Origin of the sequence: Actinomadura sp. DC4 (assembly GCF_030406325.1) — a bacterium.
Taxonomy (GTDB): Bacteria; Actinomycetota; Actinomycetes; order Streptosporangiales; family Streptosporangiaceae; genus Actinoallomurus.
The window spans coordinates 54903-170245 of record NZ_JAUEQY010000019.1; the positions used below are offsets into that span (position 1 = coordinate 54903).

Annotated in this window: 106 protein-coding genes (1 of these 106 only partly in view); 36 read left to right on the forward strand and 70 right to left on the reverse strand. The window is 71.1% G+C overall.

Annotated features, from left to right (window positions below; genetic code table 11):
- Window positions 1-263, reverse strand: the 5' portion of a protein-coding gene (locus tag QWU11_RS28390; protein WP_290117503.1) for a MarR family transcriptional regulator. 175 nt of this gene lie to the left of the window's left edge; 263 of the gene's 438 nt are visible here — the first part of the coding sequence; it begins with the start codon at window positions 261-263; its stop codon lies beyond the left edge, outside the window.
- 95 nt (window positions 264-358) lie between these two features.
- Here QWU11_RS28390 and QWU11_RS28395 point away from each other — a divergent pair, with 95 nt between their 5' ends.
- Window positions 359-1210 carry an NAD(P)H-binding protein gene (locus tag QWU11_RS28395; RefSeq protein WP_290117504.1) on the forward strand — a complete coding sequence of 284 codons (852 nt, stop codon included), beginning with the start codon at window positions 359-361 and terminating at the stop codon, window positions 1208-1210.
- Between the two features lie 306 nt (window positions 1211-1516).
- Entirely contained in the window at window positions 1517-2188 is a 672-nt protein-coding gene (locus tag QWU11_RS28400; RefSeq protein ID WP_290117505.1) for an endonuclease V, read from the forward strand.
- Here the strand turns inward: QWU11_RS28400 and QWU11_RS28405 are convergent.
- The gene (locus QWU11_RS28405) at window positions 2175-3815 is read right to left on the reverse strand and encodes a penicillin-binding transpeptidase domain-containing protein (protein WP_290117506.1); all 1641 of its coding nucleotides are present in this window, start codon (window positions 3813-3815) and stop codon (window positions 2175-2177) included. The genes QWU11_RS28400 and QWU11_RS28405 overlap by 14 nt on opposite strands.
- A 125-nt stretch (window positions 3816-3940) precedes the next feature.
- Between QWU11_RS28405 and QWU11_RS28410 the strand changes: the two genes are divergently transcribed.
- Window positions 3941-4705 (forward strand): glucose 1-dehydrogenase, encoded by a 765-nt coding sequence (locus QWU11_RS28410; RefSeq protein ID WP_290117507.1) that lies wholly within the window; start codon window positions 3941-3943, stop codon window positions 4703-4705.
- A 299-nt stretch (window positions 4706-5004) separates the two neighbouring features.
- Window positions 5005-5538, forward strand: a complete 534-nt coding sequence (locus tag QWU11_RS28415; RefSeq protein ID WP_290117508.1) for a PadR family transcriptional regulator — start codon at window positions 5005-5007, stop codon at window positions 5536-5538.
- Between the two features lie 16 nt (window positions 5539-5554).
- Here QWU11_RS28415 and QWU11_RS28420 read toward each other — a convergent pair whose 3' ends face one another.
- Window positions 5555-5713 (reverse strand): hypothetical protein, encoded by a 159-nt coding sequence (locus QWU11_RS28420; protein WP_290117509.1) that lies wholly within the window; start codon window positions 5711-5713, stop codon window positions 5555-5557.
- A gap of 304 nt (window positions 5714-6017) precedes the next feature.
- On the opposite strand from QWU11_RS28420, the gene QWU11_RS28425 reads away from it, so the two are divergent.
- Window positions 6018-7442 carry a GAF domain-containing protein gene (locus tag QWU11_RS28425; RefSeq protein ID WP_290117510.1) on the forward strand — a complete coding sequence of 475 codons (1425 nt, stop codon included), beginning with the start codon at window positions 6018-6020 and terminating at the stop codon, window positions 7440-7442.
- Window positions 7443-7499: 57 nt separating this feature from the next.
- On the opposite strand, the gene QWU11_RS28430 is transcribed toward QWU11_RS28425, so the two are convergent.
- Window positions 7500-7715, reverse strand: coding sequence for a DUF397 domain-containing protein (locus QWU11_RS28430; protein ID WP_290117511.1), 216 nt, complete (start codon window positions 7713-7715; stop codon window positions 7500-7502).
- A 152-nt stretch (window positions 7716-7867) separates the two neighbouring features.
- Here QWU11_RS28430 and QWU11_RS28435 point away from each other — a divergent pair, with 152 nt between their 5' ends.
- Window positions 7868-8518: an enoyl-CoA hydratase/isomerase family protein gene (locus QWU11_RS28435; RefSeq protein ID WP_290117512.1), complete on the forward strand. Its 651-nt coding sequence runs from the start codon at window positions 7868-7870 to the stop codon at window positions 8516-8518.
- A 161-nt stretch (window positions 8519-8679) separates the two neighbouring features.
- Here QWU11_RS28435 and QWU11_RS28440 read toward each other — a convergent pair whose 3' ends face one another.
- Window positions 8680-9465: a phosphotransferase gene (locus QWU11_RS28440; protein ID WP_290117513.1), complete on the reverse strand. Its 786-nt coding sequence runs from the start codon at window positions 9463-9465 to the stop codon at window positions 8680-8682.
- A gap of 60 nt (window positions 9466-9525) precedes the next feature.
- Window positions 9526-11124, reverse strand: a complete 1599-nt coding sequence (locus QWU11_RS28445; RefSeq protein WP_290117514.1) for an esterase-like activity of phytase family protein — start codon at window positions 11122-11124, stop codon at window positions 9526-9528.
- Between the two features lie 360 nt (window positions 11125-11484).
- Here QWU11_RS28445 and QWU11_RS28450 point away from each other — a divergent pair, with 360 nt between their 5' ends.
- Together QWU11_RS28450 and QWU11_RS28455 are read left to right on the forward strand one after the other, a co-directional pair.
- The gene (locus QWU11_RS28450; RefSeq protein ID WP_290117515.1) at window positions 11485-13875 is read left to right on the forward strand and encodes an MFS transporter; all 2391 of its coding nucleotides are present in this window, start codon (window positions 11485-11487) and stop codon (window positions 13873-13875) included.
- Window position 13876: 1 nt separating this feature from the next.
- Window positions 13877-14716 (forward strand): YceI family protein, encoded by an 840-nt coding sequence (locus QWU11_RS28455; protein WP_290117516.1) that lies wholly within the window; start codon window positions 13877-13879, stop codon window positions 14714-14716.
- A gap of 6 nt (window positions 14717-14722) precedes the next feature.
- On the opposite strand, the gene QWU11_RS28460 is transcribed toward QWU11_RS28455, so the two are convergent.
- Window positions 14723-15334, reverse strand: a complete 612-nt coding sequence (locus QWU11_RS28460) for a hypothetical protein (RefSeq protein WP_290117517.1) — start codon at window positions 15332-15334, stop codon at window positions 14723-14725.
- A 156-nt stretch (window positions 15335-15490) separates the two neighbouring features.
- On the opposite strand from QWU11_RS28460, the gene QWU11_RS28465 reads away from it, so the two are divergent.
- From QWU11_RS28465 to QWU11_RS28475, 3 genes are read left to right on the forward strand one after another with little or no spacing between them, the layout of a single operon-like run.
- Window positions 15491-16114 (forward strand): pentapeptide repeat-containing protein, encoded by a 624-nt coding sequence (locus QWU11_RS28465; RefSeq protein ID WP_290117518.1) that lies wholly within the window; start codon window positions 15491-15493, stop codon window positions 16112-16114.
- On the forward strand, window positions 16111-16380 hold the full coding sequence (locus tag QWU11_RS28470) for a hypothetical protein (protein WP_290117519.1): 270 nt from the start codon (window positions 16111-16113) through the stop codon (window positions 16378-16380). Before QWU11_RS28465 ends, QWU11_RS28470 begins: the two co-directional genes overlap by 4 nt.
- Window positions 16381-16424: 44 nt before the next feature.
- The gene (locus tag QWU11_RS28475) at window positions 16425-17207 is read left to right on the forward strand and encodes an enoyl-CoA hydratase/isomerase family protein (RefSeq protein WP_290117520.1); all 783 of its coding nucleotides are present in this window, start codon (window positions 16425-16427) and stop codon (window positions 17205-17207) included.
- A 3-nt stretch (window positions 17208-17210) separates the two neighbouring features.
- Here QWU11_RS28475 and QWU11_RS28480 read toward each other — a convergent pair whose 3' ends face one another.
- Both QWU11_RS28480 and QWU11_RS28485 read right to left on the reverse strand, forming a co-directional pair.
- Window positions 17211-17585, reverse strand: coding sequence for a DUF3037 domain-containing protein (locus tag QWU11_RS28480; RefSeq protein WP_290117521.1), 375 nt, complete (start codon window positions 17583-17585; stop codon window positions 17211-17213).
- Window positions 17582-18412, reverse strand: a complete 831-nt coding sequence (locus QWU11_RS28485; protein WP_290117522.1) for a HipA family kinase — start codon at window positions 18410-18412, stop codon at window positions 17582-17584. Before QWU11_RS28485 ends, QWU11_RS28480 begins: the two co-directional genes overlap by 4 nt.
- A gap of 308 nt (window positions 18413-18720) precedes the next feature.
- On the opposite strand from QWU11_RS28485, the gene QWU11_RS28490 reads away from it, so the two are divergent.
- Window positions 18721-21096 carry a pyruvate dehydrogenase gene (locus QWU11_RS28490; protein WP_290117523.1) on the forward strand — a complete coding sequence of 792 codons (2376 nt, stop codon included), beginning with the start codon at window positions 18721-18723 and terminating at the stop codon, window positions 21094-21096.
- On the opposite strand, the gene QWU11_RS28495 is transcribed toward QWU11_RS28490, so the two are convergent.
- The 7 genes from QWU11_RS28495 to dxr form a co-directional block, all read right to left on the reverse strand.
- Entirely contained in the window at window positions 21089-21844 is a 756-nt protein-coding gene (locus tag QWU11_RS28495; protein WP_290117524.1) for a metalloregulator ArsR/SmtB family transcription factor, read from the reverse strand. The two genes, QWU11_RS28490 and QWU11_RS28495, sit on opposite strands and share 8 nt — an antisense overlap.
- Before the next feature lie 92 nt (window positions 21845-21936).
- Window positions 21937-22788 (reverse strand): GNAT family N-acetyltransferase, encoded by an 852-nt coding sequence (locus tag QWU11_RS28500; protein WP_290117525.1) that lies wholly within the window; start codon window positions 22786-22788, stop codon window positions 21937-21939.
- A gap of 227 nt (window positions 22789-23015) precedes the next feature.
- The gene (locus QWU11_RS28505; RefSeq protein WP_290117526.1) at window positions 23016-24590 is read right to left on the reverse strand and encodes an alpha/beta hydrolase; all 1575 of its coding nucleotides are present in this window, start codon (window positions 24588-24590) and stop codon (window positions 23016-23018) included.
- 249 nt (window positions 24591-24839) lie between these two features.
- Window positions 24840-26411: an alpha/beta hydrolase gene (locus QWU11_RS28510; RefSeq protein ID WP_290117527.1), complete on the reverse strand. Its 1572-nt coding sequence runs from the start codon at window positions 26409-26411 to the stop codon at window positions 24840-24842.
- A 221-nt stretch (window positions 26412-26632) separates the two neighbouring features.
- On the reverse strand, window positions 26633-27790 hold the full coding sequence (gene ispG / locus QWU11_RS28515; RefSeq protein WP_290117528.1) for a flavodoxin-dependent (E)-4-hydroxy-3-methylbut-2-enyl-diphosphate synthase: 1158 nt from the start codon (window positions 27788-27790) through the stop codon (window positions 26633-26635).
- A 117-nt stretch (window positions 27791-27907) separates the two neighbouring features.
- Window positions 27908-29095 carry a site-2 protease family protein gene (locus QWU11_RS28520; RefSeq protein ID WP_290117529.1) on the reverse strand — a complete coding sequence of 396 codons (1188 nt, stop codon included), beginning with the start codon at window positions 29093-29095 and terminating at the stop codon, window positions 27908-27910.
- The gene (gene dxr, locus QWU11_RS28525; protein ID WP_290117530.1) at window positions 29092-30324 is read right to left on the reverse strand and encodes a 1-deoxy-D-xylulose-5-phosphate reductoisomerase; all 1233 of its coding nucleotides are present in this window, start codon (window positions 30322-30324) and stop codon (window positions 29092-29094) included. The genes QWU11_RS28520 and dxr overlap by 4 nt, the downstream gene beginning before the upstream one ends.
- A gap of 110 nt (window positions 30325-30434) precedes the next feature.
- On the opposite strand from dxr, the gene QWU11_RS28530 reads away from it, so the two are divergent.
- Window positions 30435-31415, forward strand: a complete 981-nt coding sequence (locus QWU11_RS28530) for a trypsin-like peptidase domain-containing protein (RefSeq protein WP_290117531.1) — start codon at window positions 30435-30437, stop codon at window positions 31413-31415.
- Between the two features lie 42 nt (window positions 31416-31457).
- Window positions 31458-31961 carry a GNAT family N-acetyltransferase gene (locus QWU11_RS28535; protein WP_290117532.1) on the forward strand — a complete coding sequence of 168 codons (504 nt, stop codon included), beginning with the start codon at window positions 31458-31460 and terminating at the stop codon, window positions 31959-31961.
- On the opposite strand, the gene QWU11_RS28540 is transcribed toward QWU11_RS28535, so the two are convergent.
- Window positions 31945-34044 carry an MMPL family transporter gene (locus QWU11_RS28540; protein WP_290117533.1) on the reverse strand — a complete coding sequence of 700 codons (2100 nt, stop codon included), beginning with the start codon at window positions 34042-34044 and terminating at the stop codon, window positions 31945-31947. The two genes, QWU11_RS28535 and QWU11_RS28540, sit on opposite strands and share 17 nt — an antisense overlap.
- 109 nt (window positions 34045-34153) lie before the next feature.
- On the opposite strand from QWU11_RS28540, the gene QWU11_RS28545 reads away from it, so the two are divergent.
- Window positions 34154-34858 carry a TetR/AcrR family transcriptional regulator gene (locus tag QWU11_RS28545; RefSeq protein ID WP_290117534.1) on the forward strand — a complete coding sequence of 235 codons (705 nt, stop codon included), beginning with the start codon at window positions 34154-34156 and terminating at the stop codon, window positions 34856-34858.
- Window positions 34859-35349: 491 nt separating this feature from the next.
- Here QWU11_RS28545 and QWU11_RS28555 read toward each other — a convergent pair whose 3' ends face one another.
- The 5 genes from QWU11_RS28555 to QWU11_RS28575 all read right to left on the reverse strand — a co-directional run bounded on the left by QWU11_RS28555 (window position 35350) and on the right by QWU11_RS28575 (window position 40803).
- On the reverse strand, window positions 35350-36534 hold the full coding sequence (locus QWU11_RS28555) for an ABC transporter substrate-binding protein (RefSeq protein ID WP_290117536.1): 1185 nt from the start codon (window positions 36532-36534) through the stop codon (window positions 35350-35352).
- Window positions 36535-36807: 273 nt separating this feature from the next.
- On the reverse strand, window positions 36808-37122 hold the full coding sequence (locus QWU11_RS28560; RefSeq protein ID WP_290117537.1) for a hypothetical protein: 315 nt from the start codon (window positions 37120-37122) through the stop codon (window positions 36808-36810).
- Window positions 37123-37677: 555 nt separating this feature from the next.
- The gene (locus QWU11_RS28565; RefSeq protein ID WP_290117538.1) at window positions 37678-39168 is read right to left on the reverse strand and encodes a CoA-acylating methylmalonate-semialdehyde dehydrogenase; all 1491 of its coding nucleotides are present in this window, start codon (window positions 39166-39168) and stop codon (window positions 37678-37680) included.
- On the reverse strand, window positions 39165-40427 hold the full coding sequence (locus QWU11_RS28570; RefSeq protein WP_290117539.1) for an aminotransferase class III-fold pyridoxal phosphate-dependent enzyme: 1263 nt from the start codon (window positions 40425-40427) through the stop codon (window positions 39165-39167). The genes QWU11_RS28565 and QWU11_RS28570 overlap by 4 nt, the downstream gene beginning before the upstream one ends.
- 100 nt (window positions 40428-40527) lie before the next feature.
- Entirely contained in the window at window positions 40528-40803 is a 276-nt protein-coding gene (locus QWU11_RS28575; protein ID WP_290117540.1) for a 4a-hydroxytetrahydrobiopterin dehydratase, read from the reverse strand.
- 39 nt (window positions 40804-40842) lie between these two features.
- On the opposite strand from QWU11_RS28575, the gene QWU11_RS28580 reads away from it, so the two are divergent.
- Both QWU11_RS28580 and QWU11_RS28585 read left to right on the forward strand, forming a co-directional pair.
- The gene (locus QWU11_RS28580; RefSeq protein ID WP_290117541.1) at window positions 40843-42474 is read left to right on the forward strand and encodes a PucR family transcriptional regulator; all 1632 of its coding nucleotides are present in this window, start codon (window positions 40843-40845) and stop codon (window positions 42472-42474) included.
- Window positions 42471-43580 (forward strand): P1 family peptidase, encoded by a 1110-nt coding sequence (locus tag QWU11_RS28585; protein WP_290117542.1) that lies wholly within the window; start codon window positions 42471-42473, stop codon window positions 43578-43580. Before QWU11_RS28580 ends, QWU11_RS28585 begins: the two co-directional genes overlap by 4 nt.
- Before the next feature lie 11 nt (window positions 43581-43591).
- Here QWU11_RS28585 and QWU11_RS28590 read toward each other — a convergent pair whose 3' ends face one another.
- Together QWU11_RS28590 and QWU11_RS28595 are read right to left on the reverse strand one after the other, a co-directional pair.
- Complete coding sequence (locus QWU11_RS28590) at window positions 43592-44242, reverse strand: hypothetical protein (RefSeq protein ID WP_290117543.1); 651 nt, start codon at window positions 44240-44242, stop codon at window positions 43592-43594.
- Window positions 44242-45501, reverse strand: coding sequence for a hypothetical protein (locus tag QWU11_RS28595; protein WP_290117544.1), 1260 nt, complete (start codon window positions 45499-45501; stop codon window positions 44242-44244). Before QWU11_RS28595 ends, QWU11_RS28590 begins: the two co-directional genes overlap by 1 nt.
- A 417-nt stretch (window positions 45502-45918) precedes the next feature.
- Between QWU11_RS28595 and QWU11_RS28600 the strand changes: the two genes are divergently transcribed.
- The 3 genes from QWU11_RS28600 (at window position 45919) to QWU11_RS28610 (ending at window position 48130) form a co-directional block, all read left to right on the forward strand.
- Entirely contained in the window at window positions 45919-46950 is a 1032-nt protein-coding gene (locus tag QWU11_RS28600) for a S1 family peptidase (protein WP_290117545.1), read from the forward strand.
- 101 nt (window positions 46951-47051) lie between these two features.
- Window positions 47052-47549 carry a DinB family protein gene (locus QWU11_RS28605; protein ID WP_290117546.1) on the forward strand — a complete coding sequence of 166 codons (498 nt, stop codon included), beginning with the start codon at window positions 47052-47054 and terminating at the stop codon, window positions 47547-47549.
- 59 nt (window positions 47550-47608) lie between these two features.
- Entirely contained in the window at window positions 47609-48130 is a 522-nt protein-coding gene (locus tag QWU11_RS28610; protein ID WP_290117547.1) for a PH domain-containing protein, read from the forward strand.
- 55 nt (window positions 48131-48185) lie between these two features.
- On the opposite strand, the gene katG is transcribed toward QWU11_RS28610, so the two are convergent.
- The 7 genes from katG to QWU11_RS28645 form a co-directional block, all read right to left on the reverse strand.
- Entirely contained in the window at window positions 48186-50453 is a 2268-nt protein-coding gene (gene katG / locus QWU11_RS28615; RefSeq protein WP_290117548.1) for a catalase/peroxidase HPI, read from the reverse strand.
- A 167-nt stretch (window positions 50454-50620) separates the two neighbouring features.
- A complete protein-coding gene (locus QWU11_RS28620) occupies window positions 50621-52015 on the reverse strand; it encodes an FAD-dependent oxidoreductase (RefSeq protein ID WP_290117549.1) in 1395 nt (464 codons plus the stop codon).
- A 4-nt stretch (window positions 52016-52019) separates the two neighbouring features.
- Window positions 52020-52844, reverse strand: a complete 825-nt coding sequence (locus QWU11_RS28625) for an ABC transporter permease (protein WP_290117550.1) — start codon at window positions 52842-52844, stop codon at window positions 52020-52022.
- On the reverse strand, window positions 52841-53695 hold the full coding sequence (locus QWU11_RS28630) for an ABC transporter permease (protein ID WP_290117551.1): 855 nt from the start codon (window positions 53693-53695) through the stop codon (window positions 52841-52843). Before QWU11_RS28630 ends, QWU11_RS28625 begins: the two co-directional genes overlap by 4 nt.
- Before the next feature lie 3 nt (window positions 53696-53698).
- Complete coding sequence (locus QWU11_RS28635; protein WP_290117552.1) at window positions 53699-54919, reverse strand: spermidine/putrescine ABC transporter substrate-binding protein; 1221 nt, start codon at window positions 54917-54919, stop codon at window positions 53699-53701.
- Window position 54920: 1 nt separating this feature from the next.
- Window positions 54921-56027 (reverse strand): ABC transporter ATP-binding protein, encoded by a 1107-nt coding sequence (locus QWU11_RS28640; protein WP_290117553.1) that lies wholly within the window; start codon window positions 56025-56027, stop codon window positions 54921-54923.
- Window positions 56028-56121: 94 nt separating this feature from the next.
- Complete coding sequence (locus tag QWU11_RS28645; protein WP_290117554.1) at window positions 56122-57534, reverse strand: gamma-aminobutyraldehyde dehydrogenase; 1413 nt, start codon at window positions 57532-57534, stop codon at window positions 56122-56124.
- A 167-nt stretch (window positions 57535-57701) separates the two neighbouring features.
- Between QWU11_RS28645 and QWU11_RS28650 the strand changes: the two genes are divergently transcribed.
- From QWU11_RS28650 to QWU11_RS28660, 3 genes are read left to right on the forward strand one after another with little or no spacing between them, the layout of a single operon-like run.
- Window positions 57702-58202: an Lrp/AsnC family transcriptional regulator gene (locus QWU11_RS28650; RefSeq protein ID WP_290117555.1), complete on the forward strand. Its 501-nt coding sequence runs from the start codon at window positions 57702-57704 to the stop codon at window positions 58200-58202.
- A 25-nt stretch (window positions 58203-58227) separates the two neighbouring features.
- Complete coding sequence (locus QWU11_RS28655; protein ID WP_290117556.1) at window positions 58228-59583, forward strand: aspartate aminotransferase family protein; 1356 nt, start codon at window positions 58228-58230, stop codon at window positions 59581-59583.
- A gap of 17 nt (window positions 59584-59600) precedes the next feature.
- Window positions 59601-60245 carry a pyridoxamine 5'-phosphate oxidase family protein gene (locus QWU11_RS28660; protein ID WP_354670911.1) on the forward strand — a complete coding sequence of 215 codons (645 nt, stop codon included), beginning with the start codon at window positions 59601-59603 and terminating at the stop codon, window positions 60243-60245.
- On the opposite strand, the gene QWU11_RS28665 is transcribed toward QWU11_RS28660, so the two are convergent.
- Window positions 60228-61742, reverse strand: coding sequence for a DUF2079 domain-containing protein (locus QWU11_RS28665; RefSeq protein WP_290117557.1), 1515 nt, complete (start codon window positions 61740-61742; stop codon window positions 60228-60230). The two genes, QWU11_RS28660 and QWU11_RS28665, sit on opposite strands and share 18 nt — an antisense overlap.
- Before the next feature lie 130 nt (window positions 61743-61872).
- On the opposite strand from QWU11_RS28665, the gene QWU11_RS28670 reads away from it, so the two are divergent.
- Window positions 61873-62577, forward strand: a complete 705-nt coding sequence (locus QWU11_RS28670; RefSeq protein WP_290117558.1) for an ABC transporter ATP-binding protein — start codon at window positions 61873-61875, stop codon at window positions 62575-62577.
- A 547-nt stretch (window positions 62578-63124) separates the two neighbouring features.
- On the forward strand, window positions 63125-63817 hold the full coding sequence (locus QWU11_RS28675) for a hypothetical protein (RefSeq protein WP_290117559.1): 693 nt from the start codon (window positions 63125-63127) through the stop codon (window positions 63815-63817).
- A 163-nt stretch (window positions 63818-63980) separates the two neighbouring features.
- Here QWU11_RS28675 and QWU11_RS28680 read toward each other — a convergent pair whose 3' ends face one another.
- Window positions 63981-64508: a DivIVA domain-containing protein gene (locus QWU11_RS28680; protein WP_354670912.1), complete on the reverse strand. Its 528-nt coding sequence runs from the start codon at window positions 64506-64508 to the stop codon at window positions 63981-63983.
- 68 nt (window positions 64509-64576) lie between these two features.
- Entirely contained in the window at window positions 64577-65695 is a 1119-nt protein-coding gene (rlmN, locus tag QWU11_RS28685) for a 23S rRNA (adenine(2503)-C(2))-methyltransferase RlmN (protein WP_290117561.1), read from the reverse strand.
- Window positions 65696-65972: 277 nt separating this feature from the next.
- On the opposite strand from rlmN, the gene QWU11_RS28690 reads away from it, so the two are divergent.
- Window positions 65973-67160 carry a suppressor of fused domain protein gene (locus QWU11_RS28690; protein ID WP_290117562.1) on the forward strand — a complete coding sequence of 396 codons (1188 nt, stop codon included), beginning with the start codon at window positions 65973-65975 and terminating at the stop codon, window positions 67158-67160.
- Window positions 67161-67163: 3 nt separating this feature from the next.
- On the opposite strand, the gene QWU11_RS28695 is transcribed toward QWU11_RS28690, so the two are convergent.
- From QWU11_RS28695 to rpsB, 5 genes are all read right to left on the reverse strand, one after another.
- Entirely contained in the window at window positions 67164-67931 is a 768-nt protein-coding gene (locus QWU11_RS28695) for a phosphatidate cytidylyltransferase (protein WP_290117652.1), read from the reverse strand.
- Window positions 67932-68044: 113 nt separating this feature from the next.
- Window positions 68045-68602 carry a ribosome recycling factor gene (gene frr, locus QWU11_RS28700; protein WP_290117563.1) on the reverse strand — a complete coding sequence of 186 codons (558 nt, stop codon included), beginning with the start codon at window positions 68600-68602 and terminating at the stop codon, window positions 68045-68047.
- A 16-nt stretch (window positions 68603-68618) separates the two neighbouring features.
- Window positions 68619-69380, reverse strand: a complete 762-nt coding sequence (gene pyrH / locus QWU11_RS28705; protein ID WP_290117564.1) for a UMP kinase — start codon at window positions 69378-69380, stop codon at window positions 68619-68621.
- A gap of 37 nt (window positions 69381-69417) precedes the next feature.
- Entirely contained in the window at window positions 69418-70254 is an 837-nt protein-coding gene (gene tsf / locus QWU11_RS28710) for a translation elongation factor Ts (RefSeq protein ID WP_290117565.1), read from the reverse strand.
- Window positions 70255-70287: 33 nt separating this feature from the next.
- Entirely contained in the window at window positions 70288-71277 is a 990-nt protein-coding gene (gene rpsB, locus QWU11_RS28715) for a 30S ribosomal protein S2 (protein ID WP_290117566.1), read from the reverse strand.
- Between the two features lie 275 nt (window positions 71278-71552).
- Here rpsB and QWU11_RS28720 point away from each other — a divergent pair, with 275 nt between their 5' ends.
- Window positions 71553-72092, forward strand: a complete 540-nt coding sequence (locus QWU11_RS28720) for a M23 family metallopeptidase (protein ID WP_290117567.1) — start codon at window positions 71553-71555, stop codon at window positions 72090-72092.
- Window positions 72093-72241: 149 nt separating this feature from the next.
- Here QWU11_RS28720 and QWU11_RS28725 read toward each other — a convergent pair whose 3' ends face one another.
- Window positions 72242-72364 carry a hypothetical protein gene (locus QWU11_RS28725; RefSeq protein WP_290117568.1) on the reverse strand — a complete coding sequence of 41 codons (123 nt, stop codon included), beginning with the start codon at window positions 72362-72364 and terminating at the stop codon, window positions 72242-72244.
- Window positions 72365-72503: 139 nt separating this feature from the next.
- Between QWU11_RS28725 and QWU11_RS28730 the strand changes: the two genes are divergently transcribed.
- From QWU11_RS28730 to dprA, 5 genes are all read left to right on the forward strand, one after another.
- On the forward strand, window positions 72504-73292 hold the full coding sequence (locus QWU11_RS28730; RefSeq protein WP_290117569.1) for a ribonuclease HII: 789 nt from the start codon (window positions 72504-72506) through the stop codon (window positions 73290-73292).
- Between the two features lie 27 nt (window positions 73293-73319).
- Window positions 73320-73631 carry a DUF2469 domain-containing protein gene (locus QWU11_RS28735; protein ID WP_290117570.1) on the forward strand — a complete coding sequence of 104 codons (312 nt, stop codon included), beginning with the start codon at window positions 73320-73322 and terminating at the stop codon, window positions 73629-73631.
- Between the two features lie 281 nt (window positions 73632-73912).
- The gene (locus QWU11_RS28740) at window positions 73913-74269 is read left to right on the forward strand and encodes a YraN family protein (protein ID WP_290117571.1); all 357 of its coding nucleotides are present in this window, start codon (window positions 73913-73915) and stop codon (window positions 74267-74269) included.
- 2 nt (window positions 74270-74271) lie between these two features.
- The gene (locus QWU11_RS28745; RefSeq protein WP_290117572.1) at window positions 74272-75834 is read left to right on the forward strand and encodes a YifB family Mg chelatase-like AAA ATPase; all 1563 of its coding nucleotides are present in this window, start codon (window positions 74272-74274) and stop codon (window positions 75832-75834) included.
- Between the two features lie 1635 nt (window positions 75835-77469).
- Window positions 77470-78567 carry a DNA-processing protein DprA gene (dprA, locus tag QWU11_RS28750; RefSeq protein WP_290117573.1) on the forward strand — a complete coding sequence of 366 codons (1098 nt, stop codon included), beginning with the start codon at window positions 77470-77472 and terminating at the stop codon, window positions 78565-78567.
- A gap of 45 nt (window positions 78568-78612) precedes the next feature.
- On the opposite strand, the gene lepB is transcribed toward dprA, so the two are convergent.
- The 8 genes from lepB to QWU11_RS28790 form a co-directional block, all read right to left on the reverse strand.
- Window positions 78613-79551, reverse strand: a complete 939-nt coding sequence (gene lepB, locus QWU11_RS28755; RefSeq protein ID WP_290117574.1) for a signal peptidase I — start codon at window positions 79549-79551, stop codon at window positions 78613-78615.
- 145 nt (window positions 79552-79696) lie between these two features.
- A complete protein-coding gene (gene rplS / locus QWU11_RS28760) occupies window positions 79697-80047 on the reverse strand; it encodes a 50S ribosomal protein L19 (protein ID WP_285569071.1) in 351 nt (116 codons plus the stop codon).
- Between the two features lie 106 nt (window positions 80048-80153).
- Window positions 80154-80927, reverse strand: coding sequence for a tRNA (guanosine(37)-N1)-methyltransferase TrmD (trmD, locus tag QWU11_RS28765; protein ID WP_290117575.1), 774 nt, complete (start codon window positions 80925-80927; stop codon window positions 80154-80156).
- A gap of 25 nt (window positions 80928-80952) precedes the next feature.
- Window positions 80953-81447 (reverse strand): ribosome maturation factor RimM, encoded by a 495-nt coding sequence (gene rimM, locus QWU11_RS28770; RefSeq protein ID WP_290117576.1) that lies wholly within the window; start codon window positions 81445-81447, stop codon window positions 80953-80955.
- Between the two features lie 59 nt (window positions 81448-81506).
- On the reverse strand, window positions 81507-81749 hold the full coding sequence (locus QWU11_RS28775) for an RNA-binding protein (protein ID WP_290117577.1): 243 nt from the start codon (window positions 81747-81749) through the stop codon (window positions 81507-81509).
- A gap of 1 nt (window position 81750) precedes the next feature.
- Window positions 81751-82224 (reverse strand): 30S ribosomal protein S16, encoded by a 474-nt coding sequence (gene rpsP, locus QWU11_RS28780; RefSeq protein ID WP_290117578.1) that lies wholly within the window; start codon window positions 82222-82224, stop codon window positions 81751-81753.
- A gap of 242 nt (window positions 82225-82466) precedes the next feature.
- Window positions 82467-84023 carry a signal recognition particle protein gene (gene ffh / locus QWU11_RS28785; protein WP_290117579.1) on the reverse strand — a complete coding sequence of 519 codons (1557 nt, stop codon included), beginning with the start codon at window positions 84021-84023 and terminating at the stop codon, window positions 82467-82469.
- 117 nt (window positions 84024-84140) lie between these two features.
- On the reverse strand, window positions 84141-84623 hold the full coding sequence (locus QWU11_RS28790) for a MarR family winged helix-turn-helix transcriptional regulator (protein WP_290117580.1): 483 nt from the start codon (window positions 84621-84623) through the stop codon (window positions 84141-84143).
- 73 nt (window positions 84624-84696) lie between these two features.
- On the opposite strand from QWU11_RS28790, the gene QWU11_RS28795 reads away from it, so the two are divergent.
- Entirely contained in the window at window positions 84697-85068 is a 372-nt protein-coding gene (locus QWU11_RS28795; RefSeq protein ID WP_290117581.1) for a cupin domain-containing protein, read from the forward strand.
- Between the two features lie 37 nt (window positions 85069-85105).
- Here the strand turns inward: QWU11_RS28795 and QWU11_RS28800 are convergent, their stop codons facing one another.
- From QWU11_RS28800 to QWU11_RS28815, 4 genes are all read right to left on the reverse strand, one after another.
- Window positions 85106-86491 carry a hypothetical protein gene (locus QWU11_RS28800; RefSeq protein WP_290117582.1) on the reverse strand — a complete coding sequence of 462 codons (1386 nt, stop codon included), beginning with the start codon at window positions 86489-86491 and terminating at the stop codon, window positions 85106-85108.
- A gap of 109 nt (window positions 86492-86600) precedes the next feature.
- Window positions 86601-88901: a [protein-PII] uridylyltransferase gene (locus QWU11_RS28805; RefSeq protein ID WP_290117583.1), complete on the reverse strand. Its 2301-nt coding sequence runs from the start codon at window positions 88899-88901 to the stop codon at window positions 86601-86603.
- 2 nt (window positions 88902-88903) lie between these two features.
- A complete protein-coding gene (locus QWU11_RS28810) occupies window positions 88904-89242 on the reverse strand; it encodes a P-II family nitrogen regulator (protein WP_290117584.1) in 339 nt (112 codons plus the stop codon).
- The gene (locus QWU11_RS28815) at window positions 89239-90609 is read right to left on the reverse strand and encodes an ammonium transporter (protein WP_290117585.1); all 1371 of its coding nucleotides are present in this window, start codon (window positions 90607-90609) and stop codon (window positions 89239-89241) included. Before QWU11_RS28815 ends, QWU11_RS28810 begins: the two co-directional genes overlap by 4 nt.
- Window positions 90610-90865: 256 nt before the next feature.
- On the opposite strand from QWU11_RS28815, the gene QWU11_RS28820 reads away from it, so the two are divergent.
- Window positions 90866-93217 (forward strand): LuxR C-terminal-related transcriptional regulator, encoded by a 2352-nt coding sequence (locus QWU11_RS28820; RefSeq protein WP_290117586.1) that lies wholly within the window; start codon window positions 90866-90868, stop codon window positions 93215-93217.
- Window positions 93218-93303: 86 nt separating this feature from the next.
- Window positions 93304-95685 (forward strand): LuxR C-terminal-related transcriptional regulator, encoded by a 2382-nt coding sequence (locus tag QWU11_RS28825; protein ID WP_290117587.1) that lies wholly within the window; start codon window positions 93304-93306, stop codon window positions 95683-95685.
- 241 nt (window positions 95686-95926) lie between these two features.
- Here the strand turns inward: QWU11_RS28825 and ftsY are convergent, their stop codons facing one another.
- The 14 genes from ftsY to QWU11_RS28895 form a co-directional block, all read right to left on the reverse strand.
- Window positions 95927-97078 (reverse strand): signal recognition particle-docking protein FtsY, encoded by a 1152-nt coding sequence (gene ftsY, locus QWU11_RS28830; protein WP_290117588.1) that lies wholly within the window; start codon window positions 97076-97078, stop codon window positions 95927-95929.
- A gap of 33 nt (window positions 97079-97111) precedes the next feature.
- Window positions 97112-97795, reverse strand: coding sequence for a DivIVA domain-containing protein (locus QWU11_RS28835; protein WP_290117589.1), 684 nt, complete (start codon window positions 97793-97795; stop codon window positions 97112-97114).
- A gap of 9 nt (window positions 97796-97804) precedes the next feature.
- Window positions 97805-98920 (reverse strand): globin domain-containing protein, encoded by a 1116-nt coding sequence (locus tag QWU11_RS28840; RefSeq protein ID WP_290117590.1) that lies wholly within the window; start codon window positions 98918-98920, stop codon window positions 97805-97807.
- A 56-nt stretch (window positions 98921-98976) separates the two neighbouring features.
- The gene (locus tag QWU11_RS28845; protein ID WP_290117591.1) at window positions 98977-99378 is read right to left on the reverse strand and encodes a globin domain-containing protein; all 402 of its coding nucleotides are present in this window, start codon (window positions 99376-99378) and stop codon (window positions 98977-98979) included.
- 147 nt (window positions 99379-99525) lie between these two features.
- Window positions 99526-103182 (reverse strand): chromosome segregation protein SMC, encoded by a 3657-nt coding sequence (smc, locus tag QWU11_RS28850; protein ID WP_290117592.1) that lies wholly within the window; start codon window positions 103180-103182, stop codon window positions 99526-99528.
- A 428-nt stretch (window positions 103183-103610) separates the two neighbouring features.
- Window positions 103611-103808 carry a hypothetical protein gene (locus QWU11_RS28855; protein WP_290117593.1) on the reverse strand — a complete coding sequence of 66 codons (198 nt, stop codon included), beginning with the start codon at window positions 103806-103808 and terminating at the stop codon, window positions 103611-103613.
- A 168-nt stretch (window positions 103809-103976) separates the two neighbouring features.
- Window positions 103977-104255, reverse strand: coding sequence for an acylphosphatase (locus QWU11_RS28860; RefSeq protein WP_290117594.1), 279 nt, complete (start codon window positions 104253-104255; stop codon window positions 103977-103979).
- Window positions 104256-104498: 243 nt separating this feature from the next.
- Window positions 104499-105356, reverse strand: coding sequence for a bifunctional DNA-formamidopyrimidine glycosylase/DNA-(apurinic or apyrimidinic site) lyase (gene mutM, locus QWU11_RS28865; protein WP_290117595.1), 858 nt, complete (start codon window positions 105354-105356; stop codon window positions 104499-104501).
- 34 nt (window positions 105357-105390) lie between these two features.
- Window positions 105391-106104, reverse strand: a complete 714-nt coding sequence (rnc, locus tag QWU11_RS28870) for a ribonuclease III (protein ID WP_290117596.1) — start codon at window positions 106102-106104, stop codon at window positions 105391-105393.
- A gap of 171 nt (window positions 106105-106275) precedes the next feature.
- Window positions 106276-106452: a 50S ribosomal protein L32 gene (gene rpmF / locus QWU11_RS28875; protein ID WP_285569124.1), complete on the reverse strand. Its 177-nt coding sequence runs from the start codon at window positions 106450-106452 to the stop codon at window positions 106276-106278.
- Between the two features lies 1 nt (window position 106453).
- Window positions 106454-107038: a YceD family protein gene (locus QWU11_RS28880; RefSeq protein WP_290117597.1), complete on the reverse strand. Its 585-nt coding sequence runs from the start codon at window positions 107036-107038 to the stop codon at window positions 106454-106456.
- 99 nt (window positions 107039-107137) lie between these two features.
- Window positions 107138-107617: a pantetheine-phosphate adenylyltransferase gene (coaD, locus tag QWU11_RS28885; RefSeq protein WP_290117598.1), complete on the reverse strand. Its 480-nt coding sequence runs from the start codon at window positions 107615-107617 to the stop codon at window positions 107138-107140.
- Window positions 107618-107645: 28 nt separating this feature from the next.
- Complete coding sequence (gene rsmD, locus QWU11_RS28890; RefSeq protein WP_290117599.1) at window positions 107646-108212, reverse strand: 16S rRNA (guanine(966)-N(2))-methyltransferase RsmD; 567 nt, start codon at window positions 108210-108212, stop codon at window positions 107646-107648.
- 27 nt (window positions 108213-108239) lie between these two features.
- Complete coding sequence (locus QWU11_RS28895; protein WP_290117600.1) at window positions 108240-108956, reverse strand: TetR/AcrR family transcriptional regulator C-terminal domain-containing protein; 717 nt, start codon at window positions 108954-108956, stop codon at window positions 108240-108242.
- 104 nt (window positions 108957-109060) lie between these two features.
- Here QWU11_RS28895 and QWU11_RS28900 point away from each other — a divergent pair, with 104 nt between their 5' ends.
- The gene (locus tag QWU11_RS28900) at window positions 109061-110584 is read left to right on the forward strand and encodes an MDR family MFS transporter (RefSeq protein WP_290117601.1); all 1524 of its coding nucleotides are present in this window, start codon (window positions 109061-109063) and stop codon (window positions 110582-110584) included.
- Here QWU11_RS28900 and QWU11_RS28905 read toward each other — a convergent pair.
- The 4 genes from QWU11_RS28905 to recG all read right to left on the reverse strand — a co-directional run bounded on the left by QWU11_RS28905 (window position 110531) and on the right by recG (window position 115300).
- Window positions 110531-111109: a hypothetical protein gene (locus QWU11_RS28905; RefSeq protein ID WP_290117602.1), complete on the reverse strand. Its 579-nt coding sequence runs from the start codon at window positions 111107-111109 to the stop codon at window positions 110531-110533. The two genes, QWU11_RS28900 and QWU11_RS28905, sit on opposite strands and share 54 nt — an antisense overlap.
- A gap of 470 nt (window positions 111110-111579) precedes the next feature.
- Window positions 111580-112182, reverse strand: coding sequence for a HEAT repeat domain-containing protein (locus QWU11_RS28910; protein WP_290117603.1), 603 nt, complete (start codon window positions 112180-112182; stop codon window positions 111580-111582).
- A gap of 38 nt (window positions 112183-112220) precedes the next feature.
- Window positions 112221-112298, reverse strand: coding sequence for a putative leader peptide (locus tag QWU11_RS47475; protein WP_354670915.1), 78 nt, complete (start codon window positions 112296-112298; stop codon window positions 112221-112223).
- A gap of 824 nt (window positions 112299-113122) precedes the next feature.
- Window positions 113123-115300, reverse strand: a complete 2178-nt coding sequence (gene recG / locus QWU11_RS28915) for an ATP-dependent DNA helicase RecG (RefSeq protein ID WP_290117604.1) — start codon at window positions 115298-115300, stop codon at window positions 113123-113125.
- Between the last annotated feature and the right edge of the window lie 43 nt (window positions 115301-115343).

Below are 115343 nucleotides of genomic sequence, written 5' to 3' on the forward strand. Positions count from 1 at the left end.
AGCCGTACGAGGCGCTGGTCCTTGTCGTCGCGGCGGCGGGTGAGCAGCCCGCCGGCGGTCATGCGGGTGGCCATCTTGACGACGGTGGGCGTGGTGACGTTCAGCGCGGCGGCGACGTCCCCGGGCGTACGGCCGTCCTGCTCCCACAGCAGCGCGAGCATGTGGTTCTGCCCGAGGTGCAGCCCGTGCCGGCGCATGGCCCCGTCGGCCGCGGCGCGGAGCGCCTTCGACGTCCTGCCGTGCAGGTCCAGGAACTCCGGCATCGCGCCTCCCACGAGTCGATTGACGGCTAATCATTTACCGGCTAGCGTTCCGTCGCGCAGCTATCGATAGACGGCAAACGACTTTGGAGAGCCATATGATACTGGTCACCGGCGCCACCGGGAACATCGGCCGTGACCTCGTGCGCGAGCTCGGCGCCCGTGGTGCCGCGCAGCGCCTCCTGGTGCGCGACCCCGCCCGCGCCGCCGGGCTGCCCGAGGAGGCCGAACGCGTCGTGGCGGACCTCGGCGAGCCCGCGACACTGGCGCCCGCCTTCGCCGGCGCGGACCGGATGTTCCTCCTGACGCCGGGCATCGGCACCGGGCACACCGGCAACGCCCTCGCCGCCGCGAAGGCCGCCGGCGTGCGCCACATCGTGCACCTGTCCTCCACGAACGTGCTCGGCGACCCGATGCCGCCCATGGGCCACTGGCACCACGAGCGCGAGAAGATGATCCGCGCCTCCGGAATCCCCGCCACGTTCCTGCGGCCGAACGGCTTCATGCTCAACGCGCTCGAATGGGCGCGGAGCATCCGCGAGGAGGGCTTCGTCATCGACGCGATCGGGCCCGGACGCCACGCGTCCGTCGACACCGCCGACGTCGCCGCCGTCGCGGCGCTCGTCCTCACCGAGGACGGCCACGAAGGCCGGGAGTACTCCCTCACCGGCGACGAGGCCCTCACCGTCGCCGAACAGGCGCTGATCATCGCCGAGACCGTCGGCCGTGACATCGAGGTCCGTACGGCGGCCACGACGGAAGAGGCCGTACGGTCGCGCTTCCCGGACGGCGCGCCCCCGGCGCTCGCCGAGGCCGCCGCGAAGACGCTGGCGCTCATGCGCGCCGACACGGTCGGCCTCCGCACCGACACCGTGGAGCGGCTCCTCGGCCGCCCGCCGCGAAGCTTCGCGGACTGGTGCGCGCGCAACGCCGGCGCGTTCCGCCGCTGAGCAGACGGGAACGGGAAAGGGCGGCCGGTGAACCCGGCCGCCCTTGCTCACTGATGTGTTAGGACCAGGACACTCCGCCCATCACGCCTTCCTCTCCCCGCATGTCAACAGGACCCCGCTCCCCTATGCGGTGATCTCCTGGCACCGAGGCTAGAAGCTCCAAGCCGAACTTGAAATACGTCTTTTGACCTATTTTGACCCAAGCACTACTCGCATTTACGATTTCACGTACAGTCACGAACATTCTTGGTCTCCGGACACCCGTCCGAATATGCACCAAGCCGGACCCGCGTAGCCTGACCACCTGTGAAGGTAGCGGATCTTCATCCATGGCCCACGGAGGCCGGTGAGGCCGAGACGATCCAGGACCGGCTGCGCCCCCTCGCCGACCTGACCTCGCCCGGACCGGTGGCCGTACACACGGTGGCCGGCCTCGACGTGGCCTACGCCGACGACCGGCTGGCCGCCGCCGCGGTCGTGCTCGACGCCGAGAGCCTCGACGTCGTCGAGGAGGCCACGGTCATCGACCGGCCCGGCTTCCCGTACGTCCCGGGCCTGTTCGCCTTCCGCGAGCTCCCCGCGCTCGTGGACGCGCTGCGCCGGCTGAGCGTCACCCCGGACCTGCTGGTCTGCGACGGGCACGGGCTCGCGCACCCGAAGAGGTTCGGGCTCGCGTGCCACCTCGGCGTGCTGACCGGGCTGCCCTCGATCGGCGTGGGCAAGACCCACCTGGTCGGCTCCTACGACGAGCCGGGCGGCGAGCGTGGCTCCTGGAGCGCGGTCAGCGACGGCGGACAGGTCGTCGGGCGCGCCCTGCGCACGCAGACCGGCGTACGGCCGGTGTTCGTCTCGATCGGTCACCGCGCCGACCTCGACACGGCCTGCGCCCTGACCCTGCGGCTCGCTCCGCGCTACCGGCTGCCCGAGACGACGCGCCGGGCCGATCACCTGTCGAGGATGACGCTCACAGCCCGTTGAGGAAGCGCTTGGCGATCGGCGCGGCGGCCTTGGCGCCGAACCCTCCGTCCTCGACGATCACGGCGAACGCCACGTCCCCGCGGAAGCCGATGAACCACGCGTGCGTCGGCGGCTGCTTGCCGTTGTGCCCGGAGGCGTACTCCGCGGTCCCGGTCTTGCCCGCGGTGCCGGCCGGGAGTCCGGTGTCCTTGGCGGTGCCCCTCGTCACCACCGCGCGCATCATCTGGGTGAGCTGGGCGCGGGCATTCGGGTCCAGCCGGCCCGCCCTGGCCTTCTGCGGCACCGGCGGATCCGACACGAAGATCGGCGGGCGCCAGGTGCCGCTGGAGACCCCGGCGGCCACCCCGGCCATGCTGAGGGCGTTGGCGAGGTCACGGCCCTGCCCGAAGCCGGAGACGGCCATCTCCGCGTCGCTCGTCGGGGAGGGGTAGCTGCCCGCCGCGACGCGCACGCCCGGGTCGATCTTCTGGTTGAAGCCGAACAGCCCCGCCGCGCCGACCAGCCGGGCCGGGTTGAGGCGTCGCTGGGTCTGCATCGCGAAGGCGGTGTTGCACGACTGGGCGAGCGCCTCGGTGAAGGTGATGTCGCCGAGTTCCTCTCCCTCGGAGTTGTGGATCACCTGACCGCCGACGTTGGCCTTCTTGGGGCACTGCACCTTCGCGGACGGGCTGAGCCCGCTGCGCAGCAGCGCGTACGCCGTGACCACCTTGAACGTCGAGCCGGGCGGATAGGTGCCCTGCATCGCGCGGTCGAACCCGCCGGGGATGTTGGCGACCGCGAGGATCTGCCCGCTGGAGGGCCGCATGACGACCATCGAGGTCGGCTTCTTCTGCCCCTGGACGGCGGCCGCGGCGGCCCGCTGGGTGTGCAGGTCCAGAGTCGTGCGGACGTCGCGCCCCGCCTTGCCGGGGAACCCGCCCACCGTCTTGACCGGGTGGTTCGAGGCGTCGGCGACCGTGACGGACGCCGTCGGGGTGCCGGCCAGCCGCTTGTCGAAACGCTGCTGGATGCCCGACCGGCCGACGACGTCACCCTTGGCGTAGGAGGTGCCGAGCCGCTTGGCCTGCTTGTCGGTGAGCGCGCCGGTGAGGCCGACGAGCTGTTGCACCGAGCCGGACACGTCGACGCCGTCGATCAGGCTGCCGTTGGCCGCGACCACGTGGGCGCGGGCCGGCCACCGGTACGACGTGGTCAGGTGCTGGCCGGCGTGCAGGTCCGGATGGATGCTCTCCGGCGACCAGGAGACCTTCCACTTGTGGTCGCTCGTCACGAGCAGCAGCCGGCCCGAGTAGTGCCAGGTTCCCATCGGCAGGATGAGGTCGGCGGTGAACGGCGCGATCGCGTGGCCGCCGTCCTGCTTGGTCACCGTCCCGAGCTTCGTCCGTACGGTCTTCACACCGAGGCCGGTGCGCAGCAGCTGATATTGCCGGTCCATGTCGGGCGGCGGAGAGAGGGCCGCGGCGCTCATCCCCGTGCTGTCGCCGTGCTCCCAATCGGACAGGAACGTGCTCGCGGTGCTCTCCGGGCTGCCCTTGGTGCGGAACAGCACATAGGCGCCCGCCGCAAGGCCCAGGACCACGACTAGGGCCCCGGCGCCGATCGCCACCCACAGATACTTCTGTCGCACGAGTTCGTGACACTCCCCCGGATGTCTGGTCTGATCGATCATCGTAGTGTCTGGCGTCCCGTGGCCGAGGGGATCCGTGTCCCCGCCCGCGGCCAGGTCCGGACGCACACCGGAGGCGAGGTGCCATGGGCAGGCTGGATGGGAAAGTGGCGCTGATCACCGGCGGCGCCCGCGGCATGGGCGCCGCGCACGTACGGCGCTTCGTCGGCGAGGGCGCCAGAGTCGTCATCGGCGACGTGCTGGAGGAGGAGGGCGCCCAGGTCGCCGCCGAGCTCGGCGGCGCGGTCCGGTTCGTCCGCATGGACGTCACCCGCCCGGACGACTGGAAGGTCGCGGTGGACACCGCGCTGACCGTCTTCGGCGGGCTCGGCGTGCTGGTCAACAACGCCGGGATCCTCAGGTACCGGCGGATCGAGGACATGTCCGTCGAGGACTTCACCTCGATCATCGAGGTCAACCTCGTGGGGCAGTGGCTCGGCGTGAAGTCGGTCATCGAGCCGATGAAGGCGGCCGGCGGCGGCTCCATCGTGAACGTCTCCTCCACCGAGGGCTTCGTCGGCGCCACCGGGCTGTCGGCCTACAGCTCCAGCAAGTTCGGCGTACGGGGGCTGACGAAGGTCGCGGCGCGCGAGCTCGGCGAGTACGGCATCCGCGTCAACTCGATCCATCCCGGTGCGATCCTCACCCCGATGGTCACCGAGGACGCGGCGCTTGTCTCGGCCAAGGCGGAGAGCGCGGACGCGTTTCTACGGGCGCTGCCGCTCGGCCGCATGGGCGAGGCCGAAGAGGTACCCGGGCTCGTGGTGTTCCTCGCCTCGGACGAGGCGGGCTACTGCACGGGAAGCGAGTTCCTGGTCGACGGCGGGATGCTCACCGGCGCCGGCTACTGAAAGTTTGAGAGGCGCCGCCCGGGACCCGACCGCCCCTATGGCCGGGCCCCGGTGACGCCTCCCTCCAATATGGTCCAGGCTCCCCCGGTGACCGTTCGCCTCCCATTACCGCAGACGGCACCGCCCCTGGAAACGCCCGCCCACCTCGCTCCGTCGCCGCCGGCGGGCCGCACATCGCCGCGGCCGGAGCGCGTAGGCGCGGGAAGCTTAACATCGGAATCTACCGTCGTATACGACTATGGGCCGATACCTAATGTCCTTGCCATGGAGCAAGATGGGCCTCGACGGAGAGGAGACCCGTGGCCGATCATCGGATGACGGCGACGTCATACCTCGTGCTCGGGCTGCTTGCCGATGGTCCCGCGACGAGTTACCAGCTCAAGCAGAGGGTCGCCGTGAGCATCGGCAACTTCTGGGAGTTCGCGCACTCCCAGCTCTACGACGAGCCGATGCGCCTGGCCGACGCCGGGTTAGTGGAGACGAGCGCCGAGCCCGGCGGCCGGCGCAGGCGGACGTTCACCATCACCGACGCGGGCCGCGCGGAGCTGGCCGGCTGGCTCGCCGAGCCCACGCCGGCCCGTACGGACGTGCGCGACCCCGGCCTGCTCAAACTCTTCTTCGCCAAATGGGCCCAGCCGTGCGACGTCCGCAACATCGCGATCGACCAGCGCCGCTCCCACCAGGAGCGGGCCGACCACTACGAGCGCACCCACGCGCTGCTGGCCGGCTCGATCGACCGCTGGCAGCTCAAGTCCATCGAGCTCGGCATCCGCTACGAGCGCACGGTCGAGGGCTTCTGGACCGACCTCCTCACCGAACTGCCGGAGGCCTGAGAGTTCGAGACAGGCCCTAACCTCCTGCTTCGCCGGTGACGAGGGTTTCGGGCAGCCAGGTCGCCGGCTGCGCGCAGGCGCACAGGCCGTACATCGTGATCAGTTGGGCGCGGAGCACGGTGTACTCCGCGACGCTGCGCGCCGGGCGTACACGGTTGCAGGTCAGGCACAGCACAGGTCTCCCCCCTGCCGCGACCCGCCGCCGGGAGCCCCTCTCCCTGAGACTCCCGGCGGCGGGCGCCGGCGCGGCGCGCCGGATCCGTCCCCTCAAACGGCTCCGGGCGGACCGCCATCGAGCGGCTGCGTCCGGGCGTCAAAGTCGTCACCCGCCGTGCCGCGACACGCACACTAGGCGATGGCGGGTTGCAAACACGTTGCACTCGCTCGATAGCAGTACGTGACAAATACCAGGTGATGGTTTTACGTATCGGGTTGCAACGGAGCCCCCGGGCACGGATGCTCTTAGCATCCAGACCCCCATGGAGACGCTCCTGATGCGGACCAGCCACGAACGCGAACCGATCGCGGACCGTGATCGCCCCTCTCCCGACGCCGGCACCCGCCTCCTGGTGGCCGACTCGTGGCGCCGTTCGCTTGCGGCGGGCGTCGATCCGGACTTACGGTCGGCGCCGCTGGTGTTCGACGCCGACACGGTCGCCGGCGTCCGGCAGAGCCATCCGCTCAACCGCCATCTGCCCATGCTGCGCGAGACGCTCCGCGGCATGGCCGACGTCTCCTGCCACCTCATGGCGGTCACCGACGCCGAGGGGCACGTGCTGTGGAGCGAGGGCCCGCGCGCCGTGCGCCGGCGGGCCGAGGACATCGGGCTCGTCGAGGGCTTCCGCTGGACCGAGGACTCGATCGGCACCAACGGCATCGGCACCGCGCTCAGCGTCGGCGGCCCGGTCTACATCGAGTCGACCGAGCACCTCGTGAACGCCCTGCGTCCCTGGTCGTGCGTTGCCGCCCCGATCACCGATCCCGACACGGGGCAGGTGATCGGCTGCGTCGACATCAGCGGCACACAGGGCACCATGCACCCGGCCGTCATCGCGCTCGTCCAGGCCGCGGCCCGGCTCACCGAGGCGCAGCTGACGCTGGAGATGAACCTCCGCGACGCGCGCCTGCGCGACCGCTACCTCCGCCACCTGCACGGCGACGCGCGCGTGCTGGTGACGGCCACCGGGCGCGTCCTCGCGGCCGACCCGGACGGCTGGTGCGGCTCCCGCGTCGCGGTGCCGGAGGCGGGGCACCGGCTGTCGCTGCCCGACGGCCGCGCCGCCGTCGCCGAGGTCCTCGGCCAGGCGTTCGTGCTGCGCACCGTGGAGGAGGACCGGCGCTCACTGCTGCTGAGGTTCCTCGGCGACGAGCAGCCGTGCGCGTTCCTGGACCGGCGGCGGATATCGCTGTCGCTGCGCCGCGCGGAGCTGCTCGCGCTGCTGGCCCTGCATCCGCGCGGGCTGACCTGCGAGCAGTCCTCGTTCCACCTCTACGGCGACGAGGGCAACCCGGTCACCGTACGCTCCGAGATCCACCGGCTGCGGACCCAGCTCGGCGACGTCGTGCGCGGCAAGCCCTACCGCCTCGACTGCGACGTGGACGCCGACTTCCTGGCCGTACGCCGCCTGCTCGGCGCGGGAGACGTCGCCGGCGCCGTACGCCTCTATCGGGGTCCGCTGCTGCCGCGGTCGGAGTCGGCGGCCATCCGCGGTGAGCGGACCGACCTGGACACGACGCTGCGGCGGCAGCTCCTGCACCACGGCGACGTCGATGACCTGTGGGCCTACGCGCAGACCGGCGACGACCTGGAGATCCTCGGCCGGCTGACGGCGACGCTGCCTCCGGGCGACCCGCGCCGCGTTGCGGCCCAGCTACGCGAGCACCGCGCGATGGGCGATGGTTAGGGCCTGTCTCGAGGTCCCCGTCCGTCGCGCAGCCGGACAGCGGGACTTCGCAGGCCCTTAGGGCTTGCGGGGCTCTTCGACCATGTCGTCGAACTCGCCGTCCTTGACCCCGAGGATGAAGGCCTCCCACTCGTTGGGGGTGTAGTAGAGCGCGTCGCCGTCGGGCTTACTCGAATCGCGCATCACGACCATGCGGTCGGCGTGCTTGTGCTTGATCGGCACGTCCTTGCCGTCGACGAACAGGATCTCGACGGACCCGGTTTCCTCGCTCATGCGGGGCCTCTTCTAGTCAGGGGAAGACGGACGGCCCTCCCAAGGCCGCCCGGGTCAAGGCTATAGGCCCCTGCACTCCCGTCGCGGGCAGAAACGACAGGGTCGGCCATCCTCTACAGTTACTCACCAGTAACCGGTGCGGGAGGAACAGCATGATCGATCTACGGCGCGAGGGCGACGTCCACGTCCTGCGGTTCGACGACGGGGAGAACCGTTTCAGCCCGGATCTTCTGGAGGAGCTCGAGAAGGCGCTCGACTCGCTGGCGGACGAACCGGCGCCGAAGGCACTGGTGACGACCGGTACGGGCAAGTTCTACTCCAACGGCCTCGACCTGGACTGGCTCGGCCGCAACGCCGACCAGTGGGGCCCCTACGTCGCCCGGGTGCACGCGCTGTTCGCCCGCCTGCTGACCCTGCCGATGCCGACGGTCGCGGCGGTCAACGGCCACGCGTTCGCGGCCGGCGGCATGCTGACCCTCGCCCACGACCTCCGCGTGATGCGCGCCGACCGCGGGTACTTCTGCCTGCCCGAAGTCGACCTGGGCCTGCCCTTCTCCCCCGGCATGAGCGCACTGATCCAGGCGAGACTGCCGAAGGCGACGGCGCATGAGGCGATGATCACCGGCCGCCGGTACGGCGGCGGGGAGGCCCTGAGCGCCGGCATCGTCGACCGTACGGCGCCCGAGGCCGAGGTCGTCTCCGCCGCGGTCGCGCTCGCCGCTCCCCTGGCGGCCAAGGACGGCGGCACGATCGCCAAGATCCGCACGCAGATGTACGAGCCGGCACTGGCCGCGCTCGCCTAAGTCTTTACAATCTAATTCCGGTAGATATAGTAGAGAATGTGGGCCAGCGTTCCTGCGGCAGCCATCGCGTCTCGCTGGTCGTACGTACCGTCTCGTAGGTTCCTGCGCGTCCGGACCGAGACGGCGAGGGCCGGTCCCGAGTGGCAGCGGGACCGGCCCTGTCACGTCTCCAGCAGGGCGAGCAGCCGCTCGGCCCGCTGTGTGAGGGCGCCCGCCGGGTCCTCCGCCGTCAGGGACAGGAACCAGAACAGCGCGAGCAGCCGCCGGCACTCCCTCAGCCGTACGGTCTCGGCGGCGGTCAGCTCGAAGTGGCCCAGCAGCGCCGCCCCGTCCAGCACGCCGTGCCCGCTCACGTGCTCGACCGCCTCGGCGAGCTCGTACGCGCGGTCGCCGCGCCCGGAGTACTCGAAGTCGACGATCCGCACCCGGGAGCCGTCCCACAGGTAGTTGGCGAGGTTCCCGTCGCCGAGCCCGAACACGGGCGTGAGCTCGGCGTCGAAGACCTCATCCAGCCGCGGCCGCGCGACCCAGGCCGAGGCGGCCCCGAACGCCCGGGTCACGAGCGGGCCGGCGTTCGGTTCGGGCGGGCGCCGCACGCACCAGCGACGGAGGCTGCGCAGGGCTTCGCGCGGATGCAGCAGCCGGAACGGCAGCTCGGCGAGGACGTGCGCCGGAAGGGCCCGCTGCGCGGTCTCCAGCGCCTCGGCCAGCCGCGCCAGCCGCTCGGGCGTGACCGGCGCGGTGAGCGGCACCCCGCCCAGCCGCGACATCGTCACCGAGGGCGGGTCGGCCTCGAGATCGGCCCGTACCGGCCGCGGGGCCAGGTCCGGGGCGTACTCCGCCAGCAGCGTCAGCGCCCGCCACTCACGCCGGTGCTGCCCCTGGTCCCACGCCCGGAACCGCTTGACCACCACACCCGCGCCGACCTCCACCGCATGCGTGCTCACCGCGCGCTCCCCGCGTCGCCGCCGGTCCGGCCTCCGTCGCGGGCCGGACCGGCGCCGATGCTACCGGCCGACCCTGATCGTCACTGTGGCCGTACGGGTCACGGCGGGCAGCTTCGTGGTGTCGACCAGGAGGTACTCGCCGTCGTCCTGCGTGCCGTCCGGCAGCGTCTTGGCGTGCAGTTGGAACGGAGGCGTGGCATTGGTGACGCCGTCGACCCCGAAGTCGTTGTCGTTGCTGATCACGAGCGTGCGCCCGCCGTCGGTGGTCGCGACCCCCTCGACCTTGTCGTGGCCGAAGAAGCCGCCGCTCGGGTCCAGCCCGGTGACCAGCGCGCCGAGGTCGACGTCGAGGCTCTTGCGCACCGGGGTGATGCCCGCCGCGGTCAGGGCGGACAGGGACGCCGCGGTGTCGTCCTTGCCGACGAGGGCGTCGATCGTCGCGCCGCCCAGGAGCAGGCCGCCCCTGGCCCCGTCGTAGACGGCGCCGGGCACCGAGGCGCGCGGGCCGACGTCGGTCGCGCCGGCCAGGTCGACCTTGAACAGCTTCTTGTACGCGTCCGGCTCGAAGCCGCCGTCCCGCTCGTCGACGAGGAAGGTCGTGCCGCTCAGCGCGGTGATCTCGCTGACCGCGCCGCCGTTGTCCTTGGGGTCGTCCAGGAGGTAGATGTACTCATGCGTCGCCCGCGTGCGCAGGTCGTACGTCACGATGCGCAGCGTGGTGATGTTCGCCGGCTTGGCCGTGACGTCGGGCTGCTGGAGCGCCGACTGCATGATCCCGACCAGGGTCCGGCCGTCGGGGGTGACGGTGAGGCCCTCCATGCCCTTGTTCGGCACGCGCTTGGCGAGCTCGCGCGGCAGCGTCCCGTCGAACGGCGACAGCCGCTGCGTCGCCCGGCCGTTCCGGTCGAAGTGGGTGATGAACGGGCCGTACTCATCGGAGACCCAGAACCCTCCGTCGGGCATCGCGACCAGGCCCTCGGAGTCATAGCCGGAGGCGTTCGGCGCGAGGGTCACGCCGTTGAGGTCGACGAGCTTCTCACCCGTCGTGGCCTGCGGGTTCACCCGGCCGGTGTACGGGGTGCCGTCGGCCTCGCGCAGCGGGATCCTCTTCTCCAGCACCGCCTTGCCGCCGGTGAGCCGGAACCGCCCGATCGCCGGGTCGAAACCGGGCAGCGGGAGCACCTTCTCCCCATCCGGGCCGTCGACGTTCGGGCCGCGGTCGGTCAGGCCGTAGAACTCTTCGCGCGCGCCGGGCACCGGGGCCAGCGACGAGCCGTACGCTCCGCCGGTGATCGCCACTCCGCCGATCGTCGCCAGCGGCGGGAGCTGCGTGCGGTAGCGCGCGACCGCGTCGGTGACCGTGTAGGTGAAGCGGTCGGTGCCGGTGAAGCCGGCGGCGGGCGTGTAGCGGAACGAGCCGTCGGGGTTCAGGCTCAGCGAGCCGTGCGCCGGAGAAGTGTGGGTGGTCAGGGTGATCCGGTCACCGCGGTCGTTGCGGAACAGCCCGGCGCCCGTGAGGACGTGGCCGGCCCGTGCCCGGTAGGCGTCGTCGCGGGCGCTGAGGTCGTGCGCGGGCGTGGCTCCGGCGGCCCCGGCGGCCCCGATGCCGAGAACGGCCAGGGCGAGAGCCGCGGTGGCGGTGGTGTGCAGGCGATTCATCCGATCCTCCCCGGCCCGTCGCACGACGTGCCGACCGAGCAGTCTGATCAACGGGGATGGCCGGACGCGGGCCACCGGCTGTGGCCGAGGTGAATGACTTACGACGCTTGACGGTGTAAGCCCTGGTCAGCGGCGGGGTCTTTTGCGCTGTCTTCGGTCTTTATCCCGCCAAGCGCTTGATGTACCCTCAGTAACTGAACAAGCACATAATGTGAGAGTCTTCCGGGGCGAACAGGGGGTGGCGCAGTCCATGGCGCATGCGCCGCCCGGCCCCCCGATCTCCGATCGACGGCAGTCCTGCCCGACACACCGATCGCCCAGGCACTGATTCCCCAACCTTGGAGACATCTCCTCATGTCGATGACCGCACCGGTCTCCGGCCCCGCTGTCGTCCCCCGCCGCTGGATCGCCCTGGTCTTCATCGCCCTGGCCCAGCTGATGGTCGTGCTCGACGCGACCGTCGTGAACATCGCCCTGCCCTCCGCGCAGAAGGCGCTGCGCATCTCCGACGCGAACCGCCAGTGGATGATCACCGCCTACACGCTCGCGTTCGGCGGCCTGCTGCTGTTCGGCGGCCGGGTCGGCGACCTCATCGGCCGGAAACGGGCCTTCCTCATCGGCCTGGTCGGCTTCGCAGGGGCCTCGTCCCTCGGCGGCGCCGCCGCGAACGAGGGCATGCTGCTCGCCGCGCGTGCGCTGCAGGGCGCGTTCGGCGCGCTGCTCGCCCCGGCCGCGCTGTCCCTGCTCGCGGTGACGTTCACCGCCTCGAAGGAGCGCGCCAAGGCGTTCGGCGTCTACGGCGCCATCGCGGGCGGCGGCGCGGCCATCGGCCTGATCGTCGGCGGCCTGCTCACCGAATACCTCAACTGGCGCTGGGCGCTCTACGTCAACGTGCCGATCGCGGCGATCGGGCTGGCCGGCGGGCTGGTGTTCGTCCACGACCCGGTCACCACGCGCTCCCGCAGCCGCCTCGACCTGCCCGGCGTCGCCCTGGTCACCGCGGGCCTGATCGCGCTGGTCTACGGCTTCACCCGCGCCGAGTCCGAGGGCTGGCGCGAACGCGGCGTGATCGCGCTGCTCGTGGCGGCATGCGTGCTGCTGGTGACGTTCGTCGTCGTGGAGAGCCTGGCCCGTACGCCGCTGCTGCCGCTGCGGGTGATCCTCGACCGCAACCGCGGCGGCGCGTACCTCTCGGTGGGCCTGTCGGTGATCGGCATGTTCGGGCTCTTCCTGTTCATGACGTACTACCTGCAGACGGTCAAGCGCTACTCCCCCGTCGAGACCGGGCTGGCGTTCCTGCCGCTGACCGCGGGCATGATTACCGGCTCGACGCAGATCTCGGCCCGGCTGATGAACCACGTGCCCGCGCGCCTGCTCATGGTGCCAGGGCTGCTCGTCGGCGCCGGCGGCATCGCGCTGCTCACCCGGCTGCAGCCCGACAGCTCGTACGCCGGGCTCGTGCTGCCCGCGCAGATCCTGCTGGGCCTCGGGCTGGGCACGGCGCTCATGCCCGCGATGAACCTCGCCACGGCGGGCGTCGACCCACGCGACGCCGGGGTCGCCGCGGCCATGGTCAACACCTCCCAGCAGATCGGCGGCTCGCTCGGCACGGCGCTGCTCAACACCATCGGCGCGACCGCGACCACCTCCTATCTCGCGGCCCACGCACAGGGGCCGCCGTCGCCGTCGCTCACGGCGGCGGGCCTCGTGCACGGCTTCGTCGTCGCGTTCTGGTGGGCGATGGGCGTCATCGGCCTGGCCGCGCTCGCCGTCGCCGTGCTCATCAACAGCAGGGGCGAGCGCCGGGCCGCGCGGGTCCTCGCCGAGCCCGGCATCGAGACGCCCGTCGCGGCCGAGGCCCCGGAGGTACGCGAGTTCGCCTCCGTGGGCGCGCACGCCGACCGGCCCGACGACGGCACCACGTTCGGCCCGGCCGAGCCGGCGTACGCGTCGGTGGCGGGTGCCGGGGGGTTCGGCGACGCCGGCACCCGGGTGCGCGGGCGCGTGCGCGGCAGTGAGGGCGTGCCGGTCTCCGGCGCGGCGCTCACCCTGATCGACCTGGGCGGGCGCCAGGTCGACCGGGCCGTCACGCGGGCCGACGGGTCGTACGCGCTGACCGCGCCGGTGGCGGGCTCGTACATGCTGATCACGGCCGCCGACGGACACCGGCCGCAGGCCGCGACGGTCGTGGTCGGCGACCGCCCGCTCGGCTACGACGTGGCGCTGTCGGGCACCGCCGGTCTGGCCGGGGTGGTGCGCAGTGCCACGACCGGCGGCCATGTGAGCGGCGCGATGGTGGTGGTGACCGACGCCGACGGCGAGGTGGTCGCCTCGGCCGCGACCGGGCCGGGCGGGGAGTTCTCCTTCGACGACCTGGTCTCCGGGACGTTCGTCGTGGCGGTGAGCGCGGGCGGCCACCGGCCGGGCGTGGTGCCGGTCGACGTCGCGGGCCAGGGCACGACGCGGTGTGAGGTGGAGCTGCCGGCCGGCGCGCGCCTGCACGGCACCGTACGCGCCGGGACCGACGACCTGCTGCTCGCCGACGCCCGGGTCACGCTCGTGGACGCCGCCGGAAACGTCGTGGCCACCGCCACCACCGGCCCCGACGGGGCGTACTCCTTCGAGGACCTCGACCCCGGCCCGTACACCGTGATCGCCAGCGGCTATCCGCCCGTCGCCGCCGCCCTGACCGTCGACGACGCCGGCGCCGAGTCGTTCGGCCTCACCCTCAGCCATCCCGAGGAGAACTGACGTGACGCACGTGGCAAGGGACGACCGCGGCCTGCGCGCCCGGATTCGTACCAAGGACGGCTGGGCCGTGCCCCACGCGGTCGTCACGGTCGCGGACATGACCGGCCAGCAGGTCTCCCGCGCCCAGGCCGACTCCGAGGGCGTCGTCCGCACCGGGCCGCTGCCGGCCGGGCGCTACACCGCGATCGTCTCGGCCATCGGGTACGCCCCGGCGGCCTCGACCGCCAGGGTCGGACCGGCCGGCGCCGCCGAGCTCGGCACCGTCACGCTGGCCCGCCGGACCGGCGCCGACCTGCCCCTTCCGGGGCCGTGGACCATCGACCCGGCGCACTCGAGCATCATGGTCACGGTCCGGCACCTCGGGCTTTCCAGCGTGCACGGGCGGTTCGGGGAGTTCGGCGGGCGCATCGACGTCGCCGAGCCGGTCGAGCGATCGCGGGTGACCGCCGAGATCAAGGCCGCCACGATCGACACGGCCAACTCCCTGCGCGACGAGCACCTGCGCGGCGCCGACTTCCTCGACGTCGAGCGCTTTCCGCTGATCGCCTACGTCGGCCGGCGGGTGGTCCCGGCGAGCGGCGACCGCTGGACGGTCCACGGCGACCTCGCGCTCAAGGACGTCCGGCGCGCGGTCGAGCTGGACCTGTCCTACCTCGGCGTCGGCCCGGACCCGTGGGGCGGCTTCCGTGCCGCGTTCCGCGCGACCACCGAGCTGCGGCGCGAGGACTTCGCGATGGTCTACAACCAGATCCTGTCGGCCGGCATCGGCGCCATCGGGACCACGCTCCGCGTCACCCTCGACATCCAGGCCGTACGCGGAGAGCGGCTGCCCTCGGGGTGAGGGGTCTCAGCGCGGCGGTGAGAACGACGGCCCGCCGTCCTGGACGGACCGGGTGCGCTCGGCCAGGCCGGCGGCCACGCCGTCCAGGTGGAGCCCCTGGCCGTTCAGGTCACGGATCAGGGTGTCCATGATGGTCAGCGTGACGTGCAGGAAGACGTCCGGCGCGAGGCGGCGCACCTCGGACTCGTACACCCGATGGGCCTCGGGGTTGCCGGTCAGCGCGGCCAGCACCCCGGAGCGCACACGCTGGCTCATCGTGCGCCACACCTGCTCGCGCTCGGGGATCGCGCCCGTGCGCCAGGGGCCGTTGTAGTCGAGCGAGCGGACCAGCTCGTCGGCCGACGAGCCCGTGCGCAGGTCCCACAGCACCGCCCAGAGTGCGATCAGCCAGTTCATCCCGGTGAGCACGCGCAGCGGGTCGGTGTCCATCGCGCCGAACAGCTCGGCCTGCGGCTGGTCGGTCTCCCGGAACGCGAGCGCCTCGATGCGGACGACGTCCTCCATCGCCAGCAGCTCGGAGGGCGGCCTCCGGAGTACGGTCATGCGTCCTGAGGCCGTGTCCCGCAACTCGACGCCGTCGCCCTCGGGAAGAGTCGACCAGGTGTACGGCCCCGACATGATCACAATCGTAGGACGGCTGCGGGCCGACCGAGGTTCCCGGATGGCTGTGCCCGGATGCGGTCACCCCCCGGCGTCCGCGATGCCCTCATGGCCGCCATCTTAGAGTGTCGGCGGCCGCCTCTATTCTGAGCGGCGTGAATATCGGACCTCGCCATGGCTGACCGCGCGCGCGGCGCGCCTTCGACCGAGACGACCGTGCGCGCGGAGGACTGGGACGGGCGCGACCTCACCGACGAACGCCATGAGCGGGTCGAGTTCGTCGACGTGGACCTGACCGAGACCGTGAGCCGGGGGGCGTTCTTCTCCGGCTGCGCGTTCCGCGGCGTACGATTCAACGCCTCCGAGCACACCAACTCGGCGTTCACCAACTGCACGTTCACGCGGTGCTCGTTCTTCGACGCCACCTTCACCGGGTGCAAGCTCGTCGGCAGCGCCTTCGACTCGTGCACCTACGGGCTCCTCAAGGTCTCCGGCGGCGACTGGTCCTTCGCCACGATGCCCCGCGCCGACCTCGGCGGCTCGGTCCTCACCGGCGTGCGCATGCGCGAGGCCGACCTGACCGGGGCGCGGTTCGGCGGCGCGACGCTGCACCGCGTCGACCTGTCCGGGGCGTCGCTCCAGCGCGCCGACCTGACCGGCTGCGACCTGCGCGGCAGCGACCTGTCGGCGCTCGACCCGCTCACCGCCGAGCTGAAGGGCGCCGTGATCGACCCGGGCCAGGCCATGCTGATCGCCACCGCCCTCGGCCTGGAGGTCCGGCCGGAGCTGAGCGCGTGAGCGCCGTCCGCCGGGCGGGCCCCGGCGACTCGGCGGCCCTCGCGCGCATGCGGGCCGTGATGCTGCAGGACATGGGCAAGGACTCCGGCGACGGCGACCGGGCGCGGCTCGCGGTGGGGCCGCGGGCACGCGCGCGCGTGCCTGGAGGCGCTGCTCGCCTCGCCGAGACCGAGGCGTGGACGATCAACCTGAACGCCGGCGAACACGGCCGGGCCTCCAGCACGCCGCCGGTTTCACCGCCCCGCGTCATCCGGCCCTGCGGCTGATCGTCGACCGGGTTTCCGGGAGGCTGAGACCATACGATCGGGGTGTGGCGAACAAGGTCGGGCTGCTCTATCGCGACCTCGGCGTGGCCGACGTCTCGGTCGGTGACGGACGGCGCGGAAACGCGCTGTCGAGCGAGGACTGGCGCGAGCTGGAGCAGACGTTCCGGCACCTGGCCGCCGACGACCAGCTGCGCGCCGTGGTCGTACGCGGCCAGGGCGGCACGTTCAGCTCCGGCTCGGACATGCGCGAGTGGGTCCAGGCCGACCGTACGGACGTCGCGGACAGTTTCGCCGCGATGGAGGCGGCCTTCACCGCGATCGAGGACCTGCCGGTCCCGGTGATCGCGGAGGTCGAGGGCGTGGCGGCGGGCGCGGGCTGCCAGCTCGCCCTCGCCTGCGACCTGCGGGTCCTCGCCGAGACGGCGCGCATCGGGATGCCGATCGCCCGGCTGGGCATCCTCGTGAGCCCGCCGTTCGCGGCGCGGCTGAGCGTGCTGGCCGGGCCGGGGGTCGCGCGGGAGCTGCTGTACACCGGCCGCCTGGTCTCGGCCGAGGAGGCGGTACGCCTGGGCCTGGCGACGCGGAGCGTACCCGCCGAGCAACTGGCCGCGACCACCCGCCGGCTGGTCCTGACGGTCGCCCGCCATCCGGGCTCGGCCATCCGCGCCGCCAAGCACGCCGTCGACGTCGCCCTCGCCCCGGCCCGCGCCGCCGCCAAGGCCCAGGCCGCGGGGCCACCGGTGGCCTACGACGACTTCCAGCGCGGCATCATGACCTTCCTCACCCGCGACCCCACCCGCACCGACGACGACCCCGCCCAAGGCTGAGCGTCAGCGGACGAGTTCGTCCAGGAGACGTCCCAGCTCCGCGGCCGGGTTGGCGGTCAGCCCCGCGTGGACCGGGCCGGTCTGGACGACCGTGCTCCTCGGGGCGGTCAGCCACCGGAACCGGCTGCCGAGCGGCTCGTCCGCAGCCTGGCCCGCGTGCGGGGTGCCCGCGCACGTGCACTCCATCGCGGTCAGGGTCGCCCGTACCCCGTCCAGGTCCAGCGCCGGGTTCAGCGCCCGGAGCCGCGCGGCGTCGAGGTGGACACCGCAGTCCAGGAAGTCGCGCGCCTGGCAGTAGAGGATCACACCGACGTTCATGAACTCGCCGCGTTCGACCCGGGGCACCACGCGCAGCGCGGCGTACTCGAAGACGTTCATCGGCGCAGCCAGCCCGGTCGTCCGGCGCCGCGCGGGGCGGGCGGCCGGGCCGGGCGTACCGGGCCGACCTCGGGCAACCAGGCCTCCGGCGCGGCGGCGCGGGCGTGCAGCTGGGCCACGTACGCGTCGGCGACGTCCGCCGCGGACGCGAAGCCGGGCTCGTCCTCCAGCCACCCTGCGGGCACCAGGTCCACGATCTCCCGCAGCAGGTCGTCGGTGACCAGCGGCCTCAGCCGCCGGCCGGCCGCCGCGAGCGCCGCGTCGTCGACGAACGTCGCCAGGACGTGGTCGCCCGCCTCGTAGGGCTTGGCGAGGAGTTTGGCGGCGCTCGCCCACGCGTGGTGGAAGTAGAGGCTCGCGCCGTGGTCGATCAGCCACACGTCGCGGTGCCAGATGAGGAGGTTGGGGTTGCGCCAGCTCCGGTCGACGTTGCCGATGAGGGCGTCGAACCACAGGACCTCCGCCGCGAACGAGGGGTCCGGCGTCCACGCCAGCGGGTCGAAGCCGAGTGAGCCCGGCAGGTAGTCGATGCCGAGGTTGCGGCCCGAGCTCGCCTTGAGCAGGTCCTGGACGTCGGGGTCGGGCTCGTGCCGGCCGATCACCGGGTCGAGGTCGACCGTGACGATGTCGGGCATCCGCAGGCCGAGCCGGCGGGCCAGCTCGCCGGCGATGACCTCGGCGACCAGCGCCTTGCGCCCCTGCCCGGCGCCGTGGAACTTCACGACGTACGTGCCGAGGTCGTCGGCCTCGACGATCGCGGGCAGCGACCCGCCTTCGCGCAGCGGCGTCACGTATCGGGTGGCTGTGACGTTGGGGAGCACGCGCATACGTTATCGGGGGTGTGGCGGCATGCGAGCGATGCGCACGCGCATGCCGCCCCCGAAAGCCACGGCCCAGGCGGACAGGCCCCGGAACCGCCCGCCCGGGGCGTGTGAATGGTAAGCGCACCGTCGCGGACCGGTGTGATGCATTTGTCACACGCGGGTGTCCGTAACCCGGCCGGCGGCGACATACCAAGGTGACGCCGGGCCGGCGGGAGAGCCAGGAGCAGGGCGGATACCGCCGTCCTTTACTCTTTTGTCGGACGATAGACCGCATAACGGGCACAGAAGGCCGTTCCGCCGAAGGAGCATCAATGACCGTCGAGATGCACGACAACGACGTCGCCGGTGTGGATCTGGACGTCCTGGACGAGGTCCAGCGACGGGTGCTGTGGCTCGCGGTGCGCATCGTCGACGCCGCCAACCGGGACCGCGAGACCGGCGACGGCGTCAAGGTCGGCGGCCACCAGGCCTCCAGCGCCTCGCTGGTGACGGCCATGACCGCGCTGTGGTTCGCGTACCTGCGGGCCGAAGACCGGGTCAGCGTGAAACCGCACGCCTCGCCCGTCTTCCACGCCATCAAGTACCTCCTGGGCGACCTCGACCGCTCGTACCTGACCACGCTGCGCGCCCGCGGCGGCCTCCAGTCCTACCCGAGCCGTACCAAGGACCCCGACGACGTCGACTTCTCCACCGGTTCGGTCGGCCTCGGCGCGGCGGCGCCGCTGTTCGCCGCCGCGGTACGGCGCTACGTGGACGCGCACTGGGGCGCGCCCGAGCGCCGGCCGGGCGAGGAGCCCTCGCGCCGGCAGCCGCGCTTCGTCGCGCTGCTCGGCGACGCCGAACTCGACGAGGGCAACGTCTGGGAGGCGATCGCCGACCCCGCGACGCAGGGCCTCGGCAACGTGATGTGGCTCGTCGACTTCAACCGCCAGTCGCTGGACCGGGTGGTGCCGGGCGTACGGATCGCGCAGTGGCGCGGCCAGTTCGAGGCGGCCGGCTGGCACGTCGTCGAGGTCAAGTACGGCCGGCGGCTGCGCGAGGCGCCCGCGGCCGTACGCGGCTGGATCGACCTGATGTCCAATGAGCAGTACCAGGCGCTGTTCGGGCTGACCGGCCCGAAGCTGCGGGAGATGTTCCTGGACGGCGCGCCCGCCGAGGTCGGCGACGCCGTGGCCGGTCTGCCCGACGACGAGCTGTCCGTGCTGGTCAAGGACCTCGGCGGGCATGACTTGGTGGCGATGCTGGAGGCGTACGCGCAGTGCGACGCCGTCACCGACCGGCCGAGCGTGGTCTTCGCCTACACGGTCAAGGGGTACGGGCTGCCGATCGCCGGCAACCCGCGCAACCACTCGGCGCTGCTCACCGCCGAGCAGATCGCCGCGCTCCGCGAGTCGATGGGCCTGACCGGCGACTGGGACCGCTTCGACCCGGCCACCCCGGCCGGCATCCTGTGCAACCGGCGGCGCGAGGCGCTGCGCCGGCCGCCCGCGGCCCCCTCCCTCGACGTCACGGTCCCCACCGCCACCGGCGTACGGACCTCGCGGCCGGTCTCCACGCAGGACTCCTTCGGCAAGATCCTCGTTGAGCTGTCGCGGGACGAACGGCTCGCGCCGTACCTCGTCACGACCGCGCCCGACGTCGCCACCTCGACGAACCTCGCCGGTTTCATCAACCGCATGGGGGTGTTCTCCCCCGCCGAGCAGCGGGCGTGGAGCGCCGACCCGCTGCTGAAGTGGACCGAGGGCCCCAAGGGCCAGCACATCGAGCTGGGCATCTCGGAGATGAACCTGTTCCTGCTGCTGGGCCAGCTCGGCCTGTCCGGCGAGCTGCACGGCCGCCCGCTCCTGCCGGTCGGCACGGTCTATGACCCGTTCGTGTGCCGTGGCCTGGACGCCTTCATCTACGGCGTCTACTCCGGGTCGCGCTTCGTCGTCGCGGGCACGCCGTCGGGCGTCACGCTGGCCCCCGAGGGCGGCGCGCACCAGTCGAGCGTCACCGCCTCGATCGGGCTCGAACTGCCGAACGTCACCTACATCGAGCCCGCGTACGCGACCGCGCTGGACTGGCTCCTCTGCGACGCCCTCGGCCGGATCGCGACCGGGCCGGGCGAGACCCCGACCGCGGTGCCGGCCGAGAACGGCGCGTACTACTTCCGCCTGACCACCCGGCCGGTGGACCAGGCGCCGTTCGAGGAGGCACGGGCCCGGATGGGCGACGCGGTCCTGCGGCGCCAGGTCCTCGCCGGCGCCTACCTCCTGCGCGAGTCGGAGGTCGACGGCCCGCCGGTGTACCTCGCCGGTACGGGCGCGGTGCTGCCGGAGACGCTCGCCGCGGCCCACGAGCTGGAAGAGGAGGGCATCGCGGCCAACGTCGTCGACGTGACCTCCCCGGACCGGCTGTACTCCGCCTGGCGGCGCACGCTCCGGCAGGGCGTACGGACCGCGACGACGCCCTCGCAGGCGGGCGCGCTGCGCGCGGCGTTCCCCGGCCGGGCGCCGGTCGTGACCGTGCACGACGCCGCCTCGCACGCGATGGCCTGGCTCGGCTCGGCGCTCGGCGTGCCGGCCGTACCGCTCGGCGTGGACGAGTTCGGCCAGTCCGGCTCGATCCCGGAGCTGTACGAGCTGCACGACCTGCTGCCCGGCTCGATCGTCAACGCCGCGCTGGCCGCGCTGTCGCTCACCTGAACAGCGGCTCTCCGGTCTCGAGCAGGGTCTTCAGGCCACTGAGGACGGTCATCCAGCCGGGACCGGAGACGCTCGCCGCGGTCTTGGGGGCGCCCTCCAGGCGGTCGTGGACCACGGTCAGCAGGCAGGTGCCGTCCTCCCGTGGCTCGATCTCCCAGGTGACCCGGCTGGTCTCCTCCTTGGCGAGCTCCTCGTCGTACATCGAGCGCCAGCCGTGCACGAGGCGGCGCGGCGGGTCCCACTCCAGTACCTCGTCATCGCCCCACACCTCGCCATTCGGGCCGTGGGCGCGGTAGCGGCCGTCCTCCATCGAGATCCGGGCGCCGTGGAAGAACTTGGCGGTGAACTCCGGCGTGGTGATGGCCTCCCAGATCCGCTCCGGGCTCGCCTTGATGAACACCTGGTAGACCTGCGTCGTTTCGGTGGTGGTGGTCACGTTCTCCTCCAGCTGAGTCTTGAGCTCGCTGAGCGCGGCGGCCTGCCGCTCGGTGTACTTGCCGATCCAGCGGTCGTGGATCCGCCGTACCGGCACGGGGTTGAGGAAGTGCAACCGGTTGCGCCCGGCCTTACGTGAGACGACGAGCCCCGCCTCCTCCAGGATCCGCAGGTGCTTCATGACGCCGAACCGGGTCATGTCCAGCCGGGACTCCAGCTCGGTGAGCGTACGGCCGTCACGCTCGAAGAGCCGGTCCAGCAGAAGCCTGCGCGTGGGATCGGCGAGGGCCTTGAAGACGAGATCGTCGTCCATGACCGCGAGAATAGGTGACCAAATGGTCACATGTACAGAGCCGACGACCGTACGGCCGGCCGTGAGATGAGTGGGCGCCGCCGGTGACGGGGCTAGAACATCACGCTCATGAAGGTGTTGACGTCCTGCAGGCCGACGCGGTGGTACGTCGCGCGGGCCGGGGCGTTGAAGTCGTTGACGTACAGCGAGACCGCCGGGGCGATCGAGCGCAGCGCCTCGTCCACGACCGCCGCCATGCCGTGGATCGCGTAGCGCCGGCCGCGGAGCTCGGGGTTGACCCAGACGCCCTGCACCTGGCAGGCGTACGGGGTCACGGCGCCGATCTCGGCCTTGAAGACGACCTTGCCGCCCTCGATGCGGGCGAACGCGCGGCCGGAACGGATCAGCTCGGCCACGCGGGCGCGGTAGAGCACTCCCCCGTCGCCGGTCTGCGGCGAGATCCCGACCTCCTCGGTGAACATCGCCACGCAGGCCGGATAAAGCGTGTCGAAGTCCTTCATCGTCACCCGGCGCACGGCGGTGTCCGGGACGACCGGAGGTGGTGACGTGGTCGACATGACCGGCTGGGAGGCGCGTACGGCGCGCGGCGGCCCCCAGTACGGCCGCAGGGAGTTCCAGAGCTGCGTCACGGTCGCGACCGGGCCGACGATCGAGGAACACCGGCGGCCCTGGGAGCGCGCCTTGTCGGCGAAGTGGCGCGACGCCTGGGAGTCGGCGGCGACCGGTACGAGGTTGGCGCCGGAGTAGCACAGGGAGGTGAGCCGCCCGTCCCGGTGGTAGCCCCACATCTGCGCGCCGAGCCGGCCCGGGTCCAGGCCCGCGATGTGCACGCGCGAGCTCACGAAGACGTTGGACACCGGGTCGGCGTCCAGGATCGCGATCGCGTCGTCGAGGTGACGGTCATCGAGTATGCGGACCGGAGAGGTCCGGAGTACCGGGCTCACGAGATCTCCTCAGCTGCCAGCTCGGAGCCATGCGAGCCGAGCCGCCGCCGTGCCGACAGATCCGCTCCGCTCACGCTGTCAAGGGTACGGCAGGATGGCCCGGAGATCTCTCGCGAGGTACCGACGAGCGCCCTATCTGCGGAGATCCTAGACGATCTAGGCGATAACAACCCGAATAAGGGAGCCCCCGGCCGATCCGGCCGGGGGCTCGCGGAAAAGACGGTTTCTCAGGGACGCCCGATGAGCGGACGGGCGGGCACCTTCGGCGCCGCGGACTTGGCCAGGGCCGACGAGGCGACGCTCGACGGGACCGGGTCCGGAAGCGCCGCGCACGTCACGTCCGGGCCGCTGCCCGGCTTGTCCTTCGGCAGCGCGTCGGTGCTCAGGTACGCCGCGACCTTGTCGTCGAGGCACGCGTTGCCGTTGAGGGTGTTGGCGTGGGTCTTGCCACCGAGCTCGGCGACGAGCCGGGACGGCAGCAGCTTGTGCATCTCCACGCCGCCCGGGTACGGCGTCGCGGCGTCCAGCGTGGACTGGACGAGCAGCGCCGTGGTCATGCCCCTGGCGTTGATCTTCAGCTTCGGGCCGCCCTGGAAGGGCCAGTACTTCACCGGGGCGTTGAACCAGACGTTGCCCCACGTGTTGAAGCGGTAGCCCTGCTTGTAGAGCTTGGCGGCGTCACGGTGCCACTTGCTCCAGGAGGTCGGCCACTTGGCGTCCGCGGCCTGGACGGCGTTGTACATCGCGAAACCGTTGTCGTCGGGAGAGAAGATGTTGTCCGAGTAGAAGTCGGCGATCGCCGCGGCGTCGCCCTGCGTCACGTACGCGGAGAACACGTCGGCGATCGGCTCGTACCAGCCGGTGTTGTAGCCCGCGTTGAGGAAGGTGTCGTCGAGCTCGTCCGGGCCGACCTTGCCGCCGATGGCCTGCTTGCCGGCCTTCGCGCGCATCGTGTAGTACGCCTTCTCCACGGCGGCCTCGGTCTTGCCGAGGTGGAAGTGAGAGTCGTACTTGGCGATCCAGGCGAAGAAGAACTTGATGTTGCGCTCGAACGCCTTGTCCTGCTCCAGCTGCGCGTCGTACCAGACCCCGCGGTCGTCGACGTTGCCGTCGAGCACCATGTGCCGCACGCGCGCCGGGAACAGCGTGCCGTACGTCGCGCCGAGGTAGGTGCCGTAGGAGAAGCCGTAGTAGCTGATCTGCCGCTGGCCCAGCGCGCCGCGGATGGCGTCGATGTCGCGGGCCGCGTCGGTGGTCCGCAGGTGCGGCAGCAGCCAGCCGAACTTGCTCGCGCAGGCCTGCGCGTACGCCTTGGACTTCTTCCGCCAGACCGTCTCGTCCTTCGTCGAGTGCGGGACGTAGTCGGGCCGCACCGGGTCGGAGAAGTGCGGGTCGCACGTCAGCGCGGGCACGCTGGCGCCGACGCCGCGCGGGTCGAAGCCGATGATGTCGTACTGGGCCGGGATCTCGGGGTGGCCGACGCCGGTGAACCAGCTCGCGAGGCCGCCGGAGAGGTACAGCCCGCTGCCGCCGGGACCGCCCGGGTTGCCGACCAGCACGCCCTTGTAGTGCTTGGTGTCGGTGTGCTTGACCCGCGACACCGCGACCGAGATCTTCTTCCCGTTCGGGTGGCCGTAGTCGAGCGGCACCTGGATCTGGGCGCACTCGGCGTCGGCCAGGTACGGGTCGTCGCCGGCGCACTTGGCCCACGAGACCGCGGCGGGCGCCGGCGCCTCCTGTGCCTGGGCGGACACGGCCACGGCGGTGCCCGCGAGCCCCAGACTCGCGACTGCCGTGATCACAGCAAGTCTCTTCACGAAACCCCCTCGCGCGCACGGTTCGGCGATGAACCCACGCTGGTCGGAATGCGCAAATTGTGACGCTCAGGGCAATTGCTGAGAAAGGGCGCTAATCAACCGTTGCTTGATCGTGATTGGCCACGGTCGTGACGACCCTGCGCACGGCGGTTTCGGCGAAGGCGGCCGGGACTGCCGGACATGCGAAAACGCCCGGCCGGGTGACCCCGGCCGGGCGTTTCGCCGACTACTCCCCTACGGGCGCGTGAACGCCTGCGGGAACTGCTGCGCGGCGGCCGCCTTCGCGGTCGCCGACGCGGCGGCGGACGGCGGGACCGGCTCCGGCAGTCGCGCGCAGTGCGACTGGTTCGCCGGCAGGGTGCCGTTGGTGAGGAACGCGGCGAACTTGTCGTCGATGCAGGCGTTGCCCCGCTCGACGACGCCGTGCGTACGGCCGCCGTCCTCGATCACCAGGCGCGAGCCCTTGAGCCGCTGGTTCATCTCCACGCCACCGGGGAACGGCGTCGCGGCGTCATTGGTCGCCTGGAAGAGCAGCACCGGCGGGATGCCCTTGGCGTGTCCCACGTCGACCGGCTTGCCGGCCTTGGCGGGCCAGGTCAGGCACGGCGCGTTGTACCATGCGTTGCCCCAGGTCTCGATCTTGTTGCCCTTGAGGTAAAGCTTCCAGTTGTCGGCCCGCCACTTGTTCCAGCTGGTGGGCCACTGGGTGTCGCTGCACTGCACCGCGTTGTAGACCGCGTAACCGTTGTCGTCCGGCGTGGCGCCGAGCAGGTTGTACGCGTCCACGAGCGGCTGGCCGTTGCCCGCCTTGTACTTCGACAGGGCGTTCGCCAGGTACGGCCAGTACGCGCCGAGGTCGATGTAGCCCGCCACCAGGTAGGTGTCGATGAGCTCATCGCCGCCGACGACGCCCTGGAGCGGCGTCTTGGCGAGCTGCGCGCGGAGGTTCAGGAAGTACGAGCGCACCGCCTGCTGGGTCGTGCCCAGGTGGTACGTCGAGTCGTACTTGGCGATCCACGCGAACAGCGCGTTGATGTTCTTCTCGAACGCCTTGTCCTGCTCGAGGTTGGCGTCGTACCAGACGTCGCTCGGCTTGACGTTGCTGTCGAGCACCATGCGCCGGACATGGGAGGGGTACAGCGTCGCGTACACCGAGCCCAGGTAGGTGCCGTACGAGGCGCCGTAGTAGTTGATCTGCTTTTGGCCCAGCGCCACGCGGATGTCGTCCATGTCCTGGACGGCGTCCGTGGTCTTCATGTGCTGGAGCAGCGAGCCGTACTTCTGCCCGCACGCCTTGGAGTAGGCGGCGGACTTCTTCAGCCACGTCCTCTCCAGCGACCTGCTCACCGGCACGTAGTCCGGCCGCACCGGCGCGAAGTAGTTCGCGTCGCAGGTCAGGGACGGGCTGCTGCCGCCCACGCCGCGCGGGTCGAACCCGATCACGTCGTAGGTGGCCTTGAGACCGGCGGGCAGACCGTTCGCCACACGCGAGGCGAAGTCACGGCCGGTGCCACCCGGGCCGCCCGGGTTGACCAGCAGGTCGCCCTGGAAGCCCGTCGTGCCCGTGTGCTTCACACGGGACAGCGCCAGGGTGATCTTCTGGCCGTTCGGCCTGCTGTGGTCCAGCGGGACCGGGAGGCTCGCGCACTCCTGGCCCTCCAGACCCGGGTCGGTGCACGCCGACCAGCTCAGGCTCGCGGACGGCTGAGCCGGCTGCGCCGGACGTGCCTGGGCGGTCGTCGGCACGAGTGCCAACGCGACCAGGCCGGCGCCTGCGGCGGCCGCCGTAATGGCAAGCTTTTTCACGTAACCCCTTTCGCGCGGAGTTCGCCAATGAACTCCGGTTCATGCGGTAACGCATGATTTTCGTGACGATGTCGCACGGCCGGGAGTGCTGAGGCCAACAGTGGCCAAGTTTCAGCAGGACAGCACGGCAAAAGCCCCCGGCCGAATGACCGGGGGCCGCGACGACTCTACCCACTTAATGATCTTAAGTTACGGAGCCTGACAATTTCGGCGAGGCGCGGTCAGGAAACACTGACGTCGGCGCCCGGACCCTCGCCCGTGACGTCGACGCCCATCCCCTCGGCGATGCGGACCGCCTCCTCGATCAGGGTCTCCACGATCGCCGCCTCCGGCACGGTCTTGATGACCTCGCCCTTGACGAAGATCTGTCCCTTGCCGTTGCCCGAGGCGACGCCGAGGTCGGCCTCGCGGGCCTCGCCGGGGCCGTTCACGACGCAGCCCATGACCGCGACCCGCAGCGGGACCGGGAAGTCCTGCAGCGCGGCGGTCACCTGGTCGGCCAGGGTGTAGACGTCGACCTGGGCGCGCCCGCAGGACGGGCAGGACACGATCTCCAGGCCGCGCTCGCGCAGGCCCAGCGACTCCAGGATCGCCAGGCCGACCTTGACCTCCTCGACCGGAGGCGCGGACAGGGACACGCGGATCGTGTCGCCGATGCCCTCGGCCAGCAGCGCGCCGAACGCCACGGAGGACTTGACGGTGCCCTGGAAGGCCGGGCCTGCCTCGGTGACGCCCAGGTGCAGCGGGTAGTCGCACCGGGCGGCGAGCTGGCGGTAGGCGTTGATCATCACGACCGGGTCGTTGTGCTTGACCGAGATCTTGATGTCGCGGAAGTCGTGCTCCTCGAACAGCGAGCACTCCCACAGCGCCGACTCGACCAGCGCCTCGGCGGTCGCCTTGCCGTACTTCTGCAGCAGCCGCTTGTCGAGCGACCCGGCGTTGACGCCGATGCGGATCGGCACGCCGGCGTCCTTGGCCGCGCGGGCGATCTCGCCGACCTTGTCGTCGAACTTCTTGATGTTGCCCGGGTTGACCCGTACGGCCGCGCACCCGGCGTCGATGGCGGCGAAGACGTACTTGGGCTGGAAGTGGATGTCGGCGATCACCGGGATCTGCGACTTGCGGGCGATGGCCGGCAGCGCGTCGGCGTCGTCCTGCGACGGCACCGCCACCCGGACGATCTGGCAGCCGGACGCGGTCAGCTCCGCGATCTGCTGCAGTGTGGAGTTGACGTCCGCGGTGAGCGTCGTCGTCATCGACTGCACCGAGACCGGACTGTCACCGCCCACGGGCACGGACCCCACCATGATCTGCCGCGACTTGCGGCGGGGGGCGATCGGCCTGGGCTTGGCCTGCGGAATCCCGAGATCGACGCTCATGGTCACGCGGCACGGAGCATGCGCCCCGGGGGGATGCCGCGCCCTCCTTCCAGTCGTGCAGGTGGACGTATGGACATAAGCCTAGGCACCTGTGTGAGTGCTGCGCACTCGAAGGGTCTATTGAGGCAATTTCAGGGGGTTGATGACGTCCGCGAGGATGAGCAGCACCCCCAGCCCGACGAGCAGCGTCACGGCCACGTACGTCAGCGGCATGAGCTTGGTCATATCGACCGGCCCGGGATCGGGACGGCCCCGGATCCGGAAGACCAGGGCCTTGAGCCGCTCGTAGCCGACGACCGCGAGATGGCCCCCGTCCAGCGGGAGCAGCGGCACGAGGTTGAGCAGCCCGACGAACAAGTTGAGCGAGACGACGAGCAGGACGAAGCTGGTGAGCTTGTCACGCCAGGTGTCGTTGGAGGAGAACACCTGCCCGGACGCCTCCGCGCCGCCGACGATGCTGCCCGCCTGGCCGCCCTTCGTGCTGGCCCGCTCGTGGCCGAACAGCTTCGGGATCGCGTGCGGGATGTCCACGACGATCTCGCCGATCGCGACGGTCATGTCGCCCATGAACCGGCCCGCGAAGCGGACCGCGGCGACCGGGCCGAGCCGGCGCGTGCGCGCGGCCGGCTCCAGCCCGAAGTAGCCGCTGCCGCCGAGGCTCGCGACCGTGGCCGGGAGCGTGAGGCGCGCCCCCTTCCGGTCCACCACGACGGTCACGGGGGTGCCCGGCCGGGTGTCCCTGATCGCCCGGGACAGCTCGTCCCAGTCGCGTACGGGACGCCCGCCGAAGGACACGATGCGGTCGCGCGCCCGGAGCCCGGCCTTCTTCGAGGGCGAGACGGGGTCGCGCGGGGTGCAGACGTCGGCGGCCGACACGCACGGCGACACGTGGCGCACGACCGTGGTGGCGTCGTCGCCCGAGGGGATGCCGATTCCGGCCGCCAGGCCGATGAGCAGCAGGAACGCCAGGAGGAGGTTCATCACGACACCCGCGACGATGACCGCGGCGCGGCGCGGGGCGGGCTGCCGGTAGAACGCCCGCGGCTCGTCGGCGGGGTCGACCGTCTCCAGCGGCGTGTAGCCGACGATCTTGACGAAGCCGCCGAGCGGGATCGCCTTGATGCCGTACTCGGTCTCCCCGCGCCGCCGCGACCACAGCGTGGCACCGAACCCCGCGAAGAACTGCGACGCCTTCATGCCGAAGCGCTTCGCGGTGAGCAGGTGCCCGGCCTCGTGCAGCACGACGGAGAGCAGGAGCGCCACAACGAAGGCGACCACGCCGAGGAGGCCGTAGAAATTGGTCAACCAGACGTCAGCTCCCGTGCCCGGGCCCGGGCCCACGCGTCGGCGGCCAGCACGTCGTCGAGGGTGAGCGCGGCCGGTGTCGATACGCCGGTACCGCTCATGTGTTCGGACACTACCCGCGCAACCGTGTCAACAATCGCGGGAAATGTCAGGGTTCCGGCAAGGAAAGCGGCAACGCACTCCTCGTTCGCGCCGTTGTAGACCGCCGGGGCCGTGCCGCCCGCCTCCCCGACCTCGCGCGCGAGGCGTACGGACGGGAACGCCTCGTCGTCGAGCGGGAAGAACTCCCACGTGTGCGCGCGGGTCCAGTCGATGGACGGCGCGGCGTCGGGGACCCGGCCGGGCCAGGCGAGGCCCAGCGCGATCGGCAGGCGCATGTCGGGCGGGCCGGCCTGGGCGATCGTCGAGCCGTCGGTGAACTCCACCATCGAGTGCACCGCCGACTGCGGGTGCACCACGACCTCGATCCGGTCGAACGGCACGTCGTACAGCAGGTGGGCCTCGATCACCTCCAGGCCCTTGTTGACCAGCGTCGCGGAGTTGACCGTGACGAGCGGGCCCATCGACCAGGTGGGGTGGGCGAGCGCCTGCTCCGGCGTGACGTCCTCCAGATCCGCGCGGCTCCGCCCGCGGAACGGCCCGCCGCTCGCGGTCACGACCAGCCGGCGCAGCTCCCCCCGGTCGCCCGCGCGCAGGCACTGCGCGAGCGCGGAGTGCTCGGAGTCGACCGCGACGATCTGTCCCGGCTTGGCGCGCTGCTTGACCAGGGGGCCGCCGATGATCAGCGACTCCTTGTTGGCCAGCGCGAGGGTGCGGCCCGCGTCGAGGGCGGCCAGGGTCGAGGCCAGGCCGGCGGCGCCGTCGACGCCGTTCAGCACGACGTCGCAGGGCCACGCCGCCACCTCGGCGATCGTGCCGGGCCCGGCGAGGAGCTTGGGCAGCCGGTAGCCCCCGGAGGAGAACCCGCGCTTCTGCGCCTCGGCGTAGAGGGCGAGCTGCAGGTCCTCGGCGGCCGAGCCCTTGGCCACGGCGACCACCTCGGGCCTGAGGTCGAGAACCTGGGCGGCGAGCAGGTCGACCCGGCCTCCACCGGCCGCCAGCCCGGTCACGCGGAACCGGCCGGGATTGCGGCGGATCACGTCGATGGCCTGCGTTCCGATCGACCCGGTCGAACCGAGGATGACGACGTCTCTGATGCCCGCCGGAGCGGCGTTCTCGTCGGGAGTCACGTCCCCATTCTCACCACCTCACGACGTCAAAGCACACAACACCCGATCACAAGCGCCCTTTTACCGAAAGTGAGCATTCGATCACCCTCGGTGCTGCACACTTTTGCCTCATGTTCAAGAGTGCCCCCTTCGCCCTCGTCGTGCCGGCCGTCAGCGCCGCGCTCGCCGCAGCCGGCCCGGCGACCTCACATCCCGCGCCGGGAGTCACCGGTGTCGTCGACAATGTCATCGCGACCGCCTCGTCCGCGACGCTGCGCTACTGGACGGCCGAGCGCATGCGGCGCGCCGTCATCCCGCCGCCCCGCCACCGCCCGAACGCCATGGCCGACACCGCCGCCCCGGCCGCCGGCGCGCCGGTCGTGATCCCCGGCAGCGCGCCCGCGCGGGCCACCCGGCACCGCAGCGTCGAGACCCCGGGCGCGCCGTGGACCTCACGCGGCGCCGTGCGCGCGACCACCGGCAAGGTCTTCTTCACCATCGACGGCGGCGACTACGTCTGCTCGGCCGGCACCGTCTCCAGCGCCAACCACGACCTCGTCGTGACCGCGGGCCACTGCGCGCAGGACGCCACCGGCAAGTGGGCCCGCAACTGGATCTACGTGCCCGGCTACGACCAGGGCCGCCGCCCGTACGGCGCGTTCGCCGCGCGGCACATGTTCGTGCCCGGCACGTGGTCGGCCCGCGGCGACGAGAACTTCGACGTCGCCCTGGTGGCGCTCGCCACCTCGGCCGGGCGGCACGTCGCCGACGTGGTCGGCGCCCAGGGCATCGCCTTCGACCAGCCGCGCGGCGGGCTCGTCTACGGCTTCGGCTACCCCGCCGGCGGACACTACGACGGCGAGCGGCTGACCTACTGCAGTGGCAGGACCTCTCCCGACTCCCACAAGATCACCAAGGACGAGGGCCTGCGCTGCGACATGACGGAGGGCTCGAGCGGCGGGCCGTGGCTGACCCGGTTCGACGCCGCCACCGGGACCGGCGTTGTCACCTCGGTGAGCAGCTTCAAGTACGCCGACGACCCCGCCACGATGTACGGGCCCTATTTCGGACCGGCCGTGCGCCACATCTACGACCGCGCGCAACAGGCGTGAAATACACACGCGCGTAACAGCGGATCCTTACTGTTGTCCCGCATGAGCAGCAGCCCACCCGTCGAACTCGTCGTGGCCTCGTTCGACGACCCGATCCTGGCCGGCCTCCTCGCCGCAAGGGGAGACCGGCCGGCCGGTACGAGCCGGCGGGTGGGCGGCGCGCCGCCCGTCGACGCCGGGATCGTCTTCCTGGTCGCCCGGCAGGTCTCCGAGACGGTCGGATGCGCCGGACTGCGGCGGCTCGGCGATGACACCGCCGAGGTGGAGCACGTCTACGTGCGCCCGGAGTACCGCGGGCAGGGCATCTCCCGGCTGCTGCTCGCGGGCGTGGAGGACCTCGCCCGGCGGCGAGGGTTCGCGGTCGCGCGGCTGGAGGCCGGCGACCTGCGCTCCGCCGGCCTGTACGCCTCCAGCGGCTACGTCCGGATCGCGCCGTTCGGCCGCCACCCCGCCCGCAGCGTCTGCTTCGAGAAGTCGCTGCTCGTGCCGCTCACCGGGGGCCGGATGCCCGGCCCCCGGAGGACCTTCCCTAACCTGCCTCGCTGATCGCGACGCGGGCGTGCAGGCGGCGCAGCGGCCCCGGCAGCCACCAGTTGGCCCGGCCCAGCAGCCGAATCGTGGCCGGCACCAGCAGCGCCCGTACGAGCGTCGCGTCGACCACCACCGCGGCGAGCAGCCCGACGCCGATGAGCTTGATGAAGGAGATGTCGGAGGTGGTGAAGGCACCGATCACCACCGCGAGGAGCAGCGCGGCGTTGGTGATGATCGCGCCGGTGCGCTGCAGGCCGGTGGCCACCGCGACGGTGTTGTCTCCCGTACGCTCCCATTCCTCCCTGATCCGGCTGAGCAGGAACAACTCGTAGTCCATCGAAAGGCCGAACGCCACCGCGAGGATCAGCACCGGCTGCGACGCCTCGACCGTCCCCGTCGAGGTGAAGCCGAGCAGGCCTGCGAGGTGGCCGTCCTGGAAGCCCCACACCATCACGCCGAACGCCGCGCTGAGCGACAGCACGTTCATCACCAGCGCCTTGAGCGGCAGCAGGATCGACCCGAGCGCCGCGAAGAGCAGGGCGAACGTCACGGTGCCGACGAACAGCGCGGTCCACGGCAGCACCCGGCCGAGGCTGCTCAGCAGGTCGCTGAGCTCGGCGGTCGCGCCGCCGACGTACACCGGTCCCGGCGATGGCAGCGCCCGGATCCGCCGTACGAGGGCGCGGGCGCTCTCTGACTGCGGGTCGGCGGCGGTGCGCACCGCGACGTGTACGGCGTCCCGTCCCGTACCGGCGAGGTCCGCGCTCGTGACCCCCGGCAGGGCGCGCAGGCGGCCGACGTAGCCGTCCAGGCCGGGTCCGGAGACGCCGCCGGTGAGCACGACGTCGATCGGCGACAGCGAGCTGTGCGGGAAGTCGCGGTCGAGGGTGGTCGAAACCGTGCGCGCCTCGGCGCCGGGGGGCAGCGCCCGCGCGTCGACGCCGCCGAACCGGATGCCGAGGAACGGCGCGGCGAGCACGAGCAGCACCAGGATCGAGCCGGTCGCGTACGCCACGGGCCGGCGCATGACGCTGTGCGCGAGCCGGAACCAGGTCCCCCGGTCCTCCCGGGGCCGCAGGCGGATGAGCCGGAGCGCGTCGACGCGGCGGCCGAGCAGCGCCAGCAGCGCGGGCAGCACGGTGAGCGCCGCGATCATGTCGACGAGCACGACCGCCATCCCGCCCAGGCCCATCGACCGCAGGAACATCTGCGGGAAGAACAGCAGGCCGCCGAGGGCGATGGCGACCGTGATGCCGGAGAAGGCGACCGTACGGCCCGCGGTGGCCATGGTCCGCGCCAGTGCCTCCCGTTCGGAGTCGGTACGGCGCAGCTCCTCGCGGTAGCGCGTCACGATGAACAGCGCGTAGTCGATGGCCAGGCCCAGGCCCAGCATGGTCACCACGTTGATCGCGAACGTGGACACGTCGGTGGCGTACGTCAGCAGGTGCAGCGCCGTGAACGCGCCGAGGATGGCCACGCCGCCGATCACGAGGGGCAGCAGCGCGGACACCAGGCTGCCGAAGATCACCACGAGCAGGATCAGCAGGATCGGCGTGGAGATCATCTCCGCGCGGGCGAGGCCGGCGGCGGTCTTCCGGCTCATCTCGGCGTTGACGCCGATCGAGCCGCCGCGCAGCGTCTTCAGCCCCGGCGCGGCCAGGTCGTCGCGGATCTTGTCGTAGGTCTTCAGCCGGGCCTGCAGGTCGGCGCCGGCCAGGCGGATCGCGGCGTACGTCGCGTGCCGGTCGCGGGAGACGAGGGCCGGCGCGCGGCTGTCCCAGTAGGTGGTGACGTGCGGCACCGCGCTCTTGGGCAGCCGGGCCAGCGTGCCGGTGACCGCGGCGCGGAAGGCCGGGTCGTCCACGGTCGCCGTCCGGCTTTCGTACAGGACGACCAGCTCGCCGTCGGCCGGGCCGATGCGGTCATTGATGATCTTGGCGGCGTGCGACGAGCCCGAGCGCGGGTCGTCGAAACCGCCGCCCTTGAGCGCGCCGAAGACCTGGGTGCCCCAAACGGCGGCGATCGCGATGAAGACGAGGGCGCCGGCCAGGACCCACCGGCGTCGCTGGTGGACAAGGCGGCCAAGAGAATCGAACATGTCTCTGCGCTCCGAGTAACCTGTTATCGGCGATAGTTCTGGTGAACACTGTTTACCGTAAACAGCGTTTACTCAAGCACACGCTGTTTACTGAAGTCAAGGGAGAACCGTGCCGACGACCCGCCGGGAACGCATGCGCGACGCCACGCTGCTGGAGATCAAAGAGGTGGCGCGGGAACACCTGCGCGCGCACGGCCCGTCGGGCATCTCACTCCGCGGCATCGCGCGCGACATCGGCATGACCGCGCCCGCGCTCTACCGCTACTACGCGGGCCTAGACGATCTCCTCGCGGCGATGATCCAGACCTACGCCAACGAGATGTGCGACGCGATGGAGGCCGCGCGCGACGCCCTGCCCGGGGACGACCTCGGCGGGCGCCTGCTCGCGGTGACCCGCGCCTTCCGCCGGTGGGCCCTGGATCACCCGCCGGAGTTCACGATGGTCTTCGGCGCGCCCGTTCCCGGCTTCAGCAAACTCAAGGCCGCCGACGAGGCGGGCAGCCGCCTGGGCGGCATCTTCCTCCGCCTGTTCGCCGAGCTCTGGCACCGGCAGCCGTTCCCCGTGCCGACCGACGAGGAGATCACCCCCGCGCTGCGGCACCAGCTGCGGCTGTTCGGGGCCGAGTGCGGCGCGGACGAGGCCGGAGTGCCGCTGGGCGTGCTCCGGTTGTACGTCTCGTCCTGGGTGCGGCTGTACGGCCTGGTCGCGATGGAGATCTTCGGTCATGTGCATTTCATGCTCGAAGACCCCGATCCTCTTTTCGAGTCCGAACTGGCCGACGTCGCCAGGACCATCGGCCTGAAGGACACCTGAGGAGCAACGGCGCACCGTAATCCACGGTCAGCACAGTTTTGCCGCGGTTTGCCGTTGCGGCTACTGCTTGCACACCTTCACGGCGATAGAAATGAGGCCGAAGCGGAGCCGAGGAAGGTGGGGGGATCTTCATGGCCCGTTCCGGTCCGACATTCGACCCGGACGGTCTGACCGCCGCGCAGCGTTACGGGGAGGCCTGCGTCGTGTGCCACAAGAAGTGGCCGCGGCCGAGGGCCCACGTAGGCCGGCTGCCGGACGATTCCCGGGTATTCGCATGCGATGACTGCGTGCCGGCGCTGCGGATCATCCCGCAGCCGGTGCGCAGACGAGCCGCCAGGGGCAAGAAGCCCGACCGGCGGCGAGCTCAGAGCCTGACAAGGGCCTGACCAGAACCTCATTGGAGGAGTGTCCTGAGTCCGGGGGGAGCCCAGGACACTCAATGGAGACGCGCGCCCGGCGGGGGCGGCCGGGCGCGCGTCTCCGCATTTCCGCTATCCCGTCTGGCCCCGGGCCTCCTGCCAGGCGTGGTACCAGTCGGCGTAGTCGGCGCAGCCCTTGCCGCTCGTGCAGCTCGCGGCCGGCATGCGGGCGAACATGATCTTGCTGAGGTACGCGCGGTCGCCCACGTGGTAGGCGCTGCAGAACTGCGGGCGCAGCCGGTCGCGGGCGCAGGCCTCCGGGTTGGCCGGCGCGACGCCGTCCCACTCCGCCACCTGCTGCTGTACCTCGGGCGAGCTGGCCCAGTTGAGCCACTGGTACATGCAGTTCGGATGGTCGGCGCGGGCGCCCATCATCCAGGAGTCCATCCAGCCGGTCACGCCCTCGCGCGGCGTGACCCCGGCGACCGGACGGCCGCTGCGGCTGAGCACGTCCACCTGGTACGGCCAGACCTCGCCCAGCGACGCCTCACCCGTCGCGAACGCGGCGATCGCGTCGGAGGGGTTGAGCCAGTACGTCTTCACCATCGGGCGCTGCCTGGAGATCACCTTCGCCGCGGCGGCGAGCTGCTTCGGCGTCAGCGCGAAGGGGTCCTTGATCTTCAGTTTGCGGTCGTGCGCCCGGAGGTAGAGCGCGACGTCGCCGAGCGTCAGCGGGCTGTCGCGTACGACCAGGTGGCCGGAGTATCGCTTGGCCTGGGCCGGGTCGAACAGCGCCGCCCAGCTGTCCGGCTGCGGACGAACGGTCCGCTGGTCGTACATCAGGAGGTTGGCGCCCCAGGTGAACGGGACGGCGTAGTGCTTGCCCTTCACCGTGAGCTGCGAGCGCAGGGCCGGCTCCAGCTCCTTGTAGGAGTCGATGAGGTCGGTGTTGACCGGAACGACCTGCCGGCTGCTGATGAGCTGACCGGCGATCTCCGGCGTCGCCGCCACCCCGTCGTAGTGCAGGTTCGGCTTCGACATCAGGTCGAGCATCTCCTGCGGGTTCGCCGCGTACTTGATGTTGACCTTGCACTTGGTCTTCTTCTCGAACGGGGTGATCCAGTCGACCCGGGGGTCATTGGAGCCGTCCTCGGCGTAACCGTTCCAGCTCACCAGTGAGACCTGGCCCTCGCCCTGTCCCATGGTCTCGGCCGCGCGTACCTCTTTGGTGGTGTGGCCGCCGCCGCCTCCGCTGCAGCCCGCGAGACCGAGTGCGGCGGCCGCCACGGCCGCCGCGAGCATTCGCGCACGCCTCATGCCGCTCCCGTACGTCGTCGGAAAACCTCTGCGGCGAGCGTAACGACGTGGGCGGCCCCGTGGGGACGGGGGGTGAACGAAGTCCGGACAACCGCGCCGGGGGCTACGCGGTTGTCCGGACGTCAGGCGACCTCGGGAGAGCGCCCCTCTGCAGCCACGCCTGTCACGGAGGTGTTGGAGGGGGAGGCGGCGCGGCTGAAAATTGCCCGCCCGAGGCCGCTGTTCGTGGGCGGCCGTGCGAGGCGGCCGCGAGGGTGGTGCTGACTGGCCCGGTCATCGCCGGCCGCCGTGCCACGCGGCGGCCGGCACCCGGCCCGCTCGTGACGTCTCGGCCTCGCCGAACAGGATGCCGCCCGGCTGCCGGGAAGGGGCCGACGCCCGGTGACGCGCCTGGATGACCTCGATCGACTCGACGAGCTCCTTCACGTTGGGTGCCTCGATGAACATGTCGCCGCCCTGGCCGTGCGGAGGGAGTGCCCACCAGTGGCGGGTCGCCTGCCCGAACCAGATCGTCCAGTGCGGGTAACGCGCCGCTAGCACGGCCAAGACCGAAGCCGGCTGCTGGTCGAGCGATTCGTCGGCAGACATGAGGGGCTCCCTGACAACCGGGGAACGTCTGAATTTTTGCGTGGAGCAAATGTCGACATTCGAAGTGTGTCGTATGCCACAGAGGAGGTCAAGAGCCGTAGCTATTATTTGTAGTTTGCCCAGTCAACGAAACATAGGCGAGACAAAAGCGCTGTTCACGGCCGTGACGGCACAGGGCACCAATGATCGTCCCCGCCGTCCGCTGAACCCCGTTTTCGGTGACGTCATCGCCGCCGCGGCCGGAGCACTCTCCGGTGCTGCTGTCCTTGGACCTGTTGAGCGGTCCCCCTGAGGACATGGTGACCTACTCCGCCGCCGGAGACCAGCCTCCCGGACAGGCGCTTCGGCGACACATCCTCGTGGGGTCGTTTTGCCCAGTCCGGAAAACCACGGCGGGCCGCCACGAAATGCGGGTCACCAATCTTTTCCGGCCCGTGGAAACCTGTAACAAAGCAACGGCGCTAAATGCCTGAAACGGGCGTGCCTTTTATCGGGGGTCCCGCTCACTCCACGTGGCCGCACCCCGGACGGGGTGCGGCCACGGTCGCGCGACTGTCAGCCGTTGGTGGGAAAACCCAGGTTGACGCCGCCGTGGCCCGGGTCGAGCCAGCGCGCGGTGACGACCTTGCCCCGGGTGTAGAAGTGCACGCCTTCCGTGCCGTGCACGTGGGTGTCGCCGAACAGCGACGCCTTCCAGCCGCCGAAGGAGTAGTACGCCATCGGCACCGGGATCGGCACGTTCACGCCGATCATGCCGACCTCGACCTCGTTCTGGAACCGGCGAGCGGCGCCGCCGTCGTTGGTGAAGATCGCCGTGCCGTTCCCGTACGGGTTGGCCGCGATGAGCGCCATGCCGTCGTCATAGGAGCCGGCGCGGACGACCGAGAGCACGGGCCCGAAGATCTCGTCCCGGTAGCAGTCCATCTCGGCCGTGACGTGGTCGAGCACCGTGGGCCCGAGCCAGAACCCGTCTCCCGCCGGCACGGCGTGCGACCGCCCGTCGACGGCGAGCGTGGCGCCCTGGGCGACGCCGCCGTCGAGGTAGGAGACGACCTTGTCGCGGTGCTGCCGGGTGACGAGCGGGCCCATCTCCGAGGCCGTCTCGCTGCCCGGCCCGACGGTCAGCCCGGCCACCCGCTCCTTGATCTTGGCGACGAGCTCGTCGCCGACCGGGTCGACCGCGACCACGACGGAGATCGCCATGCAGCGCTCCCCCGCCGAGCCGAACCCGGCCGAGACCGCCGCGTCGGCGGCCAGGTCGAGGTCGGCGTCGGGCAGGACCAGCATGTGGTTCTTGGCCCCGCCGAGCGCCTGCACGCGCTTGCCGTGCGCGGTGCCGGTCTCGTAGACGTAGCGCGCGATCGGCGTGGAGCCGACGAAGCTCACGGCGCGTACGTCCGGGTGCGTCAGCAGGGTGTCCACGGCCACCTTGTCGCCGTGGACGACGTTGAAGACGCCGTCGGGCAGTCCCGCCTCACGCCACAGCTCGGCGAGCCGGATGGAGGTGGAGGGGTCCTTCTCCGACGGCTTGAGCACGAAGGTGTTGCCGGCCGCGATCGCCACCGGGAACATCCACATCGGCACCATCGCCGGGAAGTTGAACGGCGTGATGCCCGCGACGACGCCCAGCGGCTGGCGGATGGAGTAGGAGTCCACCCGGGTCGAGACGTTCTCGGAGAAGCCGCCCTTGAGCAGGTGCGGGATCCCGCAGGCGAACTCCACGACCTCCAGCCCGCGCGCCACCTCGCCCGCGGCGTCGGACCGGACCTTGCCGTGCTCGGAGCTGATCAGCGCCGCGAGCTCGTCCCGGTTGCGCACGAGCAGCTCGCGGAAGGCGAACAGGATGTTGGCGCGCTTGGCCAGGGACGTGTCGCGCCAGGCCGCGAAGGCCTCGCTCGCGGCGGCGACGGCCGCGTCGGCGTCATCGGCGGCGGCGAAGTCGACGTGCCCGCTGAGCTCGCCGCTCGCCGGGTCGAAGACGTCCCCCTGACGCTCGGCGGTGCCGGTCCAGGGTTTGCCGCCGATCCAGTGGGTGATGCGTTTCATGAGATCGCTTCCAGTGCGTCGACGAGGATGGCCAGGCCTTCTTCGCCTTCTTCTTCGGTGAGGGTGAGCGGCGGGGCCATCCGTACGGTGTTGCCGTACAGGCCGCCCTTTCCGACGAGCAGCCCGCGGGCCCTGGTCTCCTCCAGCAGCCGGGCGGCGAGCTCGGGCCCGGCCAGCTCGATCGCGAACATCAGGCCCTTTCCGCGCACGTCCGTCACGACGTCCAGGCGCTCGCCGGCGGCCTTCAGCCCGTCGATGATCCGCCCGCCGACCTTGGCCGCGCCGGCCTGCAGGTCGTGGTCGAGGATGTAGTCGAGCGTGGCGTTCGCCGCCGCGGTCGAGACCGGGTTGCCGCCGAAGGTCGACAGCCCGGTCGCGTGCAGCGAGTCCAGCAGCTCGCCGCGGGCGACGACGCCGCCGATGGCGAAGCCGTTGCCGAGCCCCTTGGCGAAGGTCATCATGTCCGGCGTCACACCGTGGTTCTGGATGCCCCAGAAGTTCTGCCCGGTACGGCCCCAGCCGGTCTGCACCTCGTCGGCGATGAACAAGATCCCCTGTTCGGCGAGGACCTCCTGGTAGGCCGCGTACAGCCCGTCCGGCGGTGCGGTGAAGCCGCCCACGCCCTGGATCGGCTCGGCGATGACCGCGGCCACGTCGCCGCCCGTGACGGTGGCCAGCGTGTGCCGCAGGTCATCGACGCACGCCGCGATGTAGTCCGCGTCGGACAGCCCGCGGAACTGCGCGAGGTGCCGGTCGCCGCCGTGCAGGAAGTAGACGCTGAGCGGCGAGAGCGCGCTGTTCTTCCACGAGCGGTTGGCGGTGATCGAGATGGTGCCGAACGACCGTCCGTGGTAGCTCTGCCGCATCGCGAGCACCTGGTTGCTCTTGCGGGTGTACGTCGCGAGCAGCAGCGCCGTCTCGTTCGCCTCGGTGCCGGAGTTGGTGAAGAACACCTTGGCGTCCTCGATGCCGGACAGCCGGGCGATCTTCTCGGCCAGCTCGACCTGGCCGCGCAGGAGGTACAGCGTCGAGGTGTGCACGACCCCGGTGGCGAGCTGGCGCTCCACGGCCTCGCGCACCTCGGCGACGTCGTAGCCCAGGGTGTTGGTGACGATCCCCGCGAAGAAGTCGAGGTAGGTACGGCCCTCGGCGTCCGTGACGCGGCGTCCGCTGCCGCTGACGATCTCGATGGGCTCGTCGTAGTAGAGGGTTACCCAGTTCGGGATGACCGCGCGATGACGTGCAAGCAAGTCCGACATGTCTAGAGTCTTCCTGTCGTTCCGTGCCGAGCACCAGGCGACACAGTGTCAGGACTCCGGCCCCGCATCTGGCAACCTGTCAGGCCCGGCGAACGGGCCCTCACAGCTCGTTCAGCCGGCGGGCCAGGCGGAAGTCGTGCTCGGTGAGGCCGCCCGCGACGTGAGTGCTCTGGGTCAGGGTGACCTTGTTCCACCGGATCGTGATGTCCGGGTGGTGGTTCGCCTCCTCGGCCACCTCCGCGACCCGGTTGACGAACGCCATCGCCTCCTTGAAGTCCTTGAACTCCAGGGTCCGCACGATGGAGTCCCCGCTGAGCTCCCAGCCGGGGGTGCCGGCCAGCTCGCGGCGGACGTCGTCCTCTTTCAACGGCTCCATTGCAGCCACTCCTCTCCCTCGTTTCATACCATCACGAATGTGCTGCCCACTCTGGCCGACGTTCTGCGTCTCGACGCGGTACGACGCGGCGAGCCCCGCGTCGTCGCCGGCGCGGACCGGCTGGACGCCCGCGTGCGCTGGGTGCACAGCGCCGAGGTCACCGACATCGCCCACCTGCTGCGCGGCGGCGAACTCGTGCTCACGACCGGCATCGCGCTGCCCGACGAACCCGTACGGCTGCGCACGTACGTCGCCGAGCTGGCCGAGGTCGGCGTCAGCGGCCTGATCGTCGAGCTGGGCCGAAAGTACGCCGACACGCTCCCGGCCGCGCTCATCTCCGCCGCCGAGGAGTACGGGCTGCCGCTGATCGCCTGGGCGCGGGAGACGCCGTTCATCGACGTCACCGAGGCCGTCCACGCCCAGATCATCGACGCGCAGCTCGCCGAGGTGCGCGCCTCCGAGACGCTGCACGAGGTCTTCACCCAGCTGTCGGTCGACGGGGCGCCGCCCGACGAGGTGGTCCGCCAGGTGGCGCGGCTCGCCGGCCGGCCCGCGGTGCTGGAGAACCTCTCCCACCAGGTCCTGGCGGCGGACGCCGCGGGCGCCGACCCGGCCGAGCTGCTGGTCAGCTGGGAGACCCGGTCGCGAGCCGTACGCAGCGAGGAGCGCACCGCCTACGACGAGTCGGCCCAGTGGCTGGTCACCGTGGTCGGCGCGCGCGGGGAGGACTGGGGGCGGCTCATCATCGCCTGTTCCGAGCCGCCGTCGCCGCGCCTGGTGGTGCTCATCGAGCGGGCGGCGACGACGCTGGCGCTCGGCCGGCTGCTCGAACAGCACGCCCAGAGCCTCGAACGCCAGGCGCACGGCTCGATCATCAGCGGCATCCTCGCGCACGCCTACTCCGACCCGCAGGAGGCGGCGGCGCGCGCCCGCGCGCTCGGCGTGCCGCTCACCGGCCGCCGCCTGCTCGGCATCGTGGTGCTGCCCTGCCGCGCCGGCGGCGGGCCGCTCCCGCTCGCGGAGCTGGCCGACTCCACCGCCGCGGCCTGCCGCGACGCGAGCCTGGCCGCGCTCGTCGGCACGCTCGACGAGGGATCGCCGCAGGAGCGGGTCGGCGTGCTCGCCTCGCTGCCCGCGCGGGCCGAGGACGAGCGGATCCTGGGCGACGTCGCGCGGCGCCTGCGCGCCCACACCGCCGCGCCGGCCGGCGAGGGCCGCCGTGGCTTCGTCATGGCGGCCGGTTCGATCGTCGAGTCGATCCGTGACGTACGCCGCTCGTTCCTGGAGGCCGAGCAGGTCGCCGACGTCGCGGCGCGGCGCAGCGACGACCTGCCGTTCTACCGCCTGCCCGACCTGCGGCTGCGCGGCCTGCTGCACCTCCTGCGCGACGACGCGCGGCTCCAGACGTTCGTCGAACGCGAGCTGGGCCCCCTCCTGACGCACGACGCCCAGCGCGGCGGCGACCTCGTCCACGTGCTGGGGCTCTACCTCGGCAGCGGGCGCAACAAGGCGCTCGCCGCGCACCGGGCGCACCTGTCCCGCCCGGCCCTGTACGAGCGGCTGCGGCGGATCGAGCGGGTGCTGGGCGCCGATCTGGAGGACGTGGAGTCCTGCGCGTCGCTGCACGTGGCCCTGCTCGCCCTGGACTCCGTACGAAGGGACCGCTCGTGACCTCATCGCGCGCACGCGACCTGGGCATCCGGATCGGCGACGCGGACCCCGGACCGGCCGGCGCGATCACCGACGTGGCCGGCGTACGCGTCGGGCACGCGACGATCGTCGAGGGCGACGGGCCGCTGCGGACCGGCGAGGGCCCGGTCCGTACCGGCGTCACGGTGATCCTGCCGCACGAGGGTTCGGTGGAGGACGAGCCGCTGTACGCGGGCTTCCACTGGCTCAACGGCAACGGCGAGCTGACCGGCACCGCCTGGATCCACGACGGCGGCATGCTCACCACGCCGATCGGGCTGACCAACACCCACAGCGTCGGCGTGGTCCGCGACACGCTGATCGAGCTCGCCCCGCGTGGCGGCGGCCACAACTCCTGGGGCCTGCCGGTCGTGGGCGAGACCTGGGACGGCGTCCTCAACGACATCGACGGCGCCCACGTGACCGCCGCCCACGTACGCGCGGCGTACGCGGCGGCGGAGCGGTCCGGGCCGGGCGAGGCGGTGGCCGAGGGCAACGTCGGCGGCGGCACCGGCATGATCTGCCACGGCTTCAAGGGCGGCGTCGGGACGTCCTCGCGCGTCGTGGAGGGCGGCTGGACGGTCGGCGTGCTCCTGCAGGCCAACCACGGACGGCGCGAACGGCTCACCGTGGACGGCGTTCCGGTGAGGATCGACGACGTGCCACGGCCGGTGCCGCCGGCGTACGAGGGCGCGGGTTCGGTGATCGCGATCGTGGCGACGGACGCGCCGCTGCTCCCTCACCAGTGCCGCCGGCTGGCCCAGCGCGCCGGCCTGGGCATCGCGCGTACGGGCGGGGCCGGGGAGAACTCCAGCGGCGACGGCTTCCTCGCCTTCTCCACCGCGAACCGCGGGCGGCTGCCCGCCGACCGGCCCGGCGCCACGCCGCCGCCGGTGTTCCAGGTCGACGCGCTGGCCGACGCCCGTCTCGACCCGCTCTTCCACGGCATCATCGAGGCGACGGAGGAGGCCGTGGTCAACGCCCTGCTGGCCGCCGAGACGATGACGGGCCGGGACGGCGTCACCGCGTACGCCCTGGACGCCGAACGTCTCCTGGGCCTTCTCAGGCCTCGTGCGGGCGGTGGCTGAGGACGTCCTCGTCAGCTCGCCAGCACGCCGAAGCTCGCGTGGTGCAGCGGGTCGTTCCCGTCGTAGCCGTGTCCGGTGAGCCGCTCGAAGATCACCACGGCCGGCAGGTACGTGTGGACGCCGAACCGCGGGGCCGGCTCGGCCGCGCGTACCGGCAGCCCCAGCGCGGCGGCCCGCACGGCCGGCATGCCCGCCGGGTCGAAGCCGAGCTCCTCCCACATCTCCTCGGGCGGGCCGGTCAGCTCGTTCAGCGCCGAGACCACCTGCTCTCCCTCCCGGAGCGCGCCCACCAGCTCACCGAACGGCGGTGGCGGATCCCCGATGACGAACAGTCCCTCGTACGCGATGACCGCCCAGGTGTAGGTTCCGCCGGTCCAGCACGAGGTCTCGAACGACATGGAGTGCTCCTCGACGAACAGGGTGAGCACCCGCGTGCCCTCGCTCAGCCGGGACAGCGCGTCGTCGCCGGGGAGCAGACGTGCGTCCTTGCCGATGAGGAAGGTCCAGCCGCCGATCGCCGGGCTGACGCACAGGCCGGGAGTCTCGCTCGTGACGGCGGTCTCGTACGTCGCCGTCCGATCGCTCATCGCGTGGCCGAGCCGGCCCGCGAGATCCTCCGGCGGAAGGCCGGCGACCGCGACGACCCAGTGGCTGAACCCCATCAGGTCGCGCTGACGAGCTCGGTCTCGGGGACGGTGACGTCCTTGGCGGGCCGCGAGACGCGGCGGCTCCACGGCATCGCCAGGACCAGGAACGGGATCACGGCGACCGAGCTGATCGCCCACCACTCGTGGTTCTTCCACCAGCCGTTGTCGTCGAACTGGGTGAGGTAGATGTAACCGAGCCCCGCCCAGATCGCGCCGAGAGTCATGGCCGGACGGCTCCAGCGCGTCGGGCGGGCGCACAGGAAGGGAACGAACCAAAGGAGGTACTGCGCGCCCATGCGCGGCGTCACGACCATGAACGCGAGCAGGATCGCCGAGGTCTGGTCGATGCGGTCCGAGCGCCACCACAGCCACATGACCAGCAGGATCGTGGAGTAGAGGACGACCTGACCGATCTTGGCGGCGGTGGCGGCGAGCTGCCAGTCGCCACCGGTCATCACGGCGGTCCAGCCCCACTCTCCGATGATGGGGCGTACCTCGCCGAGGTAGCGGGCGACGTTCAGCATGTTCGCCCAGGAGGTGTCGACCACGAGCGGCAGCGTCACGAGGAAGAAGACCGGGACCGCGCCCGCGGCGCACAGGCCGTACAGGCGCTGCCGCCAGGTGGGCAGCATGGCCAGCAGGACCGGCAGCAGGATGATCGGCCAGCTCTTGGCCGACAGCGCGAACCCGAACAGCGCCCCGGCCCACGCGGCCTTCATCGCGCCGGGGCCGCGGAAGGAGCTGTCCTCCAGGGCGCGGGTGGAGCGCGCCACGATGTAGGCGCCGACGAGGAACACCAGCGCGACCGGCTCCACCTGGGCGTGGATGACGGCGATCAGCAGCGCGATGGGGTTGCAGGCGTACTGGAACCGGGCCATCGGCTCGTACTTGCGGCCGGCCAGCTTGCCGACGAGCGCGATGAGGACGACATCCGCGATGATCGTGCACAGCCGTCCGGCGATCTCCCAGGGCAGCCCGGTCGCGAGCGCGAGGGCGTAGAAGTACGGGATCATCGGCAGGAAGTGCCAGGAGCCCTGGGTGGCGAGCACCGGATCCTGGTGGTGGAGGATCGCGAGCCCGGCGGGCTTGAAGCCCTCGGCGAAGTCGACGGGCTGCCACGAGTCGGCCGACGCGGAGATCAACAGGATCAGCCGCAGCCCGATGCCCACGACGAGTGCCGTGCGCAACGATGGCCGCCAGCCGCGCCATTGCGCGACGACGGCCGTGACCAGGCCTGCTACCAGGACGAATGTCGTGAAATAAGGATGGTCCATCGTTACGTAAGGCTCTCACATTCGGACACGTCGTCCGTCCGGGCTTCGGCCATTCACAGCGAACTCTCAGGAATCTTTCGGACCTTCGACCCCGTAAGGCGACCGTTCGGACACACATTGGGTGGCGCGACGCCCTCGGCGGACCTCGCCTCGCGATGTGTCTAACGGGGCAGTTCAACGCAGGATATGGGCGATCATGGCCAAAACCGGACTTACAAGAAATCTTGCTAAATTTTACTAGATGAGTGAACCTCTCGGCAGGCAAGGTACTCAGTTCCAGGTCCCGCCCGAACGGCGGTGCCAGGCCCCGCCCGAGCGGACTCCCCAGACCGTCCGCCGTGCTGGCCCTTCGGTACCAGGCCATTCCCTCGGGCGCGTCAGACGGACGCGCCCGCCACCCCCCAGAGGGAGGCTCGTGTGAGGTTCTCTGCATCCCGACGCGCCGGACTGATCGTCGCGGCGGCCGGGCTGGTCGGCGGCACGATGGTCGCCGCATCCGCGCAGGCTTCCGCCTCGCAACCGGACCCGTCAGTACTCTCCACCAAGATCGCAGGACAGCTTGGAGCCCGCTCCGCCGGTTCCTACCTGGACAAGGCGACGAACAAGCTCGTCGTCACCGTCACCTCCAAGGCCGACGCCCAGACCGTGAGCGCCGCCGGCGCCGTGCCCAAGACCGTCGCCCGCAGCGGAGCGCAGCTCCAGCAGGCCACGGCCACGCTCGAGAGCACGGCCAAGGTCCCCGGCACCGCATGGGCCATCGACCCCGCCACCGACCAGGTCGAGCTGTCGATCGACAGCACCGTGACCGGCGCGAAGCTCGCGCAGGTCACCAATGCCGCCAAGCAGCTCGGCAGCGCCGTCCGCGTCACTCACCTGCCGGGCAAGCTCACCACGAAGGCCTCCGGCGGCGACGCCATCTACGGCGGCCAGTACCGCTGCTCGCTCGGCTTCAACGTCCGCAGCGGCAGCACGTACTACTTCCTGACCGCCGGCCACTGCGGGAACATCGCCTCGACGTGGTACTCCAACTCGGCGCACACATCGGTGCTCGGCACCACCGCGGGCAGCTCGTTCCCGGGCAATGACTACGCCATCGTCCGCTACACCGCCACCGGCACGCCGCCCGGCACGGTCGGCAGCCAGGAGATCACCAGCTCCGGCACTCCCGCCGTGGGCACGACGGTCTCCCGGCGCGGCAGCACGACCGGCATCCACACCGGTTCGGTCACGCAGCTCAACGCCACGGTGAACTACGCCGAGGGTTCGGTGAGCGGCCTCATCCGGACCACCGTCTGCGCCGAAGGCGGAGACAGCGGCGGCCCGCTGTACCGCACCACCACGGCGTACGGTCTCACCTCCGGCGGCAGCGGCAACTGCAGCTCCGGCGGCGTGACCTACTTCCAGCCGGTGACCGAGCCGCTGGGCGTCTACGGCGTCAGCGTCTACTAAGTCCCCCGCCCGAAGGCCCCCGGGCGACGCGCCGCCACGCGTCGCCCGGGGGCCTCACACCGTTTGCGGCCGGGTGCGCCCCGACGGCATGATCCCAGGTCATGGAACGCATCGACGTACCGGTCGCGGCCGACGAACGCACGCTGCTCATCGCCTGGCTCGACTGGCACCGGGCCACGGTCTTCGCCAAGACCGACGGGCTGGCGGAGGACCTGGCACACCGCCCGCTGCTCGCCTCCTCCCCCCTGATGACGATCGCGGGACTCGTCAGCCATCTCTACTGGGTGGAGCGCGGCTGGATCGAGCACACGCTGCTCGGCGGCCCCGACGAGCAGCCGTGGGCCGAGGACGACCCGGACAAGGACTTCCGCGCGGACGGCACACCCCTGGCCGAGCTCCTCGCGGCGTACGAGCGGCAGTGCGCGAGCAACAACGCGGCCGTCCGCTCCCTCAGCCTCGACACCGAGTCCGTCATGCAACGCCGGCAGGAGCACGTGTCGCTGCGGTGGGTGCTGCTCCACCTGATCGAGGAGACCGCCCGTCACAACGGTCACATCGACATCTTGCGTGAGATGCTCGACGGCTTCACGGGCGACTGATCGACAAAGGCGTGCGGGAAAGGATCACGAAGACGGTGATCGCGGGTTAGAGTGCCGACGTGCAGTTGCCGGGTTTCCTGACCGTCCGGGACGTCGATCCGCACCACCTCCAGAGGTATCTCCTCCCACAAGAGGAGCAGACGGTGACGATCCGGCGGCATCCCGCTGTGCTCTTGCGCTACGGCCTCGAGAGCCTGGGCGGGCTCATCCTCGCCGGGGTGCTCACCGCCGTGATCCCCCAGACGACCGTGCTGACCGTGATCTGGCTCGCCTGGCTGGTGGTCCTCAGCCGGCTGGCGTTCAAGGTCTTCGAGTGGTCCGATGAGTTCTTCGTCGTGACCGGGGTCCGCGTCATGCTGGTCCACGGGCTGGTCACCCGGCGCGTCGACATGATGCCGCTGAAGAAGATCACCGACCTCACGGTGGACCGCTCGATCATGGGCCGCATGCTCGGCTACGGCACGGTCGTGCTGGAGTCCGCAGGCCAGGACCAGGCCCTGTCCAAGGTGGAGTTCTGCCCCGAGCCCGAGGCCATCTACCTGGAGATCTCCTCGGTCGCCTTCGGCCACGGCGACGACTGAGACCCGTACACGGGCCCGGCCGGTCTTTCGATGAATCCCGGCCGGGCCCGCCGGATCAGGCGAGGTCGAACCGGTCGAGTTCCATGACCTTGGTCCAGGCCGCGGCGAAGTCGGCCGCGAACCTCTCGCGGGCGTCCTGGCCGGCGTAGACCTCCGCGATGGCCCGCAGCTGGGAGTTGGAGCCGAAGACGAGGTCGACCGCGGTGGCCGTCCACTTCACCTCGTCGGTGGCCACGTCGCGGATCTCGTACACGTGCTCTTCGGTCTCCGACGCCTTCCACCGGGTGCCCGGTGCGAGCAGGTTGGCGAAGAAGTCGTTGGTGAGCGCGCCCGGCCGGTCGGTGAGGACGCCGTGCCGGGTGCCCCCGGCCTCAAGGGAGCGCAGGCCGCCGACGAGGACCGTCATCTCGGGCGCCGTCAGGTTGAGCATGTACGCGCGCTCGACGAGCTGCACCTCCGGCGGAATCTTGTCGCCGGTACGCAGGTAGTTGCGGAACCCGTCGGCGCGCGGCTCGAGGACCTCGAACGACTCGACGTCGGTCTGCTCCTGAGTGGCGTCGGTGCGGCCCGGGTGGAACGGCACGCTCACCTCGACGCCGGCGTCGCGCGCCGCCTTCTCGACGGCGGCCGAGCCGGCCAGCACGATCAGGTCGGCCAGCGAGATCCGGGCCCCGCCGGCGCCGTTGAACTCCCGCTGGACGCCCTCGAGGGTCTCCAGGACCGTCGCGAGCTCCTCGGGCCGGTTGACCTCCCAGCCGCGCTGGGGTTCGAGGCGGATGCGGGCGCCGTTGGCGCCGCCGCGCTTGTCGGTGGACCGGTAGCTCGCGGCCGAGGCCCAGGCGGTCGTGACCAGCTGGGCGGTCGTGAGGCCGGATCCGAGGACCTTCGCCTTGAGGGCCGCGACGTCGGCGTCGCCCACGAGCTCGTGGTCGACGGCCGGCACCGGGTCCTGCCAGAGCTGCGGCTCGGCGACCCACGGCCCCAGGAAGCGGCTGACCGGGCCCATGTCGCGGTGCAGCAGCTTGTACCAGGCCTTGGCGAACGCCAGGGCGAACTCGTCGGGGTTGTTCAGGAAGCGGCGGGAGATCTGCTCGTACGCCGGGTCGACGCGCAGCGACAGGTCGGTCGTGAGCATGGTCGGCAGGTGTTTCCTGGACGGGTCGTAGGCGTCGGGGATGGTCGCCTCGGCGTCCTTGGCGACCCACTGCTTGGCGCCGCCGGGACTCGTCGTGAGCTCCCACTCGTGGCCGAAGAGGATCTCGAAGAACCGGTTGCTCCACTGCGTCGGCACGTCGGTCCACGTCACCTCCAGACCACTGGTGATCGCGTCGGCGCCGTTGCCGCTGCCGTAGGTGCTCAGCCAGCCCAGTCCCTGCGCCTCCAGCGGGGCGCCCTCGGGCTCCGCGCCCACGTGGTCGTCGGCGATGCCGGCGCCGTGGGTCTTGCCGAAGGTGTGACCGCCGGCGATGAGGGCGACGGTCTCCTCGTCGTTCATCGCCATCCGGCCGAAGGTCTCCCGGATGAAGTGGGCCGCCGCCGCCGGGTCGGCGTTGCCGCGGGGCCCTTCAGGATTGACGTAGATGAGGCCCATCTCGGTCGCGCCCACCTCGGGCGCCATCTCGGTGTCGGTGACGTAGCGGTCCTCGCCGAGCCAGGTGTCCTCCGGGCCCCAGAAGATCTCCTCGGGCTCCCAGACGTCCTCGCGGCCGAAGCCGAAGCCGAAGGTCTCAAAGCCCATCGACTCCAGGGCGACGTTGCCGGCGAGCACGAGCAGGTCGGCCCACGAGATCTTCTGTCCGTACTTCTGCTTGACCGGCCACAGCAGCCGGCGCGCCTTGTCGAGGTTGGCGTTGTCGGGCCAGCTGTTGAGCGGGGCGAAACGCTGACCGCCGTCGCCGGCTCCGCCGCGGCCGTCGTGGATTCGGTAGGTGCCCGCGGCGTGCCAGCTCATCCGGATCATCAGGCCGCCGTAGTGACCGAAGTCGGCCGGCCACCAGTCCTGGGAGGTGGTGAGCACCTCGACGATGTCCCGCTTGAGGGCCTCGACGTCGAGCCCGGCGAACTCCTCGGCGTAACTGAAGGCCTCCCCCAGCGGGTTGCCCTTCGAGGAGTGGGCGTGCAGCACGGAGAGGTCGAGCTGGTCAGGCCACCAGTCCTGGTTCGTGTGCGGGCGGCCGCCCGTCTTCGGGGTCGGCGAGTCGATCGCCGGGTTCTCGCTCTCACTGCCGTGCGCGGTCACCGAGTCGTGCGCGACCGGGCACCCGGCCACCGAACCCTGCGCGCTGGAGGGCGCGTTCCGGGCGTCGTCCTGGGCGTCGCTCATCTGACTTCCTTCCGGACTGGCGGATCACTGAGGGGCGCGGCACGTCACCGACGTCATGAGACGCGGACGGGAGTTCGGCCCAACGCAGCGCGCTCTGGCGCATGCGCTTTTCTTGAATAGTTCAAGTTTACCTCGTGACGCCGACGCCCCCGGAGCGGCCCGGCCCCCTAGGAGTCGAACCCGACGCCGAAGGCGTCCAGGGTGCGCAGCCAGAGGTTGCGGCGGCCCTCGTGACGGTCGGCGCGGGCCAGTGACCAGCGGGTGAGCTGTACGACGCCGTAGCGCAGCGGCTCGGGCGGGAACGGCACCGGCTTGGAGCGGACCATCCCCAGGCGGGTCCGTTCGGTCTCCTCACCTGAGAGCAGGTCGAGCATGACGTCGGCGCCGAAGCGCGTCGCGCCCACGCCGAGGCCGGTGTAGCCGGCCGCGTACGCCAGCCGCCCGCCGTGCGCGGTGCCGTAGAAGGCGCAGAACCGGCTGCACGTGTCGATGACGCCGCCCCACGCGTGGCTGAAGCGTACGTCCGCGAGCTGCGGGAACGTGGTGAAGAAGTGCTCGGCGAGCACCGCGAAGGTCGCCGGCCGCCGCTCCAGTTCGGCCCGTACGGCACCGCCGAAGTGGTAGATCGCGTCGTAGCCGCCCCACAGGATCCGGTTGTCGGCGGTCAGCCGGTAGTAGTGGAACTGGTTGCCGGCGTCGCCCACCCCCGTACGGCTCTTCCAGCCGACCGAGGCGAGCTGCGCGCCGGTGAGCGGCTCGGTGACCAGCGCGTAGTCGTAGACGGGCGCGATGAAGTGCCGCATGCGCCGCAGCGGCGCGGGGAACCCTCCCGTGCCCAGCGCGACCCGGCCCGCGGTCACCGACCCGTACGGCGTCCGCAGCCGGAGAGAGCCGCTCTCCTCCTCGATCGCGCGTACCGGCGTGCGTTCGTAGATCCGCACTCCGGCCGTCAGGCACGCGTGCCGCAGGCCCCACGCGAGCTTGGCCGGGTGGACGAGCGCGACGCCGTCCCGGTCCCAGATCGCGCCGCGGTAGGTGGGCGAGGCGACCTCGGCCCGTACGGCGTCGGCGTCGAGGACCTCCAGGTGCCGCCCGGCCCGGCTCGCCTGCTCGGCCAGCTCCGCGAGCTCGGCGAGCTGCCAGTCCTCGGTGGCCACGTCCAGCTCACCGGCGCGCTCGAACTCCGCGTCGATGCCGTACCGGGAGAGCGTGGCCTCGATGCCGTCGAGGTTGTCGCGGCCGAGCCGCTCCAGCGTGGCGATCTCCCCGGGCCAGCGGGCGAGGCCGTTGCCCAGCCCGTGGGTGAGGCTCGCCGCGCAGAACCCGCCGTTGCGCCCGGAGGCGGCGCCGCCCGCGACGTCGGCCTCGACGAGGACGACGTCGCGCGACGGATCGCGCTCCTTGGCGCGCAGCGCGGTCCACAGCCCCGTGTAGCCGCCCCCGACGACGGCGAGGTCGCAGGTGACCCGGCCGGTCAGGGCCGCCGCGGGCTCGGGCGCCGCCGGGTCGGCCAGCCAGAACGGCGTGGGCTCGGCGTCGGCGAGCGCTCTCAGCGCGTCCACGGGCTCACCGGCGTCGGCGCGCGATCACGGCGTTGCCGACCGCGAGCAGGATCCCCGCCACGAAGATCAGTGTGCCCATGACGTTGACCTGCGGTGGCAGGCCGTTCTTCTGCGCGCCCCAGATCCACAGCGGGAACGTCAGCGTGGAGCCGCTGTTGAAGCTGGTGATGATGAAGTCGTCGATCGACAGCGCGAAGGCGAGGAGCGCGCCCGCGAGCACCGCCGGGAAGATCATCGGCAGGGTGACCAGCCGGAAAGCCGTCCAGCCGCCCGCCCCCAGGTCACGCGCCGCCTCGTCGATCGCCGGGTCGAGCGTCAGCACGCGCGAGCGTACGGTGACCGCGACGAACGACAGCGAGAACATGATGTGCGCGGCGACGATCGTCCAGTAGCCGCGTCCCACGTTGAGCTGGACGAAGAACGACAGCAGCGACGCGCCCATCACCGTCTCCGGCGCCGAGATCGCGGCGAACTGCACGAGGTTCAGCGAACCCTGCCCGCGGAAGCGGTACCGGCCGAGCGCGAGCCCGATCAGGGTGCCCAGGACGGCGCTGCCGAACGTGGCGATCAGCGCGATCGTCAGGGAGTTCACCAGGGCCGTCGTCAGGTCCGGCACCGAGAAGAGCTGGGCGTACCACTTGAACGTGAAGCCCTGCCAGGTCAGGTTCAGCCGGCCCTTGGTGTTGTTGAACCCGAACGCGATCATGACCGCGATCGGCAGGCACAGCCAGATGATGATCAGCCAGGTGTAGCCGTACAGGAGCCGGTCCGACCAGCGCCCGCGCTGTTTGCGCGGCACCGCCTTCTTGTCCACTGCGGTCGCGGTCATCGGGCGGCCACCTCCAGCACGTCCTCGGTGCCCAGTGCCTTGGCGTACATGAAGATCCCCAGGAGCAGGATCGCCATCAGCGTGAACGACAGCGCCGCGGCCTGCGGATAGTCGGTGTTGACCAGGTACAGGTTCTGGATGATGTTGCCGATCATCGTGTTGTTGGTGCCGCCGAGCACGGTGGAGTTCACGTAGTCGGCGCTGACCGGTACGAACGTCATCAGGACCCCGGCGAAGACCCCCGGCAGCGACAGCGGGAAGACCACGCGGACGAACGCCTGCGTCGGCGAGGCGTACAGGTCCTGCGCCGCCTCGATCATCTTCGGGTCCACCCGTTCCAGCGCCACGTAGATCGGCAGCACCATGAACGGCAGGTAGTTGTACGTGAGGCCGGCCACGACCGCGAACCCGGTGGCGATCACGTGGAAGTCCTGCGGCAGCAGCCCGACGTCCTTCAGCGGGGACAGGACGATGCCGTCGTCGGCGAGCAGGAACTTCCAGGAGAAGGTCCGCAGCACGAACGACACGAAGAACGGCAGCAGGATCAGGAACAGGTAGGTCGTCTTGCGCGCGCCGCCGCGGAAGGCGATCCAGTACGCCGCCGGGTAGGCGAGCACGATGCACGCCGCGGTGGCGAGCAGGCCGTACACCAGCGACCGGATGAGCTGGTCGTCGTAGGTGGACAGGCCGTCGGTGTAGTTCTGCCAGTGCCAGGTGAGCCGGAAGCCGTTGACGACGTCGCCCTGCATCAGCGAGAACGACAGCATCACGATCATCGGCACCACGAAGAAGATCGCCAGCCAGAGCCCTCCGGGGAGGATCAGGGCGTACGGCGCGAGACGTCTGCGCATCGATCAGCCTGCCGTGATGTGCTGGAAGACGGCGTTGTATTCCTTCTCCGTCGCCGGGGTCAGGCTGCGGTAGTGGCGCAGCTTGGCGTAGTCGGCCTCGGAGGGGAACACCAGCGGGCTGGTGGAGACGGCCTGCAGCGACTTCTGGTCCGCGCCGGTCGCCTTGGCGGCGTCGGCGGCGATGACGTCCTTGGCCGCGGGCACCGGCGTGACGTAGTTGATGATCTCCGTCAGCTTGGCGGCGGTGGCCGGCTGGTAGAGGTAGTCCATCAGCATGAGCGCGTCGACCGGGTTCGCGGCGGTCTTGGGGATCATCAGGTTGTCGGTCCAGATCGTCGCCCCCTCCTTGGGGATGACGAACTTCAGGTCCGACTTCTCCGAGAGGTTCTGCTGGAAGATGTCACCGGACCAGGCCATCGTGAGCCACACGTCGCCGCGGGTCAGGGCGTCGATGTAGTCCTGCTCGTAGTACTTGCGGACGATGCCCTTGTCCTTTTGTTCCTGCAGCTTGGCGCCGGCCTTCTTCCAGTCCTCCGGCGTCGACTTCTCCGGGTCGATGCCGAGGGCGAACATCCCGAAGTTCCCGATCTCCTGGCCGTCGGACATCATCCCGACCTTGCCCTTGAACGCGGGGTCCCACAGATCCTGCATGCTGGTGATCTCGCGCCCGGTCTTCTTGGGGTCGTACGCGATGCCGGTGATGCCGGTCGTGTACGGGATGCTGTAGACGTTGCCCGGGTCGAAGGACTCCTTCTTGTAGATCGGGTCCGCGTTCTTGGCGAAGTTCGGCAGCTTGGAGTGGTCCAGCGGCACCAGGTAGCCCAGCTCGACGAGCTTGGTGAACTCCACGCCGTTGGTGACCACCATGAGGTCGTAGCCGATCGACTGGCCGGCCTGGAGCTGCGGCGCGATCTTGCCGAACCACTGGGGGTCGTCCTGGATGACCTCGCGATAGGTCACCGAGATCCCGGTCGCCTGTGTGAACGCCTTGAGGGGCGTACGGCCCTTGTCCATGTAGAGCGGCCAGTTCGCGAAGTTCACGTGGCCGTTCTTGGTCTTGCCGGCCCAGTACTTCTGCACGTCGTTCTGCTGGGGCGGCGCCGCCTTCTGGCCCTTGACGCCGCAGGCGGCCAGGCCGAGGCCGGCGCCCGTGAGGCCGAGGAGCCGCAGCGCGTCGCGGCGGCTGCCGGTCATGCCGCGAAGGAACGCGGGGTCGGTGTTCATGTCAGGCTCCGATCACGTAGGAGTGGCGCGGTTCCCACGACAGCCAGACGCTGTCCCCCCGGGTGGCGACGTCATCCGCGGAGGAGACGTTCTGCACGAAGACGACGACCTCGGCGCCGGTCGAGGTGCGCACGCTGTAGTTGGTGAACATGCCGAGGTACACGACCTCGGTCACGGTGCCGCGCACCGCGCAGCCGTCGCCCTCCGGGGGATCGGGGCGGACGTCGATCTTCTCCGGCCGTACGGTGAGCTCGATCTCCTCACCGGGTGCCACCTCGCGCGGCACGACGATCCGCTCCCCCGGGCCGGGCTCGATCGTCGCGGTGCCCGATCCGCTGCGGTCGACGGTCCCGGACAGGACGTTGGAGGTGCCGATGAAGCCGGCCACGAACTTCGTCGCGGGCCGTTCGTAGATCTCGCGGGGCGAGCCGAGCTGCTCGATCAGCCCGTCGTTCATCACCGCGATGCGGTCCGACATCGTCAGCGCCTCGTTCTGGTCGTGCGTCACGTACACGAACGTGATGCCGACCTCGCGCTGGATGCGCTTGAGCTCGACCTGCATGGCCTGGCGGAGCTTGAGGTCCAGCGCGCCGAGCGGCTCGTCCAGCAGGAGGGCGCGCGGCCGGTTGACCAGGGCGCGGGCGAGCGCGACGCGCTGCTGCTGCCCGCCGGACAGCTCGCGCGGCCGGCGTTTCTCCCGGCCCTCGAGGTCGACGATCTCCAGCATCTCGCCGGCGCGGCGGGCGGCCTCGTCCTTGGCCACGCCCTTGCGGCGCAGCCCGAACGCGACGTTCTCCAGCACGCTCATGTGCGGGAACAGCGCGTAGGACTGGAAGACCATGTTGACGTCGCGTTTGTTCGGCGGGACGCCCACGACGTTCTTGCCGTGCAGGAAGACCTCGCCGTCCGTCGGCTCGTCGAACCCGGCGATCATGCGCATCGTCGTGGTCTTGCCGCAGCCGGACGGGCCGAGCAGCGAGAAGAACTCCCCCTCGCCGATGGTCACGTCGACGCCCTTGACCGCGGCGACGGCGTCGCCATGCGCCTGGAACGTCTTGGTGATCCCCCTGAGCTCGATCGCCGCGAGCTCGGTCCCGGTCTCTTGCACCTCTGCGTGTGTCTCCGTCACAGTGCTTCCTGATTCCCTCGGCTCGCTCGGCCGGTTCTCGCCGACCGGGCTACTCACCGGTGCCTCGCAAACCTCACTCGCCGGCTCCGATATGGCTCATCACGTGCTTGATGCGCGTGTAGTCCTCGAACCCGTACATCGACAGGTCCTTGCCGTACCCCGAGTGCTTGAAGCCGCCGTGCGGCATCTCCGACGCGAACGGAATGTGGGTGTTGATCCACACGGCGCCGAAGTCGAGTCTCTTGGCCATCCGCATCGCGCGTCCATGGTCCGTCGTCCACACGCTCGCCGCCAGGCCGTAGTCCACGCCGTTGGCCCAGCGCAGCGCCTCGTCCTCGTCGGCGAACCGCTGCACCGTGATGACCGGGCCGAAGATCTCGGTCTGGATCATCTCGTCGCCTTGGTTCAGGCCGCCGACGACGGTGGGCGCGTAGAAGTAGCCGCGGTCACCGACGCGCTCGCCGCCCGCCAGCACCTGGGCGTGCGCGGGGGCGCGGTCGAGGAAGCCGTTGACGCGGGCGAGCTGGTTCGCGTTGTTGAGCGGCCCGAAGAAGGCGTCCTCATCCGAGGGCGGGCCGGTACGGGTGCCGCGTGCCTTCTCGGCGAGGGCGGCCACGAAGTCGTCGTGTACGCCGGGCCCGGCGATGACGCGGGTGGCCGCGGTGCAGTCCTGGCCGGCGTTGAAGTAGCCGGCCTCGGCGATGCCCTGCGCGGCACGTTCCACGTCGGCGTCGTCGAAGACGATCACCGGCGCCTTGCCCCCGAGCTCCAGGTGGACCTTCTTCAGGGTCTCGGCGGCCTGCTTGGCGACCTCCTTGCCGGCCCGTACGGAACCGGTGACCGAGACCATCTGCGGAATCGGGTGGCCCACGAGCTCGCGGCCGGTGTCCCGGTCGCCGCAGACGACGTTGAGCACGCCGGGGGGGAGGAACTCCGCCGCGATCTCGGCCAGCAGGAGGCTCGTGACCGGCGTCGTGTCCGAGGGCTTGAGCACGACGGCGTTGCCCGCCGCCAGCGCCGGAGCGATCTTCCAGGTGGCCATGACCATCGGGTAGTTCCAGGGAGTTACCTGCGCGCACACACCGATCGGCTCGCGCCGGATCATCGAGGTGTGGTCGGCCATGTACTCCCCCGCCGACCGTCCCTCCAGCAGCCGGGCGCAGCCGGCGAAGAACCGGAACTCATCGACCATCGGGCCGATCTCCTCGTCCCGGGTCAGCTGGAGCGGCTTGCCGGTGTTGCGGCACTCGGCCTGGACCAGCTCCTCGGCCCTGGCCTCGACGGCGTCGGCGATGCGCAGGAGGGCCAGGCTCCGCTCCCCCGGCGTCGCGTCGCGCCACTCCTCGAAGGCGGAGGCCGCCGCGGTCATCGCGGCGTCGACGTCCGCGGCTCCGGACAGAGGCGCCTGGTCATAGGGCTCACCGGTGCTCGGGTCGACCACGTCGGACGTACGCCCGTCCTTGGCGTCGACATGCTCACCGTTCACGAAGTTACGCAGAGCCACATTCGACCTCCGACCTGGATTCGGATGGCCCCGACCATGTCAGAACAATTCGCCGTAAACAAGGGATTCCGTTGTTACAATCGGATTTCACGACGGAATCCTTGACAAACTGTGCACAGCTGACACGATGTCGCATCGAGGAGGACTCGATGACCGACGACCACCCACCCCTCGTACGGCAGGCGCCGAACGGGCGGCGTTCAGGTGTGATTCTCGACGAGACGTCAAAGAAGATCATTGAGTTGCTGCAGGCGGACGGGCGCCGCTCGTACGCCGCGCTCGGCAAGTCCGTCGGCCTGTCCGAGGCCGCGGTACGCCAGCGGGTCCAGCGGTTGCTCGAGTCGGGCGTGATGCAGATCGTCGCGGTGACCGATCCCCTGTCGCTGGGCTTCCTGCGGCAGGCGATGATCGGCGTCAAGTGTGAGGGGGACCTGGAAACCGTCGCGGACAGGCTGGCCGCGATGGACGAGATCGACTACGTCGTGATCACCGCCGGGTCCTTCGACCTGCTCGCGGAGCTGGTCTGCGAAAGCGACGATCACCTGCTCGAACTCCTCGGCCGCATCCGGGCCATTCCCAAGGTCACGAGCACCGAGAGCTTCGTCTACCTCAAGCTCCGCAAGCAGATCTACTCCTGGGGGACCCGGTGACCTCAGCGCAAGGAAAGTGAGCACCATGAACATCCAGGACGCGGCGAAGCGGCACCTGTGGATGCACTTCACCCGGATGTCGGCCTATCAGGACACCGACGTGCCGGTCATCGTGCGCGGCGAGGGGCCGTACGTCTTCGACGACAAGGGCCGCCGCTACCTGGACGGGCTGTCGGGCCTGTTCGTCTCCCAGATCGGCCACGGGCGCGCCGAACTGGCCGAGGCGGCGGCCCGGCAGGCCGGTGAGCTGGCCTACTTCCCGCTGTGGTCCTACGCGCACCCGAACGCCGTCGAGCTGGCCGAGCGCCTGGCCAATCTCGCGCCGGCCGACCTCAACCGGGTGTTCTTCACCACGAGCGGCTCCGAGGCGGTCGAGTCGGCCTTCAAACTGGCCCGCAACTACTTCAAGCTGACCGGGGAGCCGGGCCGCTACAAGGTCATCAGCCGGGACATCGCCTACCACGGCACCTCGATGGGCGCACTGTCGATCACCGGCCTGGCCGACATCAAGCCCCCGTTCGAGCCGCTGGTGCCGGGGTCGGTCCGCGTGCCGAACACCAACTTCTACCGCGCGCCGGAGTACGGCGACTCGCTCGAACGCTTCGGGCAGTGGGCGGCCGACGAGATCGAGCGCGCCATCCTGCGTGAGGGCCCGGAGTCGGTGGCCGCGGTCTACCTGGAGCCGGTGCAGAACTCCGGCGGCTGCTTCCCGCCGCCGCCCGGCTACTTCCAGCGGGTGCGCGAGATCTGCGACCGGCACGGCGTGCTGCTCGTCTCCGACGAGGTGATCTGCGCGTTCGGGCGGCTCGGCCACTACTTCGGCTCCGAACGGTACGGCTACCGGCCGGACGTCATCACCTTCGCCAAGGGCCTGACCTCCGGGTACTCCCCGCTCGGCGGCATGCTGGTCAGTGACCGGCTGATGGAGCCGTTCACCAAGGGCTCGGCGACCTTCCTGCACGGCATCACCTTCGCCGGGCACCCGGTCTCGTCCGCGGTCGCGCTGGCCAACCTGGACGTGTTCGAGAAGGAGAAGATCCTCGACAACGTCCGCGCCAACGAGGCCGGCTTCCGCGGGACGCTGGAGAAGCTGGGCGACCTGCCGATCGTCGGCGACGTGCGCGGCGACGGCTACTTCTACGGCATCGAGCTGGTCAAGGACAAGGCGACCAGGACGACCTTCGACGACGACGAGTCCGAGCGGCTGCTGCGGGGCTTCCTGTCCCCCGCACTGTTCGAGGCCGGCCTGGTCTGCCGCGCCGACGACCGCGGCGACCCCGTCATCCAGCTCGCGCCGCCGCTCATCTGCGGCCAGGAGCACTTCGACGAGATCGAGCGCATCTTGCGGTCCGTGCTCACGGAGGCGTGGGACCGGCTCTGATGGAGTCGTACGGGGACTTGTCCGAGACCGAGCGCACGCGTCACCGGCGGCTGCGCGAACAGGGCCGTACGGACCGGTCGGCCCTGTTCGCGGTGTTGCGCGCCGGGTTCGTCTGCCACCTGGGCGTCGTGCTCGACGGGACGCCGTTCGTCGTCCCGACCGTGTACGGCGTCGACGAGCGGTTCCTGTACTTCCACGGGTCGGTGGCGAGCCGCAGCCTCGAGGGCGGGCAGGCGGTGTGCGTCACGGTGACGCACGTCGACGGGTTGGTACTCGCACGCTCGGTGTTCGAGCACGGCGTGAACTACCGCAGCGCCGTGATCTACGGCGTGCCGCGGGCGCTGACCGGGCCGGACAAGCTCGCCGCGCTCCGCGTACTGAGCGAGCACGCCGCCCCCGGCCAGTGGGACTACGCGCGGCGGCCGAGCAAGAAGGAGCTCGCGGCCACCACGATCTTCGCGCTGCCGCTGGACGAGGCGTCGGTGAAGGTCGCCGAGGGCCCGCCCGGCGACGGCGACGGCCCGGACGCCGAGCTCGGCCTGTGGGCCGGGGTCGTGCCGATGGAGACCGTACGCCGGCCGCCCGAGCCCGACCCCGCGCTGCCCGCCGGCATCGCCGTGCCCGCCCACATCATGAAGATCGCCTCACCGGACGGCGCGTAGGTCGGGCACCGACCCGGGCCGGTTGAGCACGACGTAGCCGCCCGCGCGCCGTACGACCTCGTATCCGGAACTCAGCAGGAGACTCACCCGCGCGCGCTGGTCGTCGACCGAGGCGAAGGGGAAGTCCACGTGCCCGACGTCGGCGACCACCCATGGGGCCCAGCGCGGCCGGCCGTCCAGGAGAAGAACACGCGCACGGGCGGTCAGCATCGGCCCGACCGTGTTGGGCGCCTCGACCAGCACGCCGCTGGGCACGGACGGCAGGACCTGCGCGGCCGCCCGCGCTCGCGCGTCACGGTGGTAGAACCCGGGCTCGAAGAACCGCTTGAAGGCGAAGTGGGGCACGATCGCCAGCGTGGCCGCGAGCGCGGCGACGGGCCAGATCTGTTCGGGCCTGTGCCTGGGTTCGAGTCCGGGTTCTTGCCTGGGTTCGAGCCTGGGTTTGAGCCTTGCCAGGCGTACGGCGCCGTCGACGCCGGCCGCGACGAGCAGCGTCGCCAGCGCGACGTTGTAGTGGAACCGCGGCTCCCACCAGTGGCCGAACCGGCTCGACAGCATCCGCTCGGCCAGTAAGGGCAGCACGGACAGGGTGATCGGCGAGGCCAATGGGAGCAGCAGCAGCGGCGCGACGAGCCAGAGCATGGTCGTCGCCTTCACGTGCGGGGTGACCAGCAGCCGGGCGGCGGTCCAGGGGTGGGTGACCGCGCCGGCGGCGGCGTGCGGGAGGTCGCGGCCGAGAGCGTCGTAGGCCCAGTAGTAGTCGGCGTCTCCCCCGAAGGCCGGGATCAGCACCCGGGAGGCGAGCCCGGTCCAGAGCACACCGGCCGCCACGTAAGCCACCGCGCGGCGCCGCTCGCCGGACCGCGTGGCCAGGTAGAGCCCGAAGCCCGCGACCAGCAGCCCCATGTCCTCCTTGACCAGCAGCAGCGCTCCGGCCGCCGCGGCGCTCTGCCACTTGCGGCCGGCCTCGTGCCGTTCGAGCATCAGCATCGACAGCACGGGCACGAACGCCATCTCGTGGAAGTCGAACGCCAGCGTCTCGGCCACCGGCCACGCCAGGGCGTACACGAGTGTGACGAGGTACGCCGGCCGCACCCCGAGCCTGCGCCGCGTGTAGGCCCAGAGCGGGACGATCGCGACCGCGAGCAGTACGGACTGGGCGAGGAGGAGCGTCTGCGGCCCGTCGTGGATCCAGTAGAGCGGGGCGAGCAGCGCGAGGATCGGCGAGAAGTGGTCCCCGAGCACGTTGAAGTCCGGCCCGAACCCGTTGTGCACCCCTTTGACGATCGCCGCCGGCAGGTGGAGGTGGCTGTAGGAGCGCACCGCCTGGTCGAAGATCACCAGGTCGTACGTCGTGGTACGGAAGGCCTCGAACCGCAGGAGGGAGTAGATGCTGTAGAGGACGGCGAGGGTGAGAGTGAGGACGCCGACGGTGATCGCCTGCCGGCGGGACACGAACCGCTCACGGACGGCCGGTCCCGTGGTCTCCTCGATCATCAGCCGAGCGTGCCGCTGAGACGTGCGTGGGCGGTTCGCGTGGGTCGCGTCCCCGCGACGGTCGCGCAGTCCATGATGGGCATTCTTTCGCTTACGTCGGGCTTATGTGGCGCCGGTAGAGTCCGGGATCGTGCAGTTCGAGCAGGTGGCCTTTCGCTATCGACGCCGCGCACCGTGGGTGCTCCGTGATGTGACGTTGACGGTACCGCGCGGGCGGGTCATCGAGGTGAACGGGGCCAACGGAGCGGGCAAGTCCACCTTGCTCCGTCTGATGGCGGGAATCCTCCCTCCGTCAAGCGGCCAGGTGTCCGCCCACCCGTCGAGCGTGGGATACGCGCCGGAACGCTTCCCGTCCGCCCAGCCGTTCACCGCGCGTGCGTATCTGGGGCACATGGCCCGTATTCGCGGCGTGGCTGAGTCGTCTATGGAGGAGTGGGCGGCGCGCCTGGGCTTCACCGGCCTGCTGGACACGCGGCTGCCGGACTTGTCGAAGGGCAGCGCGCACAAGGTGGGCCTGATCCAGGCGCTGCTGGCGAAACCGGAGTTCCTGGTACTCGACGAGCCGTTCGCGGGCCTGGACGAGCCGACCCGCAAGGCGTTGCCGGGGCTGCTGCTGGAACTGGCCGGGGAAGGCGCGTCGGTCGTGGTGAGCGACCACCAGGGCGACCTGAGGAAGCTCCCGGGCGTGGCCCGCTGGCAGGTGTCGGGCCATAGGGTTTTGACGGGCGACCTCCCCGACGAGTACACGACCGTCGAAGTCACCGTACGGGCGGACGAGGCAGACGAACTGATCACCCGCCTGACGTCCGACGGCTACCAGGCCCGTCGCCGATGATTTCCTGCCGGGGTCACTACCGCCTTGGTGGACCGTCCTTCATCGGGTTCCGGCTCCGTCTTCCCGGTGGTGCCGCGCTTTCTGCCACAGTCTCGCCCCGCCTTCCGCCCCGGCCCCTGCGGGGGTTGGGGTCCCGCCCCCGCCTTCCCGCGAGCGGACAAGCCGACCCGGCGCGGGTGCCATACCCCAAGCCCCATCAGAACGACCTGCACCCCTCGGCACCCACCGAGCGACCGGCCAGGGCGGGCCCCCCGGGCCACCAGACGCTCGCCGAGCCTGTGATCACGGGAACGGCCGCACCTACGGCCACCTCGCCCAGCGACCGGCCAGGGCGAGTTCCCCCGCGCCACCCGACGCCCGCCGGAGACTCCCGTGACCGCGCAATCCGTTCCCAGCTCAGCGGCCATGCGCGGGTCAGTGCGGGCGACGCATCCCAAACTCGGTCGGCGCAGGCACCACACCCCCGACCCCACCGCCCACGCCCGCCCTACCGAGCGGCCAGCCGGGGCAGGTCCCCCGAGTCACCAGACGCCCGCCGGAGGCTCCCGTGATCGCGGTAATCCGATTCCAGCTCAGCGGCCATGCACGGTCAGTGCGGGCACTGCATCCCGTACTCGCGCTCGCGCTGCTGCTGGCGATCGTGTTCTCCAGTCCGCTGGGCGGCACGCCGGCGCAGATCCGGCAGGGGGCGTTGAACGCCGTCGCCGACCTGGCCGCGCTCATCTTCCCGATCTGCGCCTGGGCGGCGCGCGGGCTCCTCGACACCGAACCGGACGCCCAGCGACACGTCTCCGCGGTCGCCGCGGGCCGTTGGCGGGCACTCCTCGCCGGGTCGGCCGCCGCGTACGTCTTCAGTGCCGTGCTGGCATTGGCCGCCCCGATCTATCCGCTGGCAGAGGCGGCCGGGTCCGGGTTGACGTTCCAGGTCGTGGCCCTGAGCGTCGCGCTGCTCCCGCTGTCGGCCTTGGCCGCGACGGCGCTCGGCGCCCTTACGAGCCGGGCCGTCATGCCCTCGCCCGGGAGCTCGATCCTCGTCCTGCTCGGCGTCTGCGCCGCGAACCTCATCCTCGGACTCACCCCGCTCCGGTTCCTGGCCGTCCCGATGATCGAATGGATGCGCGCGGCAGGACACGGTCCGACCGACTTCGCCGACGCGTTCCCGCTGATCGCGGCCCGTACGCTCGCCTGGGCAGCCGTGGCCGGCGCCCTCTACACCTGGCTCCGCCGCACCCGGCCTTAGGACCTGCCTCCGACCGTCCCCCGGTTCCCCGCTTCCACGTCACCCACTGGGCGTTGCGGCTGTGATCGCGTTTCGAACGGAGCCGGACCGCGCCACGAACACCCCAAACCCCACGATCGCCTCGACCGACCGCTTCTCTCGCGGGCTCTTTCCCGCCCGACGGCTACCGATCCGGCTGCGACGGTCGGTCCTCCGAGCGCAGGCGTTCGATCTCCGATGCCAGGCGTTCCAGGAAGGCGTCCACCTCGGGCTGGCGATAGCCGGCGCGCATTCGGGCCGTGGCGAACACGGCGTTCTTCACCTCGGACGCCCGCGCGCGGTTCTCCCGCAGCGCGGTGATCGTCTTGTCGAGGAAGGTGTCGACCTCCTGCTCGTCATAGCCCAGCTTGAACCGCGTCGTGCCGAACTGGACGTTGCGCACCAGGCCGACGAGCCGGTCCATCTCGCCGGAACGCATGCGGCTGCGGGTGCCGGCGTCCTCGAGTTCGCGGACGTAGGTTTCGAGGGCGGTGTCGACCGGCTTCGTCCGGTATCCGCGCAAGGCCCGTGCGAACTTCGCGGCCGTCACCTGGTCCGCCGTCACCGGCGGCGCGAACAGCTGAGATCTGCCGAGCGTCCCCTCGATGCGGGCGACGAGCGCGTCCACCTCGTCACGGTGGTAACCACGGATGGCGCGCGGGAATTCGGGCATGCAGTCATTGTTTCCGATGCGTCCTCGATCAGGAGCCCCAAGACCGCAATCGGCCCGGGCGCAGCGGCTCAGCCCTCCTGGGCCTGCGGCTCCTGGGGCATCGCCGCGAGCTGACCGCAGGCGCCGTCGATCTCCTGGCCGCGCGTGTCGCGTACGGTCACCGGCACGCCGTGCGCCTCCAGGCGGCGAACGAACTCCGTCTGGTCCGACGGCCGCGAGGCGGTCCACTTCGAACCCGGCGTCGGGTTGAGCGGGATCAGGTTGACGTGCACCGGGTGGCCCTTGATGAGCCGGCCGAGCAGGTCGGCCCGCCACGCCTGGTCGTTGATCTCACGGATGAGCGCGTACTCGATGGAGACACGGCGCCGGGTGCGCTCGGCGTACGCCCACGCGGCGTCCAGGACCTCGGCGACCTTCCAGCGCGTGTTGATGGGAACGAGCTCGTCGCGCAGCTCGTCGTCCGGCGCGTGCAGCGAGACCGCAAGGCGTACCTTCAGGTCCAGTTCGGCGAGGCGGCCGATCGCGGGCACCAGCCCGACCGTGGAGACGGTGATGTTGCGCTGGGAGATGCCGAGGCCGGCCGGGCTCGGGTCGCTGAACCGGTGGATCGCCCGCAGCACGTTCGAGAACGAGGCGAGCGGCTCGCCCATGCCCATGAAGACGATGTTGCTGACTCGACCGGGCCCACCGGGGACCTCACCGCGCGCCAGCGTCCGGGCACCCGCCACGACCTGCTCGACGATCTCCGCCGTCGACAGGTTGCGGGTCAGCCCTGCCTGGCCGGTGGCGCAGAACGGGCAGTTCATGCCGCAACCGGCCTGGGAGGACACGCACATCGTGACCCGGTCGGGATAGCGCATGAGGACCGACTCGATCAGCGTGCCGTCGAACGCCTTCCACAACGTCTTGCGGGTCAGGCCGTCGTCGCAGACCTGGTCGCGTACGGACGTCAGCAGCGGCGGCATCAGCTCGGCCACGAGCCGCTCACGGACGGCCGCCGGAAGGTCGGTCATGTCCGCGGGATCGTCGGCGAGCCTGCCGAAGTAGTGGCGCGACAACTGGTCGGCGCGGAACTGCTTTTCACCGAGCGCGGCGACGGCCTCGCGACGTTCGTCGGAGGACAGGTCGGCGAGGTGACGGGGTGGCTTCGCCCGGCGCGGAGCGGCGAAGGTGAGTTGAGCAGGCATGACCGTACCAGTGTGGCAGACGCCGGAAGGGCTTTGCTCCCCTGCCCCGACCGCCCACCGCAGCTGTACGCGGACCAGCGCCGATGCCCCACCGCGACCCCCGCCAATCCACCCGGGCTCCGTGGCGACCGGCCCGAGCACTCACACCAGTCGGTCGGCGGTCGACCCCGCGCCGGGCCGGGCGGAGAGCCGTGGCGGGCACGGTCTTCGCCAAGAGGCGGTCTCACGGCAGGTCGTTACTCCCCCTCGGCCCGCGGAATCACTACAGTCCCTTCCTATGCCGGTATTGCGTAGAACGCCGCGGGAGGCACGGGTCCTGCTCAGCGACACGAGCCCCTACGGGAGCCGTGTCCTCGATGTCGAGTACGACCACGTCGCCACCGCGGCGTACCTGCGTACGGGCGACGGGGAGACCGTGGCCGCCACCTGGGTCGCCAACCATCAGGAGGCGCCGTTCCACGCCGATCTGGCGCGGCTCAACGCCGGGCTCGTACCGGCCATGCCGAGCGGCCGTACGAAGCATCCCAAGGGCCGGCCTCCGTTCGACCCCCGCACCCTCGAGGTCGTGTGGTTCGAGGAGGGCGACGGTGTGGCGCTGCTCGAGAACGGGCAGCCGATCTGCGTCATCCCCAGCTGGTCCGACATCGACCATGGTGTCCCGGGGTACAGCCGGGAGGCGATCGGCCGCAGCCCGTTCGCGTTCGCGCTCGACGACGAGATCGACGAGCTGGGGCCGCGTATCCTCCAGGCCCAGGCGTTCTGGGACTGGCGGAACGGGCCGGGCGCGTGGGAGGGGTTCCAGCAGTCGCTGCTGGGCCACCTGCTGAGCCGCCTCGGACCGGGAGGTTATTACTGGCACGACGTCGGCCGGCGGAGCCGTACGGACTCCACACCCCCGCCGCCGGGAGCCGTGCCCGCGCCGCGTACGGATGGCACTTCGGCTCCGGCCACCCCGCGCGCACCGCTCGTAGGAGTCTCCGAACGCCCGGCACGCGGCGACCGCGCGTACAACGTGCTGACCACCGTCGGCATGAGCTGCCAGCGGATGCCCACGGTCGAGCTGTACGAGGACAACGTCGGCGAGCACGCGCGGATCGAGCTGGCCGTCGCCACGATGCTGCCCAGCGTAAGAGCCGGCAGCGTCTTTCCCTGGCTCGCGCAGTATCCATGGCAGGCCGTCACCTCCTTCGCCCCGGGCGACAATGTGAAGTGGTATCACGAGGCGCGGACATTTCCGCTGGGCCCGGCGTGGGAGGGTGTCCTGCTGCTCGACGACCCCAACCGTCTCGCCGGTCCGGACGCGCCGGACCTGACGTCGTTCTCCTTCGGCGGCGACCCGGTGCAGTGGCTGTGGCTCGTCCCCGTGACCGAGGACGAGCGGCAGTTCGGCAAGCAGGAGGGGCCGGACGCCCTGATCGAGCGGCTCGCCCGCGACGGGCGGAGCTGGGTGGTCGGCTCCGAATAAGGATCAGTTCGGCGGGACGAACGCCTCGAAGAGCAGCCACACCACCGGAACGGTGGCGAGCAGCGAATCGAGGCGGTCCATCACCCCGCCGTGCTCGGGCAGCAGGTTGCCCATGTCCTTGATCCCGAGATCGCGCTTGATCACGGACTCGATCAGGTCGCCGAGCGTCGCCGAGCACACGGCGGCGGCACCGACGATCACGCCCTGCCACCAGTGGCCGTGCAGCAGCCACGGCAGGAGCACACCGCCGACGATCATGCAGGTCAGCGCGGAGCCGGCCAGCCCTTCCCAGGTCTTCTTCGGGCTGATCGACGGGGCCAGCTTGTGGTTACCCAGGAACGAACCGGCGAAGAAACCGCCGATGTCGCTGGCGACCGTGACCGCGACGAAGATCAGCACGCGGTCCGGGCCGTCGGAGGGGACCAGCAGGAGGACCACGAAACCGGCGAGGAACGGGATGTACGCCGTGGCGAACACGCCCGACGTCGCGTCCCGTACGTAGCCGTCCTGGCCCAGCGGCAGCCGCCACAGCAGCACCGCGAGGACGGTCAGGCCGAAGCCGGCGACGAGCGCGGTCGTGCCCCAGAAATAGGTGCACAGCAGCATCGCGAGGCCGCCGGCCATGACGGGTACCCAGGGGATCCGGATGCCGCGCGTGGCGAACGCCCGGATGAACTCCCACACCGCGACGCCGAGGAAGGCGATGACGACGCCGAGGAAGATCTCTTTGACGGTGTACAGCGACAGGAGCACCACGGCACCGAGCCCCACACCGACGGCTACGGCGATGGGGAGGTTACGACTGGGTCCGCGCTTCTTCTTGCCCGTTTCCGCCTGCTCCTCCGGGATTTCCGGTGCCGGCGTGGGGGCCTGTTCGAGTCCCACTAGACCTCGAGCAGCTCGGCCTTCTTGTGTTCGAGCAGCTCGTCGATCTTGGCGACGTGCTTGTGCGTGGAGTCGTCGAGATCCTTCTCCGCGCGGTGCACGTCGTCCTCGCCCGCGTCACCGGCCTTGGCGAGCTTGTCCAAGGCGTCCTTGGCGTGCCGGCGGATGTTGCGGATCGAGACCCGCGCGTCCTCCGCCTTGTGCCCGGCCACCTTGATGAACTCCTTGCGGCGCTCCTCCGACAGCTCGGGGAAGACCACACGAATGATCTTCCCGTCGTTGCCCGGGTTGACACCGAGGTCGCTCTCACGAATCGCCTTCTCGATCGCCGCCATCGACGAGACGTCGTACGGCTGGACGATGACCATTCGCGGCTCGGGGAGCTGGAACGACGCGAGCTGGTTGATGGGGGTGGGCGTTCCGTAGTACTCCGCGGTGATCTTGTTGAACATCGCGGGCGTGACCCGGCCGGTGCGAATGCTGGTGAAGTCCTCCTTGGCGACCGTGACGGCCTTCTCCATCTTCTCCTCGGCTTCGAGGAGGATATCGTCGATCACCTTAGGCTCCTGATTTTCAACTGTCCGCCGGACATACCAATGTGCCGATCTTCTCACCGCGTACGGCCCGCACGATGTTGCCTTGGCCCATCAGGTCGAAGACCACGATCGGCAGAGCGTTGTCCATACACAGGCTGATCGCGGTGGAGTCCATGACCTTCAGCCCGCGCTGCAAGACCTCGCCGTACTCCAGCCGGTCGAACCGGAAGGCGTCCGGATTGATCTTCGGGTCGGCGTCGTACACGCCGTCCACCTGCGTGCCCTTGAGCACCGCGTCGGCCGAGATCTCCAGTGCGCGCTGGGCCGCGGCCGTGTCCGTGGAGAAGAACGGCTGGCCGATCCCCGCGCCGAAGATGACCACGCGGCCCTTCTCGAGGTGACGGATGGCACGCCGCGGGATGTACGGCTCCGCGACCTGCCCCATCGTTATCGCGGTCTGCACCCGCGTGTCCACGCCGAGCTTCTCGAGGAAGTCCTGCAGGGCCAGGCAGTTGATCACCGTGCCGAGCATGCCCATGTAGTCGCCACGGGCGCGATCCATGCCGCGGGCGGACATCTGCGCGCCGCGGAACATGTTCCCGCCGCCGCAGACCACGGCGACCTGAACTCCCTCACGGGTGACCTCGGCGACCGCCTTGGCGATGTGCTGCACGATCGACGGGTCGATGCCGAGGCCTCCACCGCCGGCGAACGCCTCGCCGGACAGTTTGAGAAGCACTCGCTTCCAGCCATGAGACGACGGAGCCGCCGTCGTGTCGGTGGGTTCCTTCTCCTGCACGGCGGCGGCTCCTTCGATACTCGTGATCTGCTCGGCCTCAGGCCTGTCCGACCTTGAAGCGGGCGAAGCGCTTGACGCTGACGCCGGCCTCTTGGAGGACCTTCGCGATCGTCTTCTTGGGGTCCTTCACGAACGGCTGCTCGAGCAGGACGAAGTCCTTGAAGTAGGACCGTACCCGGCCTTCGACGATCTTCGGGATCGCCTGCTCCGGCTTGCCCTCGTCGCGCGTGATCTGCTCGGCGAGAGCCCGCTCCTTGGCGACGATGTCGGCCGGGACGTCGTCGTTGCTGAGGTACTTCGGCGCCATCGCGGCGATCTGCTGCGCGACGTCCTTGGCGACCTCGGCGTTCTCGGTGTCCAGCTCGACCAGGACGCCGGTGGTCGGCGGCAGGGACGGGTCGGACTTGTGAAGGTAGCTGGCCACGAAGGTGCCCGTGAAGTGGGCGAAGCGGCGCAGCTCGAGCTTCTCACCGATCTTGGCACTGTTGTTGTCGATCAGCTGCTGAACCGTTGTACCCGGCTCGATCTCCGCGCCGAGCAGCGCCGGAACGTCGGCCGCGCCGCTGCCCGCGGCGAACTCGGCGATCCGGTTGGCGAGCTCGATGAACTGCTCGTTCTTGGCGACGAAGTCGGTCTCGCAGTTGAGCTCGAGCAGGGTGCCGTCGCCGGAGCCCTTGAAGTGCTCGGCGACCAGGCCGTTGGCCGCCGTACGCTCCGCGCGTTTGCCGACGTCCTTGGCACCCTTGAGACGCAGAAGCTCGACGGCCTTGTCGAAGTCGCCCTCTGCCTCTTCGAGGGCCTTCTTACAGGCCATCATCCCGGAGCCGGTGAGCTCGCGGAGCCGCTTGACGTCGGCGGCGGTGGTGTTCGCCATTGTGGTCGTGTCTCTCTCGTCGATCGTCGGTCGTCAGGCTTCCTGAGCGGGCTGAGCCTCCGCGGTGGGGGCTTCCTCGGCCTCGGCCGCAGGCGCCTCGGGGGCCGCAGGGGCCTCGGCGGCCTCTTCGGCCGGTGCCTCTGCCTCAGCCGGCGTCTCGGCCGGTGCCTCGGTCGCCGGTGCCTCGGTCGCCGGTGCCTCGGTCGCCGTCGCCTCAGGGGCCGCGGCGTCGCCTTCGTCCTTCTTCTGCAGCAGCTCGCGCTCCCACTCGGCCAGCGGCTCCTCGGCGCCGACGGCGGCGGGCTTCTCGTCACCGGAGGTGGAGGCGCCCGCGCGGGAGATCAGGCCGTCCGCCACGGCGTCGGCCACGACGCGGGTGAGCAGGCTGACGCTGCGGATGGCGTCGTCGTTGCCCGGGATCGGGTAGTCGACCTCGTCGGGGTCACAGTTGGTGTCGAGGATCGCGACGACCGGGATGCCCAGCTTGCGCGCCTCGTTGACCGCGATGTGCTCCTTCTTGGTGTCACAGATCCACACCGCGCTGGGCACGCGCGCCATGTCACGGATACCGCCGAGGGTGCGCTCGAGCTTGTCCTTCTCACGCTTGCGCATGAGAAGCTCCTTCTTGGTGAGGCCCGAACCCGCGACGTCGTCGTAGTCGAGCTCCTCCAGCTCCTTGAGCCGCGTCAGGCGCTTGTGCACCGTGGAGAAGTTGGTGAGCATGCCACCCAGCCAGCGCTGGTTGACGAACGGCATGCCGACGCGCAGCGCCTGCTCGTTGATCGACTCCTGCGCCTGCTTCTTCGTGCCGACGAACAGGATCGTGCCGCCGTGGGCGACCGTCTCCTTGATGAAGTCGTACGCGCGGTCGATGTAGGACAGCGACTGCTGCAGGTCGATGATGTAGATGCCGTTGCGCTCGGTGAAGATGAAGCGCTTCATCTTCGGGTTCCAGCGCCGGGTCTGATGCCCGAAATGCACGCCGCTCTCGAGGAGCTGCTTCATGGTGACGACGGGTGCCATTGCCCGTGTTCTCCTGTCCGGCCCAGTTGCTCGTGGGCCATGTCTCGGTTGTTCTGCGCCCGTGCGTGCCCCTCCCGCAGCTGCTGCCACGGACCGAGAGAGCCGCCCCATCGTTCACCGATGACCGGCGGGCGCGTGAATTCGGTCGTCCGACCGTTCAGTCAGTGTACCGGCGGTACCGGGTCGTCGTGGAATCCGCATGATTCATCGCCGGGTTATCCACATTCTGTAACTCCGGCCTGGCCCGCTCCCGGCCCGGGCAAGACCCTTGTTCCATGACATGGATCGGGATGATCGCCCTGGTGACGGCCCTGTTTCCCGTCTCGGGGACGGAGTGGCGGTGGCCGTTACGACCGGCGCCGGAGGTTCTGCGCGGCTTCGATCCGCCGGCCCATCCGTGGGAGGCGGGCCACCGTGGCGTGGATCTCGCGGCGTCGCCGGGCCAGCGGGTATACGCGGCCGGTCCTGGCCGGGTGGGCTTCGCCCACGATCTGGCGGGCCGCGGGGTGGTGACGGTCGACCATGGACGCTTACGGACGACCTACCTTCCCGTACGCCCGTCGGTGCGCCCTGGGCAGGTCGTACGGGCGGGGTCCCGGCTCGGCGTCGTGGAGAGCGTCCTGGGCCACTGCGGCCAGTCGCCGTGCCTGCACTGGGGCCTGCGTGAGGGAGTCGTCTACCTCGACCCGCTGACGCTGGTGGGCCGGGCCCCGGTACGCCTCCTGCCCTGGTGGGACGAGACCGGCGCCGGGCCGCCGACGATCGACCCGCCCGTCCCGTACGCCACCGGCACGTACGAGGCCGCCCCGCCTTGACATCTCACCTCCGTCCGTCGCGCATTCCCCGGCCCGGTCTTGTACGCGACCGCGCTCTTTCAGGACGCGCCGGCCCAGGGTCGTGGGGGCGTGCTCGCCAGGTCGCCGGACACGCCCTCCATCCCCACTCCGGCTCGCGGCCCACCGGCTCACCGGTCGCGCCGCGAGCCGGTGACCGGCCGGATCGCCGACGAACGGCCCAGGCCGGACTCCTCGGCCGACGGGCCGGCGACCGCGCCGGGCCCACCGCCGCCTTCCAGGCTCTCGATCACCTCTCATTTCCGTTCAATTCCGTCACCCGCCCCCCGACCACGCGAGTCGTTCGAGGCGTTGGGAGCAAAGGCGTCAAGTTGCCTTTGTCCGACGGCGTTCCCGCCCTTGCCCGGCCGTCGGCGACGTACCCTGCGTGATGTGCACATCGATGTCCGGGCCTACCGCCCTCGCGGTCTCACTCCCCGGCGCGACGCCGGGCTGTACGCCTATGAGCGGGTGCTCGAACGTGCCGGCCTCGGGCCTGTCGCGGGGGTGGACGAGGCCGGACGGGGTGCGTGTGCCGGGCCGCTCGTGGTCGCCGCCGTCGTGCTCCCGCCGGACCGGCGCGCGCGTATCGAGGGCCTGGCCGATTCGAAGCTTCTGACCCCCGCCCGGCGGGAACGCCTCTATGCCGAGATCACGGCATCGGCGACGGCATGGAGCGCGCTGATCGTGTCGAGAGAGGAGATCGACCGCATCGGCCTGCACCGCTGCAACATCGCGGGAATGCGCAGGGCACTGGCCGGCTTGAACATGGTCCCCGGATATGTCCTCACCGACGGCTTCCGGGTTCCGGGCCTGGTCGTGCCGGGCCTGCCGGTGCCCAAGGGCGACCGGGTGGCCGCATGCGTGGCCGCCGCCTCGATCGTCGCGAAGGTCACCCGAGACCGGATCATGGTCGACCTGCACGAGCGGTATCCGGACTACGGCTTCGCCGTGCACAAGGGGTACGTGACACGGGCGCACGCGGCGGCGCTGCGAGAACATGGCCCGTGCCCCGAACACCGCCTTTCGTTCATCAACGTGGCACGCGCGGCGGACGGAGGCGCCGGGGAAGCGACCGTGGTGGCGGGAACCACGGAGGAAAAGGATGCTCCGGTCACTGGGGAAACCGACTGGGACGCGTCAGAGTATGAGAAGACCGCCGGCCGGGCGGACGTCGCCTGAGCCGGTAGTACGGGGAGGAAACGGCCCATGAGCGCAGAGGATCTCGAGAAGTACGAGACCGAGATGGAGCTCCAGCTCTATCGCGAATACCGTGACGTCGTCGGCCTGTTCGCCTATGTCGTCGAGACCGAGCGCCGGTTCTACCTGACCAACACGGTCGACCTGCAGGTACGGAGCACCGACAACGGCGAGGTCTTCTTCGAGGTGACGATGCAGGACGCATGGGTCTGGGACATGTACCGCCCTGCGCGCTTCGTGAAAAGCGTCCGCGTCGTCACGTTCAAAGACGTCAACGTCGAAGAACTCGCCAAGAGCGATCTCGAACTTCCCGAGAACTGACACCAGGTCACATAGCCGAGCACATCCGTACCTAGGTGGTGGACACTTCCGCCACCTGAATTTTCATCGTCACGTGGACTGCGGATTGCTGTCCGCGCGCCCCGGGTGATGCGGCGGTGCCCCTTGCCGTTCTACGCGTAGTACGAGCAGGCCCAGTGAGCGGGGCCATCCGTCTTGATCGGCGCACGGCGTACGGCGTAGGACCGGAGTTATCCACAGAACGTCGCTCTACTACCACGATCCGTGATCTTCCGGCACCTTCGACTTCGGAGGTGAGGCGCATGCGCGCGAAGGACGTGCTCGGGCGACGTGGTGAGGATGCCGCTGCGAGCCATCTGGCCGGTCTCGGCTGGACGATCATCGAACGCAACTGGCGTTGTCCAGAGGGCGAGCTCGACATCGTGGCCCGCGACGGATCCAGCATCGTCGTGTGCGAGGTGAAGACGCGATCCAGCGTCGAGTACGGCGCTCCGGTCGAGGCCGTCACGCCCACGAAGGCCGCCCGGTTACACCGGCTCGCCGCCCGATGGCTGGCCGCCCGCGGCGTCGGCCACGTTCCCGTCCGCGTCGACGTCATCGGGCTCGTGGCCGACGACTCCGGGCGGTTCAGCATCGATCACCTCAAGGGAGTGAGCTGACGATGGCCCTCGCCCGCACCAGAGCCGTGGCCCTCCTCGGCGTCGACGGGCAGATCGTCGACGTCGAGGCCGCGATCACCAATGGGGTGCCCGGCCTGCATCTCGTCGGCCTCCCCGACACCGCCCTCAGCGAGGCCCGCGACCGCGTACGTGCGGCGATCTTCAACAGTGGTGAGGTTTGGCCCAATCGCCACGTGACCGTGAGCCTTTTCCCGGCCAGCTTGCCCAAGCGCGGCAGCGGATTTGATCTTGCGATATCAATCGCGGTGCTCGGCGCGAGTGAGGTCCTGCCCCCGGATGCCTGCGCAGGCCAGGTGATGATCGGCGAGTTGGGCCTCGACGGCCGGATCCGCCCCGTCTCCGGAGTACTGCCGGCGGTGCTGGCCGCCGCTGACAGCGGCGCGGAGACGGTGATCGTTGCGAGCGGCAACGCCGCCGAGGCGTCGCTCGTCCCCGGCGTACGGGTGATCGGCGTCCCCTCGCTACGCGCCCTGCTCGCTCGCCTACGCGACCTGCCTCCGCCGCAGGAGGCGGACGAGGGGACCGCCGCGGCGGCCGGCCCCGCGTCCCACTCCGACGGACTGGCCAGCCGCTCCCGTGCCCGGCGCGGCGAACTCGATCTGGCCGACGTACGCGGCCAGGCCGAGGGCCGCAAGATCCTCGAGATCAGCGCGGCCGGAGGACACCACGTCTGCTTCATGGGCCCACCGGGCTGCGGCAAGACCATGCTCGCCGAACGCCTCCCCACGCTGCTTCCGGACCTGGATCGCGGCGCGGCCCTGGAGGTCTCCGCGATCCACTCGGTCGCCGGCACCCTCCCGGCCGGTCAGCCCTTGATCACCCGACCCCCGTTCCAGGCCCCTCACCACACCGCCTCACGCGCGGCACTGGTCGGCGGCGGCAGCGCGCGGATGATCCAGCCGGGCGCCGCGTCGTTGGCGCACCGGGGCATCCTGTTCCTGGACGAGAGCCCGGAGTTCGCCGGCGGAGTCCTGGACGGCTTACGCCAGCCGTTGGAGGAGGGCGAGGTCGTGATCGCACGCTCCGGCGCGACGGCGCGCTTCCCAGCGAGGTTCACGATGCTGCTGGCGGCCAACCCGTGCCCGTGCGCCGCCCCGAAGACCCGCGACTGCAGCTGCGCACCATCCGTACGACGCCGCTACCTCGCGCGCCTTTCCGGTCCCCTGCTCGACAGAGTCGACCTCAAATCCCGACTGAAGGAGGTGACCCGTGCCGAGCTCCGCTACGACCTGGAGCTGGCCGAGTCCAGCAAGGTCGTCGCCGAACGCGTCCTCACCGCTAGAGAACGCACCCGCGCCCGCCTGGCGGACACCCCATGGCGCACCAACGCGGAGATCCCCGGCCGAGAGCTACGCCGCCGCTTCGCGCCCCAGCCGCGGGCGTTGGCCACCCTCGACCGCCCTCTGGCCGACGGCCGCCTCAGCGCCCGAGGCCTCGACAGAGTGGTCCGCGTCGCCTGGACCCTCACCGACCTCACCGGAAAGGAGAGACCCACCGCCGACGAGATCAACCAAGCCCTGGGCTTATGGGAGGGCCGCGCTTAGAGCCCGCCTTGAGGTACCCGGCCGTGCCGGGCGGTGTCCAGATGGCGCCTCGCGAGGCGGAGGGAGGAGGCGGTCCAGTTTGGTTACCGGCTGAGGACAAAGCGGCGAGGTGCCGCCTGGGTGCCGCGCAGAGGGACAGCGCGCCTTCGAGGCAGGCTCCAGCCCAGCCGAACCGTGGCGGGTACGGCGCGCCAGTGGCCAGTTCGGGGGTGGTCGGAGCCTGGTCCGTATGACGGGCCCGATGTCAACGATGGAGCCGTGACAGCAACAGGTTCGGTGCCGGTGGCGGGCTGAGCGTTGATCTCGGACTCCGGCTGGTCGCGGTCGGCCCCTAACGACTGTCCGGCGCTCGTGATGGGTGCAGGCTCGCCGGGGGCTCCGAAGCCGCCTGAGATCGGCGTGGCGATCGCCCAAGGGCGGGGCGGTAACCCCTACTGCGGCAGACGGATCCGGTCCCAGCGGGGTCCGGTGCCGAGGGGCAAGCTGGCATTGGTCGCAAACGCTGTCCTCCTTACGGGCAGGCCTCGTCCCGTCGACGAGCAGCCCCGCACTGCGGCAGACGGATCCAGCCCCCACCTGGGTCTGGAGCCGACGGTGAGGCCGGCATCGGTCACAAGCGCCGTCCTCCCGACGGGCAGGCATTGTCCCGGCGGTGGACGGATCCGGTCCCACACGGTCCGAAGCCGATGGTCAAGCCGGCATCGGTCACAAACGCCGTCCTCCCGACGGGCAGATCTCGTCGCCGCGGCGGGCAGCCCCGCACTGCGGCAGATGGGTCCGGCCCCACGTGGGTGGGTCCGGTGGCGACGGTGGGACGGGCATCGGTGGCAAGCGCTGTCCTCTTGGCGGGCAGACCTCGTCCCTGCGACGAGCAGCCCCGCGCTGCGGTACAGGTCTTGTCGTGCAGTGAGTGGCCCTGTCGTTGGGTGAGTGGCCCTGTCGTTGCAGCGAGTGGCTTTTCCGTGCGGTGGGCCGTCATCGTGCTCGCGGTAGGCAGGCATCGTCCGTGCGGTGGGCCGTCATCGTGCTCGCGGTAGGCAGGCATCGTCCGTGCGGTGGGCAGGCGTTGTCCTTGCGGTGGGCAGGCTCTTGCGCTGCGGCGGGCGCCTTTGCCCTGCAGCAGACGCGGCTCGCTTCGCGGCGGGTGCGACGCCGAGTGGCGCGGCTGTGGCGGCTGCTGTCCTTGGGCTGCCCACCGCCTCTGGCCGCTTCACACCTGTCGCAACACGATGCCGGTCGCGAGTCCACGGGGACGGCTCACCTTCGCCGGTGGGCTCCGCGCCGTCACCGGTGGGCTCCGCGCCTTCGGCAGGGGCTCGAAAGCTTCGACGGGGGCTCGAGAGCTTCGACGGGGGTTGAGCGTATCGGCGGGGGTTGAGCGTCTTCGGCGGCGCTCAGGGCATCCGGCGGCATGTGCTCTCGCCGGGGACCGTCGCCGATGGCTGCGGACTCGCCGAACGCCGGACAAGGCCGGCCAGGCGCCTGGTCCGACCGTCCTGTTCCGGAGACGGCCGCGTGACCGGTCGCCGAGTCCTCGTCCCATGTCCCTACCGACACACCCCGCGCCAACGAACCGAGAAAGGCGAACTAATGATCTCTTCTGACGAACGACTGGCGCGTGCACTGCTCACCCGTATGGCTGAGCCCGGTGACGAGCGCTTAGGCCGTCTGATCAGTCGGGAAGGGGCGGAAGGCGCGCTCGAAGTCGTCCGTGCCGGAGAAGCGCCCGCAGGACCGGATCGGGCCGATCTCGAGAAACGGTTCCCCGCCTGGCGGGCTCGGCTCGCGGAGGCGGATCCCGAGCGGCTTCTCGCCGTCTGCGAAGAGCGCGGTGGGCGGCTCGTCTGCCCCGGCGAGGCCGAGTGGCCGTCTCAGCTCGACGACCTCGCCTCAGGCCGTCCCTACGCGCTCTGGGTGTGCGGCGATCAGGATCTGCGGTTCGGCTGTCTGCGGTCGGTCGCGCTCGTCGGTGCCCGGGCCGCGTCGCCGTACGGGATTCACGTCGCCGCCGAGATGGCCGCGGAGCTCGCCGACAGCAACTGGACCGTCGTCAGCGGCGGGGCGTACGGGATCGACGCCGCCGCGCACCGTGGCGTGTTGAGCGCCGACGGCCTGACCGTGGCCGTGTTCGCGTGCGGTGTGGACGTGACGTACCCCAGCGACCATGCCGGTCTGTTCACGGAGATCGCGCGTAGCGGGCTCCTCGTGAGCGAACTGCCGCCCGGCACCACCCCCACCCGGCCGCGCTTTTTGATCCGCAACAGGGCCATCGCGGCCCTGACCCGCGGCACGGTCGTGGTCGAGGCCGCCCAGCGCAGTGGGGCGATCAGTACGGCCCGGCACGCCCGTGACCTCGGCCGCGCGGTGATGGCCGTGCCCGGACCGGTGACCTCGCCGACCTCGGCCGGCTGCCACACGCTGCTGCGCGAATGGGCCGAGGTCACCTGCGTGACCGACGCCTCCGACGTCCTCGACCGCGTCGGTCTCATCGGCGACGACATGGCGCCCGAACGCCGCGGACCGGTTCTCGACCGCGACCGCCTCGGCCCGGCGGCGCGCGACGTACTCGAAGCCCTGCCCTCACGTGGCGGGGCCGGTACCGCGCGCATCGCGGTCACGGCCGGAGTGGATCTCGACACCGCGCTGACCTGCCTGGGCGCCCTCGCGGCCGGGGGTTTCGTCGAACGCTGCGCGAAGGGATGGAAACTGCGTCGCAACGCCGCCGAGCCCTGAGCCTCTGAGCTCGCATCGACCTGATGAGAGACGACGAGCGAAGCGTCAGGCCCGGCGGTTGCGTAGGCGGCGGCGCAGGAGGGTCACCGGCAGGGCGCCTATGAAGCCCAGCGCCAGCGGGGCTTCGGGCAGTGTGTCGTTCAAGGCCAGGCCCGGGGCGCCGAAGGTCGACGGGATGGACAGCGTCTTCACCCGCGACAGCGGCCAGACGACCACGAACGCCCGGCCGATGACGCGGCTCTCGGGGATCGTGCCGCCGCCCGGGTCGCCGATGTGGCCGCGTGAGTCGTACGACACCTCGCGGTGGTCGCCCATCACCCACAGGTGGCCCGCCGGCACGGTGATCTTGAACTTGCTGTCCGACGGGCGGTTCTGCTCGCCTGTCTGCGGGTCCGTGTAGAGGTACGGCGTCTCCACCAGCGGATGGCCGTTGACCGTCACATGGCCCTGCGCGTCGCAGCAGGCCACGCGGTCGCCCGGCACGCCGATGACGCGCTTGATGTAGTCCTTCTCCCCCGGCACGACCCCGAACGCGCTGCCGATGGCGTGCAGCACCTTGGACACCGGGTTCTTCGGCGCGGCGTACTGGACCTCCGGGTCCCAGGAGTCGAGGCCGTTGAACACGACGACGTCACCGCGCTTGATGTCGCGCGTGTGGTAGACGATCTTGTTGACCAGGACGCGGTCGCCGACCTTGAGGGTGTTCTCCATCGACTGGGACGGGATGTAGAACGCCTGCACCGCGAAGGCCTTGATGACCATGGCCAGGGCCAGGGCCACGCCGACGAGGATCGGGAGTTCTTTCCAGAAGGAGCCCTGCTTCTTCTTTCCCGACTTCTTCCCGCCGGACTCGCCGCCGGGCTGGTCGGCATCCTCGCCGATCACCTGCGGAAGGCGGCCGTCGCCTCTCGCCCCGTCGGAGGAGATGTCGTGGCGCGTTTCATTGGAGGCGGGCTCGCGCAGTCCCTGCTCGTCGTCGCTCATCATTGGGAAGCCTAATGCCCTGAGGCCTCGCGGGCGCTTACCGTCCGCGTGTCGTCTCCGGCAAGGGGGCCGGAGTCGGCTGATTAATGAACTTCGCCCCGGAACGCCATTACAGCGCTCCGGGGCGACGCTTATGAGCCCGTGCTCAGTTGTCGCGCTTTTCCTTGATGCGTGCGGCCTTGCCGCGAAGGTCGCGCAGGTAGTAGAGCTTGGCGCGCCGGACGTCGCCTCGGGTGACAACCTCGATCTTGTCGATCGATGGGCTGTTGAGCGGGAACGTACGCTCCACGCCCACGCTGTAGCTCACCTTACGAACGGTGAACGTCTCGCGAGCGCCACCGCCCTGACGCCGGATCACCACGCCCTGGAAAACCTGGATGCGGCTTCGGCTGCCCTCGGTCACGCGCACGTGGACCTTGAGCGTGTCACCCGGGCGGAAGTCCGGTACGTCCGACCGCTTCGCGGCGTTCTCGATCTCCTGGATCAGGGTGTGCATGACTGCGTTCCTCGCATTGGACACGCGCACAGCGCACAGCGCCGGAACGCGATTGGGGTCTTCTTGGGAAGTCTGGGCGCACCCGGCATCGAGCCGGGTCGACATCTCAGTGTGCCATAGGTTCGCCGTCGACCGGAAAACCGGCCTCGTCGAGGGTACGCCGGTCGGCGTCGTCCAGGGGGTTTCGGCCGATGAGTTCGGGCCTCGTGGCGGCCGTACGGCGCAGCGCCTGGTCGCGTCGCCACCGGGCGATGGCCCCGTGGTCACCGGACATCAGCACCGGGGGCACGGGACGCCCGCGCCAGGACGGCGGCTTGGTGTACACCGGGCCTTCGAGCAGGGACTCCATCCGGCCCGGCGCGAAGGAGTCGTCGCTGACCGAGTCGGCGTTGCCCAGGACGCCCGGCAGCAGCCGGGTCACCGCCTCGACCATGACCAGCACCGCCGACTCACCGCCGGCGAGGACGTAGTCGCCGATGCTCACCTCATCGACCGGCATCCGCGAGCGCGCCTCCTCGATCACCCGGGCGTCGATGCCCTCGTACCGGCCGCAGGCGAACACCAGCCACGGCTCCGCAGCGTACGCGACGGCCGTCTCCTGGGTGAACGGGCGCCCGCTCGGCGTCGGCACGACCAGCCGCGCTCCCGAGCCCTCCGGGGCGACGGCGTCGAGCGCCTCTCCCCAGGGTTCGGGCTTCATCACCATGCCGGGACCGCCGCCGTACGGGGTGTCGTCCACGGTCCGGTGCCGGTCGTGGGCCCAGCCGCGCAGGTCGTGGACGTGTACGTCGACGTCGCCGCGCCGCCGGGCCTTGCCGAGCAGCGAGACGTCGAGCGGCGCGAAGTAGTCGGGGAAGATCGTGACGATGTCGAGTCTCATGACAGCCCGGGAAGAGGCGCCGGGCTCACAGAAGCCCCGGCGGGGGGTCCAGGACGACACGGCCGGCGGGGACGTCGACCGCGGTGACGATGGCGCTGACGAACGGCACCAGGGCGTCGTCTCCGTCCGGACGGCGGAGGACCAGCAGGTCCTGGCCGTGGTGCTCGACGTCCACGATCTCGCCCAGGGCAGCGCCCTCCGGCGACACCGCGGACAGGCCGATCAGCTCGTGGTCGTGGAACTCGTCCGGGTCCGACGTCGGCGGGATGTCGGCCGAGTCGACCAGCAGCAGGGTGCCGCGCAGGGTCTCGGCGCCCGTACGGTCCTCGAACCCGGCGAAGCGTATGAGCAGACGGCCCGAATGCATGCGTACGGTCTCGATGGTCAGCGGGCCGTCGTCTTCTGTGGCGAGCGACGACCCCGGCGCGAATCGCGCGCCGGGGTCGTCCGTGCGTATCTCAACGCTCACCTCGCCACGGATACCGTGGGCACGGCCGATCCGGCCGACGACGAGCAGCATCACGCCACCCCGCCGGTCACGGGCCCGCCGCTGCGAGCCGAGGGTCCACCGGACACCGCCTAGCGCGCCTCGTTGAGGTCGAGCAGGTCGACGCGGACATAACGTCCTCCGGCGATGGCGCTCACCACCGTGCGCAGGGCCTTGGCCGTACGGCCGTTGCGCCCGATGACCTTGCCCAGGTCATCGGGGTGCACGCGTACTTCAAGGACCCTGCCGTTGCGCAGGCGTCGCGCGCGAACCCGGACCTCGTCCGGGTTCTCGACGATGCCGCGCACCAGGTGCTCGAGCGCCTCCTCGAGCACGCTACGCCTCGCTCTTGGCTTCGGCGGCGTCCTCGGCCGGCGCCGGCTCCTCTGCCTTCGCCTCGTCCTTCTTGGCCTTCTTCGGCGCGGCCTTCTTGGACCTCGGCTGAGTCGCCTTGCCCTCGGTCTCGTCCATGGTCTCCTTGACGGCGGCCTGGAAGACCTCGGCCTTGTTCGGCTTCGGCTCGGCGACCCTCAGCGTGCCCTCGGCACCCGGCTCGCCCTTGAACTTCTGCCAGTCCCCGGTGATCTTGAGGATCGCCAGGACGGGCTCGGTCGGCTGGGCGCCGACGCCCAGCCAGTACTGCGCCCGCTCGGAGTCGACCTCGATGAACGAGGGCTCCTCCTTCGGGTGGTACTTGCCGATCTCCTCGATGGCGCGGCCATCGCGCTTGGTGCGGGAGTCGGCTACGACGATCCGGTAGTACGGTGCCCGGATCTTCCCCAGACGCTTGAGCTTGATCTTGACTGCCACAGCTGTGGTGTTCTCCAGATTCGAAATGGTGAGCGGACGGACGCCGGGTGGGGACCTGCGAACACCGCTCGGAAGGACACGGGGCGCCCGGGCTTGAGAGGGTCCCTGGCTGACCGTGATTCCAGCGTGCCATTCTGCCAGACGATCGCGGTGAAGTCGCAATCGATCAACCTCACGCGACCGCTTTCGGCAGTGACCGGCCGACGAACACGTCGATCACGGCACGATCAGCGGCTATTCGGCTATTTCCCCTTCTTCGGGTTCTGCAGCTTGGACAGGTCGGGCATCTGGAAGCCCGGGGGCAACTGCCCCGGGACTCCCCCGCCCAGACCCGGAGGCAGCCCCTGCGGCACGGCGTCCTGCTTCGGGCCGCCGCCCCGGCCGCCCTCCTGGGCGCGCTTGCGCGGGTCGCCGCTGCGCTGCTTGCCCTTCTTGTTCTTCTTTCCGGACGGCTTGACCGCCTTACGGCGAGTGCCGGGCATGCCCGGAATTCCCATTCCCCCGGCCATCTGGCGCATCATCTTCTGCGCGTCGAAGAAGCGGGTGACGAGGTTGTTGACCTCGGTCACGCTCACTCCGGAACCCTTCGCGATGCGGGCCCGGCGCGAGCCGTTGATCATCTTCGGGTTGCGCCGCTCGTCGGGCGTCATCGAGTTGATGATGCCGCCGACCCGGTCGAGGTCACGGTCGTCGATGTCGTCGATCTGGCCGCGCATCTGCCCCATGCCGGGCATCATGCCGAGGAGGTTCTTGATCGGCCCGAGCTTGCGGATCATCTGCATCTGCTCGAGGAAGTCCTCGAGGGTGAAGTCCTCACCCGAGGTGAACTTCGAGGTGATGCGGTCGGCCTGCTCGGCGTCGAACGCCTTCTCGGCCTGCTCGATCAGGGTGAGGATGTCACCCATGTCGAGGATGCGGCCCGCCATCCGGTCGGGGTGGAAGACGTCGAAGTCCTCGAGCTTCTCACCCGTGGACGCGAACATGATCGGGCGGCCGGTGATGTGGCGCACGGACAGCGCGGCGCCACCGCGCGCGTCGCCGTCGAGCTTGGTGAGCACGACGCCGTCGAAGCCCACGCCGTCGACGAAGGCCTGCGCGGTCGTGACCGCGTCCTGACCGATCATGGCGTCGACGACGAACAGGATCTCGTCCGGGTTCACCGCGTCGCGGATGTCGGCGGCCTGCCGCATCATCTCTTCGTCGATGCCCAACCGGCCGGCGGTGTCGATGATGACCACGTCGTGCTGCGCGTGACGCGCGTGCTCGATCGAGCGCCGGGCCACCTCCACCGGGTCGCCCACGCCGTTGCCGGGCTCGGGGGCGTACACCGGGGTGGCGGCGCGCTCGCCGAGCACCTGGAGCTGCTGCACCGCGTTGGGACGCTGCAGGTCGGCCGCGACGAGCAGCGGCGCGTGGCCCTCGTTCTTGAGCCAGCGCGAGAGCTTGCCGGCGAGCGTCGTCTTACCCGAGCCCTGAAGACCCGCCAGCATGATGACGGTGGGCGGGCTCTTGGCGAACCGCACCCTGCGCGTCTCGCCGCCGAGGATGTTGATGAGCTCGTCATTGACGATCTTGACGACCTGCTGAGCGGGGTTGAGCGCCTGCGACACCTCCGCGCCGGCGGCCCGCTCTTTGATCTGCGCGATGAAGTCCTTGACGACGGGCAGCGCCACGTCGGCCTCGAGGAGCGCGATGCGGATCTCGCGCGCCGTGGCGTTGATGTCCGCCTCGGACAGCTTGCCTTTGCTGCGCAGCGAGGAGAAGACCGTAGTCAGCCGGTCGGAAAGCGTCTCGAACACGTGTCTGGCCAGTCCTAGGAGCTTCGGGGATCGACCTCCCACACTATCCGCTCGGCGGCCTTTGGGTATCGACTCGCGCACCGGCGATCGCCACCGTCACCGCCCGTGCCCCCGCGGCTACCAGAGAGGGCGGATCGGGGGCGAGCCGGCCTCGACCACGAAGGCGGACAGGCTTTCGCGGAGGGTGGTCAGTTTCTCGGGGCCGACCAGCGTGGCCCAGCGGTGCTCGATGTCGGCCCACAGGGCCACGACCCGCTCGATGCAGGCCCACCCCCGCGGGGTCAGGACGACCACTCGCGCGCGGCGGTCGCCCGGGTGCGGGCGGCGGTCGACGTAGCCGCGTTTGTCCAGCTCGTCGACCAGTTGCACGGCGGCCTGTTTCGTGACGCCCAGGTGCTCGCCCAGCTCGACCGCTGTCGCGCCGCCGCGTACGGACAGGTACTGGAACACGAAACCGTGCGCGGGACGCACGTCGGAGAAGCCCTCCTCGGCCAGCCGGGTGTGCACCTCCTCCATGACCGCGTGGAAGGCCATGCCCAGCAGTCCCGGAATCTCCCCGCCCATCAGCCCTCCAGAAATAAAGACAAGACGCTTGACCATATGGACAAGCTGCTTTACCTTCGAGAAAACATCGTCAAGCAAGTTGACCATATCGAGAGAAGAGAGACGTCACATGCCCGTCAGCACGATCGCGGGAGCGAAGAAGATCGAGTTCCACGGGCTGACCGCCCGCCCGATCGCGGTTCCCAGCCGCGGCACGGCCGAGCTGGCCATCTGGCACCTCGACGTGGACCCGGGCGTCCGCGGCGAGGAGCACACCGTCGACCACGAGGAGGTGTTCGTCATCAAGGCCGGCCGGCTGCGCGGGACCCTCGGCGGCGAGCCGTGTGAGGCCGGCCCGGGCGATGCCCTGATCGTGCCGCCCGGGGTGCCGTTCGCGCTGGGCAACGACGGGGACGAGACGGCGAGCGCGGTGGTCTGCACGTCGGCGGGCGTGCGCGCGAACCTGAACGGCGCCACCATCGTCCCGCCCTGGTCGGAGTAGGCGGCCCCGACCCCGAGAGGCCAGGGCCGCCGGGGCCTCACGAGTGGTACAGCACCGCGGTCGGTGCGGCCGGGGTCAGGCTCGCCGGGGTCGCGCCGGACAGGAACGACTGCTGCGGCTGGTCGTCGCCGCCGAGGAAGAACGCCCGGTTGACCCCCTGCACGTTGATCGTCGAACCCGGGTCCACGCCCGTGGTCGGCACCCGGATCGCAGTGATCTCCTCGATGTCCGACGGCGCGGTCCCCGGAGGGAGCTGCACCGTCGTGGCCGCGGGCAGGTCGCGCTGGATCGAGCGGTCGGCGAACAGGTGGTCCGACCGGTACACCGCCGGGTCGCCCTTGAGGCGTACGCCGACGGACAGGCCGACCCAGTCGAGCGGGCCGTTCGGCGGGTTCACGGTCGTTTTGCGGACGACCAGGTAGAGGTAGTCGCGCGGGTCGGCGATGGAGGTCGTGGACGACGTCGGCGGGTCCGCCTGCACCTTGCCCTCGCGGCGCGACTCGGCGTCGGAGACCCAGTACGTCCACGGGTTGCGGTCCATGACCTGCTCGCGGGCCTCGGCCGAGGCGTCCAGCGTCGCCGACGCCGACAGGAAGAACCGCATCGGGTCATCGACCGTGTCGCAGATGTTGTTGTTGAGCGTGCAGGTCTGCATCAGCGGGTGGTCGCCCTCATAGGTTCCGGCGAACGGCTGCGTGACGTGGTTCGGCGCCTGGATGACGGCGGTGCCGGGCACGCGGCGGCCTGAGGCGTCGACCTCGACCTGGTAGATCCACTCGATGTCGGTCGTACGGCCCCAGCGCGCCATGAGCTGGGGCGTCGACGTGCCGCCGTCCTCGTTGCTCCAGATGTAGGAGTAGGTGAGCAAGCGGTGCCCGGGAAGGGCGGCGGGGACGTCCTCGTGCCAGGCGACCAACGGCGTGTCGGTGAAGGCGTTCTGGAAGGCGCCGCCCGAGTCGGCCCCGTTTCGGCCGTACAGCACCGGCGCGTGCCGGAGATCCGTGTACGCGCGCCCACCGCCCACCGTACGGACCGCGGTGCGGGTCACCGTCACCCGCCGGCCGCCGGACCGGTCGGCGGCGAGGCGCAGCGACAGCCGGTGGCGGCCCGCCCTCAGGTGCCCGAGCGCGAACTCCCGGGTGATCGGGAACGCCGCCGGGACCACGTCGTCGGTGGCGTACCGGCCGTCGACGTACAGCGACAGGACCGCCGACTCATGTCCCCTGACCGCCCACGACACGCCGGGCGCGGCGGCCGTCACGTCGACCAGGGCCTCGCCCGTACGGGCGGTACGGAAGGTGATCGTCCGGTCGTGGCCTCGGTCGACGACCGTGGTGCCCGCCGTCGCGGCGGGCACGACCGAAAGGCCGGCGGCCGCGACTCCTCCCAGCACGGCGGTACGGGCGAGCAGGATTCTTCGCACAGGGGCCTCCCAGGGCAGCGTGGACGCAAGAAGCGTCACCGCCCCCAGGGACACCGTCAACGATCGCGACGGCAGTTTTCCCGATCTTCACTGGCCGGTCTGTGCCAGGTCAGCGAACGACGTCAAGGATGCCCGCGCGGATCGAGGCCCGCAGGTGCTCGTCGGTGACCGGGCGCCCGTCGGCATCGACCACGTAGAAGACGTCGACCGCCTCGGCGCCCAGCGTCTCGACTCGCGCCGCACGCACCTGCATGCCGAACGAGCCGAGCACGTGCCCGATGCGCCAGAGCAGGCCGGGCCGGTCGTGCGCGCGTACCTCCACGACGGTCGCGGTCTCCGACGCGTCATCGATCATGGTGACGCGCGGCGGGGGCACCGGCACGCCCTTGCGCGGACGGTGCGACCGCGCCCGTCGTTCGAGGCGCTTGGCCACGTCGAGGCGCCCGGCGAGCACCCGGCGCAGGTCGACCTCCAGCGCGGCCGGGTCGGGGCCCGAGCCGTACTCGGGCACCGCCATGAACTCCAGCAGCGCGGTCTCCCCCTGGGCGCCGGCGCGCGCGCCGCGCACGACCAGGCGGTGGAGCGCGAGCACCCCGGCGGCCTGCCAGAGCAATCCGGGCCGGTCGGGCACGACGATCGTGATCTGGGACCCGACGACGCGTACGGCGCCGCCGCCGTGCCGGGCGAGCGCGAGCTGGTCCGCGGTCGGCTCGGGCGCGACGGGCGGCGGGTCTCCGGCGAGCACGGCGGCCACGCGGCGGGCGAGCTCGGCGACGAGCCCGGCCTTCCACGAACCCCACGCGGCGGGCCCGGTGGCCTGCCCGTCGGCGATCGCGAGGGCGGCGAGCGTCTCCAGCACGACGGGGTCGCCGACCGCCTGGGCCACCGTCTCGATCGTGACCGGGTCGTGGAGGTCGCGGCGCGTCGCGGTCTCGGGCAGCAGCAGGTGGAGGCGTACGACGGCCTCCAGGACGCGTACGTCGTCCTGGTCGAAACCGAGGCGTTCCCCCAGGTCGTGCGCCATGACGGCGCCGGTCTTGGAGTGGTCGCCCGGCCAGCCCTTCCCGATGTCGTGCAGCAGCGCGCCGACGAGCAGCAGGTCGGGACGTGCGACGTCGCGGGTGTGGGCGGCGGCGCGCGTCGCGGTCTCCACGAGGTGACGGTCGACGGTGAAGGTGTGCACGGGGTTGCGCTGCGGGCGGTTGCGCACGCGCTCCCAGTCGGGCATGAGCCGTTCGATCAGCCCGACCTGGTCGAGCGCCTCCCACACGCCGATCGCCGGCGCGCCCGCGCCGAGCAGGGTCACCAGCGCGTCGCGCGCCTCCGGCGGCCACGGCACCGGCATCGGCGGCGTCTCGCGGGCCAGCCGTTCGACGGTGGAGATCGCCAGCGGCAGCCCCGCCTGGGCGGCCGCCGCGGCGGCGCGCAGCACGAGCGAGGGGTCCTTGGCGGCGTTCGCGCCGAGGGCGAGCACCACCTCGGAGTCGTGCTCGACCACGCCGTCGGCGAGCGGCCGGCGTACAGGCCGTCCGGGCGGGGAGCAGAAGCGGTCGACCGTCCGCCACAGGTGGTCGGCGGCGAACGTGATGGTGCGGGCGGCCTCGACGACGCTGCGCAGCAGCACCTCCGCGTCCAGCAGGCCGAGCGCCTCGGCCACCGCCTCCTGCTCCTGGAGCACGAGCCGGTCGGCCGCGCGGCCGGTGGTCTCGTGCAGGGCGTGGCGGACGTCGAGGAGCAGGCCGTAGGCCTCCTTGACCCGGTCGGTCGCGGCCGGGGCGACCCACGCGGCGGCGACCGCCTGGATCGCGTGCACGTCGCGGAGCCCGCCGCGCGCGTCCTTCAGGTCGGGTTCGAGCAGGAACGCCAGCTCGCCGTCGTCGGCCCAGCGGCGGCGGGTCATCTCCCGCAGCTCGGGCAGGCGGCGCCGCGAGTCGGCACGCCAGTCGGCGAGCACCGCCTCGCGGAGTTCGCGCGTCAGGTCCGGGTCGCCGGCCACGTGACGTGCGGAGATCAGGCCGAGGGCGGCCTTGAGGTCCTCGCGGGCGACCGCGCGGCCCTCCTCGGGCGTGCGCACCGAGTGGTCGAGGCGCAGCCCGGAGTCCCAGATGGGGTACCAGACCCGGTCGGCGAGGGCGGCGACGTCCGGCCGGGCGCGGTGGACCAGGACCAGGTCGAGGTCGCCGCCCGGGGTGAGCTCCCGGCGCCCGTGGCTGCCGACCGCGAGCAGCGCCACGTCCGGCTCGGCGCCGAGCAGCCGCGCCAGCCTCCGGTCGAGGTCGTCCGCGCGTTCCTCCCGCGCGGTCCGCAGCCGCGTGCGCGCCACCTCATGCGCGGCCGGTCCGGACACGGCGGAGCCCGGCTGGGCCAACGCCTCAGCCGGGCCGTGCCCTCCCCCGATCGTGTTCGTCACTCTTAGAGTGCTTCCGGGCCGGTCTCACCGGTACGGACGCGCACCACGGTGTCGACCGGGACCGACCAGACCTTGCCGTCCCCGATCTTGCCGGTCTGCGCCGCCTTCACGATCACATCGACGATGTCCTCGGCGTCCTCGTCGTCGACGAGGACCTCGACACGGAGCTTGGGTACGAGGTCGACCTTGTACTCCGCGCCCCGGTACACCTCGGTGTGGCCGCGCTGGCGGCCGTATCCGCTGGCCTCGCTGACCGTCAGGCCGTTCACGCCGAAGGTCTCCAGCGCCGCCTTGACGTCATCGAGCTTGAACGGCTTGATGACCGCCGTCACGAGTTTCATGCCTCCGCCTCCACCTTCGTGTCTCCCGTGGGCTGACCGCCGTTGTCGCCCTTCAACGCGGCCAGGATGCCCGACCCGCCGCCCGAGGCGCTGTGCGAGGTGCCGAATTCGTACGCGGACTCCGCGTGGACGGCGAGGTCGATGCCCGACGCCTCGTCCTCGTCGGTGATGCGCAGACCCATGATCTTGTCCAGGACCTTGCCGATGATCCAGGTGAGGACGAACGAGTAGACGGCGACCATCACCACGCCGATGCACTGCTTGCCGAGCTGGCTCAGGCCGCCGCCGTAGAACAGGCCGGCCGGTCCGTCGCCCTTGGCCGGCGTGAGGATGCCGGTCACGGTCGGGGTGGCCAGGAAGCCGATGAGCAGGGCGCCCGCCGCGCCACCGACCGCGTGCACGCCGACGACGTCGAGCGAGTCGTCGAAACCGAACTTGGACTTCATGCCGACCGCGACGGAGCAGAGCGCGCCGGCGATGAGGCCGACGATGATCGCGCCGACCGGGTTCACCGAGGCACAGGCCGGGGTGATCGCGACAAGACCGGCGACCGCGCCGGAGGCCATGCCCAGAGCGGTGGACTTGCCGTAGCGGATCTTCTCCATGATGACCCACGCCAGTGCCGCCGCGGCCGTGGCGACCTGGGTGTTCATGAAGGCGACCGAGGCCTGGCCGTTGGCGGCCAGGGCCGAGCCGGCGTTGAAGCCGAACCAGCCGAACCACAGCAGGCCGGCGCCGAGCAGGACGAACGGGACGTTGTGGGGACGCATCGGCTCCTTGGGCCAGCCGATGCGCTTGCCGACCACGAGTGCCATCGCCAGACCCGCCATACCGGCGTTCAGGTGGACCGCGGTACCGCCGGCGAAGTCGAGCGCGCCGATGTGGTCGGCGAGGAAGCCACCGTCCTTGGTCGTCGTCAGGTCACCGAAGAAGAAGACCCAGTGGGCGACCGGGAAGTAGACGACCGTGGTCCAGATGGCCACGAAGGCGCACCAGCCGCCGAACTTCACGCGGTCGGCGATGGCGCCACTGATCAATGCGGGGGTGATGATGGCGAACATCAGCTGGAACGAGGCGAAGGCCAGTTCGGGCGACGTGCCGGACGCCGAGATGAGCGTGTCCTTCAGGCCGACCCTGCCGAATCCGCCGATGAAGCCATGGTTCCCGACGTCCTTGGCGAACGCGAGAGAGTAGCCGTAGAGGACCCAGAGCACGCTGACGATGCCGATAGTGGCGAAGTTCATCATCAACATGTTCAGGACGCTCTTCGACCGGGTCATACCGCCGTAGAAGAACGCGAGGCCCGGGGTCATGAGGAGCACGAGAGCAGAGCTCGCCAGCAGCCAGGCGGTGTCGCCTGAATTCATTAGTTTGAGAACGTCCGGCGGCATGCGGCGTCCCTTCGGTGAGGTGGTCGATACTGCTCAGGAGCTTCGAGCAGCGCGATTTCACCTACGGGGCATGAGTGTTTCGTCGGTGTGAAACCATGCCGGATCGTGTTTCAGGCATGTTTCACCTTGGATGCCGGGTTTAACGGCCGCTTCGGCGCCCGCATACAGTGAGTTACCTGGTCCGTCCAGGTCGCCCTGGTCCGCCGGCGGGGCGTCGGCAGGATGTCATGTGATGGCGGTGGCGACGAACATCTCAGGCCGGTGGCAGGCCCCTGGTCTTCCGGCGGATCTCACGAGCTTTGTCGGGCGTCGGCGGGAGATCGCCGATGTCAGGCACCTGCTGTCCCGGTCACGGCTCGTGACGCTGACCGGCGTCGGCGGCGTGGGCAAGACCCGGCTCGCCTACCGGGTCACCGCCGAGATACGCCGGACGTTCCCGGACGGCGTCTGGCTGATCGAACTCGCCGAGCTCGAGGACCCCTCGCTGCTCGCCGACACGATCGCCGGGGCCCTGGGCGTCCAGGAGCACTCCTCCCGGCCCTCGATGGACGCCCTGGTCGACCACCTGCGCGAGCGCACGGCCCTGATCGTCCTGGACAACTGCGAGCACCTTCTGCGCGAGTGCGCCGCGCTGGTCGGCACCCTGCTGCGCGGCGCCCCCGGCGTGCGCGTCCTCACCACGAGCCGCGAGGTGCTGGGCATCGCCGGGGAGCAGACGCTGGCCGTGCCCCCGCTGTCCCTGCCCTCCTGCGGCGTCGGACGGCCGTCCGACGCGTCCTTCGCCCGGTACGACGCGGTCCGCCTGTTCGCCGAGCGGGCCGAGGCCGTCCTGCCGGACTTCGCGATCACCGGGGACAACCGCGCCGCCGTCGAGGCGATCTGCCGCCGTCTCGACGGCATCCCGCTGGCGATCGAGCTCGCCGCCGTACGGCTGCGGGTGCTGTCCGTACAGCAGCTTCTGGACCGGCTGGATGACCGGTTCCGGCTGCTCGACAACGGCTCGCAGGCGGTCCTGCCACGGCACCGGACGCTCCGTGCGCTGATCGACTGGAGCCATTCCCTCTGCACCCGGCAGGAGCGGCTGCTGTGGGCGCGCGCCTCGGTGTTCTCCGGCGGCCTCGACCTGGATGCGGCCGAGGCGGTCTGCGCCGGGGAGGGCATCGCCCGCGAGGACGTGCTCGACCTCGTGGCGGCGATGGTCAACAAGTCGATCCTTGTCCGGGAGGAGCACCCGCACGGGATCCGATACCGCCTGCTGGAGACGATGCGGCAGTACGGCCGCGAGCGCCTCGCCGAGTCCGGTGAGGAGGCGGAGACGCAGAGACGGCACCGTGACTTCTACCGCGGGCTGTGCGACGAGGTGCGCACCGGGCTGTTCGGCCCGGTGGAGGTGGACCTGCTGACCCGGCTGAAGCTGGAGAACGCCAACCTGCGCACGGCGCTGGACTACTGCTTCGCCACCCCTGCCGAGGCCGCCTGCGGCGTGCGAATGGCCGCGGACCTCCTCTACCACTGGCTCACCGGCCACCTGCGCGAGGGACGCCGACGGCTGGACCAGGGGCTGGCCGCCGACCGCGAGCCGAGCCCCGGCCGCGCCCGCGGCCTCGTGGTCGGCAGCTGGCTGGCCGTCGCGCAGGGTGAGATCGACGCCGCCGTCGCGATGCTGGACGAGAGCCACCGGATCGGCGAGGAGCTCGACGACGACCGGGTCCGCGCGGACGTCGTCCTGCACCGCGGGCTGATCGCCCTGGACGGAGACGAGGTCGACGCGGCGGTCGAGCTCTGCGGAGAGGCGGTCGCCCGGCACCGCCGTACGGGCGATCCGGCCGGTCTCGCGCTGGCCCTCATGTGGCTCAACGCCGGGCTTACGCTCCGCGGCGACCTGAGCGGCGCGCTCGCCGCCGGCGAGGAGGGCATCGCCCTGTGCGAGGCCCACGGGGAGGGCCTGCACCGGGCGTACCTCATGACCATGGTCGGCGTCACGTTCTGGCGACAGGGCGACACCGGGCGTGCCTCCGCGCTGGCCAGGGAGAGCCTGGACTTCAGTCGTTCGCTCGGCAACCCGCGCGGGATCGGGATCAACCTCGCTCTCCTGGCCTGGATCGCCGCCGCCGACGGCGACCACGAGCGGGCCGCGCGGCTGCTGGGCGTGCTCAGGACCTTCGCCCAGGCGCCCGGCGCGCGGCGCGCGATCGGCGCGCCGGTCTCCGGATACCGGCACCTCCTGCGGTTCCAGGGCGCGTGCGAGGCCGGCGTCCACCGCGTCCTCGGCGCGTCCGGCGCCGAGGTCGCGATCAAGTGGGGGGCCGCCCTCAGCGCCGACGAGGCGGTCGCCTACGCGCTGCGGGACGAGCTGCCGGACGAGGTCGGCCACGGCCGCCGGGCGTCGCTGACCCGGCGGGAGACCGAGGTGGCGCGGCTCATCGCCCAGGGCCTGAGCAACAAGCAGATCGCGGCCAAGCTCGTGATCTCCCAGCGGACCGTCGAGGGCCACGTCGAACACGTCCTCGGCAAGCTCGGCTTCGGCTCCCGCACCCAGATCGCGGTCTGGACCCGGGAACAGGACGGCGGCTCCGCCGTCTGAGACCGCCGGAGCGGGCCTGCGTACAGTTGAGTTGTCCGGTTCGTGCAGGTCAGCCCCATTTTCCGTGGCCGCGGCGGTGTCTGCGTATGACGATCAAGACGGGCGACTATGCCCCGTGGCACAGGCACGGGCTGCCCGCCGAGGTGACCAGCTTCGTCGGCCGCCGCCGGGAGGTGGCCGACGTCAAGGCCATGCTCGGCAGGGCCCGGCTGGTGACGCTGACCGGCGTGGGCGGGGTGGGCAAGACGCGGCTGGCCTACCGTGCCGCCGCGGACCTGCTGCGCGCCTTCCCGGACGGCGTGTGGCTGGTCGAGCTGGCCGGGATCGAGCATCCCGGCTGTCTCGTGCCCGCACTCGCCGAGACCTTCTGCATCCAGCGTGACTCCAACCGGCCGATCATGGACTCCCTGGCCGACCACCTGCGGGAGATGCGGGCGCTGCTCATCCTGGACAACTGTGAGCACGTCGTGCAGGAGTGCGCCTCGCTGGCCCAGACGCTGCTGCGCGCCGCTCCCCCGCTGCGGATCCTGGCCACCAGCCGCCAGGTGCTCGGCACCCCGGGCGAGCAGACGTTCGTGGTGCCGGCGCTGGCCCTGCCGCAGTCCGGTCCGCTGCCGATCGCGTCGTTCGCCGAGTACGACGCGGTCCGGCTGTTCGCCGAGCGGGCGCAGGCGGTGCTGCCCGGCTTCACCGTGACGGAGGAGAACCAGGAGGCCATCGAGCGGATCTGCCGCCGTCTGGACGGCATCCCCCTGGCGATCGAGCTCGCCGCCGTACGGCTGCGGGCCCTGTCCGTCGGGCAGCTCCTCGACCGCCTGGACGACCGGTTCCGCCTGCTCGAGTGGGGGTCGCGCACGGAGCCGCCGCGGCACCGGACGCTCTGGGCGCTGATCGACTGGAGCCACGCCCTGTGCACTCCCCAGGAGCGGTCGCTGTGGGCGCGCGCCTCGGTGTTCGTCGGCGGCATGGACCTGGAGGCGGCCGAGGCGGTCTGCTCCGGCGAGGGCATCGCCCGCGAGGAGGTCCTGAACCTGGTGACCGGGCTCGTGGACAAGTCGGTGCTCCTGCGGGAGGACCATCCCCGGCGGATCCGCTACCGGCTGCCGGACTCCCTGCGGGAGTACGGCCGGAGCCGGCTCGCCGCGACCGGCGAGGAGGCCGCCGTACGGGACGGGTACCTCGCGTTCTACCGGCGCCTGTGCGCCGACACGCGCGCCCGGCTGTTCGGGCCCTCCCAGGAGGTGCTGTTCGCCCGGCTGAAGCTGGAGAGCACCAACCTGCGCTCGGTCATGGACCAGTGCCTCTCCGACTCACGAAGGGTCGCGGACGGCCTCGCCATGGCCGCCGACCTGCGCAACCACTGGATCACCGGCCACCTCAGCGAGGGCGCCCGGCAGCTCGAGAAGGGCCTGGCCCTCTATCCCACGCCCGACGTGACGCGGGCGCGGGCCCTCGTGGTCAGCGGTCTGCTCACCACGCTCGAAGGCCGGCCGGGCCCGGCCGTCGAGCTGCTCGACGAGGCCGGCGAGATCGCGGCCCGGCTGGACCGCCCCGAGATCGTCGCCGACGTCGCGCTCCACCGCGGGCTGGCCGCCCTCGCGTGGAGTGAGGCCGAGGCCGCGGTCGCGTGCTGTGAGGACGCGGTCCGGCGTTTCCGCGCGGTCGGCGAGCTCATGGGCCTCGCGCGGGCGCTCATGTGGCTCACCGCCGCGTACACCCTCCGCGGCGACCTGTGGGCCGCGGCGGCCACCGCCGAGGAGGGCATCGCACTGTGCGAGGCGTGCGGCGACGACCTGATCCGCACCTACCAGGTGACGATGCTCGCCATCGTGCTCTGGCGGGCGGGTGAGACCGGGCGGGCCCGAGAGCTGGCCAAGGAGAGCCTGGACGTCAACCGGGCGCTGGGGAACCCGCGCGGGATCGGGTTCGGCCTCGCGGTCCTCGTCTGGATCGCCGCCACCGACGGCGAGTACGACCGCGCCGCCCGGCTGCTGGGCATCTTGGACACCTTCTCCCAGCGGCCGCGGGCGCGCCCGGCGATCGGGGCGCTGGTGGCCGGCTACCGGCACCTGCACGGCTACCACGACAGGTCGGCGGCCGAGACCCGCCACGCCCTCGGCGACACGGCCTTCGAGGCCGAGCTCCGGTGGAGCGACCGGCTCGACGTCGGCCAGGCGCTCGCGTACGCGATGGAGGAGACGGATGTGACGGACGAGCCATGGCGGCCCACCTCGCTCACCCCGCGCGAGACCGAGGTGGCCCGGCTCGTCGCCCAGGGGATGAGCAACAAGGAGATCGCCGCCCAACTCGTGATCTCCCAGCGCACCGCCGAGGGACACGTGGAGCACATCCTCGCCAAACTGGGGTTCGCCTCACGCACGCAGATCGCGCTGTGGGCCGAGCCGGACGCTCGCCAGGGGCCGGCACGCGAGTCGCGTGCCGGCCCCGGCGGTCCTCGCGGCGGCTGAGACTGCGTCGCCACGAGGACGGCGTCGCGACAGGGGGGCGACGCCGCCGCGCAGGCACCGGCTAGGGGACGCGGTGCCACGCGGGGCGGGAGAAACCGGAGATACGAGAGAGCGCTCCTCCCAGCCGGAACTACCGTGTCCGGCAAAGCGCCCTCGTCAACGAGCATGGCCTACGGGGCGGTCCCGAGACACGGGGGAAAATACCCGTAAGGCTACGTATTTCACCTGGGTACGGGGTGGCTCAGTCGCCGAGGATCGCGTCCACGAAGGCCTCGGGGTCGAAGGGCGCCAGGTCGTCCGGACCCTCGCCCAGCCCCACGAGCTTGACCGGCACGCCCAGCTCGCGCTGGACCGCGATCACGATGCCGCCCTTGGCCGTGCCGTCGAGCTTGGTCAGCGCGATGCCGGTGACGTTGACGACCTCGGCGAAGACGCGGGCCTGCCGCAGGCCGTTCTGGCCCGTCGTCGCGTCGAGGACGAGGATCACCTCGTCGACCTGCGCCTGCTTCTCGATCACCCGCTTGACCTTGCCGAGCTCGTCCATCAGCCCGGTCTTTGTGTGCAGGCGGCCGGCCGTGTCGACGATCACCGTGTCGACCGAGTCGCTGATGCCCTGCTTGACCGCCTCGAAGGCGACGCTCGCCGGGTCGGTGCCCTCGTCCCGGCGCACGACCTCGGCGCCGACCCGCGAGCCCCACGTCTGCAGCTGGTCCGCGGCGGCGGCGCGGAAGGTGTCCGCCGCGCCGAGCAGGACCGTACGGCCGTCGCCGACGATCACCCGGGCGAGCTTGCCGCACGTGGTCGTCTTGCCGGTGCCGTTGACGCCGACGACCAGGATCACCGCGGGCTGGGCGCCGTGCGGCTCGGTGCGCAGCGACCGGTCCAGGTCGGTGCCGATCTGGGCGAGCAGCTCGCCCTTGAGCATCGCGCGCACCTCGGCGGGCTCGCGGGAGCCGAGGATCTTGACCTTGGTGCGCAGGTCCTCGACGATCTGCCGCGCCGGCGCGACCCCGACGTCCGCGGTCACGAGCGTGTCCTCGATCTCGTCCCACGCGTCGTCGTCGAGCGCCTCACGGGACAGGAGGGCGAGCAGGCTCTTGCCGAGAGCGTTCTGCGAGCGGGCCAGCCGCGCGCGGAGCCGTACGAGACGGCCCTCTGAGGGCGGCGGGAGCTCGATCTCCGGCGCGGGGGCGACCGGGACCTCGACCGGAGGAGGCGGCGCGGTCGCGACCTCGTCCTCCAGGACGGCGGTCCCGCCCGCCGTTCCGGACGAGGAGGCGGTCTCGGGCGGCGGGGCCTCGGGGCGACGGCCGGTCCGGCCGCGCAGCAGGAAGAAGCCGGCGGCGGCGACGGCGAGCACGACGATCGCGATGGCGAGGATCAGGTATTCCATAGCGTGTCCCAGTGTCGCAGAGGCCGGGGACCGTCAGCGCGATCGGGGCAGCGGCGTCCGTGCGGCGGGTTGCGCCCGCGGGGCGGCCGGCGTCCGCGCGGTGGGCAGGGAGTCGTTCTCCGAATGCTCCCACTCCTCGACGTTGCGCAGCAGGGCCTCCAGGTAGGACCGCAGGTGGGTGCGGTAGACGTCGCTGAAGGTCCGCAGGTAGGCGATCTCCTGCTCCAGGTCGCGCCGCTCGCCCTCCGACAGCGGCTCCTTGGAGGGCCGGACCTGCTCGGCCGCGCTCGAGGCCTGGCGGTGCGCCTCGTCCAGGACCATGACGGCCCGCGCCTTGGCCTCGGCGAGGATCTCGTCGCGGCCGCGGCGCGCCTCCTCGGCGAGCTCACGGCTGTAGCGCTGGGCGTCGGCCACGTAGTGGTCCGCGGTCTCCTGCGCCTTGGACAGGATCCGGACGGCCTGCATGTGGGCGTCCTCGGCCTGCACCGGGGAGACGCCCTGCGGGGTGCCGGTGATCCGGTCCCGCAGCCGGCCCACCTCGTGCTGCATCGCGGCCTTCTCGTTCAGGACACGGACCAGCTCCTGCTCGACCTGGCCGAGGAAGGCGCGCACCTGATCCTCGTCGAAGCCCCGCCGGCCGAGCGGGGCCCGCCGGAAGTGCACCGTCTGCAACTCGGCGGGCGTCAGCCGCTGAGCGCCGGGATTGTCTGGAGTCATCGCTTTCCCCTATGCGTCCGCGAACTTGTCCGCTCGAATGCGGTCGTTCCCAAGCCCGAGGCGTGCGAGGCGGTCCACGGTCGCGTCGACCATGGCGGGCGAACCGCACACGTACGCGTCGTGGTCTCTCCAGAGGCCGAACCGGGCGACCACGTCGGCCAGCGCGCCTTGTTCGGCGCCGTTCTCGGCCTGCTCGTCGGAGACGGCCGGTACGACGGTGAGCCACGGGCTCTCGGCGGCCCGCTTGCTCAGGTCGTCCAGGTCGTACAGCCCGTCGGCGGTACGCGCCCCGAAGAACAGGTGCACGCGCGGCGGCGCCGGGCTCATCGCGATCCGCTCCAGGATCGCCTTGAGGGGCGCCAGGCCCGTGCTCCCGCCGATGAGGAGCACGTCGCGGCCGGACCGGTCGTCGAAGGTCATCGTGCCGATGGGCGGCCCGAGCTTGAGCCAGTCGCCGACCCGGATGGAGCGTACGAGGACCGGGCTCACCGGCCCCCCGTCCACGAGCCGTACGTGGAAGTCGAGCGTGTTGTCCGGGCGCGGCGCGTTGGCCATCGAGTAGTAGCGCCACATGCGCGGCCGGCTGGCCGGCACCTCCAGCGCCACCGACTGCCCCGGCTCGTACGGCAGCGGCCGGTCCGTCACGACCCGCAGGACCGACAGGTCGAAGCGGCGGCGCTCGTGCGCGATGACGCGGGCGTTCCACCACGGCGGGCGCTGCTTGGCGTCCTCGTCCGCCGCCTCGACCATGACGTTCGCGACCAGCGTGTACGCGTCGGTCCAGTCCTTGGCCAGCGCTTCGTTCCACGCGGCACCTGAGAAGTAACGGAGAGTGGCGACCAGGCTCTGCCCGACTTCCGGATAATGCAGCGCCTCGACCCCGAATTTCCGGTGGTCGGCGCCGAGTTGACGCACGAACGGAACGACTTCGGCCAGGTTGTCGACCTGGCTGACGATACGTCCGAGCGCACTCAGCAGACGGTCGCGCTGATGACTCATTCCGATCGGGAACATGTCCCGGAGTCCCGGATTTCGCAAGAACAGATCTGAGTAAAAGAACAACGCCACGGCGTCGCCATGCTGGGCGACCTGCGCGAAGTTGTCTTTCAAGCCTTGTGCATCCACGCCTTCTCCTGAGGGACGGCCTGCGCGAGCGGGCGCCGGTGGCGCCGGGCGCGCGACTACGCCTCCTCGCCCGCCTTCACCATGACCTCGGCGACCACGCCGTACGCGGCGACCCAGTCTTTCTCCAGCTCCTGGGTCCAGGAGGGGCCGCTGAAGTACTTGAGCGTCGCGACGAGGCTCGCGCCGACCTCCGGGTAGTGCCCGGCGGTCACGCCGAAGCCCGCGTGGGTCCGGCCCAGCCGCTGGAGGTAGGGAACCAATTCGTCGGTGTTGTCGACCCATTCGACGATCTGCGCGAGCGCCGCGAGAAGGACCTTGTGCTGCTGCGCCATCGAAGCCGGAAAAAGGGACCTGTAGCTGGGATTACGCTCGAACAGATCCGCGTAAAAGTAATCGGCCACTTCCAGACCGTGGTCGGCGACCTGCGCAAAGTTGGACTTCAATCGCTGAGCGTCCATGTGGGGGCCCTTCCTCTGGCTGAAGACTCCAATTCCTAACGACTCGCAGGTCCTTACGCAAGTGTTACGCAGGGTTAGTTAAGAGACGGATGTGACGACAGGGGCGTACGCAGGAAAGACACCGGAAGACGGCCCGGATACGGCGTGTCAGGCGGGTTCGGGCTCGCGCAGGCGCTGGCTGATGACCTGGGTCACACCGTCGCCGCGCATGCTCACGCCGTAGAGGGCGTCCGCGCCCTCCATCGTCCGCTTCTGGTGCGTGATGACGATGAGCTGAGACGACTCGCGCAGCTCTTCGAAGATGCCCAGCAGCCGCTGGGTGTTGGTGTCGTCGAGCGCGGCCTCGACCTCGTCGAGCACGTAGAACGGCGACGGGCGCGCCTTGAAGATGGCGACGAGGAACGCGATGGCCACGAGCGAGCGCTCGCCGCCGGACAGCAGCGACAGCCGCTTGACCTTCTTGCCCGGAGGCCGCGCCTCGACCTCGATGCCGGTGGTGAGCATATCCTGCGGCTCGGTCAGCGACAGGCGCCCGTCGCCGCCCGGGAACAGCCGCGAGAAGATCCCCTCGAACTCGCGGGCGGTGTCCTCGTAGGCCGAGGTGAACACCTGCTCGACCCGCTCGTCCACCTCCTTGACGACCGTCAGCAGGTCGCGGCGGGTCTTTTTGAGGTCCTCCAGCTGTGAGGTCAGGAAGGCGTGCCGCTCTTCGAGGGCGGCGAACTCCTCCAGCGCCAGCGGGTTGACCTTGCCGAGCTGGGTGAGCTGGCGTTCGGCCTGCTTGGCGCGCTTCTCCTGCTTGGCCCGGTCGTACGGCTCGGGCGCGGCGTCCTCGTCCGCGTCGGGCGCCGGCGGGACGAGCTGGTCCGGACCGTACTCGGCGATGAGCACGTCCACCTCCAGCCCGAACTCCTCCATCGCCCGCTCCTCCATCTGCTCCAGCCGCAGGCGTCGCTCGGCACGCGCCACCTCGCTGCCGTGCGCGACGTTGAGGAGCCGCTCGTGCTCGCCGGTGAGCTCGCGCACCCGGGTGCGGATGGCCTTCAGCTCCTCCTCGCGGGCGGCACGCGCCTTCTCGGCGGCCTCCCGCTCGGCGACGGCCGCGGCGATGGAGCTCTCGATGCGGACGAGCGCCTCGCGCGCGCCGATGACGACGGCCTGCGCGACGCGGGCGTCGCGGGCGAGCCGCTCGCGGCGTTCGGCCGCGCGGGCGCGCTCGGCGCGCTCCTGCGCCGCCGCGCGCAGGAGCTGGTCGGCCCGGCCGGTGATGGCGGTGACCCGCTCCTCGGCGGTACGGACGTTGAGCCGCGCCTCCATCTCGGCCGAGCGCAGCTCCTGGCAGCGGCCGGCCAGCTCGTCGCGGCGCTCGGTGTCCTGGTCGTCCTCCTCCATCGGCTCGGCCTCGGCGGCCTCCAGCCGCTCCTGGAGCAGGGCGCGGGCCTCGGTGTCGCGCTCGCGCGCCTCCTCGGCGGCCCGTACGGACGCGGACAGGCGTTCGGTCTCCTGGTGCGCGGCTTGGGCGGCGGCCTGAAGCCGGGCGACGTGCTTGGCCTCCTGGGCGGCCTCGGCGGCCACCTCGCGCAGCTGGGCGCGTACGCGGTCCAGCCCGGCCTGGGCGCGGTTGACACCGGCCTGGGCCTCGCCCACGGCCGCCTGCGCCGCCTCCAGGACCGCCTGGGCGCGCTGCTCGGCCGAGACGGCCTCCTCCAGCGCCTCGGCGGTCCGCTCGGCCTTCTCCCGCGTCGCGGCGAGCCGCTCGGCGGCCTCGTCGCGCGCGGCACGCATCTGCAGCGGGCTCTGCCGTCCGCCGCCCCCGCCGAGGGCCCAGTGGGCGCCGAGCAGGTCGCCGTCGCGCGTGACCGCGCGCAGGGAGGGCGCCTCGCGGACGAGCGCCACCGCGGCGGGCAGGTCGTCGACGACCACGACGCCGGCGAGAAGGTGGTGCACGGCCGGGCGCACGGACTCGGCCGCGGTGATCAGGTCGGTGGCGTACCGCGCGCCGCCGGGCAGAGCGGGGCGCTCGCCGCCGGCGGCCGGGCCGTCGCCGACCACGAGGCCGGCCTGGCCGGCGTCGCCGGTGCGGAGCATCGTCAGGGCGGCCTCGGCGGTGTCGAGCGAGGCGACCGCCACGGCCTCGGCCGCGGCGCCCAGCGCGGCCGCGACGGCGGCCTCGGCGCCCGGGCGCACGGACAGCAGCGAGGCGAGCGTGCCCAGCACGCCGTCGAGGCCGGCGCCGAGGATGATCTCCCCGCCGTCGGCCGCGCTGCCCAGCGTCAGGTCGAGGGCCTCGACCCGCGCCTGCAGCGCGGTGGCCTCCTTCTGCGCGGACTGGTCGGCGCCGCGCGCCGCGCCGACCCGCTCGTGCGCCTCGCGCACGGCGCGCCGGGGCGCGTCGACGGCCTCACGCGCCTGGTCGGCCGACTCCTTGGCCTGGTCGAGGATCTCCTGGGCGCGCTCGTGCTCGGCGGCCAGCTCGGGGTCCTCTGCGGTCTGGGTCTCCTGGGAGGAGTATTCGGCCTCGGCGACGCGGGCGCGCTCCTCGGCGGCCGTTCGCGCGTCGGCCAGCCGGCCGATCTCCGCCTCGGTGGCCTGCATCTTGCTGTCGAGCGCGCCGACCTGGCCGCGCAGCCGGGCCAGCCCCTCGCGGCGGTCGGCGGCGGCGCGGGCGGCGGTCTGCAGGCGGCGCTCCTCGAGTTCGAGCGCGGACTCGGCCTCCGAGCGCTCGCGTACGGACTCGGTCAGCACCTCCTCGACCGCCTCCAGGCGCTCGGCGAGCACCTCTTCCTGCTCGCGCACCTCGGCGGCCTCGCGCTCCATGTCCTCTGGATCGCGGCCCCGGCGCTCCTCCCCCTGTGCCTCGGCGGCGTGGCGGTGGCGCTCGGCGGCGACCTCCCCGACGCCGCGCAGGCGCTCGCGCAGGGAGGACAGGGAGTACCAGGTCTCCTGGGCGCGGGTCAGCAGCGGCGCCTGCTCGGCGGCCTCGGCCTCGAGGAGGGTCTCGCGCTCCTGGGCGGCGGCGAGGGCCTGCTCCACGGAGATGTGCCGCTCACGTACGGTGGCCTCGTCGGCGGCCTCCTGCTTGAGCCGGCCGCTGAGCGTGACCAGGTCGTCGGCGAGCAGGCGGACCCGCGCGTCGCGCAGGTCGGACTGGATGGTGGCGGCCCGCCTGGCGATCTCGGCCTGCCGGCCGAGCGGCTTGAGCTGGCGGCGCAGCTCGGTGGTGAGGTCCTGGACGCGCGTGAGGTTGGCCTGCATCGCGTCGAGCTTGCGGAGGGCCTTTTCCTTGCGCTTGCGGTGCTTGAGGACGCCGGCCGCCTCCTCGACGACCGCGCGGCGTCCCTCGGGGCCCGAGTGCAGGACCCGATCGAGCTGGCCCTGACCGATGATCACGTGCATCTCGCGGCCGATGCCGGAGTCCGACAGCAGCTCCTGGACGTCGAGCAGGCGGCAGGAGTCGCCGTTGATGGAGTATTCGCTCTGCCCCGACCGGAACATCAGCCGGCTGATCGTGACCTCGGTGTAGTCGATGGGCAGCGCGCCGTCGGTGTTGTCGATCGTGAGCAGCACCTCGGCGCGGCCGAGGGGCGGGCGCGAGGAGGTGCCCGCGAAGATCACGTCCTCCATCTTGCCGCCGCGCAGCGACTTGGCGCCCTGCTCGCCCATCACCCAGGCCAGGGCGTCGACGACGTTGGACTTGCCGGAGCCGTTGGGCCCGACGACGGCGGTGATGCCCGGTTCGAAGCGCAGCGTGGTCGAGGACGCGAAGGACTTGAAGCCGCGCAGGGTGAGGCTCTTCAAGTACAAGCGTCCACCGATCCTTTCCGGGAGCGTGCCGGGGGGCCTGGCCTGAGCGAACGATACCGGCCGGGGCTGCCGCGACCGGCATCTGACATCCCCAAATGTGCCACGATCGATCGCGATGCGTGGGTCTCTCGGGGAGAACGCCCCCGGCGCCCGGCGAGCCGGTGCCGGGGCCGGAATGGACCCGTCCCTCATTCGGACGCGCGTCCGGTGCCCGCAGGCGCCGCCCCCGACCGCGGCGGGCGTGAATGCGCCCGCTCGATCAGATGAGCGGCTGACCTGGGGAAAACATGATCACACGTGCATTGTCGAAGTGATTGCCTCGCCGTTGCGGTCGTGGAACAACCTTTGGCCGCGCGCGGTCGATGACAATTGAGGGCAACAAAAAGGGACGTCATGATCGACGTCCCTTTTAAGGAGCGGCCGGACCGTCAGGTCAGAGCCGGTTCGCGGTCGTTGGCGCGCAGCGCCATGACTTCGTTGTCAGCGACCGCCGCGAGCGTGTCGTTCTCGGACTGGAGCCGTACGAGCTCGGCCTCCAGGTCACGGACACGTTGCTGAAGGCGCCGCATCTCCGCAACCATGCGGGGGTCCGGACCGCCGACGTGGCCGAGTAGAGCCTTCGCCATGATTAAGGGTCCTCCACGCTGAGTGACCAGCAGGAATGATCGCGCACTTGAGAGCCGAAAAGATGCGCGTTAACAACTAGGGTCGCACCGGCCCGAGAGCCGGTCAAGACAGATGTCACAGACACGTAACAACCTGTCTATCCGAGTTTAGCAGACTTCTCCGAGCGATCACCGTTCGACGAAGCCACGGAGATCACCCCGGGGGTCCGTCCACCGCTCGACGACGCCGCTCACCATTCCCGGGGTCCGCCCGCCGCGCAACAGAGCGAGCAGGTCGTCACAGGCCTCGCGCGTCCCCTCGGCGACCACTTCGACGCGGCCGTCACGGAGGTTGCTCGCCGAGCCGGTGAGGCCCAGCTCCAGCGCCCTGGAACGCACCCACCACCGGAAACCCACGCCCTGGACGTGACCGCGGACCCAGGCGGTCAGCCGTGTCTGCTCCTCCACGAACGGCGATCCTAGCCCGGCTCGGGGCGAGAACGCCCATAGACGGACGGTCGCGGCGCGACGCCGGTCGGTCACGGGCCCGGCGGCGCCGATCCGGCCGTGGCGCCCGTGCCGGCGCCGCCCTTCGCGTGAAATGAATCATGAAAGTTGCACCGCTAGCACCGCGGCATGATCCGTTCAACCCGCTCGGTCCATCGCACCTGACCGAACCCGGACGGTCCGGAACCCATGCTCAGGCCAGGGTCAGGCCCTCGCGCGCCTGGGGCGGGGCTGGCAGGTGGGGCAGGTGTAAGAGGAGCGGTTCATGAAGGCGTCCCGCCGGATCGGGGTGCCGCACCGCGAACAGGGTTCGTCCTCGCGTCCGTACACGTTGAGTGACCGCTCGAAGTAGCCGCTCTCACCGTTCACGTTGACGTAGAGGCTGTCGAAGGACGTCCCGCCGGCCGCGAGGGCGGCCCCCATGACCTCTCTCGCCGCCGTCAGGACGCGCGACGCCTCCGGCCTGGTCAGGGTCTCGGTCGGCCGCAGTCCGTGCAGCCTGGCGCGCCACAGCGCCTCGTCGGCGTAGATGTTGCCCACCCCGCTGATCAGCGACTGGTCCAGCAGCGCGCGCTTGAGGGCGGTACGGCGCCTTCGCAGCGCGCCGAAGAACGCCTCCTCGTCGAAGGCCTTCTCCAGCGGGTCCGGCGCGATGTGCGCGATCGGCTCCGGCACGCCGTCCTCCGTGGTGCTCGTGAGCATCAGGTGGCCGAAGGTGCGCTGGTCGATGAACCGGAGATCGAGGCCCTCATCGGTGAAGGTGAACCGGGCCCGCAGGTGCTTCTCGTACGGGCGGCCGGGCTCACCGACGATCAGCTGGCCGCTCATGCCGAGGTGGGCCAGCAGCGCCTCGTCGTCGCCGACGGGCAGCCAGAGGTACTTTCCGCGCCGCCGCGCGCCGGAGACCAGGCGCCCGGTGAGGCGGGCGGCCAGGTCCGAGGGGCCCTCGACGTGGCGCCGCGCCGCACGCGGGTGCAGGACCGTGGCGGACTCGATCGTCCGGCCGGACACCCAGCGTTCGACGCCCTGCCGTACGACCTCGACCTCGGGAAGCTCGGGCACGACGATCCCCCTCGTCAGCCGTCGCGGCGGCGCGTCACTCCGCGCCGGCCGAACGCTCGCGGATCGTCGTCCACGCCGCCTCGGCCGCCTGCTGCTCGGCCTCCTTCTTGCTGCGGCCCTCGCCGCGGCCGTACTCGGCGCCGCCGACGGAGACGACCGCGCGGAAGCTCTTCTGGTGGTCCGGGCCGCTCTCCTCCACGTGGTACTCGGGCACGCCGAGCTCCTCGGTGGCGGTCAGCTCCTGCAGCGAGGTCTTCCAGTCGAGCCCGGCGCCGAGGCTGGCCGACCGGGTGATCAGCGCGTCGAACAGGCGATGCACGAGGGCGTCGGCGGCCTTGAGACCGAGGTCGAGGTAGACCGCGCCGATCAGGGCCTCGAGCGTGTCGGCCAGGATCGAGGCCTTGTCGCGGCCTCCGGTGCCCTCCTCGCCCCGGCCGAGGCGGATGTAGGCGCCTAGGTCGAGCTGGCGGGCCACGCCGGCGAGCGCGCGCATGTTGACCACTGCGGCGCGCAGCTTGGCGAGCTGACCTTCGGGCAGGTCCGGATGGCCGCGGAACAGCGTGTCGGTGACGATCAGGCCGAGCACGGAGTCGCCGAGGAACTCCAGGCGCTCGTTGGTCGGCAGACCGCCGTTCTCGTACGCGAACGACCGGTGGGTCAGGGCGCGTTCGAGCAGCTCGGGCTCTGGAGAGACGCCGAGCGCGGCTGCGAGTGCGCCGCGGTCGGCGGTCGAGTGGTCGGGCTTCACACGGCGCTCCCGGTGGGGGAGGCGGTGTTGGCAGGGTTCACGGTGCTCCTCCGCGGAAGGTTCCGCGAGGGCGAGGCGCACGCCGGGTCGGCTCCGGCGTCCGCCACGGCCTCGGGCGAGTCTTCGTCGCGAGACGGGCGGGGGCGGCACTCCGCCGCCCCCGAGACGTCCTCAAGCCACGTCGATGACCTGACGGCGGTTGTACGTGCCGCAGGTCGGGCACGCGGTGTGCGGCAGCTTCTCGTCGCGGCACTGGGGGCAGCGCACGAGCGTCGGCGCCTGGGTCTTCCACTGCGAGCGACGGTGCCGCGTGTTGCTGCGCGACTTCTTCCGCTTTGGTACGGCCACGTCAGCCCTCCTGGTCTTCTTGTCGTTGATCCAACATGCCCTGCAAAGCCGCCCACCGAGGGTCGACGGCGTCGTGATGGTGGTCCGGCTCGGCATCGGCCAGCCGGACCCCGCATTCCGTGCACAGCCCGGGACAGTCGTCCCGGCACAGCGGGGACAGCGGCAGTGCGAGCACCATCGCGTCCCGCACCACCGGCTCGAGATCGATGAAATCTCCCTCGAGACGGCGTTCGTCGTCCTCCGCGCTCTCGCCGGAGCGAGTGTCGGAGTAGACGTAGAGCTCCTGGAACTCGACCTCGATCGACGAGGAGAGCGGATCCAGGCAGCGCGCGCACTCTCCGGAGAGAGGCGAACGCGCCGTGCCCGAGACGAGCACGCCCTCCATCACCGCCTCGAGCCGGAGATCCAGCTCGACATCGGTGCCCTCGGGAACACCCACCATCTCGACGCCGAGATTCGCCGGAGCCGGCACGGTGTAGGAGTCCTTGCGCATCGATCCCGGTCTACGGCCCAGTGTGCGCGTGTCGATCACGAATGGGTCGCGGGGATCGATGCGAGTCAGGTTGTTCCTGCTTCCGTGAGGCATGGCGTATCACCGCTGTCGGGCAAGGTCGATTGGAAAGGGTACCAACGCGGGGCCTCATCCCCAACTCGGCCGCGTCCAGGCCGGTCTCTCCCGCCCCGGTCAGGACTCCGCGAAGCGCCGGGTGAGCCGTCGCTGCACGGGTTCGGGAACCAGCCCGGAGACGTCGCCGCCGTACTGCGCGATCTCCTTGACCAGGCTCGATGACAGGAACGAGTAGAGCGGGTTGGTGGCCATGAACATCGTCTCGACGCCGGCCATCTGGTGGTTCATCTGGGCGATCTGCAACTCGTAGTCGAAGTCGCTCACCGCCCGCAGCCCGCGCACGATCACCGGGATGCCGCGGTCGCGGCAGAAGTCGACGGTCAGGCCGTGGAACTTCTCCACGGCCACGTTGCCGTACTCCTTGGTGACCTCGCCGATCATCTCGACGCGTTCTTCCACCGAGAAGAGGCTCTTCTTGGAGATGTTGATGAGTACCGCGACGACGACCTCGTCATAGAGGCGCGAGGCGCGGCTGATGATGTCGAGGTGTCCGTTGGTGACGGGGTCATACGATCCCGGACAGACAACACGGCGCACGAGGTGAGTCCCCTCTGCAAGGAAGTCGTCAGTGGCCTGCGGCGTGACCGTACCAAAGCGTGCCCTCGCCGTAACGACGGGCCCTGCTCTCCGTGTACCCGGCGGGCCATCGCACGGGCTCACCGCGAGTGGCGCGTTCGAGCGCGACGAGCGCGCCGGGGGCGAGCCAGCCGTTGTCCCGCAGGGCCTCCAGCAGTTCGATCACGGCCTCGTCGCTCACGGCGTACGGAGGGTCGGCGAAGATCAGGTCGTACGGCTCCGCGGGTGTGTTCTTCACCACCCGCTCGACGCGGTCGGTGATCGGCTCGGCGCCGGGCAGGCCGAGCGCCGCGACGTTCGCCTTGATCACCTTCGCGGCGCGCGGGGAGGCCTCGACGAGCAGCACGTGCGCGGCGCCGCGGGACAGGGCCTCCAGGCCGACCGCGCCGGATCCGGCGTACAGGTCGGCGGCGCGGAGGCCGTCGAGGTCGCCGAGCAGCGAGCCGACGGTGGCGAACAGGCCCTCTCTGGCGCGGTCGCTGGTCGGCCGGGTGTCACGGCCCGTGGGCACGGAGATGCGCCGGCCGCCGGCGGCGCCTGCGATGACTCGGGTCACGCACTCAGTGTGGCGCAGTCGCGGCGGTCAGGCGTGATCGCGTTCGATGCCGTCGAGCATCCACCGCAGGCCGCGCTGGAAGTCGTCGGCCGCGACCTTGATGTCGCCCCTCAGGAGCGGCGCGACGTTGGCGAACTCCCCGCTCTCGACGAGCCGCTGCAGGTACGGCCGGATGGCCGCCAGGTGCTCGGTGCCGCTGACGCCCGTACGGCGGAGGATCTCGCGCTCGCGCACCTCGCGGGTGACGTAGCCCAGCACGTAGTCGTCGATCGCCGCGACGACCCGGAAGGCCTCCTGCGGGTCCAGCTTGAGGCCCGTCACGGCGGCCAGGGACTGGTCGATGTGCCGCAGGGTGTTCGGGCCGGCGACGGAGTGCGAGCGGTGGTTCGCCAGGTCGACGAGCCACGGGTGCCGCAGGCCGACCTCGCGTGAGCGCAGTACGACCAGCGTGATCGCCTCGCGCCAGTCATCGGGCAGCTCCTCGTGGATGAGCGTCTCGCCGGCGATCTGATCGGCCATGAGGTCGAGCAGGTCGTCCTTGCTGTCGATGTAGGTGTAAAGGCTCATCGTGCGGGCGCCGAGCACGGTCGCGACGCGGCGGATCGACACGGCGTCCAGGCTCTCGGAGTCGGCGAGCCCGACGGCCGCCTCGACGATCGCCTCACGCGTCAGGCCGCTCGCGCGCCGGGCGCGCGGGCGCGCCCAGATCGGCACCCGCGCCGTACCGCCGTCTTCCGAAGTCACGCCAGGGATCGTACCCGTACGCCGTAGCGGTCAACCGCTACACCGTACGGTTAAGTGCTACGGTGTACGGCCAAGTGCTACGGCGTACGACGAAGGGTGGGGACATGACCACACAGCCCGAACGGGCCGGTACGGCGGAGGCCGGGTTCGATCCCGAGTTGCGGCGGCTGGCGGCAGCCGTCTCCCTCGGCGTGATCATGACCATCCTCGACACGACCATCGTGAACGTCGCGATCAACACGCTCGGCCGCGACTTCCACACCTCCCTGTCCACCATCCAGTGGGTCCTCACCGCGTACACGCTCGCCCTCGCCATGACGATCCCGCTGACCGGCTGGGCCGTACGGCGCTTCGGCGGGAAGACGATGTGGATCATCTCGCTGGTGCTGTTCATCGCCGGATCGGTGCTGTGCGGCTCCGCCTGGTCGGTGAGCAGCCTGATCGGTTTCCGCGTCCTGCAGGCCGTCGGTGGCGGCATGCTGCTGCCGGTCGGGCAGACGATGCTGGCCGCCAAGGCCGGGCCGCACCGGATGGGCCGGGTGATGAGCGTCGTCGCGGTGCCGGCGATGATCGGGCCGGTGCTGGGGCCGCTCATCGGCGGCGCGATCGTCGACAACCTCGCCTGGCGCTGGATGTTCTTCATCAACGTGCCGATCTGCGCGATCGCGCTCGTCGCCGCGGTCGCCTGGCTGCCCCGCGACACCGAGCGCGTGAGCGGCACGCGCCTGGACGCGCTCGGCCTCGTACTCCTCTCCCCCGGGCTCGCCGTGCTGGTGTACGGGCTCGCCCAGACCGGCAACGGGCACTCCGTCTCCGACCCGCGGGTGTACGGGTGGGCGGCGGCCGGGGCGGTGCTGGTGACCGCGTTCGCGGTGCACGCGCTGCGGCGGGGCGAGCGCGCGCTGGTGGACCTCAGGCTGTTCCGCGACCGCGGCTTCACGACCTCGGTCCTGGGATTGTTCCTCTACTCCGGCGCGGTGTTCGGCGTGATGTTCATGTCACCCGTCTACTTCCAGACGGTCCGCGGGGACACGCCGCTGCGCGCCGGGCTGCTGCTCGCACCCCTGGGCCTGGGCGCGCTGGTCATGATGCCGATCGCCGGGCGCCTCACCGACCGCATCGGCTCCCGCCTGCTGGCCCTGTCCGGGCTCGTCGTCGCGCTGGCCGGGCTGTCGGTCTACACCCAGCTCGACTCCGGCACCGACAAGGTCGTGCTCGCCGTAGCGGCGTTCGTCGTCGGGCTGGGCCACGGCACGATGATGCCGTCGCTGATGGCCGCGGTGTACCAGCGGCTCGACCGCTCGGCGGTCCCGGCGGCCACCACGGCCAGCAACATCGTCGTACGGGTGGGCAGCTCGTTCGGCATCGCCGCGCTGGCGGTGGCGCTGCAGATCTACATCCGGCACGAGTTCCCGTCCGCCGCCGGCACGATCGCCTCGGTCTCCTCGGTCCGTACGCCCGGAGCCCCCTCCCACCTGGCCCACGCCTTCGGGCACAGCTTCTGGTGGGCGCTGGGCATCGCCGCCTGCGCCTTCGTCCCCCTCATGCTGCTGCCGGGCCGCCGCCGCGCGCCGTCAGTAGTCGAGGGCGACGGCCCCGTCGCTGAGCCGGCCGACGACCGCGTCTAGGTCCTCGGCGTGGATGAGGGCGCCGCGCAGCCCGTACACGAAGGCGGCGCCCTCGAACCGCTCGGCGGTCCGGCGCAGGCGCTCGGCCTTGCCGGGGTCGCCGCCGACGAGGTCCTCGGCGCCGGGCACCTCGACCGTCAGGAACGGCCGGGGCCCCTTGTCGGCGATCCGCAGCCGAGACACGCGCTCCCAGGGGACGAAGACGTCGTAGCCCCGGCGCGCGAACACCCGCAGCCGTACGCCGTCAGAGGTGAAAACGGGCGGGTTGCGCAGCAGCCGGAACTCCCCGCGGGCGAGCAGCGCCATCACGGCCGCCGACGCCAGCAGCCCGAAGGCGAGCACCGGGAAGAAGACGAAGACCATCGTGACGACGGGCGTCCCCGACATGTGATCCGCCGTGACCAGGAGATACCCGACCATGACCATGACGAGGAGCGCCCCGGCGGCCGAGACGGCGGCCACGGTCGCGGTGAGATACGCGGGCGCGGCGGCGACCGGAAGCTGGAAGTCGGTCTTCTGGTCCACTGCGGGAGGGTAACCGCATAGCGCCGCTCCCTGCCACGCCCCGCGCCGCGTTCGGCACCGGCGGCGGTTTCTCGGGTTTCCCGCGGCGCGGAGTTGGAGATGGCCGGCTGGAGACGGGACGCGGGCGGACGCCGGGTTTGAGGCGAGGGCCCGGCGGTCGCTGGTGCGCACGCCGGTATCCGGGTCGTCGAGGGCGCCGCTCCCTGCCACGCCTCTCGCCGCGTTCGGGCCTGGTGGCCGGTCCCGCAGCGTGGGGCGGCCTCGGCCGGAGGTGGCGCGGGCCGGGCTCCGGGCGTCAGGCGAGGGCCCGGCGAGCCTCGGTGCGGACGCCGAGGTCGGCGTCGTGGGCGTCGTTCACCGCCCCGCCCCGCGCCGCGTTCGGGGCCGGCGCCGATTCCGGGAATCCCCCGCGCGGTATTGGGCGGCCCGGTCCGGCCGGCCGGAGACGGCGCGTGGCCGGGCTCCGGGCCTCAGGCGAGGGCCCAGCGGGCCTCGGTGCGGACACCGGCGTCCGGGTCGTCGAGGGCGCCGGTCAGGGCCGTACGCGCATAGTGGCGGTCGGCCGCCCATCGGCCGAGGGCGCGTACGGCGGTGCGGCGCACCGCGACGATGTCGTCTTCGAGGACGCTCGTGAGCGGGCCGATCGCCGAACGGCTGTCCATGGCGCCGAGCGTGGCGGCGGCCTTCTGGCGGACGCGCCAGTCCGGGTCGGTCAGGGCGATCTCGCCGAGCTCTGGGGCGGCGCGCAGCACGGCCAGCCCGCGCACGGTCTCGGCACGTGCGTCGTCGCCGCGGTCGAGCGCCTGGGCGTAGATCTCCCAGGCCGCCGCGCGCATCGCGCGGACGAGCTCGGCGGCGACCGCGCGGACGTAGGGATCGGCCGAGCCGGACTCCGCCTGAACGAGCGCGCGGACGCCCTCCTCGCCGACGAGCACCTCACGTTCGTCGATGAGGGCGCCGGCGGCGGCGTGGCGCACCTGGGCATCGGGGTCGGCGAGCGCGCGGGCGAGGCGGTTCCCGGCCTCTTCGGCCGGGCCGTGGGACTGGTGTACGGGCAGGTCGATGACTGTCATTGGTTCCTCCGGAGATGTGTCGAGCCGGCGTGAGGCGGTCACCGGCGACACAGCGAGCTGGCCTGACGTCGCAAATCGACGTGGAGGCGCACGACCAGCGGAGCTCTCCGGTACACAGTCCTGATCGTGGACGAGAATCCCTCTATTGTCAACCGATTAGGTAGGGAATCGATTCTCGGTAGGGGTGTAGGGGTGGCCTAGGGGGCTATTTGGAGGGGTTTTCCGGGCTCGGTATGAGGCGGCGCCCGGTCGCGGCGGCTGGTGGTCGCGGCCCGGTGGTCGCGGCCCGGCAGGCGCGGCCCGGCAGGCGCGGCAGGCGCGGCGGCCGGGCGGAGTGGCCTGGATCGGCCCCGCCGTTGGCGAATGGCCGCACCGGGCCTGCGACCGCCAGGCCGAAGACGGCGGCAGGACGCAGCGGACACAAGGTCGCGGACAGGGCGACGAACACGCGGCGGCGGGCACAGGGCGGCGAACACGGCGCAGCGGACACGGGACGGCAGGCACGGGGCCGTTCGCGGGTCGGCCTCCCCGTTCGCGGGCGAGGCGTTCGGGGTAGCCGGCGAGGCGCCGCCGGTCCTCCTCCGCCCAGCCGGCGATCAGCGGGCGGCGGAGGGGCTCCGTTCCGGCTGGTGCGCCGGTGCGGTGCCGGTCACGCCGCTGGGCCGGACGGGCCGCGCAGGACCACGTGCCCGCGCTGGAAAATGATCACTGTGCGTGCCTCGCCGGTCGCCCTCGCGGAAGCCTGTCAGTGGCCGGTGACATGGCACCGGTTACCGGTGACGGACCAGGGATCGCCGGTCGTTCTCGACGCCGGTGTCGCCGACTTGGCCGGGTGGCAGTCGCACCGAGCACCGAGCACCGAGCACCGAGCACCGAGCACCGAGCACCGAGCACCGAGCAGGCTCGCGTCCCGTGCCGGGGCCGGTCGACCCCCGGACGCTCAGGCCTTCTCCAGGTACTCCGCCCGTTCCTCGTCCAGCAAGGCGGCCAGCTCCGCCGCCAGGGCCGGATGCTCGCGCAGCTCCGGGTCGGCGTCCACGAGTGCGGTCGCCTCGGTGCGGGCCTCGCGGATGATGTCCTCGTCCTTCAGCAGCGTCAGCAGGCGCAGGCTCGATCGGCGGCCCGACTGGCTCTCGCCCAGGACATCGCCCTCCCGCCGCTGTTCCAGGTCGAGCCGCGACAGTTCGAAGCCGTCCAGCGTCGACGCGACCGCGTCCAGGCGCTCGCGTGCCTTCGACTCCTCGGCCGCCTCCGTCACCAGCAGGCACAGCCCCGCGTGGCGGCCGCGGCCCACCCGGCCGCGTAGCTGGTGCAGCTGCGAGACCCCGAACCGGTCGGCGTCCATCACCACCATCACCGTGGAGTTGGGCACGTCGACGCCGACCTCGATCACCGTCGTCGCCACGAGCACGTCCAGTTCGGCGGCGGCGAAGCTCCGCATCACCGCGTCCTTCTCGTCGGGGTGCATCCGGCCGTGCAGCACCCCGAGCCGCAGGCCGTGCAGCGGGCCCTCGGTGAGCTTGGGCGCCACGTCGAGTACGGCGAGCGGCGGCCGGCGGGCCTCCTCCTCGGAGGCGTCCGGCGGCGGCTCGCCCTCCTCGTCGCCGATGCGCGGGCACACGACGTACGCCTGCCGGCCCTGTCCCGCCTCCTCGCGGATCCGCTGCCACGAGCGGTCCCAGTAGGCGCGGTTGCCGGCCGGTACGACGTGCGTGGCGATCGGGGAACGTCCGGCGGGGAGCTGGGTCAGCGCCGAGGTGTCCAGGTCGCCGTACACCGTCATGGCGACCGTCCGCGGGATCGGCGTCGCGGTCATGACCAGCACGTGCGGGCGTCCGCCGGTGGCCTTCTCGCGCAGGGCGTCGCGCTGCTCGACGCCGAAGCGGTGCTGCTCGTCGATCACGACCAGGCCGAGGTCGGCGAACTGGACGTGCTCCTGCAGCAGCGCGTGCGTGCCGACGACGATGCCGGCCGCGCCCGAGGCCGCGTCGAGCAGGCCCTCGCGCCTTGCCTTGGCGCCCTGCGAACCGGTCAGCAGGGCGACTCGAGTGGCGTCGTCGGCGCCGCCGAGCTGCCCTCCCTGGGCGAGCGGCCCGAGCATCGCCACGATCGAGCGGTGGTGCTGCTGGGCGAGCACCTCGGTCGGCGCCAGCAGCGCCGCCTGCCCGCCCGCGTCGACGACCTGGAGCATCGCGCGCAGGCCCACGACCGTCTTGCCCGCGCCGACGTCGCCCTGCAGCAGCCGGTGCATCGGATGGGTGCGGGCGAGGTCGGCGGCGATCTCGGCCCCGACCTCCCGCTGCCCCTCGGTGAGCTCGAACGGCAGGCGCGCGTCGAACGCCGCCAGCAGGCCCTTCTCGCCCGCCGGTCGTGGCGTCGCGGCCAGCTCCGCCGACGCGCGCCGCCGCTGCGCCAGCGCGGTCTGGAGCACGAACGCCTCGTCCCACTTGAGCCGCCGGCGCGCCCGCCACGCCTCGTCCATGTCCTGCGGCCGGTGGATGCCGTGGTAGGCCTTGGCCAGCCCGATCAGGCGGTGCCGTTTGCGCAGCTTGTCGGGGAGCGAGTCGGCGCCGAGGTCGGCCCCGTCCAGGATCAGCCGTACGCAGTCGGCGATCTGCCAGGACGTCAGGCCCTTGGTCGCGGGATAGACCGGGATCAGCTCCTCGGCGAACTCCCGCGCGGCGTCGGCGGAGTCGCCCGCGACCGCCTTGTACTCGGGGTGGACGAGCTGCCGCTTGACCCCCCGCCCGGACCGGTAGAACGTCACCTTCCCGGCGAAGAGCCCGCGCGTGCCCGGCGGAAGGTCGCGCTCGGGGATGTGCGCGCCCTTGCCGAAGAACGTCAGCGTCAGCCGCCCGCTGCCGTCGGTGACGGTGACCTCCAGGATGTAGCCGGGCTTGCGGGTGATCCGCCGGCCCTGGACCTTTTCCACCTCGGCCATCACCGTGACGTATTCGCCCTCGGCGAGGCTGTCGAGGTCGGTCAGCTCGCCACGCTGGGCGTAGCGCCGCGGATAGTGGCGCAGCAGATCCCCGGCGGTCTCCAGGTCGAGGGCGGCGAGTTTCTTGGCCGCCTTCGGCCCCACCGCCTTGACCAGTGGCTGCTCGAGTGTCGTCACAGAACCTTCCTTACCAGCCATCCAACAGCCGGGCACCGACATT

Bases quoted from the DNA above. Each gene is read 5' to 3' on its own strand.
- QWU11_RS28395 (WP_290117504.1), top strand. From the start codon at position 359: ATGATACTGGTCACCGGCGCCACCGGGAACATCGGCCGTGACCTCGTG.
- QWU11_RS28410 (WP_290117507.1), top strand. From the start codon at position 3,941: ATGGGCAGGCTGGATGGGAAAGTGGCGCTGATCACCGGCGGCGCCCGC.
- QWU11_RS28425 (WP_290117510.1), top strand. From the start codon at position 6,018: ATGGAGACGCTCCTGATGCGGACCAGCCACGAACGCGAACCGATCGCG.
- QWU11_RS28430 (WP_290117511.1), bottom strand. From the start codon at position 7,715: ATGAGCGAGGAAACCGGGTCCGTCGAGATCCTGTTCGTCGACGGCAAG.
- QWU11_RS28435 (WP_290117512.1), top strand. From the start codon at position 7,868: ATGATCGATCTACGGCGCGAGGGCGACGTCCACGTCCTGCGGTTCGAC.
- QWU11_RS28445 (WP_290117514.1), bottom strand. From the start codon at position 11,124: ATGAATCGCCTGCACACCACCGCCACCGCGGCTCTCGCCCTGGCCGTT.
- QWU11_RS28450 (WP_290117515.1), top strand. From the start codon at position 11,485: ATGACCGCACCGGTCTCCGGCCCCGCTGTCGTCCCCCGCCGCTGGATC.
- QWU11_RS28460 (WP_290117517.1), bottom strand. From the start codon at position 15,334: ATGTCGGGGCCGTACACCTGGTCGACTCTTCCCGAGGGCGACGGCGTC.
- QWU11_RS28465 (WP_290117518.1), top strand. From the start codon at position 15,491: ATGGCTGACCGCGCGCGCGGCGCGCCTTCGACCGAGACGACCGTGCGC.
- QWU11_RS28480 (WP_290117521.1), bottom strand. From the start codon at position 17,585: ATGAACGTCTTCGAGTACGCCGCGCTGCGCGTGGTGCCCCGGGTCGAA.
- QWU11_RS28485 (WP_290117522.1), bottom strand. From the start codon at position 18,412: ATGCGCGTGCTCCCCAACGTCACAGCCACCCGATACGTGACGCCGCTG.
- QWU11_RS28490 (WP_290117523.1), top strand. From the start codon at position 18,721: ATGACCGTCGAGATGCACGACAACGACGTCGCCGGTGTGGATCTGGAC.
- QWU11_RS28495 (WP_290117524.1), bottom strand. From the start codon at position 21,844: ATGGACGACGATCTCGTCTTCAAGGCCCTCGCCGATCCCACGCGCAGG.
- ispG (WP_290117528.1), bottom strand. From the start codon at position 27,790: ATGAGCGTCGATCTCGGGATTCCGCAGGCCAAGCCCAGGCCGATCGCC.
- QWU11_RS28530 (WP_290117531.1), top strand. From the start codon at position 30,435: ATGTTCAAGAGTGCCCCCTTCGCCCTCGTCGTGCCGGCCGTCAGCGCC.
- QWU11_RS28535 (WP_290117532.1), top strand. From the start codon at position 31,458: ATGAGCAGCAGCCCACCCGTCGAACTCGTCGTGGCCTCGTTCGACGAC.
- QWU11_RS28540 (WP_290117533.1), bottom strand. From the start codon at position 34,044: ATGTTCGATTCTCTTGGCCGCCTTGTCCACCAGCGACGCCGGTGGGTC.
- QWU11_RS28555 (WP_290117536.1), bottom strand. From the start codon at position 36,534: ATGAGGCGTGCGCGAATGCTCGCGGCGGCCGTGGCGGCCGCCGCACTC.
- QWU11_RS28560 (WP_290117537.1), bottom strand. From the start codon at position 37,122: ATGTCTGCCGACGAATCGCTCGACCAGCAGCCGGCTTCGGTCTTGGCC.
- QWU11_RS28565 (WP_290117538.1), bottom strand. From the start codon at position 39,168: ATGAAACGCATCACCCACTGGATCGGCGGCAAACCCTGGACCGGCACC.
- QWU11_RS28570 (WP_290117539.1), bottom strand. From the start codon at position 40,427: ATGTCGGACTTGCTTGCACGTCATCGCGCGGTCATCCCGAACTGGGTA.
- QWU11_RS28575 (WP_290117540.1), bottom strand. From the start codon at position 40,803: ATGGAGCCGTTGAAAGAGGACGACGTCCGCCGCGAGCTGGCCGGCACC.
- QWU11_RS28590 (WP_290117543.1), bottom strand. From the start codon at position 44,242: ATGGGGTTCAGCCACTGGGTCGTCGCGGTCGCCGGCCTTCCGCCGGAG.
- QWU11_RS28595 (WP_290117544.1), bottom strand. From the start codon at position 45,501: ATGGACCATCCTTATTTCACGACATTCGTCCTGGTAGCAGGCCTGGTC.
- QWU11_RS28605 (WP_290117546.1), top strand. From the start codon at position 47,052: ATGGAACGCATCGACGTACCGGTCGCGGCCGACGAACGCACGCTGCTC.
- katG (WP_290117548.1), bottom strand. From the start codon at position 50,453: ATGAGCGACGCCCAGGACGACGCCCGGAACGCGCCCTCCAGCGCGCAG.
- QWU11_RS28625 (WP_290117550.1), bottom strand. From the start codon at position 52,844: ATGACCGCGACCGCAGTGGACAAGAAGGCGGTGCCGCGCAAACAGCGC.
- QWU11_RS28630 (WP_290117551.1), bottom strand. From the start codon at position 53,695: ATGCGCAGACGTCTCGCGCCGTACGCCCTGATCCTCCCCGGAGGGCTC.
- QWU11_RS28635 (WP_290117552.1), bottom strand. From the start codon at position 54,919: ATGAACACCGACCCCGCGTTCCTTCGCGGCATGACCGGCAGCCGCCGC.
- QWU11_RS28650 (WP_290117555.1), top strand. From the start codon at position 57,702: ATGACCGACGACCACCCACCCCTCGTACGGCAGGCGCCGAACGGGCGG.
- QWU11_RS28655 (WP_290117556.1), top strand. From the start codon at position 58,228: ATGAACATCCAGGACGCGGCGAAGCGGCACCTGTGGATGCACTTCACC.
- QWU11_RS28665 (WP_290117557.1), bottom strand. From the start codon at position 61,742: ATGATCGAGGAGACCACGGGACCGGCCGTCCGTGAGCGGTTCGTGTCC.
- QWU11_RS28680 (WP_354670912.1), bottom strand. From the start codon at position 64,508: ATGCCCGAATTCCCGCGCGCCATCCGTGGTTACCACCGTGACGAGGTG.
- rlmN (WP_290117561.1), bottom strand. From the start codon at position 65,695: ATGCCTGCTCAACTCACCTTCGCCGCTCCGCGCCGGGCGAAGCCACCC.
- QWU11_RS28690 (WP_290117562.1), top strand. From the start codon at position 65,973: ATGCCGGTATTGCGTAGAACGCCGCGGGAGGCACGGGTCCTGCTCAGC.
- tsf (WP_290117565.1), bottom strand. From the start codon at position 70,254: ATGGCGAACACCACCGCCGCCGACGTCAAGCGGCTCCGCGAGCTCACC.
- rpsB (WP_290117566.1), bottom strand. From the start codon at position 71,277: ATGGCACCCGTCGTCACCATGAAGCAGCTCCTCGAGAGCGGCGTGCAT.
- QWU11_RS28720 (WP_290117567.1), top strand. From the start codon at position 71,553: ATGACATGGATCGGGATGATCGCCCTGGTGACGGCCCTGTTTCCCGTC.
- QWU11_RS28735 (WP_290117570.1), top strand. From the start codon at position 73,320: ATGAGCGCAGAGGATCTCGAGAAGTACGAGACCGAGATGGAGCTCCAG.
- QWU11_RS28740 (WP_290117571.1), top strand. From the start codon at position 73,913: ATGCGCGCGAAGGACGTGCTCGGGCGACGTGGTGAGGATGCCGCTGCG.
- QWU11_RS28745 (WP_290117572.1), top strand. From the start codon at position 74,272: ATGGCCCTCGCCCGCACCAGAGCCGTGGCCCTCCTCGGCGTCGACGGG.
- dprA (WP_290117573.1), top strand. From the start codon at position 77,470: ATGGCTGAGCCCGGTGACGAGCGCTTAGGCCGTCTGATCAGTCGGGAA.
- lepB (WP_290117574.1), bottom strand. From the start codon at position 79,551: ATGAGCGACGACGAGCAGGGACTGCGCGAGCCCGCCTCCAATGAAACG.
- rplS (WP_285569071.1), bottom strand. From the start codon at position 80,047: ATGCACACCCTGATCCAGGAGATCGAGAACGCCGCGAAGCGGTCGGAC.
- trmD (WP_290117575.1), bottom strand. From the start codon at position 80,927: ATGAGACTCGACATCGTCACGATCTTCCCCGACTACTTCGCGCCGCTC.
- rimM (WP_290117576.1), bottom strand. From the start codon at position 81,447: ATGCTGCTCGTCGTCGGCCGGATCGGCCGTGCCCACGGTATCCGTGGC.
- QWU11_RS28790 (WP_290117580.1), bottom strand. From the start codon at position 84,623: ATGGTCAAGCGTCTTGTCTTTATTTCTGGAGGGCTGATGGGCGGGGAG.
- QWU11_RS28795 (WP_290117581.1), top strand. From the start codon at position 84,697: ATGCCCGTCAGCACGATCGCGGGAGCGAAGAAGATCGAGTTCCACGGG.
- QWU11_RS28810 (WP_290117584.1), bottom strand. From the start codon at position 89,242: ATGAAACTCGTGACGGCGGTCATCAAGCCGTTCAAGCTCGATGACGTC.
- QWU11_RS28815 (WP_290117585.1), bottom strand. From the start codon at position 90,609: ATGAATTCAGGCGACACCGCCTGGCTGCTGGCGAGCTCTGCTCTCGTG.
- QWU11_RS28820 (WP_290117586.1), top strand. From the start codon at position 90,866: ATGGCGGTGGCGACGAACATCTCAGGCCGGTGGCAGGCCCCTGGTCTT.
- QWU11_RS28825 (WP_290117587.1), top strand. From the start codon at position 93,304: ATGACGATCAAGACGGGCGACTATGCCCCGTGGCACAGGCACGGGCTG.
- ftsY (WP_290117588.1), bottom strand. From the start codon at position 97,078: ATGGAATACCTGATCCTCGCCATCGCGATCGTCGTGCTCGCCGTCGCC.
- QWU11_RS28835 (WP_290117589.1), bottom strand. From the start codon at position 97,795: ATGACTCCAGACAATCCCGGCGCTCAGCGGCTGACGCCCGCCGAGTTG.
- QWU11_RS28845 (WP_290117591.1), bottom strand. From the start codon at position 99,378: ATGGACGCTCAGCGATTGAAGTCCAACTTTGCGCAGGTCGCCGACCAC.
- QWU11_RS28855 (WP_290117593.1), bottom strand. From the start codon at position 103,808: ATGGCGAAGGCTCTACTCGGCCACGTCGGCGGTCCGGACCCCCGCATG.
- QWU11_RS28880 (WP_290117597.1), bottom strand. From the start codon at position 107,038: ATGCCTCACGGAAGCAGGAACAACCTGACTCGCATCGATCCCCGCGAC.
- QWU11_RS28900 (WP_290117601.1), top strand. From the start codon at position 109,061: ATGACCACACAGCCCGAACGGGCCGGTACGGCGGAGGCCGGGTTCGAT.
- QWU11_RS28910 (WP_290117603.1), bottom strand. From the start codon at position 112,182: ATGACAGTCATCGACCTGCCCGTACACCAGTCCCACGGCCCGGCCGAA.